This is a genomic window from Rhodoferax sp. GW821-FHT10B06 (genome assembly GCF_059415605.1).
On record NZ_JBWKNO010000002.1, the window covers coordinates 342,943 to 456,868 of the forward strand.

A 113,926-nucleotide genomic window follows, 5' to 3' on the forward strand; every position below is an offset into this window, starting at 1 on the left:
CAGGGAAACGCTAACGTGGCTGGGTCGTGCAGGCGCGTTAATCGAAATTGCCTCAACACCCGTAGAGGCGGGGAACTTTAGGATTGCGGCCGACAATATAGTGGGGCCGTTGCGGGCAACCAATGCGCACGCCGTCATGTCCATTCTCAGTCGTGCGTTCGCGCGCGCCGAACTGACCGCGCCGGTCACCGCCCAGGGCGCATTCATACCGGTAGGCGGCCACTTCGATGTTTTTCAGATCGTCGGGAAATTGTTCAGCAAGGCCACGACTGACATTTTGCTCGTGGACCCGTTTGTGGATCAGTATGTACTGACGCAATACGCTGCCTTGGCTCCGGAAAACGTAACCATCCGAATGCTTGGAGATGAGCGCCGTAGGGTATGTGGCGCGAAGTTAGTTGCCGCAATGGTCGAGTGGGAGAGGCAATACTCCACGACGCGGCCCGTCGAAGCCCGTCACTCATCGGCTCAATCGCTGCATGACCGCTTGGTTGTGATTGACAGAGCGGAGGCTTATACCGTGGGGCAATCCTTCAAAGACATTGCAAAGAGTTCGCCTACGTCTTTCATCAAAGTGCCGCTTGAAATTGTTTCGGAGAAAATTGCGGCATACGAAGCTCTTTGGGCGATGGCAACGCCCCTACGATGACGGTGGGCATTTGCTCATGAAGATAGTTCTACTTGGCACGCAGCATCCCTTGCAGGAAGCATCTCCTCGCATCAAGGCGGCCGTGCTTACTGCCTTTACGGACCACCTTCGAGCTATCTGCACGAGCCATGCGATCGCTGCAATCGGCGAAGAGATGGATTTGCAGACTGTCAACGACTGGCCGGGGCGACCGAAGCGAGGCTCGATCCCTGAAACAGTAGCGAGCGAAGTCGGAATTCCGCACCGGTATTGTGATCCTACTCAGGAAGAACGCGTGCTCATTGGTGCCGTCTCAATCGAGACAGACCCGTCGAGGCGGGCGTTTTTAAAACAGCCTGACGTGCCCGCCGAAGATTTGGAGAGGGAGCAGATGGTCCGGTATGGGCGACGGGAGGAGGAATGGTTACGACGGGTCCGCGCTATGGACAGCTGTTCGTTTGCGGGATAGACCACCTCACCACCTTTTCCGAAAAAGTGATTGCGGGGGGCTTGGACTTGGAAGTCCTGCCGTCCTATCCCATACCGGATGGCGCGGAGTTGCAGCGGCCCAAGCCGCTCGACCTCAGCGGGGAAGAAAAGAAAATTACCCCTTAACCAGCACCCGCAAATCCCGCCCCACCGGCACTCTCCCCCGCACGTTCTGCTGCACCGACTCGGTCAGCAATTCCGCCAAGCGCTGCACCGGCGGCTCAGGCTCGTTGCTGGCGCGGCGCAAGGCCAGAGTGATCTGCGGTAGCGCCGGCAACACGGTTCCAGCGCGCTCAATGGTGCGCACATGGGCCGGCAGGCCAAACGGTGTGCGCACGCACAGGCCCAGGCCGGCCGAGGTGGCAGCCCACAGCGCGGCCAGGCTGGAGCTGGTGAACACGTAGCGCCAGGGCATACCGGCGCGCTCCAGCGTGTGGGTGACGATCTCACGCAACGGGCATGGGGCATCGACGACGACCAGCGGTATCGGCTCTTGCAAGCCCCTCTGCGCGCCGCGCCCCACCTTCTGAAGCTGCTGCCACCAGGGTGCGTCCAGCGCGTCCATGTCGGCCGGGCCTATCCACTGCAGTGGCAGACGCAGCACGCTGTCGGTGCGCGCATCGGCAGCGTCTAAGCCCACGTCCCAGAACATCGCCAGGTCCAATTGGCCCAGCGCCAATTTCTCGCGCAGCACCGCGCTGGTGGCCACGCAGGCCTCGATGCGCACCTTGGGGTGGGCGCGGGCAAAGCGGCCCAGCGCCTCGGGCAGCACGGCTTCGCCCAGGTCTTCCTGCAGACCCAGGCGCACCCGGCCTTGCAAGTCGGTGCCGCGCACGGCGGCCACGGCTTCGTCGTTCAGTGCCAGCAGGCGATGGGCATAGGCCAGCAGGGTTTCGCCAGCATCCGTCAGCTCCAGCCCACGGCCGGACTTGCGCAGCAAGGGCGTGCCAGACTGCGACTCCAGCTTCTTCAGCTGCGCGCTGACGGCCGACGTGGAGCGGCCCAGGCGGTCCGCCGCGCGGGCGTAGCTGCCGAGTGCGATGCCGGTGGAGAAGCTGCGCAGCATGTCGATGTCGTAGGTGACTTGGCCCATGGCAATCATCCTGATTATCAAAACATTTAGTCTACTATTTTCTGATTTTCAAAACAGTCTGCGCTGCCCACAATCTGCCGCATGACACACCAAGCGACTCTTTCCAACCCCCTCGTCATCTGCCCGCCGCCGCGCCACCGCTGGAAGGTGCTAGCCGCCGGCGTGGCCGCGAATGCGGCGTTTTCCGTGGCCTTCAGCGGCATCCCGATGACGGCAGTGCTGATGCGCGACGGCTACCGGCTGGACAACGCCACCCTAGGCCTGGTGCTCGGCCTGATGGGCCTGGGCATTGCCATCAGCGAGCTGCCCTGGGGCCTGCTGACCGACCGCTGGGGTGACCGCCCGGTGCTGCTGACCGGCCTGGCCAGCACCGCGCTGGCGCTGGCAGCGATGGCGCTGTGGGCGGCGCCGTCGGGTGGGCAGATTCCGCCACTGGGCTTGCTGGCCGGCGGCCTGGTACTGGTCGGGCTGCTGGGTGGCAGCGTGAACGGCGCCAGCGGCCGGGCGGTGATGCTGTGGTTTGCTGATGGCGAGCGCGGCCTGGCCATGAGCATCCGCCAGACCGCCGTGCCGCTGGGCGGCGGCATTGGCGCGCTGCTGCTGCCGGCCGTGGCACTGCAGCACGGCTTTGCCGCAATCTACAGCCTGCTGGCCGTGCTGTGCCTGCTGGCCGCGCTGCTGACCTGGGCCTGGGTGCACGAGCCGGCGCTGGTTCCGCACGCCAAACCCAGCACCGCCGCCGACCGCAGCGGGCCGCTACATAACCCGTTACATGGCCCGTTACGTAACCCGCGCATCTGGCGCACCGTGGCCGGCATTGGCATTCTGTGCGCGCCGCAGTTTGCCGTGCTGTCTTTCGGCACGGTGTTCCTGCACGACTACGGCCACGCCGGCCTGGCGACCATCACCGCGGCGATGGCGCTGGTACAGGTCGGCGCGATGGTGATGCGCGTCTGGAGCGGCCGCTGGACCGACCAGCGACGGAATCGCCCGACCTATCTGCGGGCCTGCAGCGGGCTCAGCGCAGCGCTGTTTGCGGGGTTGGCGCTGTTTAGTGCGCTGGCCGACGGCGGGCAGCTGCTGGCCTCGCCGCTGCTGCGTGGCAGCTTGCTGGTGTTGCTGGCCATCTGCGGCATCTGCGTATCCGCCTGGCATGGCGTGGCCTATGTGCAGCTGGCCAGCTGCGCCGGCGCGCAACGCTCCGGCACGGCGCTGGCGATGGCCAATACCTGCGTCTTCAGCGTTTGCTTTGTAACGCCGCTGGCCCTGCCGCATCTGCTGGCGCTGCAGGGCTGGCCGCTGGTGTGGCTGCTGGCCAGCGGCTGCGCATTGATGGCGCGGCCCTTGTTGGGTGGTGCCAGAGTACAACCCAAGTAAAAAATGTAAGAAATCCACCTCTGGCGCTGATAGCGCCTGCGCTAGCAGCTACAAACTCCATAGCAAAGACGCCTAAGTGACATGATGTCTGACGATGGCATGGAATCTGCTGATAATGTCGCCGGCAGACGCTGGGGTATTTACCAATCCCTCCACCGCACGATGCGAGCACCATCGCAGTGCACGTCTGACTTTGCGTTTTGACATATTTGGAGAACCATGAAAAATCTGAGCAAACTGGTCGTGGCCCTGGGCTTGACCGCCGCCGCTTTGGCAACCCACGCCGCAGGCACCCTTGTCTATTGTTCCGAAGCCAGCCCCGAGGGCTTTGACACCGCGCAGTACACCGGCGGCCAGACCTTCGATGCGGCCGGCATGGCCATCTTCAACCGCCTGGTCGAGTTCGAGCGCGGCACCACCAAGGTGGTCCCCGCCCTGGCCGAGTCCTATGACAGCGCCCCCGACGGCCTGACCTACACCTTCCATTTACGCAAGGGCGTGAAGTTCCACACCACCGAGAACTTCACACCCAGCCGCGACTTCAATGCCGATGACGTGGTGTTCACGTTCATGCGCATGTTCGACAAGACCACGCCATTCGCCAAAGCCTACCCGGTGCAGTTTCCCTACGCGGGCGACACCGGCCTGGACAGCAACGTGGCCTCGGTGCGCAAGACCGACGACAACACCGTGGTCTTCCTGCTGAAGAAGCCCGACCCCGACCTGCTGGCCAAGATCGCCATGCCGGTGTTCTCCATCCTGTCGGCCGAGCACGCCAACAAGCTGCTGGCCGCCGGCACGCCCGCGCTGATCAACCAGCAGCCCGTGGGCACCGGCCCCTACATCCTGAAGCGCTACCAAAAAGACTCGCAGATCCGTTACGCGGCCAACAAGCAGTACTGGAACGCCAAGGACATCAAGCTGGACAACCTGATCTTCGCCATCACCACCGATGCATCGGTGCGCGCCCAGAAGGTCAAGGCCGGTGAATGCCAGGCCATGTCCTATCCCAAGCCGCAAGACCTGGAAAGCCTGAAGGCCGACCCCAAGCTGAAGGTCATCAGCGCGCCTGGCTTCAACATCGGCTACCTGTCGTACAACACTGAAAAGCCCATCACCGGCAAGCTGGAAGTGCGCCAGGCGCTGGACATGGCGATCAACCGCAAGGCCATCATCGAGGCCGTGTACCAAGGCCAGGGCCAGGAAGCCACCAACCCCTTCCCATCCTCGCTGTGGTCTTACAACCCGGCTTTGAAGAACGCCCCCACGAACATCGAAAAAGCCAAGGAGCTGCTGAAAAAAGCCGGCTACCCCGATGGCTTTGAGATCAATCTGTGGAGCATGCCGGTGGTGCGCCCCTACAACCCCAACGCCAAGCTGATGGCCGAGATGATCCAGGCCGACTGGGCCAAGATCGGCGTCAAGGCCAAGATCGTCAGCTACGAATGGGGTGAATACCTCAAGCGCATGAAGGCCGGCGAACAAGACGCGGGCTTGATCGGCTGGAGCGGCGACTACGCCAGCCCCGACAACTTCCTGGGCGTGCTGCTGACCTGCGAATCCGTGGGCGGCAACAACTACGCGCGCTACTGCAGCAAGGAGTTCGACGGCCTGGTGCTGAAGGCCCGCAACAGCCTGGACCAAAAGGAACGCACCGCGCTGTACATGAAGGCGCAAGAAGTCTTCAAGCGCGACCTGCCCTGGTCCACCATTGCCCACTCCACGGTGAGCCTGCCCACCGCCAAGGGTGTGGACGGCCTGAAGATCAGCCCGTTTGCTGTGTTTGACTTCGCGGGTGTGAGCTCGAAGTAAGCCCCTATCGTCAGTCCAGAAAGCAAGGTAACGGCACAGTTCGTTACCTTGCTTTTTTGTTTTAAGCAGCTATGTTCCTCTACATCCTCAAACGCTTGGCCGTGGTGATTCCGACCTTTTTCGGTATCACCCTGCTGACCTTTTCCCTGATCCACATGATCCCCGGCGACCCCATCGAAGTGATGGTGGGCGAGCGCACGCTGGACCCTGTAATGCACGCCGAAGCCATGCACCGCCTGGGGCTGGACCAGCCACTGCCAGTGCAGTATTTTCACTACCTGGGCCAGCTCGCACGGGGTGACCTTGGCGCTTCACTGAAGACGCAAATCCCCGTCTGGACCGAATTCAAAACCCTGTTCCCCGCCACGCTGGAGCTGGCACTGATGGCCTTGCTGTTCGCCCTGGTGGTCGGCATGGTGGCGGGCGTGACGGCGGCGGTAAAACGCGGCTCCATACTGGACCACGGGGTGATGACGCTGGCACTCACCGGCTATTCCATGCCCATCTTCTGGTGGGGCCTGGTGCTGATCATGGTGTTCTCCAGCGGCATGGGCTGGACGCCTGTGTCCGGCCGCATCGACCTGGCATTCGACATACCGCCCGACACCGGCTTCATGCTGATCGACGCCTGGCGCGCCCAGCGTGCCGACCCGGGCCTGAACGGAGGTGCGCTGTGGGACGCCATCAAGCACCTGATCCTGCCGACCATCGTGCTGGGCACCATTCCGCTGGCGGTGATTGCGCGCATGACGCGCTCCAGCATGCTGGAGGTGCTGCGTGAAGACTATGTGCGCACCGCCCGCGCCAAGGGCTTGTCACCCGCACGCGTGGTGTTCATCCACACGCTGCGCAATGCGCTGATACCGGTGCTGACCGTGATTGGCCTGCAGGTCGGCACGCTGATGGGTGGCGCGGTGCTGACCGAGACCATCTTCTCCTGGCCCGGCATCGGCAAATGGCTGATCGACGCCATCAGCCGGCGTGACTACCCGGTGGTGCAAAGCGGCATTCTGCTGGTCGCCAGCCTGGTCATCACCACCAATTTCATCGTCGACATCCTGTACGGCGTGGCCAACCCACGCATCCGACACCAGAAATAGAACCCCCATGTCTACCCTACCCCTTCCCGTGACCGACGAGCTGGAACTCGCACCCGGCACACCTCCATCCAGCTGGTCAGAGTTCTGGCGCAGCTTCACGAAGAACAAAGGCGCCGTCATCGGCCTGTGCTTCATGACCCTGGTCTGCCTGGCAGCGCTGTTCGCGCCCTGGGTGGCGCCCTACAGCCCGGTTGAACAATTCCGCGAGCATTTCCTGACACCGCCCGCCTGGGTGGCCGGTGGCTCCAGCCAGTTCCTGCTGGGTACAGACGAAGTCGGGCGCGACATCCTCTCGCGCCTGATCCACGGCGCGCGGCTGTCGCTGTTCGTCGGCTTCTTCTCGGTGCTAATGGCACTCATCCCCGGCGTGGTGCTGGGCCTGTGCGCAGGCTTCTTTGGCAAGGCGCTGGACTCCACCATCATGCGCATCATGGACATCATGATGGCCCTGCCCGCGTTGCTGCTGGCCGTGGCCATCATGGCCGTGCTCGGCCCCGGGCTGGGCAATGCGCTGGTGGCGATTGCCGTGGTGTCGCTGCCCGCCTATGTACGCCTGACCCGCGCCTCCGCCATGACCGAGCTAAACCGCGACTACGTGACCGCCGCCCGCCTGTCAGGTGCCGGCACGCTGCGCCTGATGTTCGTCACGGTGCTACCCAACTGCATGGCACCGCTGATCGTGCACGCCACCATGGGCTTCTCGGCCGCGATTCTGGAAATCTCGGCACTGGGCTTTCTAGGCCTGGGCGTGCAGCCGCCCAACCCCGAGTGGGGCACCATGCTGGCCTCGGCGCGCGACTACATCGAACGCGCCTGGTGGGTCGTCACCCTGCCCGGCCTGACCATTCTGCTGTCGGTGCTGGCGATCAACCTGATGGGCGACGGCCTGCGCGACGCGCTGGACCCCAAACTGAAAACTGCGGCCTGATCCCGCGAAAAGAAACACGATGAGTTTGTTAAACATTAAAAATCTATCCGTAGAGTTCGGCCCACAAGGCCGCGCTTTCCGGGCGGTGGACGGGCTGGACCTGGCCGTGTCCCAGGGTGAAATCGTCGGCATCGTTGGCGAATCCGGCTCCGGCAAGTCGGTGACCATGATGGCCCTCATGGGCCTGCTGGACGGCCAGGGCCGCATCACCGCCGATACGCTGAACTTCGACGGCCAGGACCTGCTGAAGATCACCCCGGCCCAGCGCCGCAAGCTGCTGGGCAAGGACATGGCGATGATCTTCCAGGACCCGATGACCTCGCTAAACCCCAGCTTCACCGTCGGCTACCAGATCATTGAAGTGCTGAAGCAGCACCTGGGCCTGCGCGGTGCGGCGGCCACGGCCCGCGCGGTCGAGCTAATGGAGATGGTGGAAATCCCTGCCGCCAAGAGCCGGCTGGACGTGTACCCGCACCAGCTGTCCGGCGGCATGAGCCAGCGCGTGATGATCGCCATCGCCATTGCCTGCAAACCGCGCCTACTAATCGCCGACGAGCCGACCACGGCACTCGACGTAACCATCCAGGCACAGATCATGGACCTGCTGGTGAACCTGCAGAAAGCCCACAACATGGCGCTGGTGATGATCACCCACGACCTGGCCGTGGTGGCCGAGGTGGCCCACCGCGTGGCCGTGATGTACGCCGGCCAGGTGGTGGAAACCGGCAAGGTGGACCGCTTGTTCGACCACCCGACCCACCCCTACACCGACGCACTGCTGCAGGCCGTGCCCGAGCGCAGCCACGGTGCGCGCCGCCTGAGCACCCTCAAAGGCATGGTGCCCGGCCAGTACGACCGGCCCAAAGGCTGCCTGCTGTCGCCGCGCTGCCCGCGCGTGCAAGACCGCTGCAAGGCCGAGCGCCCGGCGCTGACCCAGCACGAGGGAGACGCCGTGCGCTGCTTCTTCCCGCTGAATGCGGAGGTGGCGGCATGAGCGCGATTGTTTTAGAAGCCAAGAACCTCACCCGCTACTACGCCGTCAGCCAGGGCACCTTCAAGCCCAAGCTGCAGGTCAAGGCGCTGAACGGCATTTCCTTCCAGCTGCAGGCCGGCAAAACGCTGGCCGTGGTGGGTGAATCCGGCTGCGGCAAGAGCACACTGGCCCGCGCACTGACGCTGATCGAAGCGCCAACGTCAGGCAGCCTGGTGATGGACGGCCAGGCGCTGGACACGGCCAACCCGGCGCAACGCAAAGCCATGCGCAGCAAGGTGCAGATGGTGTTCCAGAACCCCTACGCCTCGCTGAACCCGCGCCAGAAGATCATCGACCAGCTGGCTGAGCCGCTGCTGCTGAACACCAAGCTCAGCGCCGCAGAACGCACCGCCAAGGTCCATGACACCATGCGCCGCGTCGGCCTGCGGCCCGAGTTTGCGCAGCGCTACCCGCACATGTTCTCCGGCGGCCAGCGCCAGCGGATTGCGATTGCCCGGGCGATGATTCTGCAGCCGAAGATCCTGGTGGCCGACGAGCCCACATCGGCGCTGGACGTCTCCATCCAGGCCCAGGTGCTGAACCTGTTCATGGACCTGCAGGAAGAGTTCCAGACCGCCTACGTGTTCGTGTCGCACAACCTGGCGGTGGTCGAGCATGTGGCGAATGACCTGATGGTGATGTACCTGGGCCGCGCGGTCGAGGTCGGCGCCAAGGGCCTGATCTTCGAGCGCCCGCTGCACCCCTACACGCAGGCCCTGCTGTCGGCCACGCCGTCGATCGACCGGCACCAGCGCAAGGTGAAGATCAAGATCACCGGCGAGCTGCCCAGCCCGCTGAACCCGCCCACAGGCTGCGCCTTCCACAAGCGCTGCCCGCACGCCACTGCCCGCTGCTCGACCGAGGAACCACAGCTGCGCCCACTGCTAGGGCGCGAGGTGGCTTGCCACCATGCGGAGAGTATCAACGCAGCTTGATTGCAGTTGGCACTTGCAGATGAAATAGGCTGCTAGCGTAGGAATAACCTGCGCTAGCAGCTATTTTTTTAGTAGCAAATTAACCAAACATGGCACCGGGACTTCTGGCATACATGGAACGCTCCCATACAACAGTTAGGCCTCGGCGTGGTGCCTAGCTGATGCGCAGCGACATACCCGCTTTTTTGGGAAGAAGCGAAGCTTCAAAGCCATAGCGCTCGTAAAACCGCGGCGTTCCATGGTCAGCCATGAGGCTTACGTAGGCGGTTGGCAGAGCCGTTGCGTGGATATACGCCATGAGTCGCTGCATGACGATGTGACCAAGCCCCTTCTTCTGATGCTCTGGAACAACGGCAATGTCCACAATTTCGAAGAAACAGCCTCCGTCACCAATGACGCGGCCTATGCCCACCGGCACTTCGCCCCAATACACGACCACGCTGAACAAGCCATTCTTGAGACCGATTGCCGCAGCCTCCGGGGACTTTCTACTCAGCCCGGCCGCAAGACGGATGCGAATGTAGTCGGGAACGCTGGGTATTTCTTCTTTGATGGTGTAAGTCATAACCTCAAATATAGGGCGGCAACGTGCCCACGAATTCACGAAGACCAGACCTGCTGCCGTCGCTCCCGCTCGGCTTGACCATCAGAGCAAGCGCTATGCATTCACCCATTGCAAAACGTACGCTTAGCGTATATATTTGCGATCCATGACTCAAGCACAACAGGTACTTCTTCGCGATGCGATGCGGCGGCTCAACATGACCCGAGAGGCCTTCGCTGAGCGAATTGGCTCTCGAAAGCGCGCTCTTGACGCTTGGCTCCTGCCCGACGAATCGGCAGAGTACCGGGCAATGCCCGAGGTTGTGCGGCGGTTCGTAGGGGAAATTCTTACCCAAGCCAGTGCGATAGAAAAAAGTACGCAAAGCGTATACAGCACAAATGCAAATCCATCGGATGCCTGGCCGGGAACAGTGCACTTGCTGTCTGTCTCTCAATTCAGCCGCGAAGCAGTGGAGGCGCTGTTTTCTTTGGCCGACGTGATGCAGCCGATTGCGCGCCGCCGCAAGGTTTCCCGGGTTCTGGAGGGCGCAGTGCTGGGCAATCTGTTCTTTGAAGCCAGCACCCGAACCCGAGTGAGCTTTGGCGCTGCGTTCTGCAGACTCGGGGGCTCCGTTTGCGACACCACGGGCTTCACCTTCTCGTCCATGGCCAAGGGTGAATCCATCTACGACACAAGTCGCGTCATCAGTGGCTATGTGGATGCACTGGTCATTCGGCATCCAGAGCAAGGCTCGGTGGCAGAGTTTGCAAGCGCGACCAACATCCCCGTGATCAACGGTGGCGACGGCCCAGGCGAGCACCCAAGCCAGGCGCTGCTGGATCTGTACACGATACAAAGAGAGTTTTCACACATCGGCAAGCTGATCGACGGCTCGCATATCGTGCTGACGGGTGACCTCAAATATGGGCGCACGGTGCACTCCCTGGTCAAGTTATTGACGCTCTACCGCGGCATGAAGATCAGCCTGGTTTCTCCCCGCTCATTGGAGATGCCACCCGAACTCGTCAATCTGGCTTCCAGCCGGGGGCATGTCGTCGAACAATCCAACTCCTTGCGCACGGCCGTGGTGGGGGCCGACGTACTTTACGCAACCCGGATACAAAAAGAACGGTTTACCGAGGAAGCGATAGATGGCTACGACCAAAGCTTCGAGGTGAATCGCGCCCTTCTTGATGCCACGGGCAAAGCCGACACCGTGTTGATGCACCCCCTACCCCGAGACAGCAGGCCCGGCTCCTTCGACCTGAGCGTGGACTTGAACACCGACCCTCGACTGGCGATTTTCCGGCAGACCGACAACGGCATTCCCATCCGCATGGCGCTGTTTGCGCAAATGCTCGGAGTCGACAGCCTGGTCCAACGATCCATGCGCGACGCGTCGTGGAGATCGCCGGCACATATTGGGCCCGATGACGCCCTGCTTGCCGACGAAGCGTAAACGCACATCGGCACTGGAATATGCGTTCGGATACCTCACCACGCCCACTCTTGCGGTACAAAACAGCCTACAGCGCATATTCCGCGTGCGCTAGCAGCTACTTATTTAATAGCAAATTCAGCTTTTGAATAGCGTCTAGGCGGATACGCCCCAGTCAGCACAGCGGCGCGATGGCATCCGCAACGACCTGGGCCATGGCTTCGGCTTCGGCACCACCCTGGCTGCGCAGTCCGTAAACCACACCCTCCCGATCAGGCCGGGCGCGGTTCTGGCTCACCTTCCATTTGCCGCGCAGCGAGGTCAACGTGATCTCGATGCCGACGATGGCGCGCAGCATGGTGTCGATGTAGTCAGCTGGCGCATCGCTGACCTCCCACGGCACCGGGCGCTGGGCCTCGTGGCGCTCGGTCAGACGGGTGACAAAGGCGCGCAGCCAGTCCGCATCGTCTACTGCGCGCAGCGGGCCGCGCGCTTGCACCATGGTGTAGTTCCAGGTCGGCACGCCCTTGCCGGTGGCCGCCTTGCTGGGATACATGGATGGCGAGATATAGGCCTGTGGCCCCTGGAACACCACCAGCGCATCGACATCGGTACGGGACTCACGCCACAGCGGGTTGGCGCGGGCCACGTGGCCGCGCAGTATGCCGGGGCCTCCAGCCGGGTCGGGCTCCCACAGAAACGGCAGGCTATTGGCCACCAACCCGCCCTCCATATCCTGTGTGACCAGCAGGCCCAGCGGGTGTGCGTTGAGCAGTGGCTGCAATACCTCGGGGCGGGTTTCTTCAAAGTGGGCGGGCAGGTACATGGAATGGGTGCTCCGTAAAATGGCCCTTCATACTAAGATTATTTAACTCAATCCAAGGGGCCATTTCTTGGCAAACCAAAGAGCCGTTTCGGGCCAGTTGCGCCAGCAGGTCTATGTACAGCTGCGCGAATCAATAGAGACCGGAACCTTGCCACCCGACAGCCGTTTGCCGGCCTCGCGCGAGCATGCGCGGGTGCTGGGTGTGTCACGCAACACGGTGCTGTGGGCAGTCGAGCGCCTGCAGTCCGAGGGCTACCTGGTGGGCCGCGTCGGTGATGGCACCTACGTGGCACAACGCAGTGCGCCCTTGCGTGGTAACACGCGCGCCCCGCAACTGGCCGCGCACCAGTTGCTATCGCAGCGGGGCCGGCTGATTGCCGAGGTCGGGGCGCGCTGGATTCCAGCCAACAGCAACGCCCTGCCGTTTCGTATCGGTCGGCCGGCGCTGGAGGAGTTTCCGTTCGCGCTATGGCAGCGGCTGGAGCGACAGACGCCGATCGCTACGCGCACCACCAATGCTGGCTATACCGAAGCCGCAGGCCACCCGCTACTGCGCGCCGCCATCGCCCAATGGCTGCTGGTGTCGCGTGGCATCCGCTGCGACCCGGGTCAGGTGCTGATCACCGCCGGCTCGCAGCAGGCCCTGGACCTGGTGGCGCGGCTACTGCTGGATGTGAGCGACGAGGTGCTTGTCGAAGACCCGGGCTACCCCGGCATCCGCGCCAACCTGGTCGCACAGGGGGCGCTGGTGCGCCCGGTACCGGTGGATGACCAAGGCCTGTGCATTGCCCAGGGCGCCGCCCAATACCCGCAGGCCAAGCTCGCGGTGGTGACGCCCACCCACCAATTCCCGCTAGGGGTCAGCATGGGCCTGGCACGCCGCGCGGAATTGATTGCCTGGGCCCAAGCCAAGCGCGCATGGATCGTGGAAGACGACTACGACGGCGAATTCCAGTACGGTGCACAGCGGATTCCGGCGCTATGCAGCATGGCGCACGGCGCACGGGTGCTGCATGTGGGCACGTTTTCCAAGTCGCTGGGCGCTGGGTTGCGGCTGGGCTTTATCGTGCTGCCTGATGCACTGGTCGATGCATTTACCCAAGGGCGGGCACTGAGCGACCGGCAGTCGCCGGGCGCGGTGCAGGACGTGCTGGCCCGCTTCATCGCAGACGGCTATCTGCTGCGCCATCTGCGGCGCATGCGCGAGCTGTACCACGAGCGCCAGGCCGCCATGATCGATAGCCTGGCACGTGCCAGCCACGGTGCGATCCGGCTCACTCCCAGCCTGCAAGGCATGCATCTGGCATTGACGGTGGACGCACATGTGCAGGACACCGAACTCAGCCAGCGCGCACACGATGCCGGCGTACTGCTTGCGCCGATCTCCCGTTACTGCATGGAGGCGCGGCGCCGGGGCTGGCTGTTCGGATACGCGGGCTACAACATAGCCGCGCTAGACCGGGCGGCACGGGCGCTAGGCCCCTTAGTGAGTCAGTGAGCGCGCAGTTATCGCCTGCGCCAAAGTCCATTTATTACACAAGAAAACCAGCCCTGGTGCAGACAAATACTGCGCAAGCAGCTACGTTAAATATAGCAAAAAGACCCTAGGGAAAACTAAGCCGTACCCCGCTCCACGATCGAAAACCCAATGTCCACAATCGGCTCGGCAATCGCAATGCCATCGGCCCGGTCCACGATGTACTGGGCTGCCGTCTGCCCTATGCGCGTGCCGTCTATGCGCACGCTGGTCAGGGCGGGCTCCAGGCTGGCGGCGAAGCCTACGTCGCCCAGGCCGACGATGGCCAGTTGGCCGGGTACGCTGATGCCCCGCGTTTGCGCTTCGATCAGTACGCCCAGGGCCAGCATGTCGGAGCTGCAAAACACGGCGTCTGGGGCCTCCGCGCGGCTGAGCAACTCGGCCAGGCCCGCGCGCCCAGCGCCCAGGGTGGTGGGCGGTGGCGTGAGGTACACCGGCACGTCGGTCTGCCAGCCCAGGCTGCGCGCCATGCGCTGAAAGCCGCTGTTACGGCGGCGCGCGCGCTCGTCGTCACCGCACATCAGGGCAGGCCGGCGGTAGCCGCGCTGGTGCAGATAGGAGCAGACCGCGGCACCGATTTCTTCGTTCGAAAAGCCCACCAGCATGTCGATGGGCGTGGGCGTCAAGTCCCAGGTCTCGACCACCGGAATGCCGGACGCCAGCAGCTGGCGCCGCCCGGCGGCCGAATGCATGATGCCGGTCAGCACAATGCCGTCGGGCCGGCGGCGGATGATGGCGTCCAGCAGCGCATCTTCGCGCGACTGCTCGTAGCCGCTCTGGCCAATCATCAGCTGGTAGCCCCGGGCGTCCAGCGCCTGGTTCAGCGACTGTATGGTTTCCTGGAACACCGGCCCCACCAGCGTGGGCAGCACCGCGGCCACCAGCCGGGCGCGCGACGAGCGCAGGCCACCGGCCATGCCGTTGGGGATGAAGCCGGTGCGCTGCACCACCTCCTGCACCTTGGCCAACGTGGTCGGCGACACCTGCTCCGGGTGGTTCAGCGCGCGCGAAACCGTCATGGCGGAGACTCCAGCCAGGCGGGCGATATCGTGAACAGTCAGGGCTTGTGACATGCACGAATGATATCAATAACATTCTTGTCAACAAGGTGTTTTGGGTACGGCATTTAATTTCGTTCATAGGTATTTAAGGGTATACCCTCTGTTTTGAGGATTTTCCAGAAGTTATGCTTCGCCTACTTTGTTATCGATAACAAACAACAATACCAACCCACCACATTCGCCGCCCATGTCCACTCCGTCTTCACATTCCACGCCCCGCATTACCGAACTTCGCGTGATTCCCGTTGCGGGCCACGACGACATGCTGATGAACCTGTCGGGGGCGCACGGCCCGTTCTTCACCCGCAACATCCTGGTCCTGACCGACAACGCCGGACGCACCGGCGTGGGCGAGGTGCCCGGCGGCGAAAAAATCCGCCAGACGCTGGAAGACGCCCGGGCCCTGATCGTCGGCCAATCCATCGGCAACTACCAGGCCGTGCTGAACGCCATGCGCAAGCAGTTTGCCGAGCGCGACAGCGGCGGGCGCGGCACCCAGACTTTCGACCTGCGCGTAGCCATTCACGCCGTCACCGCTGCCGAGTCAGCCCTGCTGGATCTGCTGGGCCAGCACCTGGAAGTGCCGGTTGCCGCCCTGCTGGGCGAAGGCCAGCAGCGTGACGCCGTGCAGATGCTGGGCTATTTGTTCTATGTGGGCGACGCCAAGAAGAGCAACCTGGCCTACCGCACCGAGCCCGGCGCCGACAACGACTGGTTCCGCCTGCGCCACGAAGAAGCCATGACGCCGCAGGCCATCGTGCGACTGGCCGAAGCCGCGCAAGAGCGTTACGGCTTTCAGGACTTCAAGCTCAAGGGCGGCGTGCTGCCCGGCGACGAAGAAGTCGATGCCGTGGTGGCACTGCACGAACGCTTCCCCGAAGCCCGCGTCACGCTGGACCCCAACGGTGGCTGGTTTTTGCGCGACGCCATCCGCCTGGGCCAGCGCATGCGCGGCGTGGTCGCCTATGCCGAAGACCCCTGCGGCGCCGAGGGCGTGTACAGCGGCCGCGAAGTGATGGCCGAGTTCCGCCGCGCCACCGGCCTGCCCACGGCCACCAATATGGTCGCCACCGACTGGCGCGAAATGGCCCACAGCCTGGCTTTGCAGTCGGTGGACATTCCGCTGGCCGACCCGCACTTCTGGACCATGGCCGGCTCCGTGCGCGTAGCCCAGCTGTGCCAGTCCTTCGGGCTGACCTGGGGCTCGCATTCCAACAACCACTTCGACATCTCGCTGGCCATGTTCACCCATGTGGGCGCAGCCGCACCGGGAAAGGTCACGGCCATCGACACGCACTGGATCTGGCAAGACGGCCAGCGCTTGACCAAAGAGCCGCTGCAGATCCAGGGCGGCTACGTGCAAGTGCCCAAGAAGCCCGGCCTGGGCGTGGAGCTGGACATGGCCGAAGTCGAAAAAGCCCACCAGCTGTACCTGCAGCATGGCCTGGGCTCACGCGACGACGCACAGGCCATGCAGTTCCTGATCCCCGGCTGGAAGTTCGACAACAAGCGCCCGTGCATGGTGCGCTGAGCCTGATCCAATATCAAAACATACCCAAAGGAGACAAAGCCATGAAGCTCAACCACACCCCCTTGAAGATCGCTGCCAGCGTTGGCCTGCTCGGCCTCGCCGCCACCCTGCCTGGAATGGCGTTGGCCGACATCCGCGTCATGTGCTACCAGGACGGCATCGAATGCGATGTGACCGCCGACCTGATCAAGCGCTACGAGAAGCAAAACCCCGGCGCCAAGGTGGCCCTGGACATCGTGCCCTACAAGACTGTGGTTGAGCAGCTGCCCATCCAGCTGGCCGCGGGCCAGGGCCCGGACATCGCCCGCGTGGCTGAAATCGGTGGCCTGTCGAAGAACTACATCGACATCGGACCCTATCTCAAAGACCGCAAATACTGGGAAACCAACTTCGGCACCACCCTGCCCTGGATGCGCAACAAGGCGGGTGACAAAGGCATTTACGGCATGCTGTCGCAAATGACCATGACCGGGCCTTTCGTCAACAAGACCTTGTTCGAACAGGCCAAGATCGCCCTGCCCGGCCCCAAAGCCACCTGGGAAGAATGGGCCGACGCCACCCGCAAGGTCGCCAAGGCCACGCAAACCCCGGCCGCCATGGCCTGGGACCGTTCGGGCCACCGCTTTGCCGGCCCGGCCATCAGCTACGGCGCCAAGATTTTCGATGCCAAGGGCAACCTGGCGCTGGACGATGGCTACAAGACTGCTGTGGGCAAGTTCGTCGCCTGGCATAAAGACGGCACCATGCTGAAGGACGTATGGGGCGGCTCCGGTGGCTCCAGCTATGCCGACACCGTGGGCGAATTCAAGAACGGCCGCCTGGTGATGATCCTGTCCGGCTCATGGCAGATCAACCGCATGCAAAAGGAAATCGGCAACGCCTTTGACTGGGTGGCCGTGCCCAACCCCTGCGGCACCGCTGCCTGCAGTGGCATGCCCGGCGGCTCGGCCTGGGTCGCACTGAAGACCACCAAGTCGCCCAAGGAAGTGGCGCAGTTCCTGGACTTCATGGCGCAAGAAGCCAACGTGGCCGAATTCGCATCCCGCACCAACACCATTCCAGCCCACGCCGGCGTCGCCCAACGCGGCCTGGCCTACACCAGCGCCGGCCCTGCGGCCAAGGCCGCGCTGACCGTCTTCACCAACGGCGCGCCCACCGTGGCCCCTGCGGCCTACGCACTGCAAGGCTACAAGTACAACCGCGCCCTGATGCTGCCCACCGTGACCCGCGTGACGCAGGCCATCGTCGGTGAAATCAGCGTGGACGAAGCCATCACCAAGATCAGCGCGGATATGAATGAGGCCGTCAAGCAAGCTGAAAAGTAGCCCGCTGCTCCGCGCTGCGCCAGATGCCTTTTTGGCCTCCAGCACAGATAAATACTGCGCAAGCAGCTATAAAGTTTGTAGTATTTGAATAGCCACCCTTGGGCGTTGCGCTGCAGCGCCTAGGGGCGCAGCCTGCGCCAAGCGGGTGCGACTGGAGAGGATATCCATGTCCGTGTTTCTGCGCCTTCTAGGCTTGTTTTTCAATCTGTTCGAGCCGGTCTTTCGGCTGGGCCAGAAATGGCTGGGCAACTCGCGCATAGGCTGGCTGTTTGTCGGGCCCAACCTGCTGGTGATCGGCGTGTTCACCTTTTTGCCCATCATCATCAACCTGGTATATGCGGCCACCGGCGGTGTAAATCTGCTGCCCACGCAGCGCCCGTTTGTGGGGGTAGAAAACTTCTCCATCCTGCTGGAATGCCGTGACTACATGGACCTGCAGACCTGCCGCACCGACATCTTCTGGCGCTCGATTCTGAACACCATGAAGTTCAGCCTGATCCAGGTGGTGCTGATGGTGCTGTTCTCGCTGCTCACGGCCCTGGTGCTGAACCGCAAGATCATCGGCCGGGGCTTCTGGCGCGGCGTGTTCTTCTACCCCGTGCTGCTGTCGCCGGTGGTGGTGGCGCTGATCTGGAAGTGGCTGCTGCAAAGCCAGGGCGTGTTCAACGTCGGCCTGGTGGCCATGGGCTCGCAACCCATGGACTGGCTGCTGGACCGGCACTGGGCCTTCTTCTGGGTGGTGGCGGTTTCCATCTGGGCGCACATGGGTTTCTACACCCTGATCCTGCTGGCCGGCCTGCAAGCGATACCGAAGGACGTGTACGAAGCCGCCGAGATGGATGCGGCACCGCCCTGGCGCGTGCTCACCCGCGTCACCCTGCCGCTGCTGATGCCCAACTTGATCGTGGTGCTGGTGCTGGTGATGATCCGCGCGGTGCAAAGCTTTGACGAAGTGTTTGTGCTGACCGGCGGCGGCCCGGGCTCGGCCACCACTTTCATCGTGCAATACATCTACCAGACCGGCTTTGCCGAGCAAATCCACCTGTACGGCCTGGCCGCTGCGGCATCGCTGATTCTGGCCGTGGGTTTGATGGCGCTGACCCTGGTGCAGCTGCGCCTGTCCAAGGCCAGCGAAGCCGGCAAGACCAAGAAATAAGAGGACAAGCCCAATGGCCAATTTCATTACCCGTACCCGTGGTGGCGCAAACAGTGGCAAATATGGTGGCAACCGCCTGCACTGGACCGACTGGCTCTCTTACGCCTACCTGCTAGCAGGCCTGGTCGTCATGTTCGGCCCCGTACTGTGGCTGGTCATGTCGTCTTTCAAGACCGAAAGCGCGCTGAGCCAGTTTCCGCCCAGCTTCCTGCCCTACAGCCAGAAAGAGGTGGTGGTGGCGGGCTTTGACAAACCGCTGCCGCTGTTCCTCGCAAAGGACGAAAGCGGTAAAACCCGCGAGCTGGCCCAGGTGCGTCGCATCGGCATCATTGCCACCATGGTGGACCCGGCCCAGCCGGAAACGGAAATCAAGGTCAACATCAACGACCGCAAGCCCTTGAATGAGCTGAAGTTTGCCAGCGGCAACTACACCGAGCTGTTCGGCAAGTTCGCCTTTGGCACCTATCTGTGGAACAGCGTTTTCATCACCGTGGTGGCCACCATACTGACGCTGCTGTTCAACTCCATGGCCGCGTTCGCACTGTCCAAATACCAGTTCCGTGGGCAGAAGACGGTGTTCGTGCTGATCATCGCCACACTGATGATTCCGCCCACCATCATCCTGGTGCCGGCCTTTCTGGTGATCTCGGGCCTGAACCTGCTAAACAACCTCTGGGGCGTGATCCTGCCGGCCGTGGCCACGCCCACCGGCGTGTTCCTGCTGCGCCAGTACATGCTGACCATTCCCGACGAGCTGCTGGAAGCCGCGCGCATGGACAACGCCAGCGAATGGCGCATCTACTGGAAGATCATCCTGCCGCTGGCCGCGCCCGCCATGGCGGTGCTGGCCATCTTCTCCTTCATGTGGCGCTGGAACGACTTCCTGTGGCCGCTGATCGTGCTGTCCAAGTCGGAGAACTTCACCCTGCAGCTGGCGCTGAACGCCTTCCAGGGCGAGCTGAACACCCAGTGGCATTACCTGCTGGCGATGACGGTGATCACGCTCATCCCGATCAGCCTGGTCTTCACCTTTTTGCAGAAATACATCACCACTGGCATCGCCGGTGCCGGTGTGAAGTAACACTTTCATAGGACGTATACCGTGGCTACTCTGGCACTCTCCAATATCGTCAAGGCCTTTGACAAAAGCACCATCATCCATGGCGTGGATCTGACCGTCTCCGACGGTGAATTCGTGGTGTTCGTCGGCCCATCGGGCTGCGGCAAGTCCACGCTGCTGCGCATCATCTCCGGGCTGGAGCCCGCCACCAGCGGCGACATCCTCATTGACGGCCAGCGCGTCAACGAGGTGTCGGCCGCGCACCGTGGCTGCTCCATGGTGTTCCAGTCTTACGCGCTGTACCCGCACATGAGCGTGTACGACAACATGGCTTTCGGCCTGGAAAACCTGGGTGTGGCCAAGTCGGTCATCGAAACCAAGGTCACCGCGGCCGCCACCATGCTGCAGCTGGCCCCACTGCTGCAGCGCAAGCCCACGCAATTGTCGGGCGGTCAGCGCCAGCGCGTGGCCATTGGCCGCTCCATCGTGCGCGAACCCAAGCTGTTCCTGTTTGACGAGCCGCTATCCAACCTGGACGCCGAGCTGCGCGTTTCCATGCGTGCCGAGATCCGCGACCTGCACGCCCGCCTGGGCGCGACCATGATCTATGTCACCCACGACCAGGTGGAAGCCATGACCATGGCCGACAAGATCGTGGTACTGCGCGCCGGCCGCATCGAGCAGGTGGGCACGCCGCTGGAGCTGTACAACAAGCCACGCAACCAGTTCGTCGCCGGCTTCATCGGCAGCCCGCGCATGAACTTCGTGCCTACATCGGATATCGCGCAGTTCCCCACCGCCCTGCCCGGCACGCAGACCGTGGGCATACGCCCCGAGCACGCACAGCTGGACGACAACGGCCCGCTGCAACTGAAGGTGAAGCAGGTCGAACAGCTGGGAGCCACCAGCATCCTGCACGGCAATGTGGTGGCCGATGCGCCGTTCGAGCTGATCCTGAACGGCCAGACCAGCATCCAGCGCGGCGACACCGTACGCGTCAGCGCGCCTGCCGAGCACCTGCACTGCTTTGATCAGAACGGCTTGCGTCTGTAACTCTTGCACACCAACACCATGCGTCTCGACAATCCTCCCCTCTTCGCCCTGCACGCCCGCAGCGGCAACCACCTTGAACTGCGCAGCACCGGCGGCGCCGTGGCCCATGTCTGGGTACTCGAAGAAGACATCCTGCGCGTGCTGGTACTGCCCAGCGGCAAGCTGAACATGCCCCGCAGCTGGACGGTGGCGCCCGGCCTGGAGAACCTGCCCGTGGAAGGCCGCGACCGCTTCGACACCAGCGGCTTCTCGCTGCCCGCCTTCGCGCTGGAGCAGAGCGAACAACAGCTCAGCATCACCACCGCCGCCGTGCGCCTGACCATCCAGCTGGCCGGCTTCTTCTGCCGCTGGGAAAGCCAACACAAAGACCAGTGGCAAGCCACTGCCGCCGACCGCAGCACGCAGAGCTACAACTTCGGCTGGTGGGACGAGAAGGTCTACCACTACCTGCAGCGCGAGCGCGGTGAGGCCTACTTCGGCCTGGGCGAGCGCGCAGGCGACGCCAACCGCGCCGGCCAGCGCTACCGCATGTGCAACCTGGACCCGATGGGCTACAGCGCGCGCAATACCGACCCGTTGTACAAGCACATCCCGTTCTACATCACCCGCAAGGGCGGCAAAGATGGAGATCGGGATGCCGGCCTCTGCTTCGGTCTGTTCTACGACACCCTGTCCGACTGCAGCTTCGACATGGGCCGCGAGCTGGACAACTACCACGGCCACTACCGCTACTTCGTGGCCGACCATGGCGACCTGGACCTGTACTACATCGCCGGTGTAGACCCCGCCGCCATCACCAAGCGCTACACCTGGCTGACCGGTCGCCCGATCTTCCCACCGCGCTACGCGCTGGGCTATTCGGGCTCCACCATGAGCTACACCGACGCGCCGAACGCACAGGAACGCATGGGCGAATTTCTGGAGCGCTGCGCCGAACACGACATCCCCTGCGACTCGTTCCACCTGTCTTCCGGCTACACCTCCATCGGCCCGGGCCGCTACGTGTTCAACTGGAACCGCGACAAGTTCCCCGACCCCGCAGCATTCGTTGAGAGCTACCTCGCCAAAGGCGTGCGCCTGGTGCCCAACATCAAGCCCGCCCTGCTGCGCGACCACCCGCGTTTCGAAGAAGCCCGCCAGGCCAGCCTGCTGGTGGCCGACCCCGACGGCCAGCCCACCGCCATCCAGTTCTGGGACGGCACCGGCGCCTACCTGGACTTCACCCAGCCCGCCACCATCGCCTGGTGGAAAAAGCAGGTGACCCAGCAGCTGCTGCAGTACGGCATACCCACCACCTGGAATGACAACAACGAATACGAGATCTGGAGCGACCAGGCCATGTCGTACGGCTTTGGCACGCCACGCCCTGCGCGTGAAGCCAAGCCGCTGCAAACCCTGCTGATGATGCAGGCGTCGCACGCCGCGCAGACCGAGTTCGCGCCGGCCGAGCGGCCCTACCTGGTGTCGCGCTCGGGTGCTGCCGGCATGCAACGCTATGTGCAAACCTGGTCGGGCGACAACTACACCGCCTGGGAAACCCTGCGCTACAACATCCGCATGGGCCTGGGCCTGGCGATGTCGGGCGTGTCCAACACCGGGCATGACATTGGCGGCTTCTCCGGCCCCGCGCCCAGCCCCGAACTGCTGGTGCGCTGGGTGCAGCACGGCATCTTTCTGCCGCGCTTCAGCATCCACTCGTGGAACGACGACAAGACGGTCAACGAACCCTGGATGTACCCGGCCACCACACCGCAAATCCGCACGCTAATCCACCTGCGCTACCGGCTCATGCCCTGCTTATACGACCTGGTGTGGCGCTACCACAGCACGTATGAGCCCATCATCCGCCCGACCTACCACGACTTCCCCGAAGACACGCGCTGCCTGGAAGAAAACGACGACATGCTGCTGGGCGCCAACCTGCTGGTGGCCTCGGTGGTGGACGAAGGCCACACCCAGCGCCGCGTCTGGCTGCCCGGCAGCGGCGGCTGGGTCGAATGGGCCACGGCGCGGTACTACAAGGCAGGCCAGCACATCACGCTGGACGCGCCGCTGGACGGCCCCCCGCCCCTGCTGGCCCGCGAAGGCAGCGCCATCGCGCTGAACGTGGGCGACATCCATTTCGCCCAGGTGCAAGACATGCGCGGCTTCCAGGTCTTCCCATTCCAGGGCGCAGGCCAGTTCGAAGCCACCTGCTTCGAGGACGACGGCCACACCCAGGCCTGCCGCGACGGCAGCCACGGCCAATGGCGGCTGCAGGTCAGCAGCACGGCAGAAACACTCAACATCCAGGTGCTGCGTGAAGGAGCCCGCGCGCCGGTGCAAGACAGCGTGGTGCTGTACGTGCCCGCCAGCGACACGCGCAGCCTGCAGTTCGGCAGCGCCACGCTGCAGAGCAGCACAGTAGACGGCGCCTGGCGCCAGCTGACGCTCAAGCTCTGATACAGAAGAAATAGGCTGCCAGCGCACATAACATCTGCGCTGGCAGCTATTCATTCCATAGCAAAAAAATCAGGCAATACGTGCCAGCAGCTTGGGCACGGCAGACACCAGCATCGCCACGCCGGAGGCTGTCAACAGGCCTAGCACGATCTTGCGAAACGCCGCCCCGCTAATACCTATGTACAGCCGGGTGCCCAGCAGCGTGGGCACCAACATGGCCAAGGCCACCAGGCCGAACATGGGCAACATGGCCCGTGTGACCACGCCCGCCGCCAGGTAGCTGCCCATGGTGACCAGCAGCATGGACAAGTTGAAGTTCTGCACCACCGCCCGCTGCGCGTCCTTCTCATAGCCGCGCAAGGTGCACCACAGCGTGGGCAGCACGCCGGTAAAGCCACCCAGGCCGCCCATCACCCCGCCACTTAGCCCCACCAGCCCATCGGCCAGCCGACCACCCACCGTGACCCGGGGCAGCTGCCGCGCCATCAGCATGGCCGGGCACCACAGCACCAGCAGGCAACCCAGCACCAGGCGGAACCAGTCCATGTCCATGCGCGGCAGCAAGGCCACACCCAGTGGTATGCCCAGCAACCCCCCCAGCACAAAGGGCAGCAAAACCTGGATGTCAAAGCCTCGGCGCATCGATACGGCGGCAATCACCTGTCCCGTCAGCGAGCCAAACACCGCCAACGCCGCCGCCAGCCGCGGCTCCAGCGTCCACACCCAGAACGACATGGACACCAACCCATAGGCAAAGCCAGACAAGCCCTGCACAAAGCCCGCGACCACTGCCCCCACCACAACTACGGCATACACCGAATCCATTGCGTTCCCTCCAGCAGAGTTGCCAAACGGGCTATTGTGAACAATGGGCTGGCTGCGTGTTCCGGTCTGATGGAGCAGCGGTAAAGACAATCGTTGACCGGTCGTGCGCAAATGGGATGGTTTTGACCATGCTGACCTGTATCCAGCGAAATGTGAAATGGTGAGAGCAAATTGGTACTATCGGCCAGAAACGAGTATCTGAGCAACGCTTTCTTCTTTCTTAACACCTAAAAATGCAAACCTTTAAAGCCAACCAAAGCCGTACGAAACATACTTTTGGCCAGCGAGTGAAGCATACGGTCCCTGTTTTGCGCCGCTGCTTAAAAATTTGGCTCGTTAGCCTGCTGGTGTCCCTCAACATCCCATCGGCGAACTCCGCGTCACGTATCGACCTAGCAGCAATGGTTTCTCCTCCCGCTATGGTTTCATCTGACTTATGTCTAGTCTTAGCTGAAACCGCCCTCGCGCCTCACCTACTCGAACGTTTAGGCGTGGATGGCTCTGTCACTGTACGCATGCCACAAATGCCGTTGCCTCAGGTCAAATCGATTCTGCAGGATTTCGATGACATCGTTTTCGATCTATGTCGAGACGTTGATTCAGCGGTCGCGAAGCAAGCCCCTAGAGTAACTGACGCCTTTGCGAAGTACTACGCGATCCCAGTAGGTGATGTATGGAACGATGCTCTTTCTAACCAGAAGATTCGTAAATGGAATTCCGAAGAAATTGCGTTCCAGGCGAAGGTTCGGCAATGGCCTGCACTCTGGAAAATTGCCCGTGCGCTCAATCCACAAAGTGTTGGCCCTGGACTCCAGCAATCAATTCTTGCTTTCATTCCGAGACAGAATGACGAGAGTAGCCGGGAATGGCGCTTGTTCACCACCGGCGAATCGTTCGAAGCCTATCGTAGATTAGTTTCTCTGCTAGTGGTTGACCCTGCTTTTCAACAGATTGCGCCCCGGCGCTACGACTTCAAAGAACTTCGTCAGACAGAGTTTGAATCAAGGACAGTTGGCATCCAACTCTTAAAACCATTGCCTCAAGCAATCTACACAAACCTTGAATCAACGAGGATACGAGTCCTGTCGGCAATGCAGGAGAATCTAGGTGTTGAGGACTCGTACAAACGAGCGATTGCCAAGCTGAACAAGATTTCGTGAATTGAATGTCGGACTGATTACAGGCTTGCAATCTGTATCGCACAAATTGCCGTTGGACCCTGGGCGGCTTCAACAATAGTCATCCATATGCTGCCGCTTACGCGTAGGGCGAAATCCTTGTCAACTCGCAAGAACACTGCAACCTGGCATCTCCATGTTTCGTATCTTCTTCTTTTCACTCTCAGCAATCATGATCTTTCTCGGCATTGCTATCAGGCTACTGCTCGTGAAGCTCAACCTGGGAAACGGTAGTTTGCAGATATTCATGCCCGTAACGTTCATAGGGCTCGGAGCAGGTCTATTGATTGTTCAGAACAAAATTGCGTGTGGAGTTCTTACATTTTGTGCATTACTGGCCCTGACCTTTGTTGGCTTCTTAATGATGCTTGCCGGCGCTGCTCCATTTGCTAGGTAAGCCAGCAGCCTCTAATTCCCGAATTGTTTAACTGCGTGTCCACATCGAAGTTCACTCCTCCTAAGCCGACATTCAGCACCAGCGAAATACTCACCGACGACAGAGTGACAGGCCATGATGTCCGCAATACACACACCACCCAACAGACTCAAGCCAAACAAGCCCCCAGCGCAGATAAAACCTGCGCCAGCAGCTATCAATTACGCAGCACCAGCACTCTGCGGTAAGGCATCGAAGCAACTCTGCAGATACTCCACGCAGACCCGCACCTTGGCGGAGGTGGTCAGGCGGGCCGGGTATACGGCCCACACGTCGGCCTGCTGGTCGTAGGCGGGTAGCACCTGTACCAGTGCGCCCGACTGCAACAGCGGCCCTACGTCCCACAGCGAACGCAGCACGATGCCGCGCCCGTCCACCGCCCACTGCACCGCGATCTCGCCGTGGTTGGTGGACAGCGGGCCGGTCACCTTGGCCAGTTGCTGTTGGGCGCCGGTGCGTAGCCGCCACACACCGAACGGGTGGTCGCGCTCCTTGATGGCCAGGCAGTCGTGGCCAGCCAGGTCGGCCAGGGTGCGCGGTGTGCCGCGCCGGGCCAGGTAGGCCGGGGCGGCGCACAGCACGCGGCGGTTGCTGGCCAGGCGGCGGGCGATCAGGTGGGGGGCAATCTCGTCGCCCACCCGCACGTCCAGGTCGAAACCCTCGGCGGCCACATCCACCAGGCGGTCCAGCACCTCCAGCCGCAGCTGCAGCTCGGGGTACTGCTCGTGCATGCGCGACAGCATGGGCGCCACGACGTTACGGCCAAAACCAAAGCTGGTGCTGATACGCAAAGTGCCACGCGGGCTGCCTTTGGTAAGGCCCACCTCTTGCACCAGTTGCTCCACCCCGTCCAGGATCTGCCCGGCCCAGTGGAAGACGCGCTCGCCCTCCTCCGTCACCACCACGCGGCGGGTGGTGCGCTGCAGCAGCTTCACGGCCAGGGCTTCTTCCAGCAGGCGGATGCGTTTGCTGATATAGGCCACGGAGGTGCCCAGCTCGTCCGCCGCGGCCGCAAAACTGGCCTTGCGCGCCACCACGGTGAAAACGCGCAGGTCGTCGTTGTTCAGTGTTTTATGCACGAAGTGTTGATAGTGAGTTCACGCCTTGCGGATTGTAAATTTATCGTGGCCAATTAAAAATCCAGCCACCTTCTACACGCTACACAGAAAGAACACCATGCCCCAGCCCTTGAAGATCGCCGTCATCGCCGGAGACGGCATTGGCCAGGAAGTCATGCCCGAAGGCCTGCGCGTGCTGCAGGCTGCCGCCCAGCGCTTTGGCATTGCGCTGCAGTTCCAGCATTTCGACTGGGCGCATTGCGGCTACTACGCCCAAACCGGCCAGATGATGCCCGACGACTGGAAGGCCCAGTTGCAGGGAATGGACGCCATCTACTTCGGCGCCGTGGGCTGGCCAGACACCGTGCCCGACCACGTGTCCCTATGGGGTTCGCTGCTCAAGTTCCGCCGCGAGTTCGACCAGTACATCAACTTGCGCCCGGTGCGCCTGTTTGAGGGAGTGCCCTGCCCTTTGGCCGGGCGCAAGCCGGGCGACATCGACTTCTTCGTGGTGCGCGAAAACACCGAAGGCGAGTACACCAACCTGGGCGGTGTGATGTATGTGGGCACAGACCGCGAGATCGTCATCCAGGAGTCGGTGTACTCGCGCTTCGGCGCGGACCGGGTGCTAAAGTACGCGTTTGAGCTGGCGCAAAGCCGCCCGCGCCACAAGCTCACCGTGGCCACCAAGTCCAACGGCATCGCCATCAGCATGCCCTGGTGGGACGGCCGGGCCGACGCCATGCACCAGCACTACCCGCAGGTGGCCGTGGACAAGCAGCACATCGACATCCTCAGCGCGCGCTTTGTGCTGCAGCCAGACCGCTTCGACGTGGTGGTGGCCAGCAACCTGTTTGGCGACATCTTGTCTGACCTGGGCCCGGCCTGCACCGGCACCATAGGCATTGCGCCGTCGGCCAACCTGAACCCGGAGCGCAGCTTTCCCTCGCTGTTCGAGCCGGTGCACGGCTCGGCGCCAGACATTGCGGGCAAGAACATCGCCAACCCGGTGGCCATGGTCTGGTCGGGCGCGCTGATGCTGGACTTTCTGGGCCACCGCGAGGCGCACGACGCCATCCTGCGGGCCATAGAACAAGTGTTGGCCCACGGCCCGCGCACCGCCGACCTGGGGGGCAGCGCGTCCACCACCGAGATGGGCATGGCGATTGCCGCGCTGCTGGCATAGCAGCGGGTGCGGCCTGCGGGCCATTGAATGCCCAGGGTGGCACCGACCCTGCAGGCTCCGCATATTGCTATTTATTTCATAGCTGCTTGCGCAGGTAAATCTTGCGCAAGCGGCTATTTTCTTATGTAAATGCACTGCGCTTGCCGGTGTCGATGGGTGACAAGACGCAATGCACCCGATTGCACGTCCATCCCACAAACCAGTCAAAACCCATATGACTGACTCCCACACGGTGAAACACATCTGGTCTAACCCCTGCCATCTTCGCGGTCCTGCTGCAGCACCTTTAGGCTGACGATCACCCCGCGTATACCTGCGCCGCTCCAATGGAGGAGGGAAAACCAGACAGCTCTTTGCCAGCTTTGGCCCTGGCAAATGCAATAAATTTTCCACACGGGAAAACACCTAGAAAACAAATTTCATTTCAGTATTACATTGCAATGCAACCGGGTGCAAAACAACAGCATAACTACCCGAAACACTTGCTTAGGAATGAATCACGTATGGCCATGGACGATCTTCTTTTCGGTAAACGCAACAAGCGGGGCGACTGGGCGCCCAACCAGCATCCGGGCATTGCACCGTTCTGGTCCTCGCCGCCGAACCTGCTGAAGGTACTGAAATGGCTGCCCGGCTATGTGTGGCCATGGAATTTGTTCCACATCGCCACGGCGCTGGTGTGGTGGTACTACGTGCTGCCCGATGTGCAGACCATGAAGACCATCTCCTGGGGCTGGACGCTGTACCTGCTGGCGGTCAACCTGGCAGCCGGCCTGGTGTTCTATGGATTCTTTGAGTGGCGCTACTACAGCCGGCAGGTGCAGGGCAAAAGCTTCAAGTATCACCACAAGTTCCCCAAGGAGCAACCGTCCGATGTGTTCTGGTTCAAAAGCCAGAACATCGACAACTTCTTGCGCAGCTTTCTGATCACCATTCCGCTGTGGACGGTGGTGGAAATCATCTTCGTGTGGTGCTTTGCCAATGGGCTGGTGCCCTGGGTGCAGTGGACCGACAACCCGTATTACCTAGCGCTGCTGATGTTCATAGCACCGGCTATCCACGAAGTGCACTTCTTCGTGATCCACCGTGCCATGCACTCCCCACGCGTCTACAAATGGGTACACGCCATACACCACAACTCGGTGAACCCCAGCCCCTGGTCGTCGCTGAGCATGCACCCGGTCGAAGGTTTTCTTTACCACGCGGTTGCCCTGTGGCATCTGGTGATTCCGTCCAACCCCATCGTGGCGATGTTCCAGCTGCACATGGCCGGCTTTGGTGCCATCAACGGCCACCTGGGCTTCGACAAGCTGAAGCTGGGCGAAGACAGCGCCATGGACAGCCATGCCTATACGCACTACCTGCACCACAAGTACTTCGACGTGAACTTTGGCGGCGACGGCCTCGTCCCCCTGGACCAATGGTGCGGCACCTGGCACGACGGCTCCAAGGAAGGCGAGCTGCGCATGCAGGAGCGCTACCAGAAGAAGCTGGCAAAGATGAATGCCCGAAAGGAGGCACAACCGTCCCCGACCGAATAAACCACGCCTTACACGGTGCACGCACTCCGTGCCCCGCCCACCTAAACAGAGAAAGAGGAGCACAAGATGAAAACAGTTAAAAACATGTTGAAAACAATCGCCGTAGCCGCCCTGGTGGCCTGCACTGCCAGCACGGCCATGGCCGCCGGCGCCAAGATATTTGTCATTGGCGGCAAGGCCGATGATCCGTTCTGGTCCCGCGTCAAAAAGGGCGCGGACGACGCCGCCCTGGTGGTCAAGGCCGCGGGTGGCAGCGTCACCTGGCTGGGCCCGCAGACTTATGACAACCTGGGCCCCGATGCCGCCAAGCTGATCCGCACCGCGCTGAGCCAGAAGCCGGACGCCATCGTCGGCCCCGACTGGGTTCCCGAAGCCATGGACGCGGCCTTCAAGGAAGTGGTCGCCGCTGGCGTGCCGCTGATCATCTACAACTCGGGTGGCATGGATGCCGCCAAGCGCCTGGGCGCACAGAACTATGTGGGCAGCGAAGAGTACGTGGCAGGCTTTGGCGGTGGCGAATACTTTGCCAAGCACGGTGTCAAGAACGTGCTGTGCGTGAACACCCAACCCGGCTCCACCAACCAGGAAGCGCGCTGCAAGGGCATGGCCGATGGCATGGCCAAGAACGGCGGCAAGGGTACGCAGCTGCCACTGCCCTCGTCGGCCTTCGGCAACCCGACCGCCGTGGCCCAGGCCGTGAAGGCCGCGCTGCAAAAGGACAAGACGGTGGACGGCCTGATCACCATCGCCGCCGGTGACGCTACCAGCGCGGCCACCGGCATCAGTCAGGCAGGTCTGGTGAAGCAGGTCAAGCTGGGCACTTTTGACATCGACCCGACCAACCTGCAGCGTCTCAAAGAAGGCACGCAGCTGTTCTGCATCGACCAGCAACCCTATCTGCAAGGCTATTTGGCGGTTTCCATGCTGAACGCTTACGTGCAATACGGCCTGAAAGTGCCCACCGCACCCATCCTGACCGGCCCCGGCATTGTGGACGCATCCAACGTCGATGCCACCTTGGCCGGTGCAGCGGCAGGCGCGCGTTAAGCCTGACCGAAAACGGCCCGGGCAGCCGCCTGGGCCGGCTTATTCCACCGCGAGGCCCCCTGCCCGCTGATTACTTTTTTGCAATGCACGAACGACTGACACCATGAACTCGAAAACCATTCCTCCCCCGCCGATCGGGGTCCAAGCCGAAGCAAGCAGTGCCCAGCCGGGGTTCTCCCTGGGCAACCTGCTGCGGCGGCCGGAAACCGGCTCCTTCATCGGTCTTGTCTTAGTCTTCGTGTTTTTTGCCATCTTCGGTGGCGAGACCTTTCTGTCGGCCAGCGGCGCGGCCAGCTGGCTGAACATCGCCGCCGAGCTGGGCATTATCGCCCTGCCAGTGGGCTTGCTGATGATCGCCGGCCACCTGGACCTGTCGATTGGCAGCACCATTCCGGCCAGTTCGATGACCATTGCCATCGTCAGCGGCCACTATGGCCTGCCCATGCCGGTGGGCATTGCTGCGGCGCTGGGCTTGGGCCTTGCAATTGGCTGGCTCAACGGCTACTTGATCGTGCGCACCGAGCTGCCGTCCTTCGTGGTCACGCTGGCCACCTTGTTTGCGGTGGCCGGGTTGACGCTGGGTCTGTCTGTCATCGTGGCGGGCAGCACCAGCGTGGCGCTGAACAGCGACCCCATCACCAAGATGCTGTTTGGCAACTTCATCGACGGCAAGTTTGAAGTCATCCTGCTGTGGTGGGTGGCGGCCATGCTGTTTGTGAGCTACATCCTCAGCCACTCCAAGTACGGCAACTGGATTCTGGCCCTGGGCGGCGACAAGGTCAGCGCCCGCAACGCTGGCATCCCCACCAACAAACTGAACATCGCGCTATACATGGCCAGCGGGCTGTGTGCCGCCTTCGTGGGCATGTGCCAGGCCATTCTGTACAACAGTGCGCAGGTATCGGCTGGCCAATCGTTCATCTTCAATTCCATCATCGCAGTGGTGATCGGCGGCGTGATCCTGACCGGCGGCTATGGCTCGGTGATGGGCATTGTGCTGGGCACCATGACCTTCGCCATCGTCAACCAAGGCATTTACTACACCGGCTTTGACGCCAACTGGGCCAGCCTGATCATCGGCGTGCTGCTGCTGGCCGCCGTACTTCTGAACAACACCTTCCGCACCATGGCGTTGAGCCACTCCGCACCACGTGCTAAACCAAAGGCCAGCAAATGACTACCGCACCTCTGCTACAGCTCAAAAACGTCTACAAATCCTTTGGTCCGGTAGATGTACTGCACGACATTTCCCTGGACGTCAAAGCCGGTGAAGTACTCTGCCTGCTGGGTGACAACGGCGCCGGCAAGTCCACACTGATCCGCCTGCTGTCCGGCGTACACAAGCCCACCTCAGGCGAGATGCTGATGAATGGCAAACCCGTGGCCTTCAACACCCCACGCGATGCCAGCGACCACGGCATTGCCACCGTGCACCAGTTCGGTGGCACCTTCCCACTGATGAGCATTGGCCGCTCGTTCTTCGTCGGCGCGGAACCCACCAAGCAGTGGGGTCCGTTCGAAGTGTTCGACCGCAAGCGGGCCAACGAGATTGCCGTACGCGAAATGCGCGAGCTGGGCATCACCCGCATCACGGACGGTGACCGCCTGGTGGGCGGCCTGTCTGGCGGCGAACGGCAGGCGCTGGCGATTGCCCGTGCCGTGCACTTCGGCGCCAGCGTACTGATTCTGGACGAGCCCACCGCCGCCCTGGGCGTGAAGGAAGCCGCACACGTGCTGCGCATTGTTCTGCAAGCCCGCAGCAAAGGCATTGCCGTCATCTTCATCACGCACCAGGTGATGCACGCGCTGACCGTGGGCGACCACTTTGCGGTGCTGATCCGGGGCGCCAAGGCGGCCGACTTCCGCAAGGGCGAAAAAACCCGGGAAGAAGTGACCGACCTGATGGCCGGCGGCGAGTCCATGGCCTCGCTGGAAGCAGAAATCGAAAGCCACCTCTAACTTTTCCCTTAAACCTGACCCTGACTGACATTGAACATGACACACACCTTCACCCTCGCCGCCTGCGCCGAAATGCTGTGGCGCGACAAACCCATGGAATGGCGCGTCAAACGCCTGACCGAATTGGGCTTCCAGGTCGGCCTGTGGAACTGGCCTGAACATGATCTGGCCATGCTGGAAAAATCAGGTGCCACCTTCTCCATCATGAATGGCTACCTGCGTGGCCGCCTGACTGACGACGAGGGCGCGGACGAGCTACTGCGCACCGCGCGCGAGACCGCCCAAGTGGGCAAACGCCTGGGCGTAGCGCGCCTGAACCTGCACGGCACCGGCCTGGGCGATCGCGGCCTGCCGGTCACCCCCTGCACGACGGTCACTGGCCCGATGTGGCTCAAGGCCCGCGACACGCTGTGCCGCATTGCCGACATGGCCGACAAAGAAGGCGTGGTTTTCACGCTGGAGAACCTGAACCTGCCGCTGGACCACCCCGGCGTTCCCTTTGGGCGTGCTGAAGATACGCTGGCGCTCGTGTCGTCCGTGAACCATCCACGGCTGCGCCTGAACCTGGACCTCTACCATGCACAAATCGGCGAGGGCAATCTGATTGAGTTGTGCCGCGCCTGCCTGCCCTGGATTGGCGAGGTGCAGGTGGCCGATGTGCCAGGCCGCAAGGAGCCCGGCACGGGCGAAATCAACTACGCCGGTGTTGCGCGCGCCCTGTTTGCCATGGGCTACCGCGGCCCGGTGGGCATGGAGGCTTTTGCCAGCGGTGACCCGGAAGCCGCACTGGAAGCCTTCCGCAGCGCCTTCACGCTCTGAACCCCACATCTTTCCCCTTTCATTCTTAACCCCCTCGCAACCGGCTTGAACGCCGGATCTGCATCTACTTTTTTGGAGAACTCTATGATCAAAGTCGGACTTCTGGGCGCAGGCCGCATCGGAAACGTACACGCCAAAAGCATTGCCGCCAACGCGCAAAGCCAGTTGGTGGCTATTTCGGACTTCCACCCCGCAGCCGCAGAAACCCTGGCCGCCGCCTACGGCGCCAAGGCACGCAGCACCGAAGAGATCATTGCCGACCCCAGCATCGATGCGGTGCTGATCGCCACCTCCACCGACACGCATTCCAGCCTGATAGAAGCCGCCACCGCCGCCGGCAAAGCCGTGCTATGTGAAAAGCCGGTGGACCTGGACCTGGAACGCGCACTGGCCTGCCAGGCCGCCACAGCCAAGCACCACCGCCCGGTGATGATTGGCTTCAACCGCCGCTTCGACCCCAACTTCGCCGCCCTCAAAAAGTCATTCGACGCAGGCGAAATCGGCAAGGGCGAGCTGCTGTCCATCACCTCGTTCGACCCGGCCCCACCGCCGGTCAGCTACATCAAGGTGTCGGGCGGCCTGTTCCGCGACATGGCCATCCACGACTTTGACATGGCTTGCTGGATCTTTGGCGCTGCACCTGTGGCCGTAACCGCCGTGGGCAGCAGCATCGTGGACCCGGCGATCGGCGAAGCCGGTGACGTGGACACCGCCGTCATCACCCTGCACTTTGCCGATGGCCGCATCGCCGTCATCAAGAACAGCCGCCGCGCCGTCTATGGCTATGACCAGCGCATCGAGTTGCTGGGCTCCGACGGCCTGCTGCAAGCCGGCAATATGCTGGAGAGCAGCATCACCAAGACCACCGTGCAAGGTGCCATTGGCGCCAAGCCCGAATACTTCTTCCTGGAGCGCTATATGCGCTCGTATGAGGCCGAGTGGCGCGCTTTTGTGCAGGCCATCAGCACCGAGTCGGCCCTGCCCGTAAGCCTGCAAGATGGCGTGAATGCACTGGCCGTGGCAGAGGCTGCCACGCTGTCCGCCCGCCTGGGCAAGACCGTGCAACTCAAGAACGGCCGTCCCGTATCCGCCTGATTGCGGTACGCAGGCTAAACACCCACGCTAAGCCTGCCGCCGATGCGAAGCACGCAGCACCAGCGCCCCAGGGGCCAGCACCGAGCCCTGGGGCGTTTTTTCATCTGGAAACATGCGGCGAATGCCTTCGGATACCAGATGGTCCACGGGCTGCCGAAAGGTGGTCAGCTCGTAGCTGGGGGACCCGGCCAATTCGATGTCATCGAACCCGACGATGGCGATCTTGCGTACCGCATTGGCCGTCACCAGGGCGTCCATCGCACCGATGGCCAGGATGTCGTTCTCGCAAAAAAGGGCCTCCATGCGCTCGCTGCGTGGCGTGGACTCCATATAGCGCAGCAGGGACTGCATGCCCTCCTGGCGGCTGTAGTGCGCCGTTTCCAACACAGCACACAAATCCACCCCGCGGCTGTGCAGCCCGTGCTTGAAGCCTTCCTGGCGGCGCAACTCGGTGCGCTCGGACATGGGACCCGCCATGTAGGCAATGCGCTGCTGGCCTTGGTCCAGAAACAGTTCGGCGATTTCCACCCCGGCAGAAAAGCCATCGGTGCTGACAAACGGAATACCGGCCTGCCCGGTATTGCGCATCAACACCACCAGAGGAATGTGTTTGATGTTCTGCGCCAGATGGACCAGCTCGCTCTTGAGCGTGGTACCCAGAAACATGATGCCGTCCACCTGGAACTGGTCTGCCAGACGCAAGGCCTCTTCTGGCCCGTATTCCTGGCTGATATTGAGCAGCATGGAGCTATAGCCCCGCGCCTGCAATTGCCGGGTGGCTTCATTCAGCAGCTTGAGCAGGTTCGGATTGGCCAGCTCGTCCACCACCAGGGCAACCAAGTTGGAGCGCCGTGTGGACAAGCTGCGGGCCAGCAAATTGGGCGTGTAGCCCAGCTCTTTGGCGACCGCTAGGATGCTTTCTCGCACCTTGGGCGCCACCGACGCGCCATCGGTAAATGCGCGCGACACCGTCCATTTGGACACGCCTGCCCGGTTGGCCACGTCGCTTGCGGTCACTTTCTTGGGCGGTTTATCTGCAGGAGCGGAGGACATGGGCACTCGGGTTCTGGGGCTGGGCCTGGGCAGTTTAGCAAAGCCCCCCTTGGAGATACCGCCGGACTACCAGGTCCCGGGCCTTGCGCCAACACAACCTGTGGCGCATGCCAACAACGCATTGGAGCAAATGGCACGCGGCCTGTGCGGCCTGCACGACATCAGCCGCCCCACGCCACGCCCAAGCAAAATCGAGCCCGTGGCACTGGGCCGCGAATTGGAGGAGTGGATACAGAACGACATCCCCCTGCTCAAGCCCAAAATGCGCAAAGTGGCAGAACACCTGCTACAGCACAGCGCCAGCCTACACATGCAAGGCATACAGAACCTGGCCCAGCAAACCCATACCGCGCCAGCCACCATCGTCCGCCTGGCCAAGCGCTACGGCTTCAACGGTTTCAGTGACCTGAAGGTGGCCTTTCTTCAGGTGCTGCCTGCTGCAGGCAGGGCGGAAACACAGCCATTAGAAGCACCTCTGCACCGCCCACCCAAACACCAGGGGCCAGACATCTTCGGCGACGCGCTGATCGCTCGCATCCGCCAGGACCTACCCCGGCTCAGCCCCAAGATGCGCAACGTGGCCGAGCACCTGCTTCACCAAAGCAGCAGCTTGCACCAGCAGCGCATCAAGACACTGGCACTGCAAGCCCATACGATTCCGGCCACCATCGTGCGTGTGGCCAAGCGCTACGGATTCATCGGCTTCCACGATCTGAAGCTGGCCTTCTTGCCGAACGCTGAAGCAGCCAGCCCCGAAGCCAGCGTAGCACTGGCAGAGCTAGACCGCTGGGCACGGCACATGCACGCCGTACGCGCCATGGTGGAACATGCCTTCTTCCTGCAGGTTGTACTGGCCCTGTACGCAGCGCCCCAGATCGCAGTATGTCCGGCACGGCCGGGCGACTTGGCCGTGGCAAGCTACCTCACCAGCCGACTGGCGGCGCTGAAGACGCGCACGGCATTGGCCGGACCGGAGCAATTGGCTCCCCTGATGGCTTGCGCACCCGCGCAATCCGTGGTGCTGGAAGTGTGTTTGGCTGAACACGCGCACAGGCCTCGCGCCATGCCACAGCGCCGCGGCAACGCAAAGCTGAGGTGGATCCGCATGCAAACCGGTGCGACACCATCTGCGGACGCGCAAGACCTCAGTCTGAACGTCCCCGGTGCAGCCGAGTCGCCGGCCAACCATGGTGCTTTTGCCCTAGTGGATGCGTTGTGCGCGGCATTGCTTGCGCATGCCAGCGCCCGCTAAGCCTTCCGCAGTCCGCTAGTGCGCGGGTTTGGCAACCGCAATTGCGCGCATGCTGACTTGCACCGCGGGTGCGCCGTCGTACACCGTGGTGATGCTTTGCACCTGCACCGGCACGGCGCTTCCGTCCAGGCGGAGCAGCACCTCCTCGAACGGAGCCGAGGGTACATGGACCTGGCTGGCCTGCGCCAGACGCACCATGGCGGCGGCGTGGTAATCAGGGTGCAGTCGCTCCAGGCGTGACTGCCCCAGCAGCGCGCGGGCATCCGTAGCGCCCAGCAAGACAGCAGCAGCCGCATTGGCAAAAATGATCTTGCCAGCGCGATACACGCATATTGCATCTGGCGACCACTCCACCAGCGCCTGGTAGCGTGCCTCGCTGGCGCGTAGCGCGGCCAGGGCGGCATGCTCCACCGTCACATCGGTCAGCACCAGGCGCTGCACAGACTGGCCCGCGGCATCCCGGGCCACGACGCCCACCACGTGCACCCACAAGCGGCCGCCGTCTGCCTTGGTCATCTGCAGATCGCAGGTCTGAGGCACACCGGTATCAACCAGGCGCCTACGATAGGCATGGAAAGCATCCTGCTGCGCCACTTCCACAAAGCGGTGCATGCGCTGGCCCACCAGGTTTTTACGTGCCAGCCCCAGCAACAAGGCTGCCGCAATATTCGCGTCGTGCACCACCCCGTGCTCATTCAGGCTGAAATAGCCCACAGGCGCCTGGTCAAACAAATCCAGGTAATGCGTGCGCGAAGCATCTGTCAGGGCCTGGCTGTGCAGCAGCTCCTGGTTCTGGCGCTCCAGCTCTTGCTGGCTGAGGTGCATGGTGTACATGGCGTGGTGCATATCGCCATGCTCGTCAGTGATGTGAATGGGCAGCGCTTGTACGGATGCATCGCCATGTCGGTCGCTCACCCGGCGATGAAGCCCTTGCCCACCGGCAGCACGGCCGCCGTTACGTCTGTCCATAATGTCCAAGATATTCCCCCTTTCTTGGTACCAAGCCGCATTGCCGTGCGGCGATCCCGGGGCGCTACCAGGTTCTTCAGCTCTTATCTGCCTGTTTCGCCCAGCTAAATGCCAGTGTATGTGTGTAAGCAAGCTTTGTGCAGCTTGGTTACGCAAACTTGCATGCGGCTCTTCAATAAGCCATTGCCAGCCAGCCGAAAAACGCTGTTTTACTATCTTTTAGATAGCTGCTAGCGCAGGTAAGACATGCGCTGGAGGTCGTTTTAATAGATGACGTTCTAAGGACATATTACAGGCTCAAAACGCCCGCAGAGCCGGCCGCATCGGAGGCCACAGGCTTGATCACACTCCACCGGCGATTGCTGGGCACAACGCAGACGGCGAGGCCGATGGCGCCGCATTGCGCGCCTTGCTACGCAATGCATAGCGGCTACCGCAGGTTTTACGTACGCCAGTGGCCTCTATTGTTGGAATATGTGTGTGGCCGTCAGCGATGCCGTGCACCGTATCGGGCCGCGGGAACTCAGCCCTTGGCGGCCAGCTTGTCCTGCGTCTGCGTGTCGAAATCACTGGCCGCGTGGCGCTCGTGCAGCTGCTCGGACGACTCGCCCCAGGCGCGGTTCACCATACGCCCGCGCTGCACCGCCGGACGCGCGGCGATCTGCCGGGCCCAGCGCACAACGTGGGTGTATTCGTGCACGCTCAGGAACTCGGCCGCGCCGTACAGCTGTCCCAACACCAGGCCGCCGTACCAGGGCCACACCGCAATGTCGGCAATGCTGTAGTCGTCACCCGCCAGGTAGCCGTGCTCGGCCAGGCGGTGGTCCAGCACGTCGAGCTGGCGCTTGACCTCCATCGCATAGCGGTTGATCGGGTACTCGAACTTGGCCGGAGCGTAAGCATAAAAATGGCCAAAGCCGCCGCCCAGAAACGGCGCACTGCCCATTTGCCAGAACAGCCACGACAGGCACTCGGCCCGCGCCGCACCGCTGGCAGGCAGAAAAGCGCCAAACTTCTCCGCCAGGTACTGCAGGATGGCGCCCGACTCGAAGACGCGCACGGGCTCGGCGCCACTGCGGTCCATCAGCGCAGGAATCTTGGAATTGGGATTGACCTCGACAAAGCCGCTGCCGAACTGCTGGCCTTCGGTGATGCGGATCAGCCAGGCGTCGTATTCAGCACCGGTGTGGCCCAAGGCGAGCAGCTCCTCTAGCATCACCGTCACCTTGATTCCGTTCGGCGTGGCCAGCGAATACAGCTGCAGCGGATGGTTACCAACTGGCAGTTCTTTGTAGTGGGTGGAACCGGAGATCGGCCGGTTGATACTGGCGAACTCGCCACCGTTTTCCTTGTCCCAGGTCCAGACTTTGGGTGGCATGTAGGCATTGGTATCGGTCATGCGGTTTCTTTGAAATGGTGTGGATCAAAACAGAATAGATGGCAGGTTAACGGCTGTGCGATGCCCCCGGGGGTTTAGGGTTTTGGGGGAAAGTGGTAAGCGCTAGAGCAGCGCAGTTCAAATACCGGCCTTCGTTGCGAGGGCTGGTCGGACTGGCAAGGGACTTGTGCCGAGACTTCACTATCCCGCCGCCACGATCACATGCGCCTGGATTTTCCCGGCCACCGGGCCTACACCGTGGCGGCTGACAATCGCCTCAGTCGCACGGTCGGTGGCCAGCTGCAGCAGGCTGGCATCACGCACCTCGATTTCATTGCGCAGCGGCGTGCCCTGGCAATAGGCTGTGGCAGCGTCGCGTGCCGAGGGTGCGTGGCTCAGCTTCTCGTGGGTCATTATCTCGATGTCGATAAACCCTGCACGACTCAATTCCTCGCGGATCAATGCGACGTCGTGGTAACCGTGCGGCGTGCGGGCAAGAAAGCGTGGTGGATCATGCGGAAACACCGTGGCGACGGCCCTGGTGACGTCGTCGGCAAAGGCGTTCTCTTCGATACGGTCCCAGACGCTGAAGACGAAGCGCCCGCCGGGCTTCAGCACGCGACGTGCCTCGGCGTAGCCGGCGACCCGGTTCGGGAAAAACATCGCACCGAACTGGCAGCACACCACATCGAACGCGGCATCGTCGAACGGCAGAGCCAGCGCGTCAGCCTGTTGCCATGCGATGCGGCTGTCGGCCCCCTGCCGGGCGGCAGCATAGTCGAGCATGGGCTGGTTCAGGTCGGTCACCACATAGTGCGCGTCGGCACGCAGCTGGGGCGCCAACGCCCGCGTTACCACGCCACTGCCGGCAGCCGTCTCCAGCACCGCGCCGGGCGAAAAGCCGGCGACAAGCTCCGCTGTATCGGCAGCATAGCCCCCGAAAATCAGGGGCACCATCAGCGTATCGTAGAACTTCGGGATAGAGCCCGCGAATACCTTGTCGCTTTCAGCCATAGAGCCTCCTAGCAAGTACCTAAATGGTGACAATGCGCCATAGTGGCCCCGCACGCTGGGCTCGTCAATGCATAGGCCCGCGAATATGAGGTCAGCTGCATGAATTCCGAAACATGGTTTTAGGATCTGGAGGCTATGGTGCGTGCCCCCTTCTCCCTCGATGTAAATTCATACGCCGGATGTATTGGCCAGGGTTTTCCGTTTAGCTCACGTTCGGCGTCAAAAATCCTAACGCTATCAAAGGCAATTCCATGAAGACCCAGTACTACACGGCGACGAGCCTCGACGGATTTATCGCCACCGAAGATGATTCCCTCGACTGGCTATTCCCGCTGGGTGATATCAACGAAACGGGCTACCCGGCTTTCATCGCTGAAGTTGGCGCGTTGGCCATGGGCTCGGCCACCTATGAATGGATGCTGCGCCACGCGCAGACTGTTGAAGCCGAAACAGGTGCTCCCTGGCCATACGTGCAACCAACCTGGGTCTTCACCCACAGGGTGTTGCCGCCAGTTCCGGGAGCCAAACTGCACTTCGCATGTGGAGATGTGCGCTCCGTGCACGCCGCCATGCGCGAAGCCGCTGGAGGCAAGAATATCTGGGTTGTCGGCGGCGGCGACTTGGCAGGCCAATTTCACGACGCCGGCCTGCTCGACGAGGTGATCGTTCAAATAGGCTCCGTCACTCTTGGCAAAGGCAAACCGCTATTTCCCCGCCGACAGACAAGTCCTTCGCTGAAGCTGGTTTCAGTCAAGCAGATCGGCCCGGGCTTTGCGGAATTGCGCTACCAAGTTCCTTCACCCAGCACAAACAGTACTGAGTGACCGCGAGAGCAGCCACGAAGACGGCCCTAGCTACGGCGCATTATTTCTTTGTCGCCACACGGTCGGGCATGGACTTGGCGACCAACTCCCGCACATGGGGGATCATTTTGTTGACCGAATCCAGGAACGCGGCCGAAATCACTTTGCCTTCGTTGGTATTGGTCCAACCGGCCGCGCCACCACCACCGGCAGCGCCGATCATCAGGCCCGCAGTCCCCAAATCCGTGGCGCGCGCCGAGCCCTCGGCGCTCACCAATTGCTCGGTTGTTTGCGAGTCGGTCAGGGTCAGCACCACTTGGGCCTCCTTGAACTTCACCTTCTCGGCCAGACCCGCGAACTGCCCAATGTACGGAATACGCGCCAGGATGCCTTCCAGCCCACCGCCAGCGTTCTGCTCCGAAAACACCAAGGTGGGTGTCAGCACGTATTGGGCTTCCAGCACATGGCCGCGCGGGTTCACCGTGCTGTCCTTGCGGGTCAAACCCGACTCCTGCAAGTCCATTTCCTGCTTCGTGCCCTTAAGCCCCAAATTACGGTCCACCACACGGAAGCAGCCGCTTTGCTGCAGCATCAATCTCACCAAAGGCACAGGCGAGTTGGGCAACCCGCCCGCGCTGCTGGTATAGGTGTAGCCGTTGGGGTTTTCGATCACGCCGAGCGTGGCCAACGGAGCATCGCACTTTTCAATCTTGCGTGTTTCGCCCGTGGACTGCTTTTGCCCAGCGGCGCCTGTCGCCAAGCCACCGGCATTGCCGGTTTCAATACCCGAAGGCTTATTGCAAGCAGCAAGCAAGACCATCACTACGGTAGCGGCAACAAGAACGGGAGCAGATCGGTTCATAGGTAGGGACTAAATAAAGTTCGGCACGGATGGTACCTGCAGCCTATGGGACTACAGCCCCCTAGGCCGGACAATCGTTTGTTACGAATTGCATCTACCACGGGCCCAGGAATGCGCGACCAGTTTGCTAAATCCTGCAAGCCGCAAACCCCGCCCCGTCCGCCAGCACAAAGTCCCGAAACGCCGCCCCCAGATCCGACGGCACGGCATCGCGGCGGTGCAGCAGGCACCAGTCCAGCATCTTCGGCATGTCCTGTAGATCCAATACCGCCAGCATGCCGGCGGCCAGCTCGACCTGGAACACGTGGGCCGACAAAAAGCTGATGCCCATACCGACCATCACGGCTTGCTTGATGGTCTCGTTACCGGATAGCTCCATCGACACATTCACCTGCAGCGATTGCGACTGCAGCAGGTGCTCCAGGAACTGCCGGGTAGCCGAGCCGGGCTCGCGGAAGATGAAATCCTCGGTGCGCAGGTCGGCCCAAGTCAGCTTGCGCCGCGCGGCCAGCGGGTGGTTGGGCGGGACGACGATGCAGTGCGGGTTGCGGGCAAAGGTTTCAGCCTCCACATCGGCCTCGCTGGGGGGGTAGCCGCCGATGGCCACGTCCAGTTGGTGCTCTTGCAGCATGGCCAGAATCTTCTCGCGCCGCTCCACCGTCAGCTTGAAGCGGATGCCCGGGTGCCGCGCCTTGAAGGCCATCAGCAGCGCCGGCGCGAAATAGTGCGCGGTGGGCACCACGCCCAGGTGCAGCAGGCCGCCCTCGCCGCTGCGGCTGGCGGCCATGGCCTCGTCTGCGATGCGCACTTGGTCGAGGATGCGGCGGGTGTGGCGCAGCAAGGCTTCGCCCGGCGGACTCAGCACCAGACGTTTGCCGGTTTTGACGAACAGCGGCTGGCCCACATCCTCCTGCAGCTGGCTGATCTGCATGGACACGGCAGGCTGGGTCAGGTGCAGCTGTTCGGCGGCGCGCGAGTAGCTGAGGCTGGTGGCCACGGCCTCAAAAATCCGCAACTGGCGCAGGGTGGCGTTTTTCATGCAAAGCAGTACAGGGTTTCACCCGGAAACCGGGCGGTGAACGGGTAGGCAAATCGACAGGTTCCGCAGGGGCTTGCAGGGGGTTTCCCTAAGCTGCAGTGCAGCATTTGAACCCTATAGCGCTCCCCAGCAAACCCATGCCCTGGCAGGCCAAAAGTATAAGCAAAACTTTGCCAAAACATAAAAACCTATGTGTTGTCTATATGCATGGCGCTACCTAGACTTCAGCCCATCGCAACCCCTTGTGCCCTCCTGTCCACCACTCGCCTGCCCATGTCCAACACCACCATCGCCCCCTTCCCTACCTGGAACGACGCCCACGCCGCCACGCTGGATGCACCCGGCCTGCTGCTGTACCGCTCGAACCTGCTGGGCTCCGACCTGCGCATCACCAACTACGGCGGCGGCAACACCTCGGCCAAGCTGGTGCAAAAAGACCCGCTGAGCGGCCAGGACACCACCGTGCTGTGGGTCAAGGGCTCAGGCGGCGACGTGGGCTCCATGAAGCTCGATGGCTTCAGCACCCTGTACATGGACAAGCTGAACGCGCTGCAGAAGCTCTACCGCGGCCCGCAGTTTGAAGACGAGATGGTGGGCTACCTGCCGCACTGCACCTTCAACCTGAACCCGCGCGCCGCCAGCATCGACACGCCTCTGCACGCCTACCTGCCCTTCGCCCACGTGGACCACATGCACCCCGATGCGGTGATTGCGATTGCCGCCATGGCCAATAGCGAAGCACTGACCGCCAAGATTTTTGAAGGCACGGTGGGCTGGTTGCCCTGGCGCAAGCCCGGCTTCGAACTCGGCCTGATGCTGCAACGCTACCAGGCCGCCCACCCCGACCAGCGCGGCCTGGTGCTGGCCGGCCACGGCCTGTTCACCTGGGGCGACACCGCCAAGAGCTGCTATGAAAACACCGTGGGCGTGATCGCCCATGCGCAAAACTGGCTGGGCCGCGAACGCACGGCCCGCAAGGCGGTGAGCTTTGGTGGCGCCGCACGTGAGTCGCTGCCACAAGCCGAGCAAGACGCCACACTGGCCCGCGTGCTGCCGGTGCTGCGCGGCCTGGCCAGCAAGAGCGGCCACAAGCTGATGCACGTGGACCGCCAGGCCACGGTGATGGAATTCGTCAACAGCCGCGACCTGGTGCCGCTGGCGGCCCTGGGCACCTCCTGCCCGGACCACTTTCTGCGCACCAAGATCCGCCCGTTGATTCTGGAAGCCGAGGTCTACCAACTGGAAGGTGCAGCCCTGGCCGCCGCGCTGGACGAGAAGTTGGTCGCCTACCGCGCTGACTACGCTGCCTACTACGAGCGCTGCAAGCGAGCCGACAGCCCGGCCCTGCGCGATGCGAATCCCGTGATCATCCTGCTGCCCGGCATCGGCATGGTGTCGATTGCCAAGGACAAGGCCACGGCCCGCATCGCCGGCGAGTTCTATGTGAACGCCATCAATGTGATGCGCGACGCCAATGCCATCGATACCTATGTCGGCCTGCCCGAACAGGAAGCCTTCGACATCGAATACTGGCTGCTGGAAGAAGCCAAGCTGCAGCGCATGCCCAAGGCCAAGCCCCTGGTCGGCAAGGTGGCCCTGGTGACCGGCGCCGCTGGCGGCATTGGCCGCGCGATTGTGGAGCGCATGCTGAGCGAAGGCGCGTGCGTGGCCCTGCTGGACATCGACACCGAAGCCGTGGAAGCCACCCGCGCCGAGCTGGCCAAGCGCTACAGCAAGGACGTGGTGCGCAGCGTGGTCTGCGACGTCACTTCCGAGGAATCCGTCATCAACGCCTATGTGCAGGCCACACTGGAATTCGGTGGTGTGGACATCCTGGTGTCCAACGCCGGCATCGCCTCGGCCGCACCGATCGAAGACACCAGCCTGGCGCTGTGGATGCGCAACCAGAATATCCTGGCCACCGGCTACTTCCTGGTGGGCCGCGAGGCGTTCCGCCTGATGAAGGCCCAGGCGATTGGCGGCGCCATGGTCTACATCGCCAGCAAGAACGGCATGGTGGCCAGCGCCCAGGCCAGCGCCTACTGCGCCGCCAAGGCGGCCGAGATCCAGCTGTCGCGCAGCTTCGCACTGGAAGGCGCACCGCTGGGCATACGCTCCAACGTGGTCAACCCCGACGCGGTGATACGCGGCAGCAAGATCTGGACGGGCGCCTGGAGCCAGGAGCGCGCCGCCGCCAACAAGATCAGCGAAGAAGAACTCGAAGCCTTCTACCGCGACCGCTCCATGCTGAAACGCAGCGTCTTCCCCGAAGACATTGCCGAGGCCACCTACTTCCTGGCCAGCGACCTGGCCGCCAAGTCCACCGGCAACATCATCAACGTGGATGCGGGTAATCTCGCCGCATTCCCGCGTTAATTCGACGATTGCACAAATACAAAGAGACAGCCATGACCACCACGAATATTGCTCCTGAATTAATAGCTGACAACGCACATACTGCGAGCGCCCGCATCGATTCCGACTACAAACACCTGGGCGAGCAACTGGCCCGCCGCGGCGTGGATATCGACACGCTGAAGGCCGAGGTGGCGAAGTTCGCCGTGGCCGTACCCAGCTGGGGCGTGGGCACCGGCGGCACCCGCTTCGCGCGCTTCCCCGGCAAGGGCGAGCCGCGCAATGTGTTCGACAAGATCCAGGACTGCGGCGTGATCCAGCAACTGGTGCGCTGCACACCCACTGTGTCGCCGCACTTCCCATGGGACAAGGTCAGCGACTACTCCGAGCTGCGCCAGCATGCCGAGTCCTTCGGCCTGGGTTTTGACGCGGTCAACTCCAATACCTTCTCCGACCAGAAGGACCAGCCCCTGTCGTACAAGTTCGGCAGCCTGACCCATGCCGACGCCGGCGTGCGCGCCCAAGCCGTGGCGCACAACCTGGAATGCATAGAGATCGGCAAGCAGATCGGCAGCAAGGCGCTGACGGTGTGGATTGGCGACGGCTCCAACTTCCCCGGCCAAAGCCACTTCCGCCGCCAGTTTGAGCGTTACCTGGACAGCAACCGCCAGATCTACGCGGCCCTGCCAGCCGACTGGAATATGTTCCTCGAACACAAGATGTTCGAGCCGGCCTTCTACGCCACCGTCATCCAAGACTGGGGCAGCAGCCTGCTGGCCGCGCAAAGCCTGGGCGAGAAAGCCCGCTGCCTGGTGGACCTGGGCCACCACGCGCCGAATACGAACATCGAGATGATCGTGGCCCGCCTGGTGCACGCACAAAAGCTGGCCGGCTTCCACTTCAACGACAGCAAGTACGGCGACGACGACCTGGACAGCGGCAGCATCAACCCCTTCCAGCTGTTCCTGGTGTTCAACGAACTGGTCGACGCGGCGCAAAGCAAGGCGCCCAACTTCAACCCCGCCTACATGCTGGACCAGTCGCACAACGTGACCGATCCGATCGAGAGCCTGATGACCAGCGCCGTCACCGTGCAGCGCTGCTACGCCCAGGCCCTGCTGGTCGACCGCACGGCCCTCACCGGCTACCAGGACAGCAACGACGTGCTGATGGCGGCGCAGACCTTGAAGGCGGCCTTCCACACCGACGTGACCCCGCTGCTGCAAAAGATCCGCATCGAAGCCGGCGGCGCTGCCGACCCGGTGGCAACTTACAGAGCTTCGGGCTACCGCACTGACATGGCAACTATTCGCCCCGCCAGCGGCCCCAGCAGCGGCATTGTTTAAGGTAGCTGTGCCCCCAGCACAGCGCCACCCCATCGAGACCGGCGCGCAGCTCCCCAGCTGTAGCGCCGGTAGCGACACCGGCCATAACTCCATTGTTAAGGCCAATTTTTGATACCAACAACGACATCCAGGAGACAAGCATGAAGAAACAAATCGCAACCCTGCTGACCGTGGCATTGAGCGCAGCCTTGGCCAGTCCGGCATTTGCTGCGGACAAGATCGCCCTGGTGGTGAAGAGCCTGGGCAACGGCTTCTTTGACGCGGCCAACCAGGGTGCGCAGGAAGCAGCCAAAGAGCTGAAGAATGTGGAAATCATCTACACCGGCCCGGCCAAGGCCACGGCCGAAGGCCAGATCGAAATCGTCAACTCGCTGATCGCGCAAAAAGTCTCGGCCATCGTCATCTCGGCGAACGACCCCGACGCCCTGGCACCGGTGCTCAAGCGCGCCATGGACCGCGGCATCAAGGTCATCTCATTCGACTCCGGAGTGCGCAAAGACGGCCGCATGATGCACCTGAGCCCTTCCAGCAACCCGCTGATCGGCGAAAAACTGGTGAAGATGACGGCCGACGCCGTAGGCTCCACCGGTGAAGTGGCCATCCTGTCCGCTACCGCACAGGCCACCAACCAGAACATCTGGATCGACGAAGCCAAGAAAGTACTGGCCCAGCCCGCCTACAAGGGTCTGAAGTTAGTTAGCGTGGTCTACGGCGACGACCAGACCGACAAGAGCTACCGCGAAGCCCAAGGCCTGTTCAAGAGCTACCCCAACCTGAAGGCCATCATCGCCCCCACCACCGTGGGCGTAGCGGCAGCAGCCAAGGCTGTGCAGGATGAGAAGAAAGTCGGCAGCGTATTCGTAACGGGCCTGGGCCTGCCATCTGAAATGGCCGGCCATGTGAAGAGCGGCGCGGTCAAGTCCTTCGCCATCTGGAACCCTATCGACCTGGGCTACTCGTCCATCTACGCAGCCAGCCAGTTCATCTCCGGCAAGGTGACCGGCAAGCCGGGTGAAAAAGTGTCTCTGGGCCGTGTGGGCACCGTGACGCTGGATGCGAACAGCGAAGCCGCCATGTCGGAACCCTTCACCTACGATGCCACCAACGTAGAGAAGTTTGCGAAGTTCTTTTAACACCCCCAGGCTGCAGTGCTGCGCATCTTTCGCCAACCCCCCTCATATCGGTTTGGAAAACCGATATGACATGCAGGGGGCAACCCCAGTGGCCCGGCAGAGCCGGATCCACGGGGTTTCTGGTGGAGTCGCGGGGTGACTGATTGGGTGTCGGTGAACCGACAAGTTCGTGGGGCATCTCTGTCAGGGTGGGTGCCCCTTTTTTATGCAAAGCTGGATTTCTAAATGAGTGACGTATTGCTTAGCCTGCGCGGCATCCACAAACGCTTTGGCGCTACCCATGCGCTGCGCGGCGTGGACCTGGATTTGCAGGCCGGAGAAGTGCTGGCCCTGGTGGGCGAAAACGGCGCCGGCAAGTCCACTTTGGTCAAGCTGCTTACCGGCGTGATTCCGGTGGATGAAGGCAGCATCTCCTTGCGCGGCGTGGCACACAAGTTTGCCAACGCCCAGGCCTCGCAGGCCGCCGGCATTCTGGCCGTGCACCAGGAGACGGTAATGTTCGAAGAACTCAGCGTGGCCGAAAACATTTACGTGGGCCGCCACCTGATGCGTGGCCCTTTCATCGACTGGAAGAGCATGAACATCCAGGCCCAGCAGGTGCTGGAGCAAATCGGTGCGCGCTTCCAGGCCAGCACCATGGTGAAAGACCTGAGCCTGGCCGAGCGGCACCTAGTGGAGATCGCCCGTGCCCTGTCGCAAAAAGCCCAGGTCGTGATTCTGGACGAGCCCACAGCGGCCTTGTCTCAGCAAGAAATCCGCGACTTCTACGGCATCGTGCGCAAGCTGCGTTCCCAAGGCGTGGGTGTAATCTTCATCACCCACAAGTTCGACGAAATATTTGCCGTGGCCGACCAGTATGTGGTGCTGCGCGACGGCACCACCGTGGGCAGCGGCCGCATTGCCGAGGCCACCGAGCAAGACCTGGTGAAGCTGATGGCCGGCCGCGCCATCGACCAGATCTACCCCGCCATCACCTCGGTGCCGGGCGATGTAGTGCTGACGGTGCAAGACCTGTCCCACCCTACCGAATTTGACAAACTGAACTTCACGCTGCGCAAAGGCGAAATCCTGGGCTTTTATGGCCTGGTCGGCTCCGGTCGCAGCGAATCCATGATGGCGCTGATGGGGCTTAACCCCGCAGCCCACGGCACATTCACGGTGAGTGGACAGCCTTTTTCACCCAAAGACCCGGCGGATGCCATCAACGCCGGCATCGCCTATGTGCCCGAAGAGCGCCAGCGCCAGGGTGGCATTCTGAGCTTTTCGGTGCAGCACAACATCAGCCTGGCGGGCCTGAGCCGCTTTGCACGCGGGCCCTGGTTGTCGCAAGTGCGCGAATCAGCACTGTGCCAACGCATGATCGAGCGCCTGCGCATCAAGACCCACTCACCCGACACCCTACTGTCCGGCCTGTCCGGCGGCAACCAGCAAAAGGTGGTGATCGCCAAATGGCTGGGCCTGGAGCCGCGCATCGTGATCCTGGACGAACCCACCAAGGGCATCGACGTGGGTGCCAAGCAGGCCGTGTACCAGTTGATCGCGGAAATGGTGGAACAAGGCCTGGCAGTGATTCTGGTGTCCAGCGAGCTGCCCGAGGTGATGAACCTGGCCCACCGCACCATCGTCATGCGCCGTGGCGTGCAGGTGGCCGAATTTGCCCGTGCTGACGCGCATGCGGAAGCCATTGTGGCGGCGGCATCCGGCGCCACTGCGGCCAGCAGCCCGTCGCCTGCGGCGCGGCCCACCCCGGTATTGCGAGAGGCATTTGCAGCATGAAAAAATTTAACGTGATTCGCAGGGAATGGCTGCTCCTGGCCATCATCGTAGTGATTGCCCTGGCCGTAGGTGCGCGGGCTCCCGTGTTCCTCAGCTGGCGCAACGGCCTAGATATCGCCAACGACTCGGCCATCCTGAGCATCCTGGTCATGGGCCAAATGCTGGTGCTGCTAACCCGCGGCATCGACCTGTCGGTCGCATCCAACCTGGCGCTGACCGGCATGGTCTGCGCGCTGCTGGGCCGGGCCTGGCCCGAGGCGCCCATCGTGCTGCTGATATTGGTGTCGCTGGTAGTAGGTGCGCTGCTGGGCAGCGTCAACGGCTGGCTGATTACCCGCTTTGCACTGCCACCCATCGTGGTAACGCTGGGCACACTGTCGGCCTACCGCGGCGCCATCTTTGTGGCCAGCAAGGGCGCCTGGATTTCCGACCAGGACATCCACCCCGCCATCAAGGGCCTGCCACGCGAGGTCTGGCTGGGCCTGCCCGCACTGGTGTGGTTTGCGCTGGCCGTGCTGGCCGCCAGCGCCGTGTTTTTGAAACTGCGGCGTGAAGGCCGCGAGATATACGCCCTGGGCGGCAACCCGCATGCGGCGGCCTATGTGGGCATCTCGGCCAACAAGCGGCTGATGATGGTTTACACCCTGTCCGGCATGCTGGCCGGGCTGTCCGGGTTGCTGTGGGTGGGGCGCTATTCGATTGCCTATACCGAGCTGGCCGCAGGCTATGAGCTGACCGTGGTGGCGGCCTGCGTGATCGGCGGCGTGAGCATTGGCGGCGGTGTGGGCAGCGTGCTGGGTGCTGCGCTGGGCGTGCTGTTCATCGGCGTGGTTAACGGTGCCTTGCCGGTGATACAGGTGTCGCCCTTCTGGCAGCAGGCGATTGCGGGGGCGGTGATCTTGGTTTCGGTGGCGGTGAATGCCCGTGCCGAGCGGCGCGCTGGGCGCCAAATTCTGGAACGTAAAGGGAGTCTGGTATGAAGGCCTGGAACACATGGGAACGGGTGCTGCTGGCCCTGCTGGTGCTGCTGTTGGTGGTGTTTGGCGTCACACAACCGGGCTTTATGTCGCCCGACGCGCTGGCCGACAGCACCTTCAATTTCAGCGAAAAAGGCATTCTGGCACTGGCCCTGGCCTTGCTCATCATCACAGGCGAAATTGACCTGTCCATCGCCGCCACGCTGGCGCTTTGTTCGCTAGCCATGGGCTTTTCCATGCGGGCGGGTGCCGGTCCGCTGGGCATCACACTGGCGGCATTTGCCACCGGTGCCGTTGCCGGCGGGCTGAACGGCTGGCTGGTGACGCGCTACAAGCTGCCCTCCATCGTGGTGACGATTGGCACCTTGTCCCTGTACCGCGGCCTAGCCCTGGTGGCACTGGGTGACAAGGCTATCTCTGGCTACCCCGAGGCCTTCTCCACCCTGGGCAACGCTTATGTGGGCGAGCTGATTGGCGTGCGCTGGCTGGTGCTGCCGATTGAATTCGCCATCCTGCTGCTGTGCGCCGTGGCGGTAGGCGTGGTGCTACACCGCACCGTGCTGGGCCGTCGGTTGTATGCCGTGGGCGCGAATCCGGTGGCAGCCCGCTTCTCGGGTATTGCGGCCGACCGATACCGCATGGGCCTGTTTGTGTTTGCCGGCCTGATGGCGGCGCTGGCAGCCATCATGCTGACCGGCCGCATCGGCAGCACCCGCCCCAACATCGCCATGGGCTGGGAGCTGGACGCCATCACCATGGTGATCCTGGGCGGCGTGGCAATTGAAGGCGGGCGCGGCAGCATCGTGGGCACCATGCTGGCCGTGCTGCTGCTGGGCCTGTTCACCTTTGCCATGGGCATGGCGAACGTGACAGGCATTGTGATGAGCATGGTGATTGGCGCGCTGCTGATCGTCTCCATGGTCTTGCCGCGCATGTTCAAGCGCCCCGGCCGGAGGCTGTTGGCATGACGGAGGCTGCTGGCATAAGCGTTGAAATTAGCGGTGAAAAATATGCCTTCCGCATGTTTCTGCACCCGGGCTGCGTGGCGGAATACAAAAAGCGCCACGACGAGATCTGGCCCGAGCTGGTGGACCTGCTGAAAACAGCGGGCGTGAGCGACTACAGCATCTATCTCGATGAGGAACACCATGTGCTATTCGCCGTGCTGCGCCGCAAGGCCGGCCACACCACGGACGCCCTGCCCCAGCACCCGGTCATGCAGCGCTGGTGGGCGTACATGGCCGACCTGATGCGCGCCAACCCTGACGGTTCGCCAGTGGCCGAGCCCCTGCCCTGCATGTTCCACCTGGACTGATGCCCATGCAGGACACGACTCTGGACCTGACCCTGGTCATAGACATAGGCAAGAGCCACGCCAAACTGCTGCTGGTCAACGACAGCGGCGAAGTGCTGGAGCAACACGGCCGCAAGAACGCGCCGGTAATGACGGCTCTGGGCTATACCGCGCTGGACATCGGCGGCCTGACCGACTGGATGTGCTCCACCCTGGCCGCGTCACCACTGACCCGGCGCTGCGCACGCGTGATTCCCTGCACCCACGGCGCAGCGTTTGTCGCACTGGACGACAGCGGCCTGGCCTGGCCCGCACTGGACTATGAATTCGACGGCTACGCGGGCCAGACCAGCCCGCTACACCAGGCCTACCAAAGCCAGCGCGATGCCTTCGAGGCCACGCTGTCGCCCGACCTGCCCATGGGCCTGAACGCGGCCCGCCAGCTCTACTGGCTGCAACACACCCATCCGGACGCCTGGGCCCGTACCCGCACCCTGCTGCCCTACCCGCAGTATTGGGCCTGGTGGCTCAGCGGCGTGGCCGCCAGCGAGGTATCGTCCCTGGGCTGCCACACCCAGCTGTGGATACCCGACAAGCAGGGCTATTCCGCCCTGGCCCAATCGCAGGGCTGGGCGGCACTGTTCGCCCCGCTGGCCCCGGCCTGGCAGGTATTGGGCACGGTGCGCCCGGCCCTGGCTGAGGCATTGGGCTTGCCCCTGGCCTGCGAGGTCCACGCAGGTGTGCATGACAGCAATGCCTGCCTGGCGCGCTACCTATCCAGCACGCAGGACCTGACCGTGGTGTCGTCCGGCACCTGGACGGTACTGATGGCACCCGACGCCCCCACGGCCACGCTACGCGCGGAATGCGACATGCTGTGCAACGTCAACGTGCTGGGCCAGGCTACGCCCACCGCCCGCTTCATGGGCGGCCGCGAATTTGCCGCCATCCTGGACGGCGCGCCGCCCGACCTGGGCACGCTGGATGACGTGCAGCAGTTGCTGCACAGCCACACCGTTGCCCTGCCCAGCTTTGCGCCGCAGGGCGGCCCGTTCATGCACCGCGCAGGGCAAGTACTGCGGGGCGGCAAGACTATCGCCTTGCAAGTGCTGCCCCCAAGCCAACGTTCGGCCCTGGCGGCCCTGTACTGTGCCCAAATCACCGTCTGGCTGGTGTTGCAGCTGCGCCCGGCCAGCGCCACTGCCACCGTGGTCGTGGAAGGCCCGCTGGCGCACAACCCTCTGTACCTGGGCCTGCTGCAGGCCTTGTTGCCCGGCCACCAGTGCCAGGCCAGCACCGATGCCATGGAAGGCACGGCACGCGGCGCCTGGATGCTGAGCCGCTGGCCCGCGCCTGCCACGGCGCACAGCCTGCAAGCCGCGCCCCGATACGCGCTGAATGCGCCGAATGCGCTGGACGAACTGCAGGGCTACCACACAGCCTGGCTGAACGCCCTGCACTGATCACTATGGTTTTCATAGCTGCTAGCGCAGGATTTATCTGCGCCAGAGGCCGGTTTCATACAAATTGCCAAACACACAACACTTCAGCACAAACAGCACGTCACTTGCGCTATCAAATAAGTAACTACCCAGGCAGATAAAAACTGCGCAAAACCTCGTTTATTTATAGAAAATTAGCCCCTCTGGCGTAATGTCAGGCACTTTGCGAACCACTATCATGTAAAGCGATGACCACGCCTTGCATGCCCGCCCATTCGCTTCAGAACACCACCTCAGACGGCGCTCCTGACGATCAGCCCATGCCCGCCTTCGCCCAGCCGGGTGCCAGCTTCGGTAGCTACACCGTGCTGGAAACGGTGTACCAAGGCCGGCGTTCCCTGGTACTGCGCTGTCTGCAGGCTGGCCAGCCCAAGGTTGTCAAGTTTTTGCGCCAGGCCCGGCTGGAGCCAGGCGACGTGGCCCGCTTTCGCCGTGAATTCGAGCTGTCGCGCCGTGTCACGCACCCGCATGTGGTCAGCGCCGAAACGTTGGACAGCCATGGCGGCATGCTCTTTCTCGCCATGGCCGATGACAACGCCGTCTCCCTGCGCAGCCTGCTGCAGCAAGGCACTCTGCCGGTGGCAGACGCGCTGCACATCGCCCTGGCGGTAGTGGACGCGCTGGAGGCCATCCACGTGCGCGACATACTGCACAAGGACATAGGCCCGGGCAACATCATCGCCAGGCTGGGCAGCGCACCCGGCCAAGCCACGGTAAAGCTGATCGACTTCGGCATTGCCGCCGACATGTCGGTGGAACGCACCCAAACCGCGAACCTGCGCGAGCTGGAGGGCACGCTGGCCTACATGGCGCCCGAGCAGACCGGCCGCATGAACCGCGACCTGGACTACCGCGCCGACTTCTACGCTCTGGGTGCCACGCTGTTCGAGCTGCTCACCGGCACCCCGCCGTTTGGCCACACCGCCGACCCAGTAGAGGCTGTGCACGCCCACCTGGCGCGCACCCTGCCCCCGTTGCTGTCGTTGCGGCCCGACGCGCCCCCGGTATTGGCCGCCCTGCTGGAACGTCTGCTGGCAAAGGAACCCGAGGCCCGCTTCCAAAGCCACCCGGTGCTGCGACGCGACCTGCAACACATATTGCAGCACCTGCAGACCCCACACTTGCGCGACGCCCTGGTGCTGGCGCAGGGCGATTTATCCGAGCGCTTCCAGGTTTCCGGTCGGCTGTATGGTCGCACGCAAGACGTACAGCGCATGCTGGCTGCCTTCGAAGCAGCGGCCAGCGGCAGTGCCCAGGCGATTACCGTCGCCGGTGTGTCCGGCATAGGCAAGACCGCCCTGGTGCACGAGGTACAGCGCAGCCTGCTGGGCCACCGTGGCCATATGGTCAGCGGCAAATTCAACCAGTTCAGCCAGCACACGCCCTGCGCGGCCTTTCTGCAAGCGCTGGAGCAGCGCGTGCGCCAGGTGCTGGCCCTGCCAGCGGCGGAGCAAAGCCTGTGGCGCAACGCCCTGCTGCAGCAATTGGGCCCAAACACAGCTGTCGCCCACGCAGCCCTGCCGGAGCTAGGCCTGCTGCTGGGCGATGATCTGCTGCCCCCGGTACCGCTGGGCCCCACCGAGGCAGAAAACCGCTTTCTGCGCAGCATGCAGCTGTGCTTTGCCGCCCTGTCCCGCGCCGATGCCCCTCTGGTGGTGTTCATTGACGACCTGCAGTGGGCCGACCGCGTGTCCCGCCGCCTGCTGCGTGAGCTGGCGCTGGACGAAGGCCTGCAGCACCTGCTGCTGATAGGCGCCTACCGCGCCGACGAAGTGCCCGCCGGCCACCCGCTACTGCAAGACCTGGCCGCCCTGGCCGACAACGGCGGCCGCCATACCGCCCTGGCCGTGGGCCCGCTGCAGGTGGATGACGTTGCCCAGTTGCTGGCCGACAGCCTGCACCAGCCCGTGGCGCAAGTACAGGCACTGGCCAGCCTGTGCATGGCCAAAACTGGGGGCAACCCGTTCTTCCTGGCGCGCTTCCTGGAAGACCTGTACCGCCGCCGCCTCATCTGGCTGGACCGCAGCGGCCCCTGCTGGCGCTGGTCCGAAGAACACATCCAGGGCGAACGCATTGCCGACAACGTGGTCGGACTGATGCTGGAGCAATTGCGCCGCCTGCCACCCGACACGGGCACCCTGCTGACCACCGCCGCCTGCCTGGGCAGCCGGTTTGCGCTAAACACGCTGAGCCAGGCCTGCGAAAGCAACGAACACGCCGTGCTGCGCGCCCTGGCTCCGGCCTTGCATGCCGGGCTGCTGGTGCCGCAGGACGCGCGCTACAAATGGATCAGCATGCTGCAAGCCCACGAGAGCCAGGGCGTGCATGTAGAGCTGTCCTTCGTGCATGACCGGGTGCAGGAAGCCGCTTATCTGCTGACCAGTGCCGACCAGCGCCCTGCGCTGCACCTGCGCATAGGCCGCCTGCTGCGTGACGGCAGCCAGCGCCAGCAACCCGACTTTGCCGTCGTCAACCATCTCAACCAGGGCCAGGCCCTGCTGCACAACGCCGCCGAGCGCCTGCAGCTGGCAGGCTTCAATGCCCGCGCTAGCCACCTGGCTCGCGACGCCGCCTCCTTCGACCTGGCCGCCGACTATGCCGCCCAGGCCATTGCGCTGTATGGCGACGCACATTGGCAGCAAGACCCGGTCGCCACCCTGGCCCTGCATGTGCACGCCGCCCGCATGGCCGCGCTGAAGGGCGACAGCGAGGCCATGGACCGCTGGATCAGCGCCGGCCTGGCGCACACCACGGCGCCCAGCGACCACGCCAGCCTGCTGGACGTACGCATCGAATCCTTTTACGCCTCCGGCCGGCTGGACGAAACCCTGGAGCTGGGCCTGGCCGTGCTACGCCTGCTGGGTACCGAGCCACCCGCGGCCGCCACACCAGCAGAAGCCATGGCGCTGGTGGCCGCCATGCGCGACACCATCCAGGCCCTGGGCTTCGAGGGCCTGGCCGCCCGCCCCGCCATGACCGAGCCGCTGTACCTGCAACAACTCAGCGTGATCGCCAAGATGACCGCCGCCGCCTACATCGCCCGGCCCGCGCTGCTGCCGCTGCTGACTGTGCTGCAGGTGCGCCTGATGGTGGCCCACGGCCATGCACCCGGCGCAATGTCGGCCTATTCGGTCATGGGCCTGATGGTGGCTGAATTTCTGCAGGACTACCGCTTTGGCTACCAGTTGGGCCGCGTCTCCATGGAGCTGCTGGAGCAGCACGGCTGGCGCCACGTGCATGCGCATGCGGGCTTCTCCTTCAACTCCTTTTTGCGCCATTGGATAGAGGGCATTTCCAGCGGCCTGCCGGCCCTGATGGAGGTGCACCGAGACGGACTGGAAACCGGCAGCCTGCGCCATGCGGGCCTGTCCATGTATGTGCACGACTACCACGCCTTCCTGTCCGGCATGCCACTGGCCGACCTGAGCACCGAGCAGGAACAGCATGCCGCCACGCTGCGCCGCATCCGCCAGCCGGTAGCGCACGACTACCTGGCCGCGCTGCGCGCCACCCTGCAGGCTCTGCACCAGCCCCGCTTCGCAGAGCAGCCGCTGGAAACACCGCAGTTTTCCGCCCAGCAGCTGGAGCAGACTTACACCGCGCGCGCCGACCAGACCGGCACCATGTTCCTACAGGCCTGGCGCTGCATGCTGCATGCGCTGGCCGGCCAACCCGAAGCCGCGCTGGCCGCTGGCGACGCGGCCCAAAAGCTGTTCCCCGCCGGGCGCGGCATGGTGGTGGTGCCGTTCTGCGTCTTCTTCAGCGCCATGGCCGCCCTGGACTGCGCTGCAGCCGACGAAGCCACGTCCGCGCGCTGCCAGGCAGCACTAGCCCGGCTCAGCCTGTGGGCGCAGACCTGCACCGATGTGCGGCCGCTGCAGCATCTGCTGCAAGCCCATCTGCAGCCTGAAGATGCGGGCCTACCCGCCCAGGAGGCCGAATTCCAAGCCGCCCTGCAAGCGGCGCAGCAGCTCCACAACCTGTTCCTGCTGGGCCTGGTCCACAGTTACCACAGCCGGGCCCTGGCCCGCGCCGGCCAATCGCTGCAGGCCCAGGCCGCCCGGGCCGAGGCGCGCGCCATATTTTTACGTTGGGGCGCACATGCCCTGGTAGAGCAACTGGACCGAGCCCACCCACAGCCGGCACCCATCGCCCCACCGGTGCACGATGCCACCGATACCGTGCTGGCGGTGCCCGCCAGCGCGCTGGACCTGTCCACGCTGATGAAAAGCGTACAAGCCATCACCGCTGAAAGCGCCCTGGACGAACTGCTCACGCGCCTGGTCCATGTGCTGCGTGAAAATGCCGGCGCCAGCCGCGCCGCCATCGTGCTCGGCGACCACCGCCGCTGGCAGCTGCAAACCGACAGCAGTGCCGCCGACAGCGCCAGCGTGCTGGAAGACCTGGCACTGGAAGACGCCGGCCACCGCCTGCCCCTGGAAATATTGCGCACCGTACTCAGCACCGGCCAGCCCGTGGTGGTGCACGACGCCAGTAGTACCCCGGCCTGGCAACGCCTGCCGTATTTCAGCAGCCACCTAGCGCACTCGGTGCTATGCATGCCACTGCTGCGCCAGGGTAAGACCATGGGTGCGCTGTATCTGGAAAATGCTGCAGTCAGCGGTGCCTTCTCGCCAGAGCGCATACAGTTTCTGGAGCTGCTCTCGGGCAATGTGGTCAACGCCATCGACAACGCCCGCCTTGTGGCCGAGCTGCGTGGCCTGGCCGACACGCTGGAGCAACGCGTAGCCGAGCGCACCCGTGCGCTACGCGAGAGCGAGGCCCGCACCCTGAGCATTCTGCGCAATGCCCCGCTACCCATGACGGTAACCCGCCTGTCGGACAACGTATTTGTCTATGTCAACGAGCGCGCGGCCGAGCTGGCCGGCATGCCGGCAGACGCCCTGATGGGTCATGCGCCTTACAGCCTGTACCGCAACCCTGAAGACCGCGTGCGGATGCTGGCCCAGTACCAGCGCGATGGTGCGCTGCGCGACTTTGAAGTCTGCCTGGGCTCGCCCGAGAACCCAGAGGTCTGGGCCCTGGTGTCCATGGTGCCCATTACCTACGATGGCCACGCCTGCGTGCTATCGACCGTGATCGACATCACCGAGCGCAAGTCCATGGAAACCACCCTGCGCCAAATTGCCTCCACCGACAGCCTGACCGGCATGGCCAGCCGCAGCCACTTCATGGAATGCACCGAGGCCGAGCTGGCCCGAGCCCGCCGCTACGAACACCCGCTGTCCATAGTGATGCTGGACGTGGACCACTTCAAGCAAATCAACGACCGCCACGGCCATGCCGTGGGCGACCAGGTGCTACGCGGACTGGGCACCACCTGCCGCAACCTGGTGCGTCAACAGGATGTGGTGGGCCGGCTGGGTGGCGAAGAATTCGCCATCCTCATGCCCAACACCGATCCACAGAACGCCGTGGCCCTGGCCGAGCGCTTGCGCGTAGCTCTGGCCACCCTGCCCATGGCCCTGGCCCTGGCCCACGGCGCAAGCCTGACCGTCACAGCCAGCTTCGGCGTGGCCACTCTGCAGCCCGAAGACACGCTGGACAGCCTGCTGGCCCGTGCCGACACCGGCCTGTACCAGTCCAAACACGCGGGGCGCAACCGCATCAGCTGCGCCGACCTGCCCAGCACGGTGTGACAAGCCTGCCGCCAGCGCTCTCTTTTTGATAGCTTCTTGCGCAGCTACTACCAGCGCTACAGCCTTGTTTTTCATATATCCAGATGCGGGAAAGGTATATGCATCTGCATTTACACTTACAGGGTGCGCACTTGTTGGTGCGCAGCAGCGTTCTCAGGGCGGGGTGAAATTCCCCACCGGCGGTAATGGCAGCAATGCACAAGCCCGCGAGCGCCTGCAGATGGCAAACATCCGCAGGGTCAGCAGATTTCGGTTTGATTCCGAAGCCGACGGTCATAGTCCGGATGCAAGAGAACGCGTCCCTTGCAGCCTTGTGCCGTGCGCGGCGCTTGGCTGGGCGGGTGCGCGTGCGTCCTGGGTTTGGAAACTTTTAATGTGTTGAAGCCCTATGACCACGACCGCAAAATTCTCCGGCAACATCCGCGTTGCCTTCGTTCAAGCCACCTGGCACGCCGACATCGTCAACCAGGCGCGCGACGGCTTTCTGGCTGAAATGGCCCGCCACGGCGTTGCCCGTGAATCCATTACCGTGATTGAACTGCCCGGTGCTTTCGAGATTCCGCTGCACGCCAAGAAGCTGGCCCAGTCTGGCCAGTTCGATGCCATCGTGGCCGGTGCGCTGGTGGTGGACGGCGGTATTTACCGCCATGAATTCGTGGCCACTGCGGTGATCCAGGGCCTGATGTCGGTGCAGTTGGAAACCGGTGTGCCAGTGTTCTCTGCCGTGCTGACACCGCACCACTTCCATGCCGGTGCCGAACACCAGCAGTTCTTCAGCGACCACTTCGTACACAAGGGTATGGAAGTGGCCCAGGCCTGCCTGCGCACGGTGACCAGCCTGCGCCAACTGGACGCGCTGACGAAGTAAGAAGCAGCTGCTAAGGGCCTGTTGCCTTAATGCAGCATCAGTGTGCGTTCACCCTTGCACTTGCCGGCGCGTGCCGGTGGGCTGCACAGGCCGCACACATACTGGCGGGGGTTCTCGTATAGCTCGGTAACGAACTTGCCGCCGCAACCGCTGCACTGCGTCATGTTCAGCATGTTCGCATCGACAAACTTCACCAGGCGCCAGGCGCGGGTAAAGGACAGCAGCGGGTCGATCTCGGCGGCCAGGATCTGCTCGCTGTACAGGCGGTAGGCCTTGGTCAACGTGTCGATCGAGTCCAGGTCCACGCTCTTGGACAAATATTCGTAGATGTTGAGAAACAGCGACGAATGGATGTTTTCTTGCCACGACAAAAACCAGTCGGTGGAGAACGGCAATTGGCCTTTGCTTGGCGACTTGCCCGACACTTCCTTGTACAGGCGCAGCAGGCGCTCGTAGGACAGGTCGGTCTCCGACTCCAGCACTTGCATGCGTGCGCCCATGCGGATCAGCATCGCGGCACGTTCAATTTGCTGGGAATCCTGCAGCACGCTCTTGACGGGTTTGGTTGCCATGGTGCGCTCCTTACAGGACTTCGGCCACGCGGCCAGCCATCAGGATGTTGGCGTGCAAGATGTTGGTGGCCGAGTTGCCCACCTTCTTGATGTCGTGGTTGGTCAACAAGCTCCACACCAGGCTGTCTTCCACGCGGAAGTGGCACAGCAGCATATTGCCCGACGCCAGTTTCAAAATTTGTGCTGCCGACAATGCGCCGAGGATGTCGGCGGCTTCTTCATTGATGCCCAAGCGGAACAAGGCCTCGGCCTTGTCCTGCCGAATCAGGCTTTGCGCCAGCATGAGGTACGTCAGATTGGCCTCGCGGATTTCGGCAATGATCTGTTCGCTGTTCATGGTGATGTCCTTTGGGGCTGACCCCGTTCAAGCCCAGTTCAGGCCGCATATTGCTTGTCGCAAATTGCTTCTTCCCGATCCGTTGAAATGGATTGTGAATACCCCCCAATCAAAAATTAAGTCGGGGTAGAGCCATCCCGCATGTCAGGCTTTCAAGGGCGCGTGTAAGGTTTTTTCTTACACGCTTGTCAGCCGGCTCAGGGCAGTTCCGCGACCGGGTCCCGCCCCATCAGAGCGGAGACCACGTCAGCCGGGCGCATACGTCCGTCCAGCAAGGCCACCACGCCCTCGGTAATGGGCATGTCCACACCCAGGGCCCGGGCGCGCTGCAGCACCGTGCGGGCGCTGTACACGCCCTCGGCCACATGGCCCAAAGAAGCCACTGCCTGCTCCAGACTGTGGCCCTGGGCCAACAGCAAACCCACTTGGCGGTTGCGGCTAAGGTCACCTGTAGCGGTGAGTACCAGATCGCCCAGGCCGGACAAACCCATAAAGGTCTCGGCCTTGGCTCCCAAGGCCAAGCCCAAGCGTGTCATTTCGGCCAGGCCCCGTGTGACCAGGGCGGCCCGCGCATTCAGGCCCAGGTGCAGGCCATCACACAGGCCGGTGGCGATCGCCAGCACGTTCTTCACCGCGCCGCCCACCTCCACACCGGCCACATCGTCGCTGGCGTACACGCGCAGCGCCGGGCTATGGAAGGCCGCCACCAGGGCGTCGCGCACATGGACCTGGTGACTGGCAGCCACCAGCGCCGTGGGCTGGCCCCGCGCCACTTCCTGGGCAAAGCTGGGGCCGCTCAAAACGCCGTAGCCGGCGTCCTGCCATTGCGGATTTTTTGCTATTAATTCAGTAGCTACCTGCGCACGTATTTCGTGCGCTAGCAGCCCAAAAGACTTAGAACCCGGTGGCTCGAAACCCTTGCACAGCCAGGCGACCGGCGCAGCGCACGCGGCCACCAAGCCCAGCATGGAACGCAGGCCCGACATGGGCGTGCCGACGATCACCAGGTCGTGCCCGGCAAGCAGGCTGGCCAGGTCTTCTACGGTGGAGGAGCAGAGTTGCAACGCATCCGGAAAGCGAATGCCCGGCAGATACCGGGCATTGCAGCGATCGGCCTGCATGGCCGTCGCCTGTTGCGGATCGCGCGCCCACAGCGTGACGGCGTGGTGCGCAGACGGGTTTTGGGCGGCGCTGATGGCCAGCGCCGTACCCCACGCACCCGCGCCCAGCACGACAATTTTCATGGCAGGCTGGGAACGCTGGTTTTACTGCAGCGTGGCAGTAGGTGCCTCGGCCGACGCAGCAGCGGCGTTGGCTTGCTGCTGTTCGTACATAGCCTGGAAATTGATTTCCGCCAGATGCACTTGCGGGAAGCCCGCGCGCTGCACCAGGTCGGCCACGTTGCCGCGCAGGTAGGGGTAGACGATTTGCGGGCAGGCAATACCGATGATCGGGCCCATCTGCTCTTGCGACATATTGCGGATTTCAAAAATACCGGCTTGCTTGGCTTCCACCAGGAACACGGTTTTTTCAGCAATCTTGGTTTGTACGGTGGCGGTCACAGCCACTTCAAAAATGCCGTCGGCCACAGGGTTGGCTTCCACACCGAGTTGGATTTCCACCGAAGGCTGGGCAGGATCCAGCAGGATGCCGGGGGAATTGGGCTGCTCCAGCGAAGCCTCTTTCAGGTACACGCGCTGGATTTGGAATACGGGATCTTGTTGCTCGGACATGTAATTCTTTCAATTCGAATCAAAAACAAAGCCCGCCAAAACAGCTCGGCGGGCTAAAAAGCAGACGGATTATTGCCGATCGGGATGACGGTTCACGCAGCGTTCAGCAAGGGCAGCAAACCACCTCGGCCATCCAGCGCTACCAGATCATCGCAACCACCCACATGGGTATCACCGATGAAGATTTGTGGCACGGTGCGCCGACCGGTAATTTCCATCATGGTCGCCCGCGCGTCCGGCAATTGGTCTATGCGGATCTCGTCAATGGATTCCACGCCCTTGCTCTTGAGGATTTGCTTGGCGCGTATGCAATACGGGCAAACAGCGGTGGTGTACATCTTCACAACTTGCATGGGCAGTTACTTTCGGCAAAAACATAAAACTTTATTTAAGGCCGTATCAGGACTTTTCAATCGGCAGATTGGCTTCTTTCCAGGCCTTCAGGCCGCCGCTGAGCACTTCGGCCTGCTCGTAGCCCAGCTTTTTGGCCACAGCCAAGGCGCGGTTGGCACGCGCGCCTGTGGCGCATACCAGGATCAAGGGCAGGCTCTTGTTCTTCACCGTGCTGGTGAGCTTGTCTTCCAGCTGGGCCAAAGGAACGTTCTTGGCACCGCCCACATGGCCGGCAGCGAACTCTTCGGCTTCGCTCACGTCCACCACCACGGCTTTTTCGCGGTTGATGCGCTGCACAGCACCGTTGGCCGTCAGGGTTCCAGCTTTGGCGCCATTGGCCAGGACCGGCCACAACAAGCCCGCACCGGAGGCCGCCGCCACCGCTATCAACATCCAGTTATCCAGTAAAAACTTCACTTTGCACCTTTATTTGGGGTTAACCGGGACTTGCCCGAACCGGCGATTTTAGAATGGCGGGGTAGCGATCGCTTGGGACGCTATTTAAATACAACCTGCCTACACGCCACATGTACAAACTCGTTCTGATCCGCCACGGCGAATCCACCTGGAATCTTGAAAACCGCTTCACGGGCTGGACCGATGTGCCCCTGACCGAAACCGGCATCGAGCAAGCCAAGCAATCCGGCCGCCTGCTAAAGGCCGATGGCTACGAGTTCGACGTGGCCTACACCAGCGTGCTCAAGCGCGCCACCCACACCCTGTGGCACTGCCTGGACCAGATGGACCGCACCTGGCTACCCGTGGTGCACAGCTGGCGCCTGAACGAACGCCACTACGGCGCGCTGCAAGGCCTGAACAAGGCCGAAACCGCCAAGCAGTACGGCGATGACCAGGTGCTGGTCTGGCGCCGCAGCTACGACACGCCGCCACCGGCCCTGGAAGCCACCGATCCACGCAGCGAGCGCGGCGACATCCGCTACGCCAAGCAGTCACCTGAGCAAATCCCGCTGACCGAGTGCCTGAAAGATACGGTCGCCCGCGTGCTACCCTTCTGGAATGAATCCATGGCCCCAGCCATCAAGGCGGGCAAACGCGTGGTACTGGCCGCGCATGGCAACTCCATCCGTGCGCTGATCAAGTACCTGGACAACATCTCCGACGACGATATCGTGGGCCTGAACATCCCCAACGGCATCCCCCTGGTGTACGAACTGGACGCCGACCTGAAACCCATTCGCCACTACTACCTGGGCGATGCCGAAGCCGCAGCCAAGGCAGCGGCTGCCGTTGCGGCCCAAGGCCAAAAGAAATAGGCTTCAAAAAGGTTTACATGGAACGTATCCGTACAAACGGATATCAACGTGTATATTGACAGCGACTTGAAAGATGCTTATGGGCCAGAAACTCAAAATTACCGGCTGGGTTGCCGCCGGTGCTATCGCCGGGGCCTTAACCACGGTCTCGCTGCAAACTGTTGCGCGGGGCGCGATGGCGCCACTGCCGCTGGAAGAGCTGCAACAACTGGCTGCGGTCTTCGGCATGGTCAAAACAGACTATGTGGAGCCGGTGGACGAGAAAAAGCTGATCAGCGATGCCATCTCCGGCATGGTTGCCAGCCTGGACCCCCATTCGCAGTACTTTGACAAAAAGTCTTTCAAGGAATTCCGCGAAGGCACAACCGGCCGCTTTGTCGGTGTGGGCATCGAAATCACCCAGGAAGACGGCTTGGTCAAGGTGGTTTCACCCATCGAAGGCTCCCCGGCCTTCCGTGCCGGCCTGAAGCCCAATGACCTGATCACCAAGATCGACGACACGGCGGTCAAAGGCCTGGCATTGAACGAAGCCGTCAAGCGCATGCGCGGTGAGCCCAATACCAAGGTCAGCTTGACGATCTTCCGCAAGGATGAAAACCGCAGCTTCCCGGTCACCATCACCCGCGAAGAAATCCGCACCCAATCGGTACGTGCCAAGGTGGTCGAGCCCGGCTATGCCTGGATCCGCCTAAGCCAGTTCCAAGACCGTACGGTAGAAGACTTCGCCCGCAAGATCGAAGACATCTACAAACAGGAACCCAAGCTCAAGGGCCTGGTACTGGATTTGCGCAACGACCCCGGTGGCCTGCTGGATGCCGCGGTCGCCGTGTCTGCCGCCTTCCTGCCTGAAAACGTGACGGTGGTGTCCACCAACGGCCAGTTGGCAGACAGCAAGTTCACCTACAAGGCCTCGCCCGAGTTTTACCAGCGCCGTGGCGCCGACCCCCTCGCCCACCTGCCCGCAGCCCTGAAAACCGTGCCGCTGGTGGTGCTGGTAAACGAAGGCTCGGCTTCGGCCAGCGAAATCGTGGCCGGCGCCCTGCAGGACTACAAGCGTGGCACCCTGATGGGCAGCCAGACCTTTGGCAAAGGCTCGGTGCAAACCGTGCGCCCCCTGGGACCAGACACCGGCCTGAAGCTGACTACCGCGCGCTACTACACGCCTAGCGGCAAATCCATCCAGGCCAAAGGCATCGTGCCGGACGTAATGGTGGACGACTCCGAAGAAGGCAGCCCCTACGCGGCCCTGCGCATGCGCGAAGCCGATTTGGACAAGCACCTGAACAGCGGCCAAGGTGAAGAGAAGAAAGACGAAGCCCGTGAAAAAGCCCGCGAGGAAGCCCGCAAGCGACTGGAAGCCGAGGCACTCAAGCCGATTCCTGAGCGCAAGCCAGCTCCCGAGTTCGGCAGCGACAAGGACTTCCAGCTGATCCAGGCCATCAATCAGCTGAAAGGCCGGCCAGTGCTGGTCAGCAAGACACAAACAGAACGCGCAGAAGAGAAAAAAGAGAATTAAGCGCCTTTACCCCCACACAATGCCCCGGCTTACGGGGCATTTTTCTTTGTCCACGACAATTGCCGCATGAACGACGAGCAACTTCTACGCTATTCACGCCACATCCTGCTGGACGACATCGGGATTGAAGGCCAGGAGCGCCTGCTGGCGTCCCGGGCGCTGGTGATTGGCGCGGGCGGACTGGGCTCACCCGTTGCCCTCTACCTGGCGACTGCGGGCGTAGGCCAGATCAGTCTGGTGGACCACGACACGGTAGACCTGACCAATCTGCAGCGGCAAATCGCCCATACGCTCGAGCGTGTCGGCAGCGCCAAGGTGGACTCGGCCCGCCAGTCCATGGAAGCCATCAATCCTGAAATCCAGATCAACGCCATCCAGGCCCGTGCCAATGCCGAGCTGCTGGACCGCCTGGTGGCGGATGCGGATGTGGTGGTGGACTGCTGCGACAACTTTGCCACCCGGCACGCCATCAACGCCGCCTGCGTGCGCCACGGCAAACCACTGGTGTCAGGCGCCGCCATCCGCATGGACGGACAAATCAGCGTATTCGACCCACGCTCGCCGCTATCGCCTTGCTATGCTTGTGTCTTCCCACCCAGCGAGGATTTCGAGGAAACCCGGTGCGCAGTCATGGGTGTGCTGGCACCACTGGTCGGCATCATTGGTGCCATGCAGGCCACCGAGGCCATCAAACTGCTGAGCGGCGCAGGCAGCTCCCTGGCTGGTCGGCTGCAAATGCTGGATGCCCGCAGCATGGCCTGGAATGAAATTCGCATTCCCCGTGACCCAGGCTGCAGCGTCTGCGGTCAGCGGCATACATCCTGACCCGTATACTCCTATTTTCATAGCTAGAAGCCCAGGCAATATATGCGGAGAGCGCTAAAAAAGTTCCACATCTTCGCCCCACATTGCCAATGAATACTGCGGCACGACTACAGCGCTGGTTTCCCTTCCTGGCCTGGCCCCGACCTGATCGCAGCACGCTGGTGGGCGAACTCTGGGCGGGCTTGACCGTAGGCATGATGCTCATCCCCCAGGGCGTCGCCTATGCCGCGCTGGCAGGTATGCCGCTGGTCACCGGAATTTACGCCTCCATGCTGCCGGCTTTGGTTGCCGTGCTGTGGAGTTCATCGACCCGCTTATCCGTAGGTCCTACGGCCCTGAGTGCACTGCTGGTGGGCAGCGCGCTGCTAGGCATGGCCGAGCCGGGCAGCGCCCAATGGGTGAAATTGGCCGTCTGGCTGGCTCTGCTATGCGGCCTTCTGCAAGTATTGCTAGGTCTGGGACGCTTTGGTTGGCTGCTGAACCTGGTCAGCGCACCGGTCTTGACAGGTTTCACCCAGGCTGCAGCCGTGCTGATTCTGCTGTCTCAATTGCCTGCGTTGTTGGGCCTGCACGGCTCTCTGCCCAGCTTGTTGCAACAGCCCACGATGGACCTGCAGGCTGCAGCCTTTGGCCTCGGTGCCTGGGCAGTACTAGCCATGGGCAAGCGCTGGCTGCCCAAGTTTCCCACCTTGATGCTGCTGGTCGTCGCCAGTGCTGCGCTGAGTGCCCAGCTGGGTTTTGCCGACCATGGCGGCGCGGTCGTTGGCCACCTGCCCGCAGGCCTGCCCTCCTTGCAATGGCCCGCCATGCTGGGCTGGTCCGAGCTGGGCAGTCTGGCCCTCCCTACTCTGGTGCTGACGTTGATAAGTTTTCTGGAAACCGCCTCTAGCGCCAAGGTGGACAGCCAGCGCAGCGGCAAGCGCTGGAACGAGAACCAGGATTTGATCGGCCAGGGTATGGCCAAAATCGCATCGGGCCTGTGCGGTGCGTTTCCCACCAGCTCCTCGTTTTCGCGCTCGGCCATCAACCTCTATGCCGGCGCCAAGACCGGCTGGGCAACGATTTTTTCGGTACTGCTGGTGCTGCTGGTGCTGTTGTGGCTGACACCCTTGCTCTACCACGTGCCCCAGGCCGTGTTGGCAGCCGTGGTGGTGGCCGCCGTGTCCAGCCTGCTGCAGCCGGCCGAACTGCGCCGCATTTGGCGCGCAGCACCGGTGGAAGCCCTGACCTGCGCCACCACCTTTGTGCTGACCCTGGCAACCGCGCCCCGGCTGTACTGGGGTGTGCTGGCCGGGCTGCTGATAGGCTTGTCCCATTTTCTGTACCACCGGCTGCACCCTCGCATCATCGAGATCGGGCTGCACCCGGATGGCAGCCTGCGGGATCGCCACTTGTGGCAGTTGCCGATGCTGGCACCTGATACCTATGCGCTGCGCATGGATGCCGAGCTCGACTTCGCGTCCGCCAGTGCGTTGGAGCGCACGCTGATGGAACACCTGGCGCAACATCCCGGAACACGCCAGGTCTGCCTGTTTGCACAACCCATCAACCGCATCGATGCTACAGGCGTGGAAACCTTTGGCAAGCTGCGCCAAACCCTGGCGCAACGAGGCATCACCTTGCACATAAGCGGAATGAAATTACCGGTCGAACAAGTTTTACGTCGTGCCGGAGAGCTCCCCCCTGTAACATCCACACCGGAGCTGTTACAACTACACCGCACCGACCAGGATGCGCTCATCGCTTTGCAAAAGGAGCTGCAAGACTTCGTGATCTGACACCGGGTAGCACAGCAATCAAGGGCTGCATTGCACAAGTACCGCTTTTTATGACCTTACTGTTAAACTTTCTGCACTACTGATTGGTACTTTTGTGTCTGCACCGGCAACCTCACTTTCCATCGATTTGCACGGTTTGCATCTGGAGCCGGCCTGCGCCCTGCTCCAGATAGAGCTGCCTGCACCCGATGTGGCCGACCCTACAGCGTACCTGCAAAATATCCTGGACAGCTTGTGCGATCTATCCCTGCGCGACCCGCTCACAGGCCTGTCCAACCGCCGCCACTTCAATGCCGTGCTGGCTTCCGAGGTAGACCGTGTGGCACGCTCAGGCGAAGAAGCTCTGCTGTTGATGATCGACATTGACCATTTCAAAAAGGTGAACGATACCTATGGCCACGCCGCCGGCGACGAAGTCCTGCGGGTGATTGCCAAAACCTTGCAGACCTGCGTGCGCCCCATGGACACACTGGCACGCTTTGGCGGTGAAGAGTTCGTGGTGATATTGCCGTCCTGCCAGCCAAGCTTTGGCCACGTAGTGGCCGAACGCATACGCAGGGCTGTGGAAAATACCGTGATACCAATCTCCCCCGGACTCGATCTGAAGGTTACGATCAGCATCGGTGGCGCATTTGCACTGCAATGGATACGGTCTACCAGCGAACTCTGGACGGAGCGGGCGGACCAGCAACTTTATTTAGCCAAAACTACCGGGCGTAACCGCCTATGCCTGGAGCCCCCACCGGAAAGCAATGTCAGCGCGGAAGAAAAAAATCTGTTGTTTGGTCACCTGTCTGCCATCGAGCCGGCATGGGTTGAAATGTCGTCTAGCGCCACCTCTGATGGCGCTACACAAAGGTAAGCCGTGAGTAACAACAATACAACAACCTCGACCACTCCGGCAGGCGCCGGCGCCAAGGTATTGGCCATCACCAGTGGAAAAGGCGGTGTAGGGAAAACCTTTGTCTCGGCCAATCTGGCTGCGGCATTGGCCAAGCGCGGCCACCGCGTGCTGGTGCTGGATGCGGACCTGGGCTTGGCCAATCTGGATGTGGTGCTGAACCTGCACCCCAAGATCACGCTGCATGACGTGTTTACGGGCAAGGCGACGCTGGACGAGGCCATCATCAAGGCACCAGGCGGCTTCTCGGTACTGCTGGCCGGCTCCGGCATGGTGGAGTATTCACGCCTGACACCAGAGGTCCGCGACGAATTCCTGCAGGTAGTGCGCAGCCTGGTGCCGCGTTATGACGTGCTGCTGCTGGACACCGGCGCAGGCATCTCGGATGTGGTGCTGTTCTCGGTCTCCCTGGCGTCCGAAGTACTGGTGGTGGCCACTCCAGAACCCACGTCGCTTACCGACGCATATGCAGCCATCAAGGTGCTGGCCACCCAGCAAAAGCGCCAGCATGTGCGCATGATCATCAACCAGACGGCGCGTGCCGGCGATGGCCGAGCCATCACCACCCAGCTGCAGCAGGTGCTGGACCGCTTTGTAACCACCGGCACCGGGCGCTCGGTACGCCTGATCCACGTAGGCGACATTCCCGCCGACCTGGCGGTGCGTGAAGCCGTGATGCGACGCCAGCTGCTGCTGGTCAACACGCCGGGTTGCCCCGCTGCGCTGGCGATGTCCGAATTGGCACGCAAGCTCGATGAAACGGTGATCAGCCCCACGGAATTCAGCAAGGCTTGAGCGCACAGCGTCTCAGGCCGTGATGATCCACCCCTCCAGCGGGTCCATGTCAATGGGCAAGCCGTAGCGGGCAACACCTGCTGCATGCTGCTCAGCGGCCCACCCGGCCTGCAGCATGCACAGCACGGCATCCAGGGCATCGCCACTGGCATCGTCCACCAGGCTTTTGCGCTGGTCGGCATTGATACCCAAACGCAACCCCAGTCCTACCGCACCATGGGTGCCCTGCCCCGATTCCAGAGCCTGTACCAGGTCTTGGCGCGCCTGCAGACGCTCTGGCGTTTGCTTGGCTTTGTCATCGCTTTTATAACTGCGCCGTCCAACGCCAAGGGCACCCGGCTGCCAGCCGTCCAGCACCCGGCGCGCCAGCAAACCGGGGTAGGCCTCCAAGGCCGCGCGTCGGGGGTCACCAGAATACAGACCTGGGAAATCCACCCCGGCATCCAGCAACAAGGGAACGCCCGCATGCAACATATAGGCAACCGGTGGGTTCACCCACTTCATTGACGGACTGGAGCCAGCCGCAAAATCACAGCCGCGGTGGGCGAACTTACCGCCTGCCGGGCGGGCATCGCAAAAAGCCGCAAACTGCGACCGGACCTGGGCCCGGTCCAGGCCGGAAAAATGGCGTATGCAGTCCAGCCAGCGCAGCGGCCAACCCAGGGTTTCAACCAGCTCGCGGGGCAGGCCAAAGGGTAGATCGAATGCACCGACCCAGGCCTGGGGCTGGGCCAGTACGGCAGCAAAATCAGACAGGGAAGACAAACGCTCCAGCCGGGTCAACACCACGCATCCATCTGCATGGTGGCCCCAGGCCAGCACAATATTTTTATGCCGGGTCGGACTACTGGAAAAGTCACAGCCCAGCAGCGCAGGAGAGCCCATGCCCTAAGCTGCAGCAAGTACTAGAAGACGTCTAGACGCGGCCCACAATCGATGCGGTGGCCATCAGCTCTTCCAGCAGGGCCAACGAGACTTTGCCCGACACGGAATACGGGTCCAGCTCTGGCTTTTCTGCGTATTTCAAGAGAATGGACTGGTTCAGCCGCTGGATATTCACCTGGCCCATGGTCCAGCCACCAAAGCGGCGCTCGGAAATCTCTTCAAAATGCAGCAGCGCCACGTCTTTATGGCGTGCATCGCGCTGGATATGGCCGTACAGCTCATTGACCGGCATACGCCCGCCTTCAATGGCCTGCAGGAAGATACCGCCGCCATAGCAAAGAATGCCGGTGATGCCGCAGGTCGGGTTGTATTGACGCGACTGCGCAAGGATGGCCTCAATCGCAGCAGGGCTGGTATCCAGGGCGCGGCTGGCGTAGAGCAAGCGTACAAGCATGGTGTTAGCCCTTTCTGGGGAGGAGAGACAGGAATTCACGGCGCAGACTGGAGTCCTTCAGGAAAGCACCGCGCATGACCGAGTTGATCATCTTACTGTCCACATCTTTCACGCCGCGCCAGCCCATACAGAAATGGCTGGCCTCCATCACGATGGCCAGGCCGTCCGGCTGGGTCTTCTCCTGGATCAGGTCGGCCAGTTGCACCACGGCTTCTTCCTGGATCTGGGGGCGGCCCATGATCCACTCGGCCAGGCGCGCATATTTCGACAAACCGATCACATTGGTGTGCTCGTTGGGCAGCACTCCGATCCAGATCTGGCCCATGACTGGGCACAGATGGTGCGAGCAGGCGCTGCGCACGGTGATCGGGCCGACGATCATCAGCTCGTTTAAATGCTCGGCGTTAGGGAATTCGGTGATGGTGGGGGCCGCCACATAACGACCCTTGAATACCTCTTTCAGGTACATCTTGGCCACACGGCGGGCGGTGTTCTCGGTATTGTGGTCGTGTTCGGTATCGATCACCATGCTATTCAGCACACCCTGCATTTGCACGGTGACCTCATCCAGCAAGGCGTCCAACTCACCCGGCTGGATGAACTCGGAAATATTGTCGTTGGCGTTGAAACGCTTGCGCGCGGCCTTCAGCCGTTCGCGAATTTTCACGGATACAGGTGTGCCTTCCCCGTCTCGGGCATCAGCCAGCGCAGTGGGATTCATAGCATCGGGTGTTTTCATTAACATACAAGAATGGTAGCAGGGCAGGCAATAGCGCCGCGCGAAGGCACTGCAAAGCCCTTTTCAAAGTCGCCCCATCGGGGCCTGCTGCGAGCACAGCATAATCAGCCCCTTTTTCGAAACGCTGGCTCCCACAAAAAGAAACTATGGACAACATCGACCTACTCAACACACGTGAAAACTGGTACGCGGCCTTCTTTGCAGGAGACACCGACTTCATGGCCAGTGTGGAGGCCGACTCCTTCTGCGTAGTGCATGCGTCCGGAGTGCAATCCAAATGGGAACAATTGCACGGTATCTCCCGTGCGGTGCAGGCTGACCGTTGGTTTCCCAGCAATGCCTGCAAGCAGGACGCCAGCCTGTCGCTGCAAAACCATGGGGAATTCGTCGTGGTATCCGGCCAAAGCCATACGCTGATCGACGAAGAACGTCTGGGTAGCGTGTACTTCAGCGAACTCTGGCGCAAGCAGGCGCAGGACTGGCAAGTCATGCACCTGCACTACACGCCGGTGGAATAAGCTGGCAGCCAGCTCCTCCACCGATTGCTGTACTGAACTACTGGGTTGAGGCGCCCGATTCGAACCACTGTTTAATCATTGCGCGCTCGGCATCGGTGATGCCGGTGGCGTTGTTCATCGGCATGATTTTCGTCACCACCGCCTGTTGGTACACCGCCTGTGCGTGCTGCTGCAGGGCGGCCGGTGAGTCCAGACGCACATTCTTCATCTGCACCTGGGGGCCGTGGCACATATAGCAGCGCTGCGCCAGCAAGGGCTGTATCTTTTCATAAGGAAATGTGGCTACAGCGCTTGTATTACCTGCGGGAGCAGCTACGGAACTTATAGCATCCACGGGTGCAGGCCGCATCCACGCAATCGCCCCCACGATCACCGCCAGGCCGACCAGGGCATACGCTATGGGATGGCGGTTGCGGCCCAGCAGATAGCCGTGGCGCATCACGAAGAACTGGCGGATGGCCGCGCCCGCGAACATCATCAGCACCAGTACCAGCCAGTTCTGCGGGTGGCTGTAGGTAAAGCTGTAGTGGTTGCTCAGCATGGCAAACAGCACCGGCAACGTGAAATAGGTGTTGTGCACGCTGCGTTGCTTACCGCGCTGACCGTGGATCGGGTCCACCGGCTGGCCGGCCTTGATGGCCGCCACCACGGTGCGCTGGCCGGGGATGATCCAGAAGAACACATTGGCGCTCATGGTGGTGGCGATCATCGCGCCCACCAGCAGAAAGGCCGCCCGCCCGGCAAACCAATGGCAGGCCAACCAGGCCGCCACGCAGACCAACACCGCCACCAGCGCACCAACGATGGCGTCGCCATGCTTGCGCTTACCAAACAGCTGGCAGATGCTGTCATAGAACATCCAAAACACCACCAGGAACGATAGCGCGACACCGATCGCCGCGCCGGGCGACCAGTTCATCAGCGACTTGTCGATCAGGTAGGTGCTGGCATTCCACAGATAGGACACGGTGAACAGCGAAAAGCCGGTCAGCCAGGTGGAATAACTTTCCCAGTAAAACCAGTGCAGATGTTTGGGCAGCTGCGGCGGCGCCCCGGCGAACTTCACCGGGTGGTAGAAACCGCCGCCGTGCACGGCCCACAGTTCGCCACTCACGCCCTGTTTTTTGAGGTCTTCATCGACCGGCGGCGTCAGGCTGCTGTCGAGAAACACAAAGTAAAAGGAAGAGCCAATCCAGGCGATGGCGGTAATGACGTGGACCCAGCGCAGCAGCAGGTTGGCCCAGTCGAGGTAATAACTTTCCATATGCACTCTCACGCTTGACGGCACCCGCACGGGGCGCCAGTAGTTTCTCTGCCTACCACTGCGGGCACTGTAGGCAAAAAGAGATCGCGAACAAAAGCTGTGAGAGAAAGCCTTGCACCGCTGCGACCTGAACCTGTGATTCTATGGAGTAATGCTTTGCAACAACTGTGCCGCAACCGCAACCGCGATCACCTCGGGCTCCTTACCCGCAATGCCCGGCACACCGATGGGGCTGGTCACCCGGGCCAGTTCGGCCTCGCTAAAACCACGGGCCTGCAGCCGCTGGCGAAAGCTGGCCCATTTGGTACGACTGCCGATCAGGCCGATAAAAGGCAGGTCACCTTGGCTGCGCTGGCGCTGCAGGCAAGCCGCCACGATATCCAGGTCTTCGGCATGGCTGAAGCTCATGATCAGCACCTGGCTGCCGGGCCGCAGGTCGGGCACGGCTTTTTGCACCGGGTCGGAGTGTTCACAATACACATGGGCCGGCAGATCGGCAGGGAAAATGCCGTCGCGGCTATCTATCCAGCTCAGCTGGAATGGCAGGCGAGACAACACCTGCACCAAGGCATGGCCCACATGGCCGCCGCCAAACAAGGCCACGGGCCGGAGCTGTTGGGCGCACTGCTGACGAAGACGCGGTACATCCGCCGCCGTAATGAACTCGAAACGCAGGTAAACCACGCCACCACAGCACTGGCCCAGGCTAGGGCCCAGGGGATAGCGCAAAGTCTTTACTGCAACATCGCCGGCCTGCAAGCGCGCCCGGGCTTCAGCGATGGCCTGGAACTCCAGATTGCCGCCACCGATCGTGCCCACCAGATGATCGGCAAACACCGCCATCCAGGTCCCGGACTCCCGTGGCACCGAGCCTTGGGTAGACTCTACATAGATAAGCACCGCAGCCTTGGACTGCAAGTGGTGGAGTAAAACGTCAATATGTGTCACAGCAAGCAATCCGGCCAAGAGTGCAGTATGCACGGCTGCACGCGCTGCCCCAAGCCTTCAAAATAATGAAAAAACAACTCAAATACCTGCGTTTGAAACTAGCCGGCCTGTCCGCAGCCGCCGCGGCCTTGGTCGCGGGTTGCAACTCCACGCCAGCCCCCCAGCCCGCCGGCACGCCCACCCCGCCGTCGCCTCCCAACACCGCTGCGCCCAGCACCCCTCGCCCGGCCCAGCCTGCGCCGCCCAAGATATCCGTTGCCACCAACCCGCGCGACTACCGGCGCGATGCCGCCCGCCACCTGTATGACCGCAATGCGGAACGCATCTTCCAAGGCAAGTTGCAAGCCAATCTGTACGCGATCGGCGTGCTGGAAGTGCACCTGGACCGCAACGGCATGGTGACCGGCCTGCACTGGATGCGTGCGCCAAGACATGCCCCAGAGGTGATTGACGAGATCGAGCGCACCGTGCGCGCTGCCGCCCCCTTCCCTCCTCCCTCCCGCATGGGCAAGGTCACCTACACCGATACCTGGCTGTGGGACAAGAGCGGCCAGTTCCAGCTGGACACGCTGACCGAAGGCCAGCTCTAAGTTCACTACAAAAAATATAGCTGCCAGCGTAGGTAAATACTGCGCCAGCGGCCTATTTCTCTTAAGAACCTATCAGCTCCCCCGGTAGGTCGAATAGCTCCAGGGGCTGACCAGCAGCGGCACGTGGTAGTGCTGCGTCGTGTCGGCCACGCCGAAATCCAGGCTCACCTTGTTCAAAAACTGCGGTTCCGGCAGTGCCACGCCGCGCGCCGCAAAATAGGCCGCCACATCAAACACCAGTCGGTAGGTGCCGACCTGTAGTGCGTTGTTGTCAAACAGCGGCGCATTCGTGCGGCCGTCGTGGTTCAGGACATGGCGCTGCAGCAAGGTGGTGCTGTCGCCCTGGGTGGCATACAAATCCACCGCCATGCCGGCGGCCGGACAGCCGTGCATGGTGTCCAAAACGTGTGTGCTCAGTCCCATAGGTATCTCCACATAAACGGTTTCAAAACGTAAAACAGATGTGTATACAGTTCAGCAATTCCGCTATTATGGATGCATGGAAGCAAGCACCACCAACACCCATACGATCGTCGAAGCGCTGACCAAGGCCATTGTGGAACACCGGCTGCACCCAGGCACCAAGCTGGCCGAGCAGAAGCTGGCCGACCATTTCGGCGTCTCGCGCACCCTGGTAAGGCAAGCCCTGTTCCAGCTGTCGCAAAACGGCCTGATCCGCCTGGAGCCGGCCCGTGGCGCCTTCGTAGCCGCGCCTTCGGTGGCAGAGGCGCGCCAGGTATTTGCCGTGCGCCGCATGCTGGAGGCGGAAATCACCCGCTCCCTGGCCCGCAGCATGACGCCAGCCAAACTCAAGGTCTTGACCGACCATTCGGCCCTGGAGAAATCCGCCCTCAAAACCCAGGACAACAGCAACCGCGCCGAGCTGCTGGGCGACTTCCACATCCGCATGACCGAGCTGCTGGGCAACGATGTGCTGGTGCAAATGATGGTGGAACTGCTGTCTCGCTGCTCGCTGATCACCCTGATGTACCAGCCCGACAGCGCAGCCGAGCACTCCAGCGAAGAACACGACGCATTGATACAAGCACTCGCCGCACAGGACGAAGACCTGGCCGTGCGCCTGATGGACGAACACCTGCAACACGTGGAGGCCAGCCTGGCCTTCGACCGCAAAATTCCCAGTAACGACATCGCAATGGCACTGGCCTGACTTGTGCTTGAGGAGCCCTATGACCGAGACATCCGCCCCCCACCCCCACTACCCCCGTGACCTCGTCGGCTATGGCCGCAAGGTACCCCACGCGCAGTGGCCCAACCAGGCCAAGATCGCCGTGCAGTTTGTTTTGAACTACGAAGAAGGCGGCGAAAACAATGTGCTGCATGGCGACGCCGCATCGGAAACATTTCTGTCCGAACTGATCACTGCCCAGCCCTTCCCAGACCGTCACATGACCATCGAGTCCATGTACGAGTACGGCTCGCGCGTGGGTGCCTGGCGCATCCTGCGCGAGTTTGAAAAGCGCGGCTTGCCGCTGACCATCTTCGGTGTCTCCATGGCACTTGAACGCCACCCCGAGCTGACCCAGGCCTTCATCGACCTGGGCCATGAAATCGCCTGCCACGGCTGGCGCTGGATCCACTACCAAAACCTGCCCGAAGCCACCGAGCGCGAGCACATGGCTGTGGGCACGGAAATCATCCGCAAGCTAACCGGCGGCCAGTGGCCCCAGGGCTGGTACACCGGCCGCGACAGCCCCAACACCCGCCGCCTGCTGGCCGACCAGGGCGGTTTCAGCTACGACAGCGACTACTATGGCGACGACTTGCCCTTCTGGATGCCCACCACCAAGAGCGACGGCACGGTGGAGCCGCGCCTGGTCGTGCCCTACTCGCTGGACACCAACGATATGCGCTGCGTGCAGGTGCAAGGCTTCAACACCGGTGACCACTTTCTACAGTACCTGAAGGACAGCTTCGACGTGCTGTACGCCGAGGGTGATGAAGCTCCGAAGATGATGAGCATTGGCATGCACTGCCGCGTGCTCGGGCGGCCTGGCCGCTTCGGCGCACTGCAGAAATTCCTGGACTACGTGCAAAGCCACGAGCGCGTGTGGATCTGCCGGCGCATCGACATCGCCCGTCACTGGCACGCAACCCACCCCTACCAGGGCTAAGTGTCCATGGCACTGACGCTAGATTTCCTCAACACGGCTCCCCAGGAAACCGTGTTGCAGCAGTTGCCGGGCCTGTACGAGCACTCGCCCTGGATCGCCGAGCAGGCGTTGCAGCAGCGCCCGTTCCGCTCGCTGGCGCAATTCAAATACGCCATGGTGCAGGTACTGGCCGCCGCCGGCAAGCAGGCCCAGCTGGACCTGATACGCGCCCACCCGGACTTGGCAGGCAAGGCCATGGAGGCCAATAGTCTGACGGCCGAGTCCACCCACGAGCAAAACCAGGCCGGCCTGACCCGCTGCACGCCCGAAGAGCTGGCCCTGCTGCAGCAGCTCAATGCCGACTACCGTGCGCACAACGGCTTCCCTTTCATCCTGGCCGTGCGCGGCCCGCGCGGCACCGGCCTGCGCAAGCAAGAAATCATCAACACCTTCCAGCGCCGCCTGCGCAACTCGGCCGACTTTGAACAGGCCGAAGCACTGCGCAACATCCACCGCATCGTGGAAATCCGGCTGGACGACGCCTTTGGCAGCGCGCCCTTGCAGGGCAATCTGGTCTGGGACTGGCAGGAAGCGCTCAGCATCCACACCGACCCTGGCTACGCCGAAAAAGGCCAGCTCACCGTCACCTACCTGACCGACGCGCACCGCGCCTGCGCCCAGCAGATCGTGGACACCATGCGCGACTGCGGATTTGACGAGGTGTCTATCGATGCCGTGGGCAATGTGGTGGGCCGCTACCACGCTGCTACGCCAGATGCCAAGACCTTGCTCACCGGCAGCCACTTTGATACGGTGCGCAACGGCGGCAAATACGACGGCCGCCTGGGCATTTACGTGCCCTTGGCCTGCGTGCGCGAACTGGCGCGGCAAGGCAAGCGACTGCCCTTCCACCTGGAGGTGGTCGGCTTCGCAGAAGAAGAAGGCCAGCGCTACAAAGCCACCTTCCTGGGTTCGGGCGCACTGATTGGCGACTTCAACCCCAGCTGGCTGGACCAGACCGACGTCGACGGCATCAGCATGCGCTCCGCCATGCAGCATGCAGGCTTGCGCATAGAAGACATCCCAGCCCTGCAACGCCAGGCCGCCAATTACCTGGGTTTTGTCGAGGTCCATATAGAACAGGGCCCGGTGCTCAACGAGCTGGATATTCCGCTGGGCATCGTCACCTCCATCAACGGCAGCGTGCGCTATACCGGCGAGGTTCAAGGCGTTGCCTGCCATGCTGGTACCACCCCCATGAACCGCCGCCGCGACGCAGCCACCGCCGTGGCCGAGCTGGCGCTGTTTGTAGAGCAACGTGCCGCGCGCGATGGTGACTTGGTCGGCACCGTGGGCATGCTGCAGGTGCCCAACGGCTCCATCAACGTGGTGCCTGGCCTGTGCCAGTTCAGCCTAGACCTGCGCGCGCCGAACAATGCGCAGCGCGACGCCCTGGCTGACGACGTAGTGGCCGCGCTGCAAACCATCTGCGAACGCCGCGGCTTGCGCTACACGCTGGTCGAGGCCATGCGCGCCGCCGCCGCCCCCAGCGCACCTGCCTGGCAGAAACGCTGGGAACGTGCGGTGGACAACCTGGGCGTGCCCCTGTACCGCATGCCCAGTGGCGCTGGCCACGACGCCATGAAGCTCCACGAAATCATGCCCCAGGCCATGCTCTTCGTACGCGGCCAGAACTCCGGCATCAGCCACAACCCGCTGGAAAGCAGCACCAACAACGATATGCAGCTGGCAGTGGATGCCTTCGCCCAGCTTTTGACCCAACTCGCAAACGAATCCCCATGACAGATTACGCCCGCCTAGACGACTGGATTGACAACCATTTCGACGCCGAAGTCCAATTCCTGCAAGCCCTGATCCAGGTGCCCACCGACACGCCGCCGGGCAATAACGCCCCCCATGCCGAGCGCACCGCTGAGCTGCTGCAAGACTTTGGCTTCATTGCAGAAAAGCACGCCGTGCCTGCCGCCGGAGTACAGGCCGCCGGCATGCAGTCCATCACAAATCTGGTGGTGCGCCGCGCCTATGGCCCGGGCAAGACCATTGCCCTGAACGCCCACGGCGACGTAGTGCCACCTGGCGACGGTTGGACGCATGACCCGTATGGTGCTGAAATCGCTGACGGCAAGATGTACGGTCGAGCCACGGCCGTCAGCAAAGGCGACTTCGCCAGCTTCACCTTCGCGGTGCGGGCGCTGGAATCCCTGGGCCTGCCGCTCAAGGGTGCTGTCGAGCTGCACTTCACCTACGACGAGGAATTCGGCGGCGAACTCGGCCCGGGCTGGCTGCTGAAAAACAAAATCACCCGGCCCGACCTGATGATTGCCGCTGGCTTCTCTTACCAGGTGGTCACAGCCCACAACGGCTGCCTGCAAATGGAAGTCACCGTGCACGGCAAGATGGCCCACGCCGCCATCCCCACCAGCGGCGTAGACGCGCTGCAGGGCGCAGTCCACATCCTGAACGCCCTGTACGCGCAAAACACGCTGTACCAGCAAGTCACATCCCAGGTAGAAGGAATCACCCACCCCTACCTGAATGTGGGCGTGATCGAAGGCGGCACCAATACCAATGTGGTGCCTGGCAAGGTCACGTTCAAACTCGATCGCCGCATGATCCCCGAAGAGAACCCGGTCGAAGTCGAAGCCAACATCCGCAAAATCATTGCAGACGCAGCCGCCAGCCAACCCGGCGTCACGGTGGACATCAAGCGCCTGCTGCTGGCCCACTCCATGCAGCCCCTGCCCGGCAATGCGCCGCTGGTCGAGGCTATACAGAAGCACGGCTTGGAAGTGTTTGGCGAGGCCATTCCGGCCATGGGCACACCGCTGTACACCGACGTGCGGCTGTATGCGGAGGCCGGCATCCCTGGCGTCATCTACGGTGCAGGCCCGCGCACCGTGCTGGAATCGCACGCCAAGCGTGCCGACGAAAGGCTGGACCTGGAAGACCTGCGCCGCGCCACCAAGGTGATTGCGCGCACGCTGCGCGACTTGCTGGCGTAGTCACTCACTGCATAGAAAAGGCCCTGAACCGCATTGCGCGATTCAGGGCCTTTTGTCGTCAAAGCGCGGACGCAGCCGCGCGGTGGATCAAACGATCAGAAGCTCTGAGAGTACTGCAGGCCCATGACCCAGCCGCTGTCCTTGTAGGTGCCGTTCAAAGCCCCCCGACCAGCAGCGGCCTGGTTGTTCTGGATCTGTGCGTCCTTCAAGTACAGATAGGCCAAACCGAAGTCCAGCGTGGAGGCTTGCGAGAGCTTCCACTGCGCGCCGGTAGAGAGCCAGATGCGGTTATTGTCCGGCAACGAGGCCAGGCGCGTGGTGGCGCCCTTCACTGGAGTCTGGTCATAGGCTACGCCGTACTTGAACTTCCAGGCATCGTTGTACTTGTAGTTGGCGCCCACGGCCACACGCCAGGTGTCGCGGAACTCGGTGTCCAGGGTCTGCGCCACGGTACCTGCAGCTGCGCCCGAAGTGCGCACGATGTCGATCTTGGGAATGCTGCTCCAGCCGGTCCAGGACAGGTCACCCAGCAACTCCCAGCTCGGGTTGAGCTGGTGCGTCACGCTGGCGATGAAGGTGTCAGGCAAGGTCACGCTGGCCTTGACGTTGGCGCCAATCGCTGCGTTCACTGCGGCCGACGGGCTGCCTCCCGTCAGTGTGCCAGTGAGGTCGTACTTGATCTTGGAGCGGTATGACACGCCGACCTTAGTTGCAGGCGCAAGTTTGATAAGCGCGCCCACGTTCCAGCCCCAGGCATTGTCGTCAATACTCAGTGCCAGCGGCGTGGCGCCTGGCAGGCCTGGCGGTACGGTTGGCACCACCGCAAGTTGGCGCGAGTAGTCTGCCGTAAGGCGCTGCCAGTTCAGACCAAAGCCCCACGAAACCACGTCGTTGGCCTTCCAGGCAATCGATGGGTTGATGTTGTAGGTCTTGACATCGAATTGATTCGATTGCGCGCTGCCGGTCCAGGGCGCTTCATAGTCTGTCTTGGAGCCAAACGGCGCGCCGAAGCCGATACCGGCGTACAACCCGTCCTGCAGCTTCCACGACAGGTAGCCGTTAGGTACCACACCCCAGTTTCCGGCGTCGCCGCCCGAGCCTGCGGTGGCCAGCGTGCCGACCGAAGAGCCCTGGTTCTGGAACTTGAAGCCGGGCTTGATAGCGGTCGCGCCAATCGAAAACTCGCGGTCTTTGAGCTCGGTCATGCCGGCCGGATTGAAGTAGATGGTGCTGGCGTTCTCGGCCACCGCCGCAGAGCCGGCAAAGGCATTGCCAATGCCGCTGGCGTTTTGCTCCAGCAGTTGAAAGCCCGACGCGCCGGCGCTACCTGCAAAGAGCGCGGCGATGAGCGCCGATAGATGTTTGAGATCGTGGTTTTTCATCGTGTCTCCAAGTTTGTTAACAAATGTGTCTGGTTTATGTCCGCGACATAACACTGTACCAACGAAGATGTCCAACAAAGCGTCTATAAGGGCTGTCAATGTCACCTGCGGAACAGCACCAGAGCATGAAACCGGGCTGCACGTGGATCTGTAGGCTGAAGTACACCCCAGGTGCATCGACGAACGGCCGAACCTGGAAGACCTGCGCCACGCTACCAAGATCATGGCCCGCACGCTGACGGACCAGCTTGCATTAATCGCATAACGCCATACATCCTTCGCATAACTTTTCACGACGTAAGTAGGCTCCACAATGTTTATCGCCTGTGGCTTGCGTTAGGCTTACCTTTCATAAAAATTCTTCGAGGACACACTCAATGGCCAAAGAAATTTCCCCTGCCGAAATGGCTCTGCGCGACGCCGCACGGGAATACCACAGCACCCCCAGCAAGGGCAAGATTTCCGTCACCCCGACCAAGCCGCTGTCCAACCAGCGCGACCTATCGCTGGCCTACTCGCCAGGTGTGGCCTACCCCTGTCTGGACATTGAACGTGACCCCTCCCTGGCCGCCGAATACACCTCGCGCGGCAACCTGGTCGGCGTGATCACCAATGGCACGGCTGTGCTGGGCCTGGGCAATATCGGCCCGCTGGCGTCCAAGCCAGTGATGGAAGGCAAGGGCTGCCTGTTCAAGAAGTTCGCCGGCATCGACGTGTTCGACATCGAACTGGCCGAGAACGACCCCGACAAGCTGGTGGACATCATCGCCGCCATGGAGCCCACGCTGGGCGGTATCAACCTCGAAGACATCAAGGCGCCCGAGTGCTTCTACATTGAACAGAAGCTGCGCGAGCGGATGAACATCCCGGTGTTCCACGACGACCAGCACGGCACTGCCATCATCTCCTCAGCCGCCCTGCTGAACGGCCTGGAACTGGTCGGTAAGAAGATTGAAGACGTGAAGGTTGCCGTGTCCGGCGCCGGCGCAGCTGCCATTGCCTGCCTGGACGTGATGGTCGGCCTGGGCGTGCAGCGCAAGAACGTGTTTGTGTGCGACTCCAAGGGTGTGATCTACCACGGCCGTGCGGGCGGCTTCGACGCCTCCAAGGAACGCTACGCCCAAGACACCTCGGCCCGTACGCTGGCCGATGCTGTCAATGAAGCCGACGTATTCTTGGGTTGCTCCGCCGCCGGCGTGCTGACGGCCGAGATGGTCAAGACCATGGCCGCCAAGCCCATCATCCTGGCGCTGGCCAACCCCGAACCCGAGATCCGCCCCGAGCTGGCCAAGGCCGTGCGCCCGGACTGCATCATCGCCACCGGCCGCTCCGACTACCCGAACCAGGTCAACAACGTCCTGTGCTTCCCCTACATCTTCCGTGGCGCGCTGGACTGCGGTGCCACCAAGATCACCGAAGCCATGAAGCTGGCCTGCGTGCGCCAGATCGCCGACCTGGCCAAGGCCGACATCAGCGAAGAAGTGGCCGCCGCCTACGCCGGCAAGGAACTGGTGTTCGGCAGCGACTACCTGATCCCCACGCCTTTCGACTCGCGCCTGATCCTGCGCATCGCCCCCGCCGTGGCCAAGGCCGCGGAAGAGTCCGGTGTGGCCACCCGCCCCATCAAGGACATGGAGGCCTACCGCCAAAGCCTGTCGCGCTTCGTCTACCAAACCGGTATGTTCATGCGCCCGGTGTTCAGTGCCGCCAAGGCCGTGCCCGCCAACGCCAAGCGCGTTGCCTATGCCGAAGGTGAAGACGAACGCACGCTGCGCGCCGCCCAGTTGGCCGTGGACGAGAACCTGGCCCACCCCATCCTGATCGGCCGCCCCGCCGTGATCGAGGCCCGCATCCTCAAGGCCGGCCTGCGCATCCGTATCGGCACCGACGTGGAAGTGGTGAACCCCGAAGACGACTCCCGCTTCCGCCAGTACTGGGAAACCTACCACCGCCTGATGGGCCGCCGTGGCGTGTCGCAAGACGTGGCCAAGGCCGCCGTGCGCCGCTCCAACACCACCATCGCCGCACTGATGGTGCGCCTGGGCGATGCCGACGCCATGCTGTGCGGCCTACTGGGCCGCTACGAAGGCCATCTGCAACACGTGCGCGACATCATCGGCCTAAAGAAAGGCGCCTCCGGCTTTGCCGCGCTCAACGCGCTGATGCTGGAAAAGCACACCTTGTTCATCACCGACGCCTTTGTGAATGAAGATCCGACGGCCGAGCAACTGGCTAGCATCGCCGTCATGGCTGCCGACGAAGTCAGCCGTTTCGGCCTGCCACCCAAGGTGGCCTTCCTGTCGCACTCCAACTACGGCTCGTCGGACCGCCCATCGGCCCGCAAGATGCGCGCAGCCCACGAGCTGTTCAAGGCCATGGCGCCCGACATCGAATCCGATGGCGAACTACAAGGCGATGCGGCCCTGTCGCAACCCATGCGCGAAGCCTCGCTGATGGACGCCGAGACCAATCTGCACGGCGAAGCCAATCTGCTGGTCTGCCCCAACCTGGACGCGGCCAACATCTTGTTCAACGTGCTGAAGATGACCGGCGGCCAGGGCGTGACCGTGGGCCCGATCCTGCTGGGTGCGGCTGCTTCTGCACACATTCTGACCCCATCGGCCACCGTGCGCCGTGTGGTCAACATGACTGCGCTGGCCGTGGCCAACGCCGCTACCGTGCACAAATAAGTACCAGCCCCCTCGGGCAACTGAGGGCCACAAAGAACGCACCTGCACGGTGCGTTTTTTTATGGGCATGGGCACCTTTTTTGCTCTAATGCAGCTAACTCTTTCTGGAAACTCCATGACCAAACGCGTCTTTTTGCAGTCTGCCCTGGCCTGCGCCGCCCTGCTGGCCACCGTACCGGCATTTGCCCAAACCACACCCATCAAATTTCAGCTGGACTGGCGCTTTGAAGGCCCGGCCGCCCTCTTCCTCACCCCCGCAGCCAAGGGCTATTTCAAAGACGCCAAGCTGGATGTCACCATTGATGCGGGCAACGGTTCGGGCGGCGCCGTCACCCGCGTGGCATCCGGCGCGTATGACATGGGCTTTGCCGATATGGCGGCACTGATGGAGTTCCACGCCAACAACCCCGACGCCCCCAACAAACCCGTCGCCGTGATGATGGTCTACGCCGACACCCCCGCCTCGGTGATGGTGTTGAAGAAGTCCGGCATCAAAACCCCGGCCGACCTCAGCGGCAAGAAGCTGGGCGCGCCGGTGTTCGACGCCGGCCGCCGCGCCTTCCCCATCTTCGCCAAAGCCAACAATATCACCGGCGTGCAGTGGACCAGCATGGACCCGCCACTGCGCGAAACCATGCTGGTACGTGGTGACGTGGACGCCATCACCGGCTTCACCTTTACCTCGCTGCTGAACCTGGAGGCACGCGGCACCAAGGCTGAAGACGTAGTGGTGTTGCCCTACCCGCAGTTCGGCGTCAAGCTGTATGGCAACGCCATCATCGCCTCGCCCAAGCTGATCAAGGAGAACCCGGCCGCCGTAAAAGCCTTTTTGCAGGCCTTTGCCAAGGGCATGAAGGACGTGATCGCCAAGCCCGCGGCCGCCGTCGAAGACGTGAAAGCCCGCGACGGCATCATCAACACCGCACTGGAGCTGCGCCGCCTGAACATGGCCATCGACACCGCCATCAACACGCCCAACGCCCGCGCCGAAGGCTTTGGCAAAACCACGCCGCCGCGCCTGTCGCTGATGGCATCCCAAGTATCCGATGCCTTCGCCACCAAGACCCGCGTGAACCCGGACGCGGTGTGGAACGGCAGCTTCTTGCCCAGCGCTGCCGAGCTGAACGTCTTGCCTGCCAAGAAGTAAACACTATTCTTTTTATAGCTGCTCGCGCAGGTACTGCCTGCGCCAGCGGCCTATTTCTTATAAATTTGTGAATACCCCTGCGTTTGTCGACTTCCGCGACGTCTGGCTGGCCTACAACGACGAGCTGCGCGCGCAAAACCAGTTCGCCGTCGAAGCCATCGACCTGCAGGTGCAGCAAGGCGAGTTCATCGCCATCGTCGGCCCCTCGGGCTGCGGCAAATCCACCTTCATGAAGCTGGCCACCGGGCTGAAGATGCCGTCCAAGGGCAGCATCCGTATCGACGGCCAGCCGGTGACCGGGCCGCTGAAGATCTCCGGCATGGCCTTTCAGGCGCCGTCGCTGCTGCCCTGGCGCACCACGGTGGACAACGTGCTGCTGCCGCTGGAAATCGTCGAGCCGTATCGCAGCCAGTTCAAGGCCAAGCGCAAGGAGTTCGAGCAGCGTGCGCGCCAGCTGCTGCAAAAGGTCGGCCTGGCCGGCTATGAGGACAAATTCCCTTGGCAGCTGTCGGGCGGCATGCAGCAGCGCGCCAGCATCTGCCGCGCGCTGATCCACGAGCCCAAGATGCTGCTGCTGGACGAGCCCTTTGGCGCGCTCGACGCCTTCACCCGCGAGGAGCTGTGGTGCATCCTGCGCGACCTGTGGACCGAGCAGCGCTTCAACGTGATCCTGGTCACCCACGACCTGCGCGAGAGCGTGTTCCTGGCCGACACGGTCTACGTCATGGGCATGAGCCCGGGCCGCTTCATCGTCAAGAAACAGATCAACTTGCCGCGCCCGCGCGAACTGGAGCTGACCTACACGCCCGCATTCACTGACATCGTGCACGAGCTGCGCGGCCACATCGGATCGATACGAAAGACCACGCCATGAACGCCAAGACCCTGGAACGCTGGTCGCCCTGGGTGCTGCTGGTCGCCATCGTGCTGCTGTGGCAAGGCATCTGCAGCGCCTTCGACGTGTCGGAATTCATCTTCCCCAGCCCCTGGCGCATCGCCACCCAGCTGGTCGAATTCAAGGGCCCGATTGCCCTCCACGCCTGGCGCACCTACTGGGTGACCATGGCCGGCTTTGGCCTGGCGATCGTGGTCGGCGTGCTGCTGGGCTTTGTGGTCGGCAGCTCACGCCTGGCCTATGCGGCCATCTACCCGCTGATGACGGCCTTCAACGCCCTGCCCAAAGCGGCATTCGTGCCCATCCTGGTGGTGTGGTTCGGCATCGGCACCGGGCCGGCGATCCTGACAGCGTTCCTGATCAGCTTCTTCCCCATCATGGTGAACATCGCCACCGGCCTGGCCACGCTGGAGCCCGAGCTGGAAGACGTGCTGCGGGTGCTGGGCGCCAAGCGCTGGGACGTGCTGGTCAAGGTCGGCCTGCCGCGCTCCATGCCCTACTTCTTCGGCTCGCTGAAGGTGGCGATCACGCTGGCCTTCGTGGGCACCACAGTGTCGGAGATGACGGCCGCCAACGAGGGCATTGGCTACCTGCTGATCTCGGCCGGATCGTCGATGCAGATGGGCCTGGCGTTTGCCGGCCTGATGGTGGTCGGCGCGATGGCCATGGCCATGTACGAGCTGTTCAGCTACGTGGAAAAGCACACCACCGGCTGGGCGCACCGTGGGTCGCAAAATGACTGAGCAGTAGCAGACTAACCCGTTGTGTCTTGACTTGGCGCAAGACAAACCTTGTGAACTATGCGTATGCTGCGACTGCCGTTGCTATTGACGGCAGCCGTCCGCAGTTTTAAGCGGGCGCTCATAAGGAAACCCCATGAAGACCCAACGACGCGTATTTTTGATGGCAGTCGCCGCCGGCGGAGCCACACTGAGCACTTTGGCACGCGCCCAGGCCAAGGTCGATGACAAAGACCCCCAAGCTGCTGCCCTCGGCTACGTGACCGACGGCACCAAGGCCGACGTTAAAAAATACCCCAAGTACGCTGCCGGCCAAAACTGCGGTAGCTGCGCCCTGTACCAAGGCAAGGCCGGCGATGCCACCGGTGCCTGCCCGCTGTTCGCCGGCAAGGTTGTCGCTGCCAAGGGCTGGTGCAGCGCCTGGGCCAAGAAGGGTTAATTCCGGTCCATGCCGCCGGCCTCGTTCAAGGGCAACAAGCAGTCCCTGCCCAGCAAACTCTGCGCGGCCTGTGGCCGGACCATGACCTGGCGTAAACGCTGGGCCAAGACCTGGGACGAGGTGAAGTACTGCTCCGACGCCTGCCGTAAGGCAAAAAAATTAGGCACTTGGTGCTCGTGCCGGGCGACCAGCTGAACCTGGAATCTTCGGCCATCGACGTCGTCAACCCCGCACAGGATGCGGTGTGAATGGCCGAGATGGCCGAAGAATCCACCCATATCTGGTCCAGCAAGCAGCGCATCGCGCTCTTTCTGGCCGCCGTGCGCCACTTTGCGCAGACCTACCACTGCATTACACCCACCTGGACCAGGGGGAGAACCGGGGCAACCTGCTGCCGAACTGCAATAAGCTCATTTAAACAATTAGGGTGAATGGCGTACGCGCAGAAACCGTAAAAGTGCACGGCGCGGTCAACCACCGGCGGCAAAACGGCTTGCATTCACCTGCTTTATGCAGCGCAAGCATCTCACACAGAAACAAGTGGCCCTGCGACTTTAGGGTTGCAGGGCTTGGGGACAAAGAAGGCTGTCCAGTTGCTGCCAGCAGGCTGAACAACGGAGATACCTTCCGTTAACATGCCACATTCCATAGCAGAGCAGTTTGGCCACCATGACCCCTCGTATGCGCACCGCCTCTCCCGTGCTCCCTGCCACCCGCCCGGTCTATGCAGCCTGCCTAGCCGCGCTGGTGCTGCTGCAAGCCGCTTGCTCATCCACGCCGCTACCGCCCTGGCCCACGTCCGCCGACACGACAGCACCCACGCGCATTGCACCCACGTCGCCCCCCGCACCAAGCAAGCCAGCAGCGGCCCCTCCGGCGGCCGTGGCAAGCCCGGTCAATCCCCCACAGGCCGTCGCACTGAGCGATACCGGTGCCGATGCCACGGAAAGCCCGGCAGTGGCTGCGCGCTTCCCGGCACCGCCGCTGGCCTACAGCACGCCCGGTCTGCAAAGCGGACGCAGCAACTTCACCAGCAACCCGGAAATCATCGACTGGCTCAACGAGCTGGCCACCCACCCCAGCCCGGGCGTCAAGGCCACGGTGCTGTCCATGGGCCAATCGCAGCAAGGCTCGCCCCTGGTCGCCCTGTTGCTGACCCGGGCGTCCAGCCCCGACGCCCCCACGGTGCTGGCCACCGGACGCCCCACCGTGCTGATGGTGGGGCAGCAACATGGCAATGAACCCGCCGGCAGCGAGGCGCTGCTGGTGGTGGCCCGCGAACTCAGCCAGGGCCTGTTGGAGCCCATGCTGGACAAGATCAATGTCCTCGTGGTGCCACGCGCTAACCCCGATGGAGCGGCCGCCAACCAGCGCGCTACCGCCAACGGCATCGACATGAACCGCGACCACCTGCTGCTGAATACGCCGGAAGCCCGCGCACTGGCCCAGCTGGAGCGCAACTACCAGCCCATGGTGGTGGTGGACGCGCACGAGTACACGGTGGCGGGCCGTTATCTGCAAAAGTTTGGTGGCATCCAGAAATACGACGCGCTGCTGCAGTACGCCATGACGGCCAACCTGCCCGAGTTTCTGACCCGCGCCTCTGAGGAATGGTTTCGCCGTCCCCTGCTGGCCGCACTGAAGAACCAGAAGCTCAGCAGCGAGTGGTACTACACCACCAGCAACACGGCGGACGACCTGCTGGTGTCCATGGGCGGCACGCAGCCCGATACCGGGCGCAACGTCAACGGCCTGAAAAACACGGTCAGCATGCTGGTCGAAACCCGGGGCGTGGGCATTGGCCGTCAGCACATCCAGCGCCGCGTCCACACCCAGGTCACGGCCATGGTCAGCATGCTGCAAAGCACGGCCAGCCGCAGCGACGAGCTGAACCAACTACGGCCCTATATGGAGCGTGACGTGGCCAGCCAGGCCTGCCGTGGCAAGGCCGTGGTGGAAGCCGGCCCCACCAGCGCCCAGTACACCCTGACCCTGCTGGACCCGAACACCGGCGCTGACCGCAAGGTCACGGTGGACTGGAATTCCGCCCTGGAGCTGCAAAACACCAAAACCCGCAGCCGCCCCTGCGGCTACTGGCTGTCGGCCAACTCCACCCTGGCCGTGGACCGTCTGCAAATGCTGGGTGTGCAAGTGATGCGGGTGATGGAGCCGGGCTCCCTGCTGGGCGAGGCCTATCTGGAAAGCAGCCGCAGCGAAGGCAGCCGGCAGGACGTGCGCGGCGCCATCCAGGACGGCGCGCCTATCGTCCAGACCAAGGTCACGCTGGTGCCGGGTGTGGTGGATGCGCCGCAAAACAGCTTTTACGTACCACTAAGCCAACCCATGGGCAATCTGGTGCTGGCGGCCATGGAGCCGGACACGCAGAACAGCTATTTCGCCAACCACCTGCTGGATGGCTTGCGCGACCTGTCACGCGTTACGGCCGAGCCTACGGTGCGGATGGAAAAGCTGCCCTGACTTCACAGGGCAGCTTTTGAGCCTCAGGGCGGCAGCGGTGCCGCCGGCGTCTTGGTGTTTTCAGCGTTGCGCTTGCGCGTCTGCTCCGCGTGCTCGGCGGCGTCCTGTTGCTTGCGCAGATAGCGTTCACGCTCTTCCCCGGCTGTCGCGGCCTTGCGCGCACGGGCTGCTTGGGCCTCCTCAAAAGCCTTTTGCTTGCTGTCCAGCGTGGCTTTGCGGGCGGCTTTTTCTTGTGCGGCCTGAGCGGCGGTATGGGGTTGGCGTGGCGTGGAAGGGGTAGGTGTACGCACCGTACCCACGCTCTTCTCGGCTGGCGTTGCACTGGCCGGCGGGCTTTCTTCGGCAGCCTTTTGCTCCATGCGCTGCAGCTGCTCGGCACCCTTGCGCTTGCGCGCGGCATCGTTGAGCAAAATCTCCTGGCGGCGAAGGTCGGCCATCTGGTCACGCCGCTGGGCACGGTTTGCATCCTTGCAATCGTTCACGGCAAACTTCTGGTAGCAGTGGACCTCTTCCTGGTCGAAACGCTGCTGTATCTGCGCGCGTTCAGACTGAATACGGTTGCGTTCGGCCTGCTCGGCGTCGGCCGAAGTATCGGTCTGCGCCTGGACAAGGCTCACCCCCAGCAGGCAGAGGCAAAGAATCAGAGGCTTTTTCATGTGATGTGCGTATCGACGATACGGCGCTCCAGCGCCAGGAATTCGGTGGACTGCATCTCGGTCAGGCGTGACACGGTACGCGGGAACTCGTGGGCCAGCGGACCGTCTGTATACAACGCCTCGGGAGCCACGGCGGCCGACATGATCAGCTTGCAGCGGCGGTCGTACAGCACGTCCACCAACCAGGTAAAGCGCCGCGCCGGCGACGCCATGTTCACGGGCATGTACGGCACATCGCTGAGCAGCACGGTATGGAACTGGCTGGCGATTTCCAGATAATCGTTTTGTGAACGCGGCCCGCCGCACAGCTCGCGGAAGTCGAACCACACCACGCCACCGGCCTTGCGCCGGGCCCGTATCTCGCGGGCTTCGATGTGCAGTATGGGGTCTTCATCCTGCGTCTCGGCCAGGCGGTTGAAGGCATTGGTCATCTCCTGGTCCGCTTCAGGGCCCAGCGGGGTATGGTAGAGCTTGACCTGCTCCAGCGTGCGGCGGCGGTAATCGGTGCCGTTGTCCACACTCAGCACTTCCAGCTTCTCATTCAACAAGGCGATCGCAGGCAGGATACGGTCGCGGTGCAGGCCGTTCGGGTACAGGTCGTCGGGCTTGAAGTTGGAGGTGGTGACAAAGCCCACACCATTGGCAAACAGCGCCGCCAGCAGCCGGTGCAGGATCATCGCGTCGGTGATGTCGGCTACGTGGAATTCATCAAAGCAGATCAAGCGGTAGCGCTTGGCCATGCGTTTGCCCAGCTCGTCCAGCGGGTTCACCGTGCCCTGCAGCTCCTGCAGCTCGCGGTGCACCTCGCGCATGAATTCATGAAAGTGCAGACGGGTTTTGCGCCGCAACGGCACGGCGTTGTAGAAGCAATCCATCAGAAAGCTTTTGCCACGTCCCACCCCTCCGTACATGTAGACGCCGCGGGGAATCTCCGGGCGGTTGATGAGTTTCTTGAGTGCGTTGGAACGCTTCTCTTTGTACGCTGCCCACTCGGAAGCACAACGCTCCAGTGCTTCCACGGCGCGCAACTGCGCCGGATCGGCGGTGTAGCCACGCTGGGCCAGTTCTGCCTCGTAGGCCTGTTTGACGCTCAAAGAGAAAAACTCCGGTTGCTACAAATTAAATAGCTGCCAGCGCAGATATATTCTGCGCTGGCAGCCTTTTTCTTCTAAAACGGGATTAGAAGTTCAGCGTGCGCTTGTCCACGGCCAGAGCGGCTTCCTTGGTCGATTCGCTCAAGCTGGGGTGGGCGTGGCAGATGCGGGCGATGTCTTCTGCGCTGGCGCGGAATTCCATGGCCATCACGCACTCGGCGATCAGCTCGCTGGCCTGTGGGCCGACGATGTGCACGCCCAGGATTTCGTCCGTGGCCGCGTCGGCCAACATCTTCACCATGCCGGTGGTGTCGCCCAGCGCGCGCGCGCGGCCGTTCGCCAGGAAGGGGAAGGTACCGGCCTTGTAGGCACGGCCTGCGCCCTTGAGCTGCTGCTCAGTCTGGCCGACCCAGGCGATTTCGGGATTCGTGTAAATCACCCAAGGCACGGTGTTGAAGTTCACATGGCCGTGCTGGCCGGCGATGCGCTCGGCAACCGCCACGCCTTCTTCCTCGGCCTTGTGCGCCAGCATGGGGCCGCGCACCACGTCACCCACCGCCCAGACATTGGGCAGGTTGGTCTTGCAGTCGCCGTCTACCGTAATCGCGCCGCGCTCGTCCAGGGCCAGGCCAACCACTTCGGCACCCAGGCCGATGGTGTTGGGCACGCGGCCGATGGAGACGATCAGCTTGTCCACGTCCAGCGTCTGGGCTTCGCCCTTGGCATCGGTGTAGGCGATGTTCACGCCCTTCTTGCTGGTCTTGATCTCGCCGACCTTCACGCCGAGGTTGATCTTCAGGCCTTGCTTGTCGAAAGCCTTTTTGGCTTCCTTGGCGATCTGCTCGTCCACCGCGCCCAGGAAAGTTGGCAGACCTTCGAGGATGGTGACTTCGGCACCCAGACGGCGCCAGACCGAACCCATTTCCAGGCCGATCACGCCGGAGCCGATCAGGCCCAGCTTCTTCGGCACAGCGCCGACGCGCAACGCGCCGTCGTTGGACAGCACCAGTTCTTCGTCAAACGGCGTGCCAGGCAAGGCACGGGCATTGGAGCCAGTGGCGATGATGATGTGCTTGCCGACCAGGGACTCTTCGCCCACGGTGATCTCGTAGCCGCCGTCCTTGGCTGCAGCGAAAGTGCCACGGCCGTGGAAGAAGGTGATCTTGTTCTTCTTGAACAGGTACTGGATACCGTCGTTGTTCTGCTTCACGACGATGTCCTTGCGGGCGATCATCTTGGCCACATCCATCTCCAGGCCGGAGACGGAAATACCGTGGTCGGCAAAGTGGTGGCTGGCCTGGTCAAAGTGCTCGCTGGACTGCAGCAGCGCCTTGGAGGGAATGCAGCCCACGTTGGTGCAGGTGCCGCCCAAAGCGGGGCCGCCCTTGGCGTTTTTCCACTCATCGATACAGGCCACGTTAAAGCCCAGTTGGGCTGCACGGATGGCGGCCACATAGCCACCGGGGCCGCCGCCGATGACGATCACGTCAAAATTCTTACTCATTGTTCTGTTACCTCAATCAAATCGATGGCCCCCAGATTCGTCGCCAGCATGACCCTGCCGGATCTGGACTGGACGACAGAGCCAGGGGAACTCTTGAAAATATCCACGCCGCGCGGAACCACACAAACCAGCACCATGGGCGCTTGCAGGCAGTCATGGCCTTCAAGCTGCGTGGATTCCAACGTCTGGCTACCGGCAACACCTGACAGCGTTGGTGCCACAACCCAGGTGCCCGCCGCATTGACGCTGAACCTGAATATCGGCCCAACGCCCTTGGCCTGCAAGGCCTCGCACTGCTGCTGAAAGCCCGGGACAACAGGACCAATCGGCCCACAATCCATACGGTAGGTGCCGGCAAACGAACCCGTTTGCGCGAAACTGCCGCCTGCTGCCACGGACAGCAACAAAGCCACCACCCATGCGTGTCCCTGGCGTGCAGACATCATTCCGTCAGATATCAAACAACAGGCGGGCTGGGTCTTCCAGCGCTTCCTTCATGGCCACCAGGCCCAGCACGGCTTCGCGACCGTCGATGATGCGGTGGTCGTAGGACATGGCGAAGTAGTTCATGGGGCGCACCACCACTTGGCCGTTTTCCACCACAGCGCGGTCCTTGGTGGCATGGATGCCCAGGATGGCGGATTGCGGTGGGTTGATGATGGGGGTGGACAGCATGGAGCCGAAGGTACCGCCGTTCGAGATGGAGAAGGTGCCGCCGGTCATGTCTTCAATGCCCAGCTTGCCGTCACGTGCCTTTTGGCCGTATTCGGCGATCTTCTTCTCGATGTCGGCAAAGCTCATCTGGTCGGCGTTGCGCAAAATTGGCACCACCAGACCGCGTGGCGAACCCACGGCGATACCGATGTCGAAGTAGCCGTGGTAGACGATGTCGTTGCCGTCCACGCTGGCATTCAGCACGGGGAACTTCTTCAGGGCGTGCACTGCCGCCTTGACGAAGAAGCTCATGAAACCCAGCTTGCAGCCGTGTTCCTTTTCGAAACGTTCTTGCATGCGCTTGCGCATGTCCATGACCGGAGCCATGTTGATTTCGTTGAAGGTGGTAAGGATGGCGTTGGTCGATTGCGATTGCAGCAGACGCTCGGCCACGCGGGCACGCAGGCGGCTCATGGGCACGCGCTGCTCAGGGCGGTCGCCCAGGTCAGGCGCCATGGTGGAAACCTGTGGCAGGGACTTGGTAGGCACGCCGGTGGGGATCACGGCAGCAGCTACCTTGGCAACAGGAGGATTGGCCACGGCAGCCAGTACATCACCCTTGGTGACGCGGCCGTCTTTGCCGGTACCGGCCACGGAACCTGCGGCCAGAGCGTTGTCGGCCATCAGCTTGGCAGCAGCTGGCATGGGCACGCCGGCCATGGAGGTGCTGGTAGCGGCGGCTGCAGGCGCAGCAGCGGCCACAGCGGGTGCTGCTGCGGCAGGTGCAGCAGCCACGGCGCCGGCCTTGCCTTCGGTGTCGATGCGGGCAATCAGCTGCTCGGCGGCCACGGTGCTGCCGTCGCCCATGACCAGCTCGACGATCACGCCGGCGGAAGGTGCGGGCACTTCCAGCACGACTTTGTCGGTTTCCACTTCGATGAGGATTTCATCCACGGCAACAGCGTCGCCAACCTTCTTCTTCCACTGCAACAAGGTGGCTTCGGCCACGGACTCGGACAGTTGTGGAACCTTCACTTCAACGATAGACATTTCAAAAACTCCAGATTTTTATATGTGGGGCGTGCGAGCCGGAGCACACCGCTCCAGCCGGCACAGCGTTGGCCCGGAGGCACAACGCGGGGTGCTTATTTGGTTAAGACAAAGCCTTTGAGCTTGCCGAACGCGCCGTCGACCAGAGCCTTTTGCTGCTCTTGGTGCAGGTGCGAATAGCCGGCTGCAGGAGACGCCGAGGCCGCGCGGCCCGAGTAACCCAGCTTCTGGCCATCGGCCATGTTCTCGTGCAGATAGTGCTGCACGAAGAACCAGGCGCCCTGGTTTTGCGGCTCGTCCTGGCACCACACGAGTTCCGTGACGTTAGGGTACTTCTTCAGTTCCGCAGCAAAAGCCTTGTGCGGGAACGGATAGAGCTGTTCCACACGCAGGATCACCACATCGTCTGCGCCCTTTTCTTCGCGCTTCTTGGCCAGGTCGTAGTAGACCTTGCCCGAGCAGGCGATGACGCGCTTGATCTTGTCGGCCTTGACGTCCTTGTTCTCCGGAATGATGGTCTGGAAACCACCCTTGGTGAACTCGCTCAGCGGAGAGGCTGCATCCTTGGCGCGCAAGAGAGACTTGGGCGTCATGATGACCAGCGGCTTGCGCAGGTTGCGCACCATCTGGCGGCGCAACAGGTGGAAGATCTGACTGGCGGTGGTGGGCTGCACGACTTGCATGTTCGTGTCGGCGCTCAGCTGCATGAAGCGCTCCAGGCGGGCCGAGCTGTGCTCGGGGCCTTGGCCTTCGTAGCCGTGCGGCAGCATCAAGGTGATGCCATTGACACGGCCCCACTTCACTTCACCGGAGGCAATGAACTGGTCGATCACCACCTGGGCGCCGTTGGCGAAGTCGCCGAACTGGGCTTCCCAGATCACCAGGGTGTTGGGGTCGTTCGAGGCATAGCCGTATTCGAATGCCAGCACCGCTTCTTCGGACAGGATGGAGTCGATGACGACGAACGGAGCCTGGTTGTCGGCCACGTTTTGCAAAGGCGTGTAGGTGCCTTCGTCGAACTTTTCACGGTTCTGGTCATGGATCACCGCATGGCGGTGGGTAAAGGTACCGCGGCCGCAGTCTTCACCGCTCAGGCGCACGGGGTAGCCACTGGCCACCAGGGAGGCGAACGCCATGTGCTCGCCCATGCCCCAGTCCACCGGAATGTCACCACGGCCCATGGCAGCGCGGTCGTCATAAACCTTCTTCACCAGAGCGTGCGGGGTGATGCTGGCAGGCAGCGTGGTCAGCTTTTCAGCCAGGCGCTTCCACTCGGACAGCGGAATGGCGGTGTCGCCAGCGTCGGTCCACTTGCGGTTCAGGTACGGTGACCAATCCACTGCGTACTTGCTCTTGAAGTTGGTCAGCACCGGGTCGAAGGTGTTCTTGCCTGCGTCCAGTGCGGCGCGCATGGCCTTGACCATATCGTCACCCAGCGTTTCGCCGAAGCCTTGGGCCGCCAGCTTGTCGGCGTACAGCTTGCGCGTGCCGGGGTGCTTGGCGATCTTCTTGTACATCAGCGGCTGGGTCAGCGCGGGTGTGTCTTGCTCGTTGTGGCCCAGTTTGCGGAAGCAGATGATGTCCACCACCACGTCGCGTTGGAACTCCATGCGGTAGTCCAGCGCGATCTGGGTTGCCAGCACCACGGCTTCAGGATCGTCACCGTTGACGTGCAGCACAGGCGCTTCGATCATCTTGACCACGTCCGAGCAGTACAGTGTGGAACGGCTGTCGCGTGGGTCGCTGGTGGTGAAACCGATCTGGTTGTTGATCACGATATGCACCGTGCCGCCCGTGAAATAACCACGGGTTTCGGCCAGCGCCAGGGTTTCCATCACCACGCCTTGGCCGGCAAAAGCCGCATCGCCGTGTACCAGCACGGGCAGCACTTGCTTGCCTTCGGGGTCGGCACGGCGGTCCATACGGGCGCGCACCGAACCTTCGACCACCGGGTTCACGATTTCCAGGTGGGAAGGGTTGAAGGCCAGCGTCAAATGCACTGGGCCGCCAGGGGTGGAGACGTCGGAGCTGAAGCCTTGGTGGTACTTCACGTCGCCGGAAGGCAGGTCTTCAGGGGCGGTGTGGTCGAACTCGGCGAACAGGTCGGCGGGCACCTTGCCCAGCGAGTTCACCAGCACGTTCAGGCGGCCGCGGTGGGCCATGGCGATGACGATTTCTTGCACGCCCTTGGTGCCACCCATCTGGATCAGCTCGTCCATGGCGGCGATGAAGCTTTCACCACCTTCGAGCGAGAAGCGCTTTTGGCCCACATACTTGGTGTGCAGGAAGCGCTCCAGGCCTTCGGCCGCTGTCAGGCGGTCCAGGATGTGCAGCTTTTTCTCTCGGGACAGGCTGGGCTTGCTACGGATGCCTTCCAGCTTTTGTTGCCACCAGCGCTTTTTGTTCTGGTCGGTGGTGTACATGTATTCGGCGCCGATGGTGCCGCAATACGTTTCACGCAGCGCATTCATCAGGTCGCGCAGAGACATGGTCTCTTTGCCGAAGAAGGTGTTGCTGGTGTTGTAGACGGTTTCCTGGTCGGCGTCGGTGAAGCCGTAGAAGGATGGGTCTAGCTCGGGAATCTTGTCGCGCTCGGTGCGTTTCAGCGGGTCCAGATCGGCCCAACGTACGCCCACGTTGCGGTACGCAGCGATCAGCTGCTGCACGGCGGTACGCTTGCGGCCCATTTCGGAGTCGGCGCCAGTCGCCATGACCACCTTGGTGCCACCTTGCTTGGCGCGTTCTGCGAAGGCGTTCACCACGGGCAGGTGGGGCACGTCCTTGGCATCGCTGCCGTCCACGGCAGGCACGTTTTGCAGCGCGTCAAAGTAATCGCGCCAGTTGTCGGGCACGCTACCGGGGTTTGCAAGGTAGTTTTCGTAGAGTTCTTCTACATAGGGGGCATTGCCACCGAAGAGATAGGTGTTGCCTTGGTAGGCTTGGTACACCGAAGAGACTGGTTCACTCATATTCCGCTGACCTCCGTTTCCCTGCAGGAAACATTAGCTGGTTAAAGCTGGGTTTAATTAACCTTCCGCGACACGGCTGGACCGATTGGCGGATGCGACTGTGGCAGGAAGGGCCTAGTACGGGCGGGATTATCTACCCAATATGGGGCGTGTGGTGCCGAGTTACGGGCGAAGAACAGGCACCCGCTATTGTTTTAATAGCTGCCAGCGCACGCCGTATATGCGCCAGCCCCATTTTTTATTTAAAACTCTATGTGGTGCGGGAGAAACATTACTTTACCAAGGCCTGCACCGCTTTGAAGTCCGCATGCTCGGCGGTGCGCAGCCATTCGAACAGCACCATCTCGGTGGTGACCAGCTCGGCGCCGGCACCGGCCAGGCGGTCAAAGGCGGCGTCGCGGTTGCGTTCGGTGCGCGAGCTGCAGGCGTCGGTGACCACCCACACATCGAACTCGTCTTCCAGCAGGTCCAGCGCGGTTTGCAGCAGGCAGATGTGGGCTTCCAGCCCGGCAATCACGACGGTGTTGCGCTCGGGCGCGGCGTTTTGCGGCTTCTGCAAATGCTTGGGCAGGCTGCGGGCATTGCCCTGCACCGGCTTGGCGGGCGGCCGCAACCATTCGCCCAGGCCCTCTTCCATGCCGCTGAAATGCATTTTGCTCAGGGTGTCGCGGCACAGAGCGCGCATCTCGGCCGGGTTTTGGCCCAGCTTGGACGGGTTTTGCTCGGTGCCCCAGACCGGCACGTCCAGCAGCTGGGCGGCCTGGGCCAGGCGCATGGCGTTGGCCAGCACAGCGGTGTTTTCAAAAATGGCGGGGAGCAGGCGCTCCTGGTAATCAACCAGGACAAGTTGGGATTCTGGGGCGTCGAGCAGCATGGGGTTCCTTGGCGAAATCGGGGGCAAATAAGCCCCAGATTAAACCGCAGAAACCGCCGATAGCACCTCTCCCCCGGCCGGCTGCAACAGCCCGCCGGTCAGAGACTGCAACAGGGCCAGACCCAGCGGCCAGTCGCCATGGCCGGAGGCGATGTTGATATGCCCCGCGTCTTGCAGGCGCACCATCTCGCTGCCCCAGGCACGCGCATAGGCACCGGCCAGGCGCACCGGGCAGTACGGATCGTTGCTACTGGCCACCAGCACGCTACGGTACGGCAGGCGGGCATAGGGCACGGGCGCAAAGTCGTTCAGGATGGCGCGACGCTCGGGGTCGGCCGGGGCCACCAGCAGCGCGCCCTGGATGCGCTCCACCGCTTCGGGCGGCAAATGGGTGGTGGCGATGCAGCCCAGGCTGTGGGCCACCACCACCACGGGGCCAGGCCTGGCCAGTATCGCCCGGGTAATGGAGGCCACCCAGGCCGCGCGGGTGGGTGTGACCCAGTCGTCCTGGTCCACGCGCTCCACGCCGGCCACGCTCTCGGACCACAAGGTCTGCCAATGCCCGGGGCCGGAATTGCGCCAGCCGGGCACGATGAGAATTCTGGTTTGCGTCATGGCCCGGATTGTGGGCAGGCCGGAGCCAAACTCCAACGACTGAATTGCTGTTTGTTTATGCGCATGAGCTTAGAACCAAATTGTCTGAAGAGACGCTACAAATTCACACATAAAAAATAGCTGCCAGCGCAGTAAATACCTGCGCCGGCAGCTCCTGTTTTTATAGTGCGGAAAGCCGGGTTAAAAGCCGCTCAACACCGCTCCCTTGAACTCGGTTTGCACGTATTGGCGGATCTCCTCCGAGTGGTAGGCCTTGACCAGTTTGGCCACCCAGGGCTTGTCCTTATCCTGCTCGCGCACGGCCAGCAGGTTGACGTACGGGCTCTTGGCGCTTTCCTGGGCAATCGCGTCCTTGGCCGGGTTCAACCCGGCTTGCAGTGCGAAGTTGGTGTTGATGGCCGCCGCGTCCAGGTCGTCCAGCGAGCGCGGCAGCTGGGCTGCGTCCAGCTCCACAAAGCGGATCTTCTTGGGGTTGTCCACCACGTCCAGCGGCGTGGCCTTCAGGCCGGCCTCGGGTTTGAGCTTGACCAGGCCCTTGTCTTGCAGCACCAGCAGCACCCGGCCGCCATTGGTCGGGTCGTTCGGAATGCCGACCTTGGCGCCCTCCTTCAGGTCCGCCAGGCTTTTCACCTTCTTGGAATAGATGCCAATCGGGAAGTTGACCGTATTGCCCACCGCCACGATCTTGTAGCCCCGGTCCTTAACCTGCTGGTCCAGGAAGGGCTTGTGCTGGTAGCTGTTCAGGTCCAGATCACCTGAAGCCAGGGCGGCATTGGGCTGGATGTAGTCGCTGAATTCGACGATCTGGATCTTCAGCCCATCCTTCTCGGCGATCTTTTTGACCTGCTCAAAGATCTGCGCGTGCGGCCCGGCGGTAACGCCGACCTTCAGCGGTTTGTCCTGCGCCAGCGCGCCACCGGCCAGCAGCAGGCTGGTGGCCAACACGACGGCGGACTGGATGAATGTTCTTTTGTACATGGCTAACTCCCTAAAAATATTTACTTGTGACTTATCCGACGGACCAGCCAGTCGCCCAGGCTTTGCAGTGCCTGCACAAAGACGATCAGCACCAGCACCACGGCCAGCATCACCTCGGGCAGAAAGCGCTGGTAGCCGTAGCGGATGCCCAGGTCGCCCAGGCCGCCGCCACCGATGGCGCCGGCCATGGCCGAATAGCCGGTCAGGCTCACCAAAGTGATGGTTACCGCCGCCACGATGCCAGGCAGCGCCTCGGGCAGCAGCACTTTGAAGACGATTTGCAAGGTGCTGGCACCCATAGCCTGGGCCGCCTCCACCAGACCGGCATCCACCTCGCGTAGCGCGGTTTCCACCAGCCGGGCGATGAAGGGTGCGGAAGCAATCGTCAGCGGCACCACCGCCGCAGCCGTGCCAATGGACGAACCGGTCAGCAGCCGCGTGAACGGGATGATGGCCACCAGCAGGATGATGAAAGGCGTGGAGCGCACGGCGTTTACCAGCGTGCCGACCACCCGGTTCAGCGCCGGCTTGTGCAGCACACCACCCTGGTCGGTCAGCCGCAGAAAGACACCCAGCGGCACGCCGATCACGGCGCCCGCCAGGCCGGAGATGCCGACCATCACCAGCGTCTCCCAGAACGAGGACGCAAACAGCTCCAGCAATTGGGGCGTAAAAGTATCAAACATGGGCAACCTCCTGCACCAATACGCCAGCGCCGCGTAAATGGGCCACAGCGGCGACCAGTTGCTCGCGCGCGCCACGTACATGTACAGCCAGCGCACCGAAGGGGCGGCCCTGGATCTCGTCCACCTGTCCATGCAGAATGTTCAGGTCCAGCCCGAAGCGGCGGATCACGTCCGACAGCAGCGGCTGGTCAGAGTCATCACCGGCAAACGCCAGGCGCAGCAATTGGCCATGGTGCCCCTGCTGGGCAGGCGCCCCGGAGGCCATCAGCTTGCGGATGCGCGCCAGCACGCTCTCCGGCAGGTCCTGCGGCACGATCTCGGCGATCAGGCTGCGGGTGGTGGCGTGTTGCGGGCGGGTAAACACGTCCATCACCGCGCCCTGCTCCACGATGCGACCGGCGTCTATCACCGCGACGCGGTCAGCCACCTGCTTGACCACCTGCATCTGGTGCGTGATCAGCACAATCGTCAAACCAAAGTCGCGGTTGATCTGGCGCAGCAGGCCGAGGATGGAACGGGTGGTTTCGGGGTCGAGGGCCGAGGTGGCCTCGTCCGAGAGCAAAACTTTGGGGTTGCTCGCCAGCGCCCGGGCAATGCCCACGCGCTGCTTTTGCCCGCCGCTGATCTGCGCGGGGTAGCGGTCGCGCAGCGCCGACAGGCCGACCAGGTCCAGCAGGCCATCGACCCGGTCCTTGATCAGCGCCGGGCGCGTGCCCACCAGCTCCAGCGGCAGCGCCACATTGTCAAAAATCGTCCGTGAGGACAGCAGGTTGAAGTGCTGGAACACCATGCCGATCTGGTGCCGGGCGGCACGCAGCGCGGTGGCGTCCAGCGCCGTCAGGTCCTGCCCGTCGACACGGACCTGCCCTTGCGAGGGCCGGTTCAGCAGGTTGATGGTGCGCACCAGCGAGCTCTTGCCCGCGCCACTGCGCCCGATCACCCCGAAAATTTCACCCGCCTGTATCTGCAGGTCGATGCCCTGCAACGCTTGCACCGGGCCTTGTGGGCCGGGGTAAGTCTGGTGGATGTTGTGCAACTCAATCATGTCGTGGCGATGCCGGTCCTCACAGCTTGGCGATGGAGACTTCGGTGGACTTGACCAGGGCCACGACTTCGCTGCCCACCACCAGTTGCAGGTCGTTGACCGAGCGCGTGGTGATGACCGAGGTAACGATGCCCCATGGGGTTTCGACGTCGATTTCAGAAACGACATCGCCACGGATGATTTCCTTGATCTTGCCGCGGAATTGGTTGCGTACGTTGATGGCTTGGATGGACATGGGTTTACTCCTGGTTAAAAAATCGGTTTGCTATTAATTACGTAGCTACCAGCGCAGGTAATACCTGCGCCAGAGGCATTTTTTATTTAAATCTGAAGTGGCTTACAAGGAGGCCAGCGCCTGGTCCAGATCGGCCAGCAGGTCGTCGATATGCTCGATGCCGACCGACAGGCGCACCGTGTCTTCGCCCACGCCCGCCTTGGCCAGCTCGGCCGGGTTGAGCTGGCGGTGCGTGGTGGACGCCGGGTGCGTGGCCAGCGAGCGCACGTCGCCAATATTCACCAGGCGGGTGAACAGCTGCAGCGCATCCAGGAAACGGGCGCCGGCCTCGCGTCCGCCCACACCTTCACTTTTCACGCCGAAGGTCAGAATGCCCGAGGCCTTGCCGCTGAGGTACTTCTTGGCCAGCGGGTAGTCGGCATGGTCTTCCAGGCCGGCGTAGTTGACCCACTGCACCTTGGCCGACTTTTGCAGGTGCTGGGCAATCGCCAAGGCGTTGCTGTTGATGCGGTCCATGCGCAGGGCCAGGGTTTCGATGCCTTGCAGGATCAGGAAGGCGTTGAACGGCGAAATGGCCGCACCGGTATTGCGCAGCGGCACCACGCGCGCGCGACCGATGTAGGCAGCGGCGCCCAAAGCCTCGGTGTAGACCACGCCGTGGTAGCTGGGGTCCGGCTCGTTGAGTCGCTTGAAACGCGCCTTGTGCTCTGCCCAGGGGAACTTGCCGGAATCGACGATGGCTCCGCCAATGCTGGTGCCGTGGCCGCCCAGGTATTTGGTCAGCGAATGCACCACGATGTCGGCGCCGTGCTCAATGGGCCGGCTCAGGTAGGGGCTGGGCACGGTGTTGTCCACGATCAGCGGCACGCCGTGGCGATGCGCGATCTCGGCAATGGCTGCGATGTCGGTCACATTGCCGGCGGGGTTGCCCAGCGACTCGACAAACACCGCCTTGGTCTTATCGTCGAACAGGCCTTCAAAGCTTTTCGGGTCGCGGTGGTCGGCAAAGCGGGTGGTGATGCCAAATTGCGGCAACGTGTGGGCGAACAGGTTGTAGGTGCCGCCGTACAGCGCGGTGCTGCTGATGATGTTGTCGCCGGCCTCGGCAATGGTCTGGATGGCGTAGGTCACCGCCGCCTGGCCAGAGGCCAGGGCCAGCGCGGCAATGCCGCCCTCCAACGCAGCCACGCGCTGCTCCAGAATGTCCTGCGTTGGATTCATGATCCGCGTGTAGATATTGCCCGGCACCTTCAGGTCGAACAGGTCGGCGCCGTGCTGGGCGCTGTCGAAAGCATAGGCCACGGTCTGGTAGATCGGCGGCGCGACTGCGCGCGTTATCGGGTCCGGCGAGTAGCCGGCGTGGACCGACTTGGTTTCAAACTTCCAGTTGCTGCTGTCTCTTGCCATGCTGTCTCCCGAAGGTTGTGGTGAAAATCAAATTGCCCAATTGAGACCGAAGATAGGCGTCAAATCGCCGCCCCGCGCAGGTGGAACGTGCGCAGGCTGCTCCGGTTTCTGTAGCACGCGGTCGAGGATGCGTTTTTCGATGCGGGCAAACTCGGCGTCGCCTTGCGAGCGTGGCCGGGCCAAAGAAATGTTCTCGTCCAGCGCGATGCGGCCGTCTTCGATCAGGATCACGCGGTCGGCCAGGGCTACGGCCTCTTGCACATCGTGGGTCACCAGCAGCGCGGTGAAGCGGTGCTGCTGCCACAGGCTTTCGATCAGGCGGTGCATCTCGATGCGGGTCAGCGCATCCAGCGCACCCAGGGGCTCGTCCAGCAGCAGCAGGCGCGGCTGGCGTACCAGGGCGCGGGCCAGGGCCACGCGCTGGCGTTGACCGCCAGACAGGCGCGACGGCCACTCGTTCTTGCGGTCGGCCAGGCCGACCTGGGCCAGCACCTCTTCGCCACGGACCCGCGCCTCGGGCGGCAGGCCCAGCACCACGTTGTCCAGCACGCGGCGCCAGGGCAGCAGACGCGACTCCTGGAACATGATGCGGGTGTCGTCGTGCAGGCCGTCCACCGCCTTGCCGTCTATGGACAATGCGCCACTGCTGGCGGCTTCCAGCCCGGCAACCAGGCGCAGCAAGGTGCTTTTGCCGCAGCCACTGCGGCCCACGATGGCGATGAACTGGCCGGGCTCGACGGTCAGCTGCGCCTTGCGCAGCACCTCGCGCTCGCCATATTTTTTGGTAAGGCTGCGGGCCTCCAGCTTGACGCCGCCCTTGGTGGTGTTGCTCATATATTCAGGTTCCAGGTTGAAACAGGGCGGCGTCCAGCGCGTTCACTTTGCGCGGCAGCAGCTTTTCAGAGAAGAAGGCGTCGGCAATGCGCTGCTGCTCGCCCAGCACGTTGGCCACCACAGGCCGCACGGCGTAGCTGCGGCGGCTGTTGGCCTGCTCGACGGTGGCGGCGTCCAGCCCCCAGACGGGCGCCAGCAGCGCAGCCGCGTCCTGCGGTTTTTGCTTGACCCAGACACCGGCTTTTTGCAGCTCGGTGTAGAGCAGTTGCAGCACCTCGGGATGGGCCTGGGCAAACGGCGTACCCGCCAGGTAGTAGCGCTGGTACGAGGCGATGCCCGTGCCATCGGCCAGAACGCGCAGACTGGACTGGCGCTGCGCGGCGGACAGGAACGGGTCCCACACCACCCAGGCGTCAATGGAGCCCCGCTCGAAGGCCGCGCGGCCATCGGCCGGGGTCAGGTAGGCGGGCTCGATGTCCTTGAACGACAGGCCGGCCTTCTCCAGCGCGGCCAGCAGCAGGTAGTGCACGCCGGCGGCCTTGGCAAAGCCGATCTTCTTGCCCTTCAGGTCGGCCAGCGTCTTGATAGGCGAATCGGCGCGCACCACGATGGCCTGGGCCGCGGGCGAAGGCGCTTCCTGGGCCACAAAGGTCAGCTTAGCCCCTGCGGCCTGCGCAAACACCGGCACGGTATCGGCCACGTCGGCGCTGATGTCGATATTGCCTAGGTTCAGCGCCTCCAGCAGCGGCAGGCCGCTGGTGAATTCATGCCAGCTCACCTTGGCACCCAGTGCCGCCAGCTGCTTTTCCAGCAGGCCCTGGGTCTTCAGCACCACCACCAGGGTGGACGACTTTTGGTAGCCGATACGCACCGTGAAAGGTGCTGCAGTTTGCGCCAGCACCGGGCCAGCCGCCAGGGCGGCGATAGAAGCCAATACGCCGCGTCGATCGATAGAAAAGTTCATGCTCAAGCCATCCAAACGGGGTTATTGGTAGCCTGGGTGCCAGCGCAACCACCAGCGCTCCAGGCCGCGGGCGAACAGGTCAGCCAGCTTGCCCAGCAGCGCGTACAACAAGATGCCCACCAGCACGATGTCGGTCTGCAGGAATTCGCGGGCGTTCATGGTCAGGTAGCCGATGCCGGACTGGGCGGAGATGGTCTCGGCCACAATCAAAATCACCCACATCAGCCCCAGCGAAAAGCGCAGCCCCACCAGGATGCTGGACAGCGCGCCCGGCAGCACCACGTCGCGGTACAGCTGCCAGCGCGACAGGCCGTAGGTGCGGCCCATCTCGATCAGCTGCGGGTCTACATTGCGGATGCCGTGGAAGGTGTTGAGGTAGATCGGGAAGAACACCGACACCGCGATCAAAAACAGCTTGGCCATTTCGTCAATGCCGAACCACAAAATCACCAGCGGTATCAGCGCCAGCGCCGGGATGTTGCGCACCATCTGGATGCTGGAGTCCAGCAGGGTTTCAAAAAACTTCACCGAACCGGTCAGCAAACCCAGCAGCAAACCCAGGCCGCCGCCGATGGCCAGGCCGGTCAGGGCGCGGCCAGCGCTCACCTTGACGTGGGTAAGCAATTCGCCGGACAAGGTCAGCGTCCATGCCGCCTTGACCACGTCCACCGGTGCGGGCAGCACCCGGGTGGATAGCCAGCCCAGGGACGACGCGACCTGCCAGACCACGATCAAGGTGATGGGCACCAACCAGGGCAACAAGCCCTGCCCTACGCTGGCGGCGAATGCCTTCAGCTGGGCAAAGTTGCGCGAAGGTGTGGGGGCGTCCGGGGCCTCCAGCGCTTCTGCAAATGCATGCGGAAACGGCGTGACCTGCAGCTCGCTCTCTTGCGGCAGGGAACGGGATGCTTGTTGGTGGATGTTGTGGGAAACAGTGCTGCTCATACCGTACTCGCTTGGGATGCATCGGGCTCCAGGAACTCCAGCCGGTTGCCCGCCGGGTCTTTCACGTAAAAGCGCAGGTGGCCGACCAGGGGCTGGGTTTCCTCCAGCACCACGTCGGCCGACAGCAGGCGCCGGCGCAGGCTGGGCAGGTCCTGCACCTCAAAAGCCAGGTGCGCGGGCACGGGGCTGGGCTGCCAGTTTTCGGTGGGCACCAGGTCCACGCGCTGGTGGCCGGCCACAAAGCGCAGCGGCGCGCCTTCGGTTGGCTGCTGGCCCACCTTGAATTCGGTCAGGCCTATCAGCTGGTTGTAGAAGCGGCGTATCTGCGCCTCGTCACCGGCCCGAAAGCCCAGCTGCGCGTGGTGGATGGAGTGGATGTTCATGGCGGCGCTCTTCTTGAAGGGGTTGTCAGCTTTGCGATGCCTGGGGTACAAAGTTGTTGCCAATCACCTCGCCAAACGGGCCGGTCAAGGTTTGGCCGGGCAGCTTGTTGCGCAGCGACAGCGGCAGCAGCGGAAACACCAGTTCGGCGAAGCGGTAAGCCTCTTCCAAGTGCGGGTAGCCAGACAGCACAAAGGTGTCCAAGCCCAGGTCGGCGTATTCCTGCAGGCGCGCGGCCACGGTCTTGGGGTCGCCCACCAGCGCGGTGCCGGCTCCGCCGCGTACCAAGCCCACACCGGCCCAGAGGTTGGGGCTGATTTCCAGGTCGGCACGGGTGCGCTTCTTACCACCAGCGTGCAGGGCGGCCATGCGGCGCTGGCCGGTGGAGTCCATGCGGGCAAAGGCGGCCTGGGCGCGGATGACGGTATCGTCGTCCAGCCGGCTGATAAGGCTTTCGGCGGCCTTCCAGGCCTCGTCGTCCGTCTCACGCACGATGACATGCAGGCGGATACCGAACTTGACGGTGCGGTTCTGCTTGGCGGCACGGGCGCGTACGTCGGCCACCTTTTTGGCGACCTCTGCGGGTGGCTCGCCCCAGGTGAGGTAGGTCTCAACCTGCTCGGCGGCCAGGTCGTGCGCGGCGTCGGACGAGCCGCCGAAGTACACCGGCGGGTGCGGTTCCTGCAGTGGCGGGTAGAGCAGCTTGGCGCCCTTCACGCTCAGGTGCTTGCCCTCGAAGTCATAGCTTTCGCCGTCGTGGCTGCGTGCCAGGATGTTGCGCCAGATGCGGATGAATTCGGCCGATTGTTCGTAGCGCTGGGCGTGGTCCAGATACACGCCGTCGCCTTCCAGCTCGATCTGGTCGCCGCCGGTCACCAGGTTGATCAGCAGGCGGCCGCCGGACAAGCGGTCAAAGGTGGCCGCCATGCGTGCGGCCAGGGCCGGCTGGTGCAGGCCGGGGCGCACAGCGACCAGGAACTTCAGGCGCTTGGTCACCGGCAACAGCGCCGAGGCCACCACCCAGGGGTCTTCGCAGGAGCGGCCGGTGGGGATCAGCACGCCTTCATAGCCCACGCTGTCGGCGGCCTGGGCTACCTGCTTCAGGTAGTCGAAATTGACCTCACGCGCACCTTCACTGGTGCCAAGGTAGCGGCTGTCGCCGTGGGTGGGGATGAACCAGAAGACTTGCATTGCAAACAACTCCAAAAATCGCGAACGTGAAAGTTAACGGCGGGCATCGACCCGGTGGTTGCCACGGCTGGACACGCAGCGCAGATAGCGAACCGGTGCCACGCCCCAGGGACGGAACAGGCCATTCGCTACCAATTTAGTAGCTACCAGCGCAGGTAGTCCCTGCGCTGGAGGGCTAAAAAGCCCCCAACTCACTGCCGTGGTCACCAGCAGGCGCAGCGCGTTCTGTTGCACGTTCTGCTGCGTGCGTTGCTGCGTGTCTGTGGTGGGGCTGCGGGTCGCCATGGCCAGCACCTCAGGCCACGCCGGCCTGGGCGGCTTCCAGAATGCTGATCTTTTTGGGCAGCAGCTTCAGCTCCCAGAAGGTGTCGGCGATTTGCTGCTGCTCGGCCAGGATGGCCTTGGTGATGGCAACCGTGCCGTAGGGCGTGCGGTTCACCGCCACCTCGACCACGCCCCGGTCCAGGCCCAGCACGGCAGCGTATTCGGTGGCCGCGTCAGAGCGCTGGCTGCCGGCCCATTTCTCGATGGCGCCCACCTCCTCCACCGCGATGCGCAGGATGTCGGCATTCTTCTCTGCAAAGCTGCGCGAGGTGAAGTAATAGCCGCGGTTGTTGACCACGCCGGTGGCGTCGGCCAGCAGGCGGGCATCGGCACTCTTTTGCGCAGCGGCCAGGAACGGGTCCCAGATCACCCAGGCGTCCACCGAGCCCTGCACAAAGGCGGCGCGTGCGTCGGCGGGCGCCAGGTGCACGTGCTGCACATCGGTGTAGGCCAGGCCGTTCTTTTCCAGCAGTTTGGCCAGGAAGAACTGCACGTTGGAGCCCTTGTTGTAGGCAATCTTCTTGCCCTTGAGGTCCGTCACCTTCTGGATGGCCGAGGCCTTGGGCACCACAATCGCCTCGCTGGTGGGGCGTGGCACGGTGGCCGCCGCGTAGACCAGGGGTGCGCCAGCGGCCTGGGCGAAGATGGGCGGTGCTTCGCCCACATCGCCGAAGTCGATGGAGCCCACGTTCAGCGCCTCCAGCTGCACCGGGCCGGCGTTAAATTCGGTCCAGGTGACGTTGACGCCCAGCGGGGCCAGTCGCTTTTCCAGCGTGCCACGGGCCTTCAAGAAGCTCAGCACGCCTTTCTGGTTGCCGATGCGCAGGGTGCGGGTCACGGGCGTTTGGGCCAGGGCGTTGAAGGCTGGCAATGCCAGGCTGGCGGCGGATGCGCCGGCGATCAGCAGGCGGCGGCGTTGTTCAAAGTTGGATGTGCTCATGGTGTGCTCTGGTGTGTTGGGTATGCGCAGGCAAAGCTCTGCCCTGCCGCTGCGCAGCGGTCAAAAAAGTCAAACGGTGAAAGAAGGGGTGGAGCGGTTTAAACGCTACAGCGCACGTCGGCAAAATGCACCGGGGCGTAGTGCGGCTGCACCACGGGCCTGCGCTTGCCGGTGAAGGGCAGCAGGTCCACCACGCCTTCCAACCGGCGCGCAAGTTCTACGTCGATCTGCTGGCCTTCTTGCGGCAACAACACCACCTGGGCGTCAATGGCGAACACGCCTGGCAGGATGTGCTCGGCCGACAGCGACTGCAGCACCGGGCGCAGCGCGTAGTCCAGCGCCAGCATGTGGTGCGGGCTGCCACCGGTGGCCACCGGCAGCACGGTCTTGCCCTTGAAGGCGGTCTGCGGTAGCAGGTCCAGGAACAGCTTCAGCACACCGCTGTACGCGGCCTTGTAGATGGGCGTGGCCACCACCACCGCCGTGGCCCGCGCCACCTGGGCAATTGCCTGGGCGATGCTGGGGTGGGCCACGTTGGCCAGCAACAGGGCCTGGGGCGACAGGTCTCGGATCTGCACCCGGTCCACCTGCGCACCATGCAGCTGCAGGCGCTGCTGCACGGCGTCCAGCAGGACGGCGGAGCGGGACCGCTCCGAGGGGCTGCCGGCAATCAATAAAACGGACATGTGGTGGACTCCCAGGTTGGCGTGCGCTTAAGCGTGGACAGGCTTACTTTTTTCCGTAGAACTGGTCGAACACACCGCCATCGGCGAAGTGCGTCTTCTGGGCTTTTTGCCAGCCGCCGAACAGGTCGTCGATGGTGAACAGATTCACGTTGCCAAACTGCTTGGCGTACTTGGCGGCGGCGGTCTTGTCGCGGGGACGGTAGTAGTTCTTGCCGGCCAGGTCCTGGCCCACGGGGCTGTACAGGTATTGCAAGTAGGCCTCGGCCACCTTGCGGGTGCCGCGCTTGTCCACCACCTTGTCGACCACGCTGACAGGTGGCTCGGCCAGGATGGACAGGCTGGGGGTGACGATCTCGAACTTGTCCTTGCCGAACTCGCCCAGCACCAGGTAGGCCTCGTTTTCCCAGGCGATCAGCACATCACCCTGGCCGCGCTCGGCAAAGCTGATGGTGGAGCCGCGGGCGCCGGAGTCCAGCACCACCGCGTTCTTGTAAATGCCGGCCACGAAGTCACGCGCCTGGGCGTCGGTGGCGTTGTTCTTCTTCACCGCGTAGCCCCAGGCGGCCAGGTAGTTCCAGCGGGCGCCGCCGGAAGTCTTGGGGTTGGGCGTGACCACGGCAACGCCGGGACGCACCAGGTCCGACCAGTCGGTGATCTTCTTGGGGTTGCCCTTGCGCACCAGGAACACAATGGTCGAGGTATAGGGCGATGCGTTGTTGGGCAAACGCTTTTGCCAGTCGGCAGGGATCAGCTTGCCGTATTCATGCAATGCGTCCACGTCGTAGCCCAGGGCCAGCGTGGCCACGTCGGCTTCCAGCCCGTCAATGATGGAGCGGGCCTGTTTGCCCGAGCCGCCGTGTGACTGGCTGATGGTCACATCCTGGCCAGTCTTGGCCTTCCAGTCCTTGGCGAATGCGGCGTTGAAGTCTTTGTAGAACTCACGGGTGGGGTCGTAAGATACATTTAGCAACGTAATCGGCGCCTGGGCATGTGCGGCCAAGCCGGCTGCAGACAAAGCCAGGGCCACGAAGGATTGCGAGAATTGGCGGCGAGTAGTCATAAAGCTTCCACGGAGTCCATAAAGATTGCGATGGATGGATTCTGGAAGCGGCACGTAAAAACTGGAACGAATGAATTCTCAGTTGTTTATTACTTATTCATCTCATAAGCCTCGGACCCAAAGTTATATGCAGGGTCTGACCCTGCTCGGCCTTTGCCTGTGGGCGGCGGCCCCCGCCTGGTCGCAGGCACGCTTCAAGTCGGATGTCATGCGCAATTTTGGCGGCGTGTACGCCAGCAGCTGCGGCAACTCCAGCGGCCCCAGGCTGCGCGTGGCCTGGGATGCACTGGTGGTAGAGCACGGCGACAAGCGCATCGTGGGCCGCAATGTGCAGGCCGATACCCGCTACAACGGCGCAGCCGCACAGCTGCCGCATTTCCAGGTGGCGCTGACCAGCACGCTGCGGTCTGGCGCCAAGCTGGACTTTGTGGTGCTGGAAGAAAAGTCCATCGTCAACATTACGCTGCAGGCCGATCCCAAGCTACAACAGGCACTGGGCAAGACCATTCTGGCGGCCAAGTACCACCGCTGCAGCAACGACAAGCCAGGCAACAAGGGCGAGGAAGCCGCCGACGAAACGCATGACGGCAGCCAGGCCACCCTGCCCGAGCCCATGAGCGATATCGAGAAGATGCTGCTCAACCCCCAGTTCAAGGCCACCTACACCCGGGCGCTGGGCCCGCTGGTGCGCGACCGCTGGCTGGCGCGGCTGGAAGGCCCGCGCCCGCCGATGCGGCGCGAGCACATCGCCGGCACCGAATACGTGGTGATTGCGGTGTGCAAGCCGCATTTCTGCACCAACTACAACGCTGCCCTGCTCTACGCTCCCCAGCAGAACCTGCTCTACGGCAAGGTCTTCCAGCTGGGCAGCAGCACCCAGCTGGGCGAACCACCGCCGATGGTGCAGACGCACCTGGACGCGCTATGGGCCGAGCAGTGGCAGCAACATTGAATTGCTATTGAAATAATAGCTGCCTGCGCAGGTACTATCTGCGCCAGCGGCTTATTTGCTTATAAACGTCGGACCGGCTTCTTGACCCACACCAGGCGGTAGTAAGTGGTTTGCATGGCCAGCATGGCCAGAAACGCCACCGGGTAGGCGGCCCAAATACCATTCAAGCCGTAGTACTGGCTCAGCACCCAGGCCACCGGCACCTCCACCCCGCCAATCGCCAGCATGGTCAGCGCCGTGGGCACCAGCACCGTGCCGCTGGCGCGCATCAGCCCCGACAAGACCATGGACATGCCCATGATGATGATGCCCCACAGCATGGTGTGCAGCAGGGTCTGGGCCAGCTCGACCACCGTCGGGTCGGTGATGAACAGGCCCAGGATACGCCGCGAAAACAGGTAGGCCAGCAGCACCAGCGCCCCGGTCAGCAGCAGATTCATCCAGATGCCGGTGCGGGCGATCTTGCCCAGCGTGTCGCCCCGCCCAGCGCCAATCGCCTGCGCACCCAGGATGGAGGCGGTGATGGCAATCGAAAACGCCGGGAACTGCACATAGGACACGATCTGATTCACCGCGCCATAAGCCGCCGTGGCCTGCGAACCAAAGCGGTTCACCAGGAACAGCACGGCGATCTCGGCCAGCGAGATGGTGATCATGGACAGGCCCGTGGGCAGCCCAATGCGCAGCACCTTGGCCAGAATCTGCCGGTCTATCCGCAGATGCGGCCGGAAGGTGGCGTCTGGTGCCAGCACATGGCGCACGCGCAGCAGGTGCCAGGCCGTCCAGGCCATGGCCGCCGCAAAACCCAGCCCAGCCGCGTAGGCGCCACTGACCACGCCCAGCTGCGGCAGGCCGCCCCAACCGCGTATCAGCGCGGGCGTAGCCAACAGGCTGACAGCGGTGGAGATCAGCAGGGTTTTCAGCGGCGTCTTGGTATCGCCCACGCCGCGCATCATGGAGGTGACCAGCAGGAACAGAAACACCGCCGGCGAGGCCACCAGCATCACCCGCGCATAGGCCGTGGCGTCGCCCAGAATGTCGGCCGGCGTGCCCAGGGAGCGCAGCAGGCCGTCGGTGAACATGCCACCAAACAGGGCCACCACCACACCGGCGTACAAGCCCACCATCAGCGTGGTGCCGGCAATCGCCTTCACCCGCTCGGACTCCTTCGCGCCCCAGGCCTGGCCTATCAGCACGGCAGCGCCCGAGCCCAGGCCGATCATGAAGGCAATCAGAAAAAACAGCACCGGAAAAAAGGCCGACACCGCCGCCATCGCGCCCACGCCCAGCATCTGGCCCAGGTAAATATTGTTCACCGTGCCCGACAGCGCCTGCAGGATATTGCTGACAATCATCGGCGCCAGAAACGCCAGGTACACCCGCCACAAAACCCTGGGCTGGGCCGGCGGCCCGGGCATGGCGGCGCCCGCAGGCACGGCCGCACTACGACTTGCATCCATATCTGTCCTTTAAAACGTATTCACGATTTCTTGGGGCTCGAAGGCGTTGGCCACGATCTTTTGCAGATGGGCCTGCACATCGGCCGGCCAGCTGGCTATCTGTGCTTCAAACGCTTGCGCGTCCGCGGCGAACAGGGCCCGACTGGCTTCTTCAAAACCGGGGGCGTCACCCGCGATGGTGGACATGAACTTGTAGCCC

General features: G+C 62.7%; 106 protein-coding genes and 1 riboswitch (2 of these 107 running past the window's edge). Of the genes, 56 read left to right on the forward strand and 50 right to left on the reverse strand.

Annotation, left to right across the window (positions count from 1 at the left end; translation table 11 throughout):
- Positions 1-649 carry the 3' portion of a hypothetical protein gene (locus AC07O2_RS04380; protein ID WP_495074513.1) on the forward strand. The gene continues 80 nt to the left of window position 1, outside the view, so the window shows 649 of its 729 coding nt (coding positions 81-729); the start codon falls outside the window, past its left edge; the stop codon is at positions 647-649.
- Between the two features lie 583 nt (positions 650-1,232).
- Here the strand turns inward: AC07O2_RS04380 and AC07O2_RS04385 are convergent.
- Positions 1,233-2,210 carry a LysR substrate-binding domain-containing protein gene (locus AC07O2_RS04385; protein WP_495074514.1) on the reverse strand — a complete coding sequence of 326 codons (978 nt, stop codon included), beginning with the start codon at positions 2,208-2,210 and terminating at the stop codon, positions 1,233-1,235.
- A gap of 81 nt (positions 2,211-2,291) precedes the next feature.
- Between AC07O2_RS04385 and AC07O2_RS04390 the strand changes: the two genes are divergently transcribed.
- The 6 genes from AC07O2_RS04390 (at position 2,292) to AC07O2_RS04415 (ending at position 9,395) form a co-directional block, all read left to right on the forward strand.
- Positions 2,292-3,587: an MFS transporter gene (locus AC07O2_RS04390; protein WP_495074515.1), complete on the forward strand. Its 1,296-nt coding sequence runs from the start codon at positions 2,292-2,294 to the stop codon at positions 3,585-3,587.
- A gap of 219 nt (positions 3,588-3,806) precedes the next feature.
- The gene (locus AC07O2_RS04395; RefSeq protein WP_495074516.1) at positions 3,807-5,399 is read left to right on the forward strand and encodes an ABC transporter substrate-binding protein; all 1,593 of its coding nucleotides are present in this window, start codon (positions 3,807-3,809) and stop codon (positions 5,397-5,399) included.
- Positions 5,400-5,470: 71 nt separating this feature from the next.
- Positions 5,471-6,499 (forward strand): ABC transporter permease subunit, encoded by a 1,029-nt coding sequence (locus AC07O2_RS04400; protein WP_495074517.1) that lies wholly within the window; start codon positions 5,471-5,473, stop codon positions 6,497-6,499.
- A gap of 7 nt (positions 6,500-6,506) precedes the next feature.
- A complete protein-coding gene (locus AC07O2_RS04405) occupies positions 6,507-7,427 on the forward strand; it encodes an ABC transporter permease subunit (RefSeq protein ID WP_495074518.1) in 921 nt (306 codons plus the stop codon).
- 19 nt (positions 7,428-7,446) lie between these two features.
- Positions 7,447-8,421, forward strand: coding sequence for an ABC transporter ATP-binding protein (locus tag AC07O2_RS04410; RefSeq protein WP_495074519.1), 975 nt, complete (start codon positions 7,447-7,449; stop codon positions 8,419-8,421).
- Complete coding sequence (locus tag AC07O2_RS04415) at positions 8,418-9,395, forward strand: peptide ABC transporter ATP-binding protein (protein ID WP_495074520.1); 978 nt, start codon at positions 8,418-8,420, stop codon at positions 9,393-9,395. The genes AC07O2_RS04410 and AC07O2_RS04415 overlap by 4 nt, the downstream gene beginning before the upstream one ends.
- Before the next feature lie 154 nt (positions 9,396-9,549).
- Here the strand turns inward: AC07O2_RS04415 and AC07O2_RS04420 are convergent, their stop codons facing one another.
- Positions 9,550-9,960 carry a GNAT family N-acetyltransferase gene (locus tag AC07O2_RS04420; RefSeq protein ID WP_495074521.1) on the reverse strand — a complete coding sequence of 137 codons (411 nt, stop codon included), beginning with the start codon at positions 9,958-9,960 and terminating at the stop codon, positions 9,550-9,552.
- Positions 9,961-10,105: 145 nt separating this feature from the next.
- Here AC07O2_RS04420 and AC07O2_RS04425 point away from each other — a divergent pair, with 145 nt between their 5' ends.
- Positions 10,106-11,398, forward strand: a complete 1,293-nt coding sequence (locus tag AC07O2_RS04425; protein ID WP_495074522.1) for an aspartate carbamoyltransferase — start codon at positions 10,106-10,108, stop codon at positions 11,396-11,398.
- 154 nt (positions 11,399-11,552) lie between these two features.
- Here AC07O2_RS04425 and AC07O2_RS04430 read toward each other — a convergent pair whose 3' ends face one another.
- Entirely contained in the window at positions 11,553-12,203 is a 651-nt protein-coding gene (locus tag AC07O2_RS04430; RefSeq protein WP_495074523.1) for an FMN-binding negative transcriptional regulator, read from the reverse strand.
- Positions 12,204-12,270: 67 nt separating this feature from the next.
- Here AC07O2_RS04430 and pdxR point away from each other — a divergent pair, with 67 nt between their 5' ends.
- Positions 12,271-13,701, forward strand: a complete 1,431-nt coding sequence (pdxR, locus tag AC07O2_RS04435) for a MocR-like pyridoxine biosynthesis transcription factor PdxR (RefSeq protein ID WP_495074524.1) — start codon at positions 12,271-12,273, stop codon at positions 13,699-13,701.
- Between the two features lie 116 nt (positions 13,702-13,817).
- Here pdxR and AC07O2_RS04440 read toward each other — a convergent pair whose 3' ends face one another.
- Positions 13,818-14,813 (reverse strand): LacI family DNA-binding transcriptional regulator, encoded by a 996-nt coding sequence (locus AC07O2_RS04440; RefSeq protein ID WP_495074525.1) that lies wholly within the window; start codon positions 14,811-14,813, stop codon positions 13,818-13,820.
- A 175-nt stretch (positions 14,814-14,988) separates the two neighbouring features.
- Between AC07O2_RS04440 and gudD the strand changes: the two genes are divergently transcribed.
- The 6 genes from gudD (at position 14,989) to AC07O2_RS04470 (ending at position 23,368) form a co-directional block, all read left to right on the forward strand.
- Positions 14,989-16,332, forward strand: a complete 1,344-nt coding sequence (gene gudD, locus AC07O2_RS04445) for a glucarate dehydratase (RefSeq protein WP_495074526.1) — start codon at positions 14,989-14,991, stop codon at positions 16,330-16,332.
- 41 nt (positions 16,333-16,373) lie between these two features.
- Positions 16,374-17,657 (forward strand): ABC transporter substrate-binding protein, encoded by a 1,284-nt coding sequence (locus AC07O2_RS04450; RefSeq protein ID WP_495074527.1) that lies wholly within the window; start codon positions 16,374-16,376, stop codon positions 17,655-17,657.
- Between the two features lie 166 nt (positions 17,658-17,823).
- Positions 17,824-18,813 (forward strand): carbohydrate ABC transporter permease, encoded by a 990-nt coding sequence (locus AC07O2_RS04455; protein ID WP_495074528.1) that lies wholly within the window; start codon positions 17,824-17,826, stop codon positions 18,811-18,813.
- Positions 18,814-18,826: 13 nt separating this feature from the next.
- Entirely contained in the window at positions 18,827-19,894 is a 1,068-nt protein-coding gene (locus AC07O2_RS04460) for a carbohydrate ABC transporter permease (protein WP_495074529.1), read from the forward strand.
- A 21-nt stretch (positions 19,895-19,915) separates the two neighbouring features.
- Complete coding sequence (locus tag AC07O2_RS04465; protein ID WP_495074530.1) at positions 19,916-20,926, forward strand: ABC transporter ATP-binding protein; 1,011 nt, start codon at positions 19,916-19,918, stop codon at positions 20,924-20,926.
- Between the two features lie 18 nt (positions 20,927-20,944).
- Positions 20,945-23,368, forward strand: a complete 2,424-nt coding sequence (locus tag AC07O2_RS04470) for a glycoside hydrolase family 31 protein (protein WP_495074531.1) — start codon at positions 20,945-20,947, stop codon at positions 23,366-23,368.
- A 69-nt stretch (positions 23,369-23,437) separates the two neighbouring features.
- On the opposite strand, the gene AC07O2_RS04475 is transcribed toward AC07O2_RS04470, so the two are convergent.
- Complete coding sequence (locus tag AC07O2_RS04475) at positions 23,438-24,193, reverse strand: sulfite exporter TauE/SafE family protein (protein WP_495074532.1); 756 nt, start codon at positions 24,191-24,193, stop codon at positions 23,438-23,440.
- A gap of 233 nt (positions 24,194-24,426) precedes the next feature.
- Here AC07O2_RS04475 and AC07O2_RS04480 point away from each other — a divergent pair, with 233 nt between their 5' ends.
- The gene (locus AC07O2_RS04480) at positions 24,427-25,353 is read left to right on the forward strand and encodes a hypothetical protein (protein WP_495074533.1); all 927 of its coding nucleotides are present in this window, start codon (positions 24,427-24,429) and stop codon (positions 25,351-25,353) included.
- Between the two features lie 154 nt (positions 25,354-25,507).
- Entirely contained in the window at positions 25,508-25,768 is a 261-nt protein-coding gene (locus AC07O2_RS04485) for a hypothetical protein (protein WP_495074534.1), read from the forward strand.
- Between the two features lie 200 nt (positions 25,769-25,968).
- Here AC07O2_RS04485 and AC07O2_RS04490 read toward each other — a convergent pair whose 3' ends face one another.
- Positions 25,969-26,886 (reverse strand): LysR family transcriptional regulator, encoded by a 918-nt coding sequence (locus tag AC07O2_RS04490; RefSeq protein WP_495074535.1) that lies wholly within the window; start codon positions 26,884-26,886, stop codon positions 25,969-25,971.
- Between the two features lie 97 nt (positions 26,887-26,983).
- On the opposite strand from AC07O2_RS04490, the gene AC07O2_RS04495 reads away from it, so the two are divergent.
- The 7 genes from AC07O2_RS04495 to iolG all read left to right on the forward strand — a co-directional run bounded on the left by AC07O2_RS04495 (position 26,984) and on the right by iolG (position 34,512).
- Positions 26,984-28,051: a tartrate dehydrogenase gene (locus AC07O2_RS04495; RefSeq protein ID WP_495074536.1), complete on the forward strand. Its 1,068-nt coding sequence runs from the start codon at positions 26,984-26,986 to the stop codon at positions 28,049-28,051.
- Between the two features lie 509 nt (positions 28,052-28,560).
- Positions 28,561-29,592, forward strand: a complete 1,032-nt coding sequence (locus tag AC07O2_RS04500; RefSeq protein WP_495074537.1) for a sterol desaturase family protein — start codon at positions 28,561-28,563, stop codon at positions 29,590-29,592.
- A 66-nt stretch (positions 29,593-29,658) separates the two neighbouring features.
- A complete protein-coding gene (locus AC07O2_RS04505) occupies positions 29,659-30,639 on the forward strand; it encodes a sugar ABC transporter substrate-binding protein (protein WP_495074538.1) in 981 nt (326 codons plus the stop codon).
- 103 nt (positions 30,640-30,742) lie between these two features.
- Complete coding sequence (locus AC07O2_RS04510) at positions 30,743-31,816, forward strand: ABC transporter permease (RefSeq protein ID WP_495074539.1); 1,074 nt, start codon at positions 30,743-30,745, stop codon at positions 31,814-31,816.
- Positions 31,813-32,598 carry an ATP-binding cassette domain-containing protein gene (locus AC07O2_RS04515; protein WP_495074540.1) on the forward strand — a complete coding sequence of 262 codons (786 nt, stop codon included), beginning with the start codon at positions 31,813-31,815 and terminating at the stop codon, positions 32,596-32,598. The genes AC07O2_RS04510 and AC07O2_RS04515 overlap by 4 nt, the downstream gene beginning before the upstream one ends.
- A gap of 36 nt (positions 32,599-32,634) precedes the next feature.
- Positions 32,635-33,417, forward strand: a complete 783-nt coding sequence (locus AC07O2_RS04520; RefSeq protein WP_495074541.1) for a TIM barrel protein — start codon at positions 32,635-32,637, stop codon at positions 33,415-33,417.
- Positions 33,418-33,501: 84 nt separating this feature from the next.
- Positions 33,502-34,512 carry an inositol 2-dehydrogenase gene (gene iolG, locus AC07O2_RS04525; RefSeq protein WP_495074542.1) on the forward strand — a complete coding sequence of 337 codons (1,011 nt, stop codon included), beginning with the start codon at positions 33,502-33,504 and terminating at the stop codon, positions 34,510-34,512.
- A gap of 27 nt (positions 34,513-34,539) precedes the next feature.
- On the opposite strand, the gene AC07O2_RS04530 is transcribed toward iolG, so the two are convergent.
- Entirely contained in the window at positions 34,540-35,565 is a 1,026-nt protein-coding gene (locus AC07O2_RS04530) for a LacI family DNA-binding transcriptional regulator (protein ID WP_495074543.1), read from the reverse strand.
- Here AC07O2_RS04530 and AC07O2_RS04535 point away from each other — a divergent pair.
- Positions 35,564-36,817, forward strand: coding sequence for a MurR/RpiR family transcriptional regulator (locus AC07O2_RS04535; protein WP_495074544.1), 1,254 nt, complete (start codon positions 35,564-35,566; stop codon positions 36,815-36,817). The two genes, AC07O2_RS04530 and AC07O2_RS04535, sit on opposite strands and share 2 nt — an antisense overlap.
- Before the next feature lie 15 nt (positions 36,818-36,832).
- On the opposite strand, the gene AC07O2_RS04540 is transcribed toward AC07O2_RS04535, so the two are convergent.
- From AC07O2_RS04540 to AC07O2_RS04550, 3 genes are all read right to left on the reverse strand, one after another.
- Positions 36,833-37,786: a PAS domain-containing protein gene (locus tag AC07O2_RS04540; protein ID WP_495074545.1), complete on the reverse strand. Its 954-nt coding sequence runs from the start codon at positions 37,784-37,786 to the stop codon at positions 36,833-36,835.
- Between the two features lie 523 nt (positions 37,787-38,309).
- A complete protein-coding gene (yghU, locus tag AC07O2_RS04545) occupies positions 38,310-39,185 on the reverse strand; it encodes a glutathione-dependent disulfide-bond oxidoreductase (RefSeq protein ID WP_495074546.1) in 876 nt (291 codons plus the stop codon).
- A gap of 180 nt (positions 39,186-39,365) precedes the next feature.
- Positions 39,366-40,178 carry a class I SAM-dependent methyltransferase gene (locus AC07O2_RS04550; protein ID WP_495074547.1) on the reverse strand — a complete coding sequence of 271 codons (813 nt, stop codon included), beginning with the start codon at positions 40,176-40,178 and terminating at the stop codon, positions 39,366-39,368.
- A 251-nt stretch (positions 40,179-40,429) separates the two neighbouring features.
- On the opposite strand from AC07O2_RS04550, the gene AC07O2_RS04555 reads away from it, so the two are divergent.
- Positions 40,430-41,002, forward strand: coding sequence for a dihydrofolate reductase family protein (locus AC07O2_RS04555; protein ID WP_495074548.1), 573 nt, complete (start codon positions 40,430-40,432; stop codon positions 41,000-41,002).
- Positions 41,003-41,042: 40 nt separating this feature from the next.
- Here AC07O2_RS04555 and AC07O2_RS04560 read toward each other — a convergent pair whose 3' ends face one another.
- Complete coding sequence (locus AC07O2_RS04560) at positions 41,043-41,843, reverse strand: CsgG/HfaB family protein (RefSeq protein WP_495074549.1); 801 nt, start codon at positions 41,841-41,843, stop codon at positions 41,043-41,045.
- Between the two features lie 127 nt (positions 41,844-41,970).
- Positions 41,971-42,882, reverse strand: a complete 912-nt coding sequence (locus tag AC07O2_RS04565) for a LysR family transcriptional regulator (protein WP_495074550.1) — start codon at positions 42,880-42,882, stop codon at positions 41,971-41,973.
- 273 nt (positions 42,883-43,155) lie between these two features.
- Between AC07O2_RS04565 and AC07O2_RS04570 the strand changes: the two genes are divergently transcribed.
- The 10 genes from AC07O2_RS04570 to AC07O2_RS04615 all read left to right on the forward strand — a co-directional run bounded on the left by AC07O2_RS04570 (position 43,156) and on the right by AC07O2_RS04615 (position 59,793).
- The gene (locus AC07O2_RS04570) at positions 43,156-45,258 is read left to right on the forward strand and encodes a bifunctional rhamnulose-1-phosphate aldolase/short-chain dehydrogenase (RefSeq protein ID WP_495074551.1); all 2,103 of its coding nucleotides are present in this window, start codon (positions 43,156-43,158) and stop codon (positions 45,256-45,258) included.
- 32 nt (positions 45,259-45,290) lie between these two features.
- Positions 45,291-46,583: an L-rhamnose catabolism isomerase gene (gene rhaI, locus AC07O2_RS04575; RefSeq protein WP_495074552.1), complete on the forward strand. Its 1,293-nt coding sequence runs from the start codon at positions 45,291-45,293 to the stop codon at positions 46,581-46,583.
- Positions 46,584-46,723: 140 nt separating this feature from the next.
- Entirely contained in the window at positions 46,724-47,716 is a 993-nt protein-coding gene (gene rhaS, locus AC07O2_RS04580) for a rhamnose ABC transporter substrate-binding protein (protein WP_495074553.1), read from the forward strand.
- A gap of 225 nt (positions 47,717-47,941) precedes the next feature.
- Complete coding sequence (locus tag AC07O2_RS04585) at positions 47,942-49,492, forward strand: sugar ABC transporter ATP-binding protein (RefSeq protein ID WP_495074554.1); 1,551 nt, start codon at positions 47,942-47,944, stop codon at positions 49,490-49,492.
- A complete protein-coding gene (locus AC07O2_RS04590) occupies positions 49,489-50,472 on the forward strand; it encodes an ABC transporter permease (RefSeq protein ID WP_495074555.1) in 984 nt (327 codons plus the stop codon). The genes AC07O2_RS04585 and AC07O2_RS04590 overlap by 4 nt, the downstream gene beginning before the upstream one ends.
- Positions 50,469-51,437, forward strand: a complete 969-nt coding sequence (locus AC07O2_RS04595) for an ABC transporter permease (RefSeq protein ID WP_495074556.1) — start codon at positions 50,469-50,471, stop codon at positions 51,435-51,437. Before AC07O2_RS04590 ends, AC07O2_RS04595 begins: the two co-directional genes overlap by 4 nt.
- Positions 51,434-51,784 carry an L-rhamnose mutarotase gene (gene rhaM, locus AC07O2_RS04600; RefSeq protein ID WP_495074557.1) on the forward strand — a complete coding sequence of 117 codons (351 nt, stop codon included), beginning with the start codon at positions 51,434-51,436 and terminating at the stop codon, positions 51,782-51,784. Before AC07O2_RS04595 ends, rhaM begins: the two co-directional genes overlap by 4 nt.
- 5 nt (positions 51,785-51,789) lie before the next feature.
- Positions 51,790-53,226, forward strand: a complete 1,437-nt coding sequence (locus tag AC07O2_RS04605; RefSeq protein WP_495074558.1) for an FGGY-family carbohydrate kinase — start codon at positions 51,790-51,792, stop codon at positions 53,224-53,226.
- A 299-nt stretch (positions 53,227-53,525) separates the two neighbouring features.
- A complete protein-coding gene (locus AC07O2_RS04610) occupies positions 53,526-58,925 on the forward strand; it encodes a diguanylate cyclase (RefSeq protein ID WP_495074559.1) in 5,400 nt (1,799 codons plus the stop codon).
- A gap of 145 nt (positions 58,926-59,070) precedes the next feature.
- Positions 59,071-59,225: riboswitch (FMN riboswitch) on the forward strand.
- A gap of 88 nt (positions 59,226-59,313) precedes the next feature.
- Positions 59,314-59,793 carry a 6,7-dimethyl-8-ribityllumazine synthase gene (locus tag AC07O2_RS04615; protein ID WP_495074560.1) on the forward strand — a complete coding sequence of 160 codons (480 nt, stop codon included), beginning with the start codon at positions 59,314-59,316 and terminating at the stop codon, positions 59,791-59,793.
- 26 nt (positions 59,794-59,819) lie between these two features.
- Here the strand turns inward: AC07O2_RS04615 and flhC are convergent, their stop codons facing one another.
- From flhC to AC07O2_RS04645, 6 genes are all read right to left on the reverse strand, one after another.
- Complete coding sequence (flhC, locus tag AC07O2_RS04620) at positions 59,820-60,365, reverse strand: flagellar transcriptional regulator FlhC (RefSeq protein WP_490593026.1); 546 nt, start codon at positions 60,363-60,365, stop codon at positions 59,820-59,822.
- A 10-nt stretch (positions 60,366-60,375) separates the two neighbouring features.
- Positions 60,376-60,702 (reverse strand): flagellar transcriptional regulator FlhD, encoded by a 327-nt coding sequence (gene flhD, locus AC07O2_RS04625; protein WP_490593027.1) that lies wholly within the window; start codon positions 60,700-60,702, stop codon positions 60,376-60,378.
- Positions 60,703-60,899: 197 nt separating this feature from the next.
- Positions 60,900-61,946: an NAD(P)H-dependent glycerol-3-phosphate dehydrogenase gene (locus tag AC07O2_RS04630; protein ID WP_495074561.1), complete on the reverse strand. Its 1,047-nt coding sequence runs from the start codon at positions 61,944-61,946 to the stop codon at positions 60,900-60,902.
- A 21-nt stretch (positions 61,947-61,967) separates the two neighbouring features.
- Positions 61,968-62,435 carry a protein-export chaperone SecB gene (gene secB, locus AC07O2_RS04635; RefSeq protein ID WP_495074562.1) on the reverse strand — a complete coding sequence of 156 codons (468 nt, stop codon included), beginning with the start codon at positions 62,433-62,435 and terminating at the stop codon, positions 61,968-61,970.
- A 92-nt stretch (positions 62,436-62,527) separates the two neighbouring features.
- The gene (grxC, locus tag AC07O2_RS04640; RefSeq protein ID WP_495074563.1) at positions 62,528-62,788 is read right to left on the reverse strand and encodes a glutaredoxin 3; all 261 of its coding nucleotides are present in this window, start codon (positions 62,786-62,788) and stop codon (positions 62,528-62,530) included.
- Between the two features lie 46 nt (positions 62,789-62,834).
- Complete coding sequence (locus AC07O2_RS04645; protein ID WP_495074564.1) at positions 62,835-63,245, reverse strand: rhodanese-like domain-containing protein; 411 nt, start codon at positions 63,243-63,245, stop codon at positions 62,835-62,837.
- Between the two features lie 110 nt (positions 63,246-63,355).
- On the opposite strand from AC07O2_RS04645, the gene gpmA reads away from it, so the two are divergent.
- From gpmA to AC07O2_RS04675, 6 genes are all read left to right on the forward strand, one after another.
- Positions 63,356-64,102 (forward strand): 2,3-diphosphoglycerate-dependent phosphoglycerate mutase, encoded by a 747-nt coding sequence (gene gpmA, locus AC07O2_RS04650; RefSeq protein WP_495074565.1) that lies wholly within the window; start codon positions 63,356-63,358, stop codon positions 64,100-64,102.
- Positions 64,103-64,181: 79 nt separating this feature from the next.
- Positions 64,182-65,618: a S41 family peptidase gene (locus tag AC07O2_RS04655; RefSeq protein ID WP_495074566.1), complete on the forward strand. Its 1,437-nt coding sequence runs from the start codon at positions 64,182-64,184 to the stop codon at positions 65,616-65,618.
- Positions 65,619-65,684: 66 nt separating this feature from the next.
- Positions 65,685-66,443 carry a HesA/MoeB/ThiF family protein gene (locus AC07O2_RS04660; RefSeq protein ID WP_495074567.1) on the forward strand — a complete coding sequence of 253 codons (759 nt, stop codon included), beginning with the start codon at positions 65,685-65,687 and terminating at the stop codon, positions 66,441-66,443.
- Positions 66,444-66,532: 89 nt separating this feature from the next.
- Positions 66,533-68,221 (forward strand): SulP family inorganic anion transporter, encoded by a 1,689-nt coding sequence (locus AC07O2_RS04665; protein WP_495074568.1) that lies wholly within the window; start codon positions 66,533-66,535, stop codon positions 68,219-68,221.
- A 94-nt stretch (positions 68,222-68,315) separates the two neighbouring features.
- The gene (locus tag AC07O2_RS04670; RefSeq protein WP_495074569.1) at positions 68,316-69,083 is read left to right on the forward strand and encodes a GGDEF domain-containing protein; all 768 of its coding nucleotides are present in this window, start codon (positions 68,316-68,318) and stop codon (positions 69,081-69,083) included.
- Positions 69,084-69,086: 3 nt separating this feature from the next.
- Positions 69,087-69,917: a MinD/ParA family protein gene (locus tag AC07O2_RS04675; RefSeq protein ID WP_495074570.1), complete on the forward strand. Its 831-nt coding sequence runs from the start codon at positions 69,087-69,089 to the stop codon at positions 69,915-69,917.
- 12 nt (positions 69,918-69,929) lie between these two features.
- On the opposite strand, the gene AC07O2_RS04680 is transcribed toward AC07O2_RS04675, so the two are convergent.
- The 3 genes from AC07O2_RS04680 to folE are packed head-to-tail and all read right to left on the reverse strand — an operon-like array spanning position 69,930 to position 72,001.
- Entirely contained in the window at positions 69,930-70,802 is an 873-nt protein-coding gene (locus tag AC07O2_RS04680) for a DUF429 domain-containing protein (protein ID WP_495074571.1), read from the reverse strand.
- A gap of 31 nt (positions 70,803-70,833) precedes the next feature.
- The gene (locus tag AC07O2_RS04685; protein WP_490593039.1) at positions 70,834-71,256 is read right to left on the reverse strand and encodes a BLUF domain-containing protein; all 423 of its coding nucleotides are present in this window, start codon (positions 71,254-71,256) and stop codon (positions 70,834-70,836) included.
- A gap of 4 nt (positions 71,257-71,260) precedes the next feature.
- On the reverse strand, positions 71,261-72,001 hold the full coding sequence (gene folE / locus AC07O2_RS04690) for a GTP cyclohydrolase I (RefSeq protein ID WP_495074572.1): 741 nt from the start codon (positions 71,999-72,001) through the stop codon (positions 71,261-71,263).
- A gap of 140 nt (positions 72,002-72,141) precedes the next feature.
- On the opposite strand from folE, the gene AC07O2_RS04695 reads away from it, so the two are divergent.
- Entirely contained in the window at positions 72,142-72,513 is a 372-nt protein-coding gene (locus tag AC07O2_RS04695) for a nuclear transport factor 2 family protein (protein ID WP_495074573.1), read from the forward strand.
- Positions 72,514-72,550: 37 nt separating this feature from the next.
- On the opposite strand, the gene AC07O2_RS04700 is transcribed toward AC07O2_RS04695, so the two are convergent.
- Entirely contained in the window at positions 72,551-73,777 is a 1,227-nt protein-coding gene (locus tag AC07O2_RS04700) for a urate hydroxylase PuuD (protein ID WP_495074574.1), read from the reverse strand.
- 141 nt (positions 73,778-73,918) lie between these two features.
- Positions 73,919-74,725, reverse strand: coding sequence for a xanthine dehydrogenase accessory protein XdhC (gene xdhC / locus AC07O2_RS04705; protein ID WP_495074575.1), 807 nt, complete (start codon positions 74,723-74,725; stop codon positions 73,919-73,921).
- A 65-nt stretch (positions 74,726-74,790) separates the two neighbouring features.
- On the opposite strand from xdhC, the gene AC07O2_RS04710 reads away from it, so the two are divergent.
- Positions 74,791-75,315, forward strand: coding sequence for a hypothetical protein (locus AC07O2_RS04710; protein WP_495074576.1), 525 nt, complete (start codon positions 74,791-74,793; stop codon positions 75,313-75,315).
- 72 nt (positions 75,316-75,387) lie between these two features.
- Here AC07O2_RS04710 and uraH read toward each other — a convergent pair whose 3' ends face one another.
- The gene (gene uraH, locus AC07O2_RS04715) at positions 75,388-75,738 is read right to left on the reverse strand and encodes a hydroxyisourate hydrolase (RefSeq protein WP_495074577.1); all 351 of its coding nucleotides are present in this window, start codon (positions 75,736-75,738) and stop codon (positions 75,388-75,390) included.
- Positions 75,739-75,814: 76 nt separating this feature from the next.
- Between uraH and AC07O2_RS04720 the strand changes: the two genes are divergently transcribed.
- Genes AC07O2_RS04720 through AC07O2_RS04735 form a run of 4 tightly spaced genes read left to right on the forward strand, consistent with a single transcriptional unit; the run spans position 75,815 to position 80,452 of the window.
- Complete coding sequence (locus AC07O2_RS04720; protein WP_495074578.1) at positions 75,815-76,486, forward strand: GntR family transcriptional regulator; 672 nt, start codon at positions 75,815-75,817, stop codon at positions 76,484-76,486.
- A 19-nt stretch (positions 76,487-76,505) separates the two neighbouring features.
- A complete protein-coding gene (gene puuE / locus AC07O2_RS04725; RefSeq protein WP_495074579.1) occupies positions 76,506-77,450 on the forward strand; it encodes an allantoinase PuuE in 945 nt (314 codons plus the stop codon).
- 6 nt (positions 77,451-77,456) lie between these two features.
- Positions 77,457-79,232: a 2-oxo-4-hydroxy-4-carboxy-5-ureidoimidazoline decarboxylase gene (gene uraD, locus AC07O2_RS04730; protein WP_495074580.1), complete on the forward strand. Its 1,776-nt coding sequence runs from the start codon at positions 77,457-77,459 to the stop codon at positions 79,230-79,232.
- Positions 79,229-80,452 carry a M20 family metallopeptidase gene (locus AC07O2_RS04735; protein ID WP_495074581.1) on the forward strand — a complete coding sequence of 408 codons (1,224 nt, stop codon included), beginning with the start codon at positions 79,229-79,231 and terminating at the stop codon, positions 80,450-80,452. The genes uraD and AC07O2_RS04735 overlap by 4 nt, the downstream gene beginning before the upstream one ends.
- Positions 80,453-80,547: 95 nt before the next feature.
- Here AC07O2_RS04735 and AC07O2_RS04740 read toward each other — a convergent pair whose 3' ends face one another.
- A complete protein-coding gene (locus AC07O2_RS04740) occupies positions 80,548-81,834 on the reverse strand; it encodes an OmpP1/FadL family transporter (RefSeq protein WP_495074582.1) in 1,287 nt (428 codons plus the stop codon).
- Between the two features lie 377 nt (positions 81,835-82,211).
- Between AC07O2_RS04740 and AC07O2_RS04745 the strand changes: the two genes are divergently transcribed.
- From AC07O2_RS04745 to AC07O2_RS04765, 5 genes are all read left to right on the forward strand, one after another.
- Entirely contained in the window at positions 82,212-84,524 is a 2,313-nt protein-coding gene (locus tag AC07O2_RS04745; RefSeq protein WP_495074583.1) for an NADP-dependent malic enzyme, read from the forward strand.
- Positions 84,525-84,639: 115 nt separating this feature from the next.
- Positions 84,640-85,671, forward strand: a complete 1,032-nt coding sequence (locus AC07O2_RS04750) for an ABC transporter substrate-binding protein (protein WP_495074584.1) — start codon at positions 84,640-84,642, stop codon at positions 85,669-85,671.
- 67 nt (positions 85,672-85,738) lie between these two features.
- The gene (locus AC07O2_RS04755) at positions 85,739-86,545 is read left to right on the forward strand and encodes an ABC transporter ATP-binding protein (protein WP_495074585.1); all 807 of its coding nucleotides are present in this window, start codon (positions 85,739-85,741) and stop codon (positions 86,543-86,545) included.
- Positions 86,542-87,309 (forward strand): ABC transporter permease, encoded by a 768-nt coding sequence (locus AC07O2_RS04760; RefSeq protein ID WP_092756129.1) that lies wholly within the window; start codon positions 86,542-86,544, stop codon positions 87,307-87,309. The genes AC07O2_RS04755 and AC07O2_RS04760 overlap by 4 nt, the downstream gene beginning before the upstream one ends.
- A 133-nt stretch (positions 87,310-87,442) precedes the next feature.
- Positions 87,443-87,745 (forward strand): high-potential iron-sulfur protein, encoded by a 303-nt coding sequence (locus AC07O2_RS04765; RefSeq protein WP_495074586.1) that lies wholly within the window; start codon positions 87,443-87,445, stop codon positions 87,743-87,745.
- Here AC07O2_RS04765 and AC07O2_RS04770 read toward each other — a convergent pair.
- Complete coding sequence (locus tag AC07O2_RS04770; protein WP_495074734.1) at positions 87,742-88,023, reverse strand: hypothetical protein; 282 nt, start codon at positions 88,021-88,023, stop codon at positions 87,742-87,744. The genes AC07O2_RS04765 and AC07O2_RS04770 overlap by 4 nt on opposite strands.
- On the opposite strand from AC07O2_RS04770, the gene AC07O2_RS04775 reads away from it, so the two are divergent.
- Together AC07O2_RS04775 and AC07O2_RS04780 are read left to right on the forward strand one after the other, a co-directional pair.
- Positions 88,003-88,176: a hypothetical protein gene (locus tag AC07O2_RS04775; protein WP_495074729.1), complete on the forward strand. Its 174-nt coding sequence runs from the start codon at positions 88,003-88,005 to the stop codon at positions 88,174-88,176. The two genes, AC07O2_RS04770 and AC07O2_RS04775, sit on opposite strands and share 21 nt — an antisense overlap.
- 238 nt (positions 88,177-88,414) lie before the next feature.
- Positions 88,415-90,223 (forward strand): M14 family metallopeptidase, encoded by a 1,809-nt coding sequence (locus AC07O2_RS04780; protein ID WP_495074587.1) that lies wholly within the window; start codon positions 88,415-88,417, stop codon positions 90,221-90,223.
- A gap of 23 nt (positions 90,224-90,246) precedes the next feature.
- Here the strand turns inward: AC07O2_RS04780 and AC07O2_RS04785 are convergent, their stop codons facing one another.
- The 22 genes from AC07O2_RS04785 to AC07O2_RS04890 form a co-directional block, all read right to left on the reverse strand.
- Entirely contained in the window at positions 90,247-90,879 is a 633-nt protein-coding gene (locus AC07O2_RS04785) for a hypothetical protein (protein ID WP_495074588.1), read from the reverse strand.
- Entirely contained in the window at positions 90,876-91,973 is a 1,098-nt protein-coding gene (zapE, locus tag AC07O2_RS04790) for a cell division protein ZapE (protein WP_495074589.1), read from the reverse strand. Before zapE ends, AC07O2_RS04785 begins: the two co-directional genes overlap by 4 nt.
- Before the next feature lie 85 nt (positions 91,974-92,058).
- Positions 92,059-93,477, reverse strand: coding sequence for a dihydrolipoyl dehydrogenase (gene lpdA / locus AC07O2_RS04795; RefSeq protein WP_495074590.1), 1,419 nt, complete (start codon positions 93,475-93,477; stop codon positions 92,059-92,061).
- Positions 93,474-93,920, reverse strand: coding sequence for a hypothetical protein (locus tag AC07O2_RS04800; RefSeq protein ID WP_495074591.1), 447 nt, complete (start codon positions 93,918-93,920; stop codon positions 93,474-93,476). Before AC07O2_RS04800 ends, lpdA begins: the two co-directional genes overlap by 4 nt.
- 7 nt (positions 93,921-93,927) lie before the next feature.
- A complete protein-coding gene (gene odhB / locus AC07O2_RS04805) occupies positions 93,928-95,181 on the reverse strand; it encodes a 2-oxoglutarate dehydrogenase complex dihydrolipoyllysine-residue succinyltransferase (protein WP_495074592.1) in 1,254 nt (417 codons plus the stop codon).
- A 95-nt stretch (positions 95,182-95,276) separates the two neighbouring features.
- Entirely contained in the window at positions 95,277-98,150 is a 2,874-nt protein-coding gene (locus AC07O2_RS04810) for a 2-oxoglutarate dehydrogenase E1 component (protein ID WP_495074593.1), read from the reverse strand.
- Positions 98,151-98,421: 271 nt separating this feature from the next.
- Positions 98,422-99,024, reverse strand: a complete 603-nt coding sequence (locus tag AC07O2_RS04815; RefSeq protein WP_495074594.1) for an isochorismatase family protein — start codon at positions 99,022-99,024, stop codon at positions 98,422-98,424.
- Positions 99,025-99,063: 39 nt separating this feature from the next.
- Positions 99,064-99,639 carry an RBBP9/YdeN family alpha/beta hydrolase gene (locus AC07O2_RS04820; RefSeq protein WP_495074595.1) on the reverse strand — a complete coding sequence of 192 codons (576 nt, stop codon included), beginning with the start codon at positions 99,637-99,639 and terminating at the stop codon, positions 99,064-99,066.
- A gap of 180 nt (positions 99,640-99,819) precedes the next feature.
- Complete coding sequence (locus AC07O2_RS04825; RefSeq protein ID WP_495074596.1) at positions 99,820-100,617, reverse strand: MetQ/NlpA family ABC transporter substrate-binding protein; 798 nt, start codon at positions 100,615-100,617, stop codon at positions 99,820-99,822.
- A 20-nt stretch (positions 100,618-100,637) separates the two neighbouring features.
- The gene (locus AC07O2_RS04830) at positions 100,638-101,303 is read right to left on the reverse strand and encodes a methionine ABC transporter permease (protein ID WP_495074597.1); all 666 of its coding nucleotides are present in this window, start codon (positions 101,301-101,303) and stop codon (positions 100,638-100,640) included.
- On the reverse strand, positions 101,296-102,348 hold the full coding sequence (locus AC07O2_RS04835; RefSeq protein WP_495074598.1) for a methionine ABC transporter ATP-binding protein: 1,053 nt from the start codon (positions 102,346-102,348) through the stop codon (positions 101,296-101,298). Before AC07O2_RS04835 ends, AC07O2_RS04830 begins: the two co-directional genes overlap by 8 nt.
- 19 nt (positions 102,349-102,367) lie before the next feature.
- Positions 102,368-102,583 carry a TOBE domain-containing protein gene (locus AC07O2_RS04840; protein ID WP_490593073.1) on the reverse strand — a complete coding sequence of 72 codons (216 nt, stop codon included), beginning with the start codon at positions 102,581-102,583 and terminating at the stop codon, positions 102,368-102,370.
- A 102-nt stretch (positions 102,584-102,685) separates the two neighbouring features.
- Positions 102,686-103,990 carry an O-acetylhomoserine aminocarboxypropyltransferase/cysteine synthase family protein gene (locus AC07O2_RS04845; protein ID WP_495074599.1) on the reverse strand — a complete coding sequence of 435 codons (1,305 nt, stop codon included), beginning with the start codon at positions 103,988-103,990 and terminating at the stop codon, positions 102,686-102,688.
- Between the two features lie 27 nt (positions 103,991-104,017).
- Positions 104,018-104,824: an ATP-binding cassette domain-containing protein gene (locus AC07O2_RS04850; RefSeq protein ID WP_495074600.1), complete on the reverse strand. Its 807-nt coding sequence runs from the start codon at positions 104,822-104,824 to the stop codon at positions 104,018-104,020.
- Positions 104,825-104,828: 4 nt separating this feature from the next.
- Complete coding sequence (locus AC07O2_RS04855) at positions 104,829-105,788, reverse strand: aliphatic sulfonate ABC transporter substrate-binding protein (RefSeq protein WP_495074601.1); 960 nt, start codon at positions 105,786-105,788, stop codon at positions 104,829-104,831.
- 21 nt (positions 105,789-105,809) lie between these two features.
- Positions 105,810-106,733 carry an aliphatic sulfonate ABC transporter permease SsuC gene (gene ssuC, locus AC07O2_RS04860; RefSeq protein ID WP_495074602.1) on the reverse strand — a complete coding sequence of 308 codons (924 nt, stop codon included), beginning with the start codon at positions 106,731-106,733 and terminating at the stop codon, positions 105,810-105,812.
- Entirely contained in the window at positions 106,730-107,116 is a 387-nt protein-coding gene (locus AC07O2_RS04865; protein WP_495074603.1) for a VOC family protein, read from the reverse strand. The genes ssuC and AC07O2_RS04865 overlap by 4 nt, the downstream gene beginning before the upstream one ends.
- Before the next feature lie 25 nt (positions 107,117-107,141).
- Positions 107,142-108,305 (reverse strand): FMNH2-dependent alkanesulfonate monooxygenase, encoded by a 1,164-nt coding sequence (ssuD, locus tag AC07O2_RS04870; protein WP_495074604.1) that lies wholly within the window; start codon positions 108,303-108,305, stop codon positions 107,142-107,144.
- Positions 108,306-108,338: 33 nt separating this feature from the next.
- Positions 108,339-108,590, reverse strand: a complete 252-nt coding sequence (locus tag AC07O2_RS04875) for a hypothetical protein (protein ID WP_495074605.1) — start codon at positions 108,588-108,590, stop codon at positions 108,339-108,341.
- Between the two features lie 10 nt (positions 108,591-108,600).
- Entirely contained in the window at positions 108,601-109,569 is a 969-nt protein-coding gene (locus AC07O2_RS04880) for a sulfonate ABC transporter substrate-binding protein (RefSeq protein ID WP_495074606.1), read from the reverse strand.
- Between the two features lie 98 nt (positions 109,570-109,667).
- A complete protein-coding gene (gene ssuE, locus AC07O2_RS04885) occupies positions 109,668-110,255 on the reverse strand; it encodes an NADPH-dependent FMN reductase (RefSeq protein WP_495074607.1) in 588 nt (195 codons plus the stop codon).
- 43 nt (positions 110,256-110,298) lie between these two features.
- On the reverse strand, positions 110,299-111,315 hold the full coding sequence (locus AC07O2_RS04890; RefSeq protein ID WP_495074608.1) for a sulfate ABC transporter substrate-binding protein: 1,017 nt from the start codon (positions 111,313-111,315) through the stop codon (positions 110,299-110,301).
- A 127-nt stretch (positions 111,316-111,442) separates the two neighbouring features.
- On the opposite strand from AC07O2_RS04890, the gene AC07O2_RS04895 reads away from it, so the two are divergent.
- Positions 111,443-112,267, forward strand: a complete 825-nt coding sequence (locus AC07O2_RS04895; RefSeq protein ID WP_495074609.1) for an Ivy family c-type lysozyme inhibitor — start codon at positions 111,443-111,445, stop codon at positions 112,265-112,267.
- A gap of 59 nt (positions 112,268-112,326) precedes the next feature.
- On the opposite strand, the gene AC07O2_RS04900 is transcribed toward AC07O2_RS04895, so the two are convergent.
- Positions 112,327-113,685: an MATE family efflux transporter gene (locus AC07O2_RS04900; protein WP_495074730.1), complete on the reverse strand. Its 1,359-nt coding sequence runs from the start codon at positions 113,683-113,685 to the stop codon at positions 112,327-112,329.
- Between the two features lie 51 nt (positions 113,686-113,736).
- On the reverse strand, positions 113,737-113,926 hold the 3' end of the coding sequence (locus AC07O2_RS04905) for a DUF2239 family protein (RefSeq protein ID WP_495074610.1). 470 nt of this gene lie beyond the right edge of the window; only the last 190 of its 660 coding nucleotides appear in the window; the start codon falls outside the window, past its right edge — the gene reads right to left on this strand; it ends in the stop codon at positions 113,737-113,739.

Excerpts from the sequence above, each read along its gene's own strand:
- AC07O2_RS04385 (WP_495074514.1), bottom strand. The coding sequence starts at position 2,210 with ATGGGCCAAGTCACCTACGACATCGACATGCTGCGCAGCTTCTCCACC.
- AC07O2_RS04390 (WP_495074515.1), top strand. The coding sequence starts at position 2,292 with ATGACACACCAAGCGACTCTTTCCAACCCCCTCGTCATCTGCCCGCCG.
- AC07O2_RS04395 (WP_495074516.1), top strand. The coding sequence starts at position 3,807 with ATGAAAAATCTGAGCAAACTGGTCGTGGCCCTGGGCTTGACCGCCGCC.
- AC07O2_RS04400 (WP_495074517.1), top strand. The coding sequence starts at position 5,471 with ATGTTCCTCTACATCCTCAAACGCTTGGCCGTGGTGATTCCGACCTTT.
- AC07O2_RS04405 (WP_495074518.1), top strand. The coding sequence starts at position 6,507 with ATGTCTACCCTACCCCTTCCCGTGACCGACGAGCTGGAACTCGCACCC.
- AC07O2_RS04410 (WP_495074519.1), top strand. The coding sequence starts at position 7,447 with ATGAGTTTGTTAAACATTAAAAATCTATCCGTAGAGTTCGGCCCACAA.
- AC07O2_RS04415 (WP_495074520.1), top strand. The coding sequence starts at position 8,418 with ATGAGCGCGATTGTTTTAGAAGCCAAGAACCTCACCCGCTACTACGCC.
- AC07O2_RS04420 (WP_495074521.1), bottom strand. The coding sequence starts at position 9,960 with ATGACTTACACCATCAAAGAAGAAATACCCAGCGTTCCCGACTACATT.
- AC07O2_RS04425 (WP_495074522.1), top strand. The coding sequence starts at position 10,106 with ATGACTCAAGCACAACAGGTACTTCTTCGCGATGCGATGCGGCGGCTC.
- AC07O2_RS04430 (WP_495074523.1), bottom strand. The coding sequence starts at position 12,203 with ATGTACCTGCCCGCCCACTTTGAAGAAACCCGCCCCGAGGTATTGCAG.
- AC07O2_RS04440 (WP_495074525.1), bottom strand. The coding sequence starts at position 14,813 with ATGTCACAAGCCCTGACTGTTCACGATATCGCCCGCCTGGCTGGAGTC.
- gudD (WP_495074526.1), top strand. The coding sequence starts at position 14,989 with ATGTCCACTCCGTCTTCACATTCCACGCCCCGCATTACCGAACTTCGC.
- AC07O2_RS04450 (WP_495074527.1), top strand. The coding sequence starts at position 16,374 with ATGAAGCTCAACCACACCCCCTTGAAGATCGCTGCCAGCGTTGGCCTG.
- AC07O2_RS04455 (WP_495074528.1), top strand. The coding sequence starts at position 17,824 with ATGTCCGTGTTTCTGCGCCTTCTAGGCTTGTTTTTCAATCTGTTCGAG.
- AC07O2_RS04460 (WP_495074529.1), top strand. The coding sequence starts at position 18,827 with ATGGCCAATTTCATTACCCGTACCCGTGGTGGCGCAAACAGTGGCAAA.
- AC07O2_RS04470 (WP_495074531.1), top strand. The coding sequence starts at position 20,945 with ATGCGTCTCGACAATCCTCCCCTCTTCGCCCTGCACGCCCGCAGCGGC.
- AC07O2_RS04475 (WP_495074532.1), bottom strand. The coding sequence starts at position 24,193 with ATGGATTCGGTGTATGCCGTAGTTGTGGTGGGGGCAGTGGTCGCGGGC.
- AC07O2_RS04480 (WP_495074533.1), top strand. The coding sequence starts at position 24,427 with ATGCAAACCTTTAAAGCCAACCAAAGCCGTACGAAACATACTTTTGGC.
- AC07O2_RS04485 (WP_495074534.1), top strand. The coding sequence starts at position 25,508 with ATGTTTCGTATCTTCTTCTTTTCACTCTCAGCAATCATGATCTTTCTC.
- AC07O2_RS04495 (WP_495074536.1), top strand. The coding sequence starts at position 26,984 with ATGCCCCAGCCCTTGAAGATCGCCGTCATCGCCGGAGACGGCATTGGC.
- AC07O2_RS04500 (WP_495074537.1), top strand. The coding sequence starts at position 28,561 with ATGGACGATCTTCTTTTCGGTAAACGCAACAAGCGGGGCGACTGGGCG.
- AC07O2_RS04505 (WP_495074538.1), top strand. The coding sequence starts at position 29,659 with ATGAAAACAGTTAAAAACATGTTGAAAACAATCGCCGTAGCCGCCCTG.
- AC07O2_RS04510 (WP_495074539.1), top strand. The coding sequence starts at position 30,743 with ATGAACTCGAAAACCATTCCTCCCCCGCCGATCGGGGTCCAAGCCGAA.
- AC07O2_RS04515 (WP_495074540.1), top strand. The coding sequence starts at position 31,813 with ATGACTACCGCACCTCTGCTACAGCTCAAAAACGTCTACAAATCCTTT.
- AC07O2_RS04520 (WP_495074541.1), top strand. The coding sequence starts at position 32,635 with ATGACACACACCTTCACCCTCGCCGCCTGCGCCGAAATGCTGTGGCGC.
- iolG (WP_495074542.1), top strand. The coding sequence starts at position 33,502 with ATGATCAAAGTCGGACTTCTGGGCGCAGGCCGCATCGGAAACGTACAC.
- AC07O2_RS04535 (WP_495074544.1), top strand. The coding sequence starts at position 35,564 with ATGGGCACTCGGGTTCTGGGGCTGGGCCTGGGCAGTTTAGCAAAGCCC.
- AC07O2_RS04530 (WP_495074543.1), bottom strand. The coding sequence starts at position 35,565 with ATGTCCTCCGCTCCTGCAGATAAACCGCCCAAGAAAGTGACCGCAAGC.
- AC07O2_RS04540 (WP_495074545.1), bottom strand. The coding sequence starts at position 37,786 with ATGGACAGACGTAACGGCGGCCGTGCTGCCGGTGGGCAAGGGCTTCAT.
- yghU (WP_495074546.1), bottom strand. The coding sequence starts at position 39,185 with ATGACCGATACCAATGCCTACATGCCACCCAAAGTCTGGACCTGGGAC.
- AC07O2_RS04550 (WP_495074547.1), bottom strand. The coding sequence starts at position 40,178 with ATGGCTGAAAGCGACAAGGTATTCGCGGGCTCTATCCCGAAGTTCTAC.
- AC07O2_RS04555 (WP_495074548.1), top strand. The coding sequence starts at position 40,430 with ATGAAGACCCAGTACTACACGGCGACGAGCCTCGACGGATTTATCGCC.
- AC07O2_RS04560 (WP_495074549.1), bottom strand. The coding sequence starts at position 41,843 with ATGAACCGATCTGCTCCCGTTCTTGTTGCCGCTACCGTAGTGATGGTC.
- AC07O2_RS04565 (WP_495074550.1), bottom strand. The coding sequence starts at position 42,882 with ATGAAAAACGCCACCCTGCGCCAGTTGCGGATTTTTGAGGCCGTGGCC.
- AC07O2_RS04570 (WP_495074551.1), top strand. The coding sequence starts at position 43,156 with ATGTCCAACACCACCATCGCCCCCTTCCCTACCTGGAACGACGCCCAC.
- rhaI (WP_495074552.1), top strand. The coding sequence starts at position 45,291 with ATGACCACCACGAATATTGCTCCTGAATTAATAGCTGACAACGCACAT.
- rhaS (WP_495074553.1), top strand. The coding sequence starts at position 46,724 with ATGAAGAAACAAATCGCAACCCTGCTGACCGTGGCATTGAGCGCAGCC.
- AC07O2_RS04585 (WP_495074554.1), top strand. The coding sequence starts at position 47,942 with ATGAGTGACGTATTGCTTAGCCTGCGCGGCATCCACAAACGCTTTGGC.
- AC07O2_RS04590 (WP_495074555.1), top strand. The coding sequence starts at position 49,489 with ATGAAAAAATTTAACGTGATTCGCAGGGAATGGCTGCTCCTGGCCATC.
- AC07O2_RS04595 (WP_495074556.1), top strand. The coding sequence starts at position 50,469 with ATGAAGGCCTGGAACACATGGGAACGGGTGCTGCTGGCCCTGCTGGTG.
- rhaM (WP_495074557.1), top strand. The coding sequence starts at position 51,434 with ATGACGGAGGCTGCTGGCATAAGCGTTGAAATTAGCGGTGAAAAATAT.
- AC07O2_RS04605 (WP_495074558.1), top strand. The coding sequence starts at position 51,790 with ATGCAGGACACGACTCTGGACCTGACCCTGGTCATAGACATAGGCAAG.
- AC07O2_RS04610 (WP_495074559.1), top strand. The coding sequence starts at position 53,526 with ATGCCCGCCTTCGCCCAGCCGGGTGCCAGCTTCGGTAGCTACACCGTG.
- AC07O2_RS04615 (WP_495074560.1), top strand. The coding sequence starts at position 59,314 with ATGACCACGACCGCAAAATTCTCCGGCAACATCCGCGTTGCCTTCGTT.
- flhC (WP_490593026.1), bottom strand. The coding sequence starts at position 60,365 with ATGGCAACCAAACCCGTCAAGAGCGTGCTGCAGGATTCCCAGCAAATT.
- flhD (WP_490593027.1), bottom strand. The coding sequence starts at position 60,702 with ATGAACAGCGAACAGATCATTGCCGAAATCCGCGAGGCCAATCTGACG.
- AC07O2_RS04630 (WP_495074561.1), bottom strand. The coding sequence starts at position 61,946 with ATGAAAATTGTCGTGCTGGGCGCGGGTGCGTGGGGTACGGCGCTGGCC.
- secB (WP_495074562.1), bottom strand. The coding sequence starts at position 62,435 with ATGTCCGAGCAACAAGATCCCGTATTCCAAATCCAGCGCGTGTACCTG.
- grxC (WP_495074563.1), bottom strand. The coding sequence starts at position 62,788 with ATGCAAGTTGTGAAGATGTACACCACCGCTGTTTGCCCGTATTGCATA.
- gpmA (WP_495074565.1), top strand. The coding sequence starts at position 63,356 with ATGTACAAACTCGTTCTGATCCGCCACGGCGAATCCACCTGGAATCTT.
- AC07O2_RS04655 (WP_495074566.1), top strand. The coding sequence starts at position 64,182 with ATGGGCCAGAAACTCAAAATTACCGGCTGGGTTGCCGCCGGTGCTATC.
- AC07O2_RS04660 (WP_495074567.1), top strand. The coding sequence starts at position 65,685 with ATGAACGACGAGCAACTTCTACGCTATTCACGCCACATCCTGCTGGAC.
- AC07O2_RS04665 (WP_495074568.1), top strand. The coding sequence starts at position 66,533 with ATGAATACTGCGGCACGACTACAGCGCTGGTTTCCCTTCCTGGCCTGG.
- AC07O2_RS04680 (WP_495074571.1), bottom strand. The coding sequence starts at position 70,802 with ATGGGCTCTCCTGCGCTGCTGGGCTGTGACTTTTCCAGTAGTCCGACC.
- AC07O2_RS04685 (WP_490593039.1), bottom strand. The coding sequence starts at position 71,256 with ATGCTTGTACGCTTGCTCTACGCCAGCCGCGCCCTGGATACCAGCCCT.
- folE (WP_495074572.1), bottom strand. The coding sequence starts at position 72,001 with ATGTTAATGAAAACACCCGATGCTATGAATCCCACTGCGCTGGCTGAT.
- AC07O2_RS04695 (WP_495074573.1), top strand. The coding sequence starts at position 72,142 with ATGGACAACATCGACCTACTCAACACACGTGAAAACTGGTACGCGGCC.
- AC07O2_RS04700 (WP_495074574.1), bottom strand. The coding sequence starts at position 73,777 with ATGGAAAGTTATTACCTCGACTGGGCCAACCTGCTGCTGCGCTGGGTC.
- AC07O2_RS04710 (WP_495074576.1), top strand. The coding sequence starts at position 74,791 with ATGAAAAAACAACTCAAATACCTGCGTTTGAAACTAGCCGGCCTGTCC.
- uraH (WP_495074577.1), bottom strand. The coding sequence starts at position 75,738 with ATGGGACTGAGCACACACGTTTTGGACACCATGCACGGCTGTCCGGCC.
- AC07O2_RS04720 (WP_495074578.1), top strand. The coding sequence starts at position 75,815 with ATGGAAGCAAGCACCACCAACACCCATACGATCGTCGAAGCGCTGACC.
- puuE (WP_495074579.1), top strand. The coding sequence starts at position 76,506 with ATGACCGAGACATCCGCCCCCCACCCCCACTACCCCCGTGACCTCGTC.
- uraD (WP_495074580.1), top strand. The coding sequence starts at position 77,457 with ATGGCACTGACGCTAGATTTCCTCAACACGGCTCCCCAGGAAACCGTG.
- AC07O2_RS04735 (WP_495074581.1), top strand. The coding sequence starts at position 79,229 with ATGACAGATTACGCCCGCCTAGACGACTGGATTGACAACCATTTCGAC.
- AC07O2_RS04740 (WP_495074582.1), bottom strand. The coding sequence starts at position 81,834 with ATGAAAAACCACGATCTCAAACATCTATCGGCGCTCATCGCCGCGCTC.
- AC07O2_RS04745 (WP_495074583.1), top strand. The coding sequence starts at position 82,212 with ATGGCCAAAGAAATTTCCCCTGCCGAAATGGCTCTGCGCGACGCCGCA.
- AC07O2_RS04750 (WP_495074584.1), top strand. The coding sequence starts at position 84,640 with ATGACCAAACGCGTCTTTTTGCAGTCTGCCCTGGCCTGCGCCGCCCTG.
- AC07O2_RS04760 (WP_092756129.1), top strand. The coding sequence starts at position 86,542 with ATGAACGCCAAGACCCTGGAACGCTGGTCGCCCTGGGTGCTGCTGGTC.
- AC07O2_RS04765 (WP_495074586.1), top strand. The coding sequence starts at position 87,443 with ATGAAGACCCAACGACGCGTATTTTTGATGGCAGTCGCCGCCGGCGGA.
- AC07O2_RS04775 (WP_495074729.1), top strand. The coding sequence starts at position 88,003 with ATGGCCGAAGAATCCACCCATATCTGGTCCAGCAAGCAGCGCATCGCG.
- AC07O2_RS04770 (WP_495074734.1), bottom strand. The coding sequence starts at position 88,023 with ATGGGTGGATTCTTCGGCCATCTCGGCCATTCACACCGCATCCTGTGC.
- AC07O2_RS04780 (WP_495074587.1), top strand. The coding sequence starts at position 88,415 with ATGACCCCTCGTATGCGCACCGCCTCTCCCGTGCTCCCTGCCACCCGC.
- AC07O2_RS04785 (WP_495074588.1), bottom strand. The coding sequence starts at position 90,879 with ATGAAAAAGCCTCTGATTCTTTGCCTCTGCCTGCTGGGGGTGAGCCTT.
- lpdA (WP_495074590.1), bottom strand. The coding sequence starts at position 93,477 with ATGAGTAAGAATTTTGACGTGATCGTCATCGGCGGCGGCCCCGGTGGC.
- AC07O2_RS04800 (WP_495074591.1), bottom strand. The coding sequence starts at position 93,920 with ATGTCTGCACGCCAGGGACACGCATGGGTGGTGGCTTTGTTGCTGTCC.
- odhB (WP_495074592.1), bottom strand. The coding sequence starts at position 95,181 with ATGTCTATCGTTGAAGTGAAGGTTCCACAACTGTCCGAGTCCGTGGCC.
- AC07O2_RS04810 (WP_495074593.1), bottom strand. The coding sequence starts at position 98,150 with ATGAGTGAACCAGTCTCTTCGGTGTACCAAGCCTACCAAGGCAACACC.
- AC07O2_RS04815 (WP_495074594.1), bottom strand. The coding sequence starts at position 99,024 with ATGCTGCTCGACGCCCCAGAATCCCAACTTGTCCTGGTTGATTACCAG.
- AC07O2_RS04820 (WP_495074595.1), bottom strand. The coding sequence starts at position 99,639 with ATGACGCAAACCAGAATTCTCATCGTGCCCGGCTGGCGCAATTCCGGC.
- AC07O2_RS04825 (WP_495074596.1), bottom strand. The coding sequence starts at position 100,617 with ATGTACAAAAGAACATTCATCCAGTCCGCCGTCGTGTTGGCCACCAGC.
- AC07O2_RS04830 (WP_495074597.1), bottom strand. The coding sequence starts at position 101,303 with ATGTTTGATACTTTTACGCCCCAATTGCTGGAGCTGTTTGCGTCCTCG.
- AC07O2_RS04835 (WP_495074598.1), bottom strand. The coding sequence starts at position 102,348 with ATGATTGAGTTGCACAACATCCACCAGACTTACCCCGGCCCACAAGGC.
- AC07O2_RS04840 (WP_490593073.1), bottom strand. The coding sequence starts at position 102,583 with ATGTCCATCCAAGCCATCAACGTACGCAACCAATTCCGCGGCAAGATC.
- AC07O2_RS04845 (WP_495074599.1), bottom strand. The coding sequence starts at position 103,990 with ATGGCAAGAGACAGCAGCAACTGGAAGTTTGAAACCAAGTCGGTCCAC.
- AC07O2_RS04850 (WP_495074600.1), bottom strand. The coding sequence starts at position 104,824 with ATGAGCAACACCACCAAGGGCGGCGTCAAGCTGGAGGCCCGCAGCCTT.
- AC07O2_RS04855 (WP_495074601.1), bottom strand. The coding sequence starts at position 105,788 with ATGAACTTTTCTATCGATCGACGCGGCGTATTGGCTTCTATCGCCGCC.
- ssuC (WP_495074602.1), bottom strand. The coding sequence starts at position 106,733 with ATGAGCAGCACTGTTTCCCACAACATCCACCAACAAGCATCCCGTTCC.
- AC07O2_RS04865 (WP_495074603.1), bottom strand. The coding sequence starts at position 107,116 with ATGAACATCCACTCCATCCACCACGCGCAGCTGGGCTTTCGGGCCGGT.
- ssuD (WP_495074604.1), bottom strand. The coding sequence starts at position 108,305 with ATGCAAGTCTTCTGGTTCATCCCCACCCACGGCGACAGCCGCTACCTT.
- AC07O2_RS04875 (WP_495074605.1), bottom strand. The coding sequence starts at position 108,590 with ATGGCGACCCGCAGCCCCACCACAGACACGCAGCAACGCACGCAGCAG.
- AC07O2_RS04880 (WP_495074606.1), bottom strand. The coding sequence starts at position 109,569 with ATGAGCACATCCAACTTTGAACAACGCCGCCGCCTGCTGATCGCCGGC.
- ssuE (WP_495074607.1), bottom strand. The coding sequence starts at position 110,255 with ATGTCCGTTTTATTGATTGCCGGCAGCCCCTCGGAGCGGTCCCGCTCC.
- AC07O2_RS04890 (WP_495074608.1), bottom strand. The coding sequence starts at position 111,315 with ATGACTACTCGCCGCCAATTCTCGCAATCCTTCGTGGCCCTGGCTTTG.
- AC07O2_RS04895 (WP_495074609.1), top strand. The coding sequence starts at position 111,443 with ATGCAGGGTCTGACCCTGCTCGGCCTTTGCCTGTGGGCGGCGGCCCCC.
- AC07O2_RS04900 (WP_495074730.1), bottom strand. The coding sequence starts at position 113,685 with ATGCCCGGGCCGCCGGCCCAGCCCAGGGTTTTGTGGCGGGTGTACCTG.